General features: G+C 60.5%; 101 protein-coding genes and 1 pseudogene (2 of these 102 cut by a window edge). 48 read left to right on the plus strand and 54 right to left on the minus strand.

The annotated features are described in order from the left end of the window. The 5 genes in view from ACZ9W6_RS02600 to rodA are tightly spaced (at most 42 nt apart) and all read left to right on the plus strand, a layout consistent with a single transcriptional unit that may run on beyond the window. Positions 1–480: the end of a rod shape-determining protein gene (locus tag ACZ9W6_RS02600; RefSeq protein ID WP_465189521.1), read on the plus strand. It extends 564 nt beyond the left edge of the window; the window shows 480 of its 1,044 coding nt (coding positions 565–1,044); its start codon lies off the left edge, out of view; the stop codon is at positions 478–480. 42 nt (positions 481–522) lie between these two features. Then, positions 523–1,431, plus strand: coding sequence for a rod shape-determining protein MreC (gene mreC / locus ACZ9W6_RS02605; RefSeq protein WP_465189522.1), 909 nt, complete (start codon positions 523–525; stop codon positions 1,429–1,431). Further along, positions 1,428–1,931, plus strand: a complete 504-nt coding sequence (gene mreD, locus ACZ9W6_RS02610; protein ID WP_465189523.1) for a rod shape-determining protein MreD — start codon at positions 1,428–1,430, stop codon at positions 1,929–1,931. The genes mreC and mreD overlap by 4 nt, the downstream gene beginning before the upstream one ends. Positions 1,932–1,935: 4 nt before the next feature. After that, the gene (gene mrdA / locus ACZ9W6_RS02615) at positions 1,936–3,888 is read left to right on the plus strand and encodes a penicillin-binding protein 2 (RefSeq protein ID WP_465189524.1); all 1,953 of its coding nucleotides are present in this window, start codon (positions 1,936–1,938) and stop codon (positions 3,886–3,888) included. Further along, positions 3,869–4,972, plus strand: a complete 1,104-nt coding sequence (gene rodA, locus ACZ9W6_RS02620) for a rod shape-determining protein RodA (RefSeq protein WP_465189525.1) — start codon at positions 3,869–3,871, stop codon at positions 4,970–4,972. The genes mrdA and rodA overlap by 20 nt, the downstream gene beginning before the upstream one ends. 63 nt (positions 4,973–5,035) lie before the next feature. Here the strand turns inward: rodA and ACZ9W6_RS02625 are convergent, their stop codons facing one another. The 3 genes from ACZ9W6_RS02625 to ACZ9W6_RS02635 all read right to left on the minus strand — a co-directional run bounded on the left by ACZ9W6_RS02625 (position 5,036) and on the right by ACZ9W6_RS02635 (position 6,985). Next, positions 5,036–5,356, minus strand: coding sequence for an AzlD domain-containing protein (locus ACZ9W6_RS02625; protein ID WP_465189526.1), 321 nt, complete (start codon positions 5,354–5,356; stop codon positions 5,036–5,038). After that, complete coding sequence (locus tag ACZ9W6_RS02630) at positions 5,353–6,075, minus strand: AzlC family ABC transporter permease (protein ID WP_465189527.1); 723 nt, start codon at positions 6,073–6,075, stop codon at positions 5,353–5,355. The genes ACZ9W6_RS02625 and ACZ9W6_RS02630 overlap by 4 nt, the downstream gene beginning before the upstream one ends. A gap of 76 nt (positions 6,076–6,151) precedes the next feature. Then, entirely contained in the window at positions 6,152–6,985 is an 834-nt protein-coding gene (locus ACZ9W6_RS02635) for an AraC family transcriptional regulator (RefSeq protein WP_465189528.1), read from the minus strand. 144 nt (positions 6,986–7,129) lie between these two features. Here ACZ9W6_RS02635 and ACZ9W6_RS02640 point away from each other — a divergent pair, with 144 nt between their 5' ends. Continuing rightward, positions 7,130–7,597 (plus strand): copper chaperone PCu(A)C, encoded by a 468-nt coding sequence (locus ACZ9W6_RS02640; protein ID WP_465189529.1) that lies wholly within the window; start codon positions 7,130–7,132, stop codon positions 7,595–7,597. A 92-nt stretch (positions 7,598–7,689) separates the two neighbouring features. Here the strand turns inward: ACZ9W6_RS02640 and ACZ9W6_RS02645 are convergent, their stop codons facing one another. Then, the gene (locus tag ACZ9W6_RS02645) at positions 7,690–8,847 is read right to left on the minus strand and encodes a glycerophosphodiester phosphodiesterase (RefSeq protein ID WP_465189530.1); all 1,158 of its coding nucleotides are present in this window, start codon (positions 8,845–8,847) and stop codon (positions 7,690–7,692) included. Positions 8,848–8,987: 140 nt separating this feature from the next. On the opposite strand from ACZ9W6_RS02645, the gene ACZ9W6_RS02650 reads away from it, so the two are divergent. From ACZ9W6_RS02650 to dinB, 3 genes are all read left to right on the plus strand, one after another. Next, positions 8,988–11,732: an EAL domain-containing protein gene (locus tag ACZ9W6_RS02650; protein WP_465189531.1), complete on the plus strand. Its 2,745-nt coding sequence runs from the start codon at positions 8,988–8,990 to the stop codon at positions 11,730–11,732. A 316-nt stretch (positions 11,733–12,048) separates the two neighbouring features. Further along, the gene (locus ACZ9W6_RS02655; protein WP_465189532.1) at positions 12,049–12,348 is read left to right on the plus strand and encodes an Rdx family protein; all 300 of its coding nucleotides are present in this window, start codon (positions 12,049–12,051) and stop codon (positions 12,346–12,348) included. A 5-nt stretch (positions 12,349–12,353) separates the two neighbouring features. Further along, entirely contained in the window at positions 12,354–13,415 is a 1,062-nt protein-coding gene (dinB, locus tag ACZ9W6_RS02660; RefSeq protein WP_465189533.1) for a DNA polymerase IV, read from the plus strand. Between the two features lie 29 nt (positions 13,416–13,444). Here dinB and creD read toward each other — a convergent pair whose 3' ends face one another. From creD to bioB, 10 genes are all read right to left on the minus strand, one after another. After that, on the minus strand, positions 13,445–14,833 hold the full coding sequence (gene creD, locus ACZ9W6_RS02665) for a cell envelope integrity protein CreD (protein WP_465189534.1): 1,389 nt from the start codon (positions 14,831–14,833) through the stop codon (positions 13,445–13,447). A gap of 87 nt (positions 14,834–14,920) precedes the next feature. Beyond that, a complete protein-coding gene (gene creC, locus ACZ9W6_RS02670) occupies positions 14,921–16,390 on the minus strand; it encodes a two-component system sensor histidine kinase CreC (protein WP_465189535.1) in 1,470 nt (489 codons plus the stop codon). Then, complete coding sequence (creB, locus tag ACZ9W6_RS02675; RefSeq protein WP_465189536.1) at positions 16,390–17,070, minus strand: two-component system response regulator CreB; 681 nt, start codon at positions 17,068–17,070, stop codon at positions 16,390–16,392. The genes creC and creB overlap by 1 nt, the downstream gene beginning before the upstream one ends. 169 nt (positions 17,071–17,239) lie before the next feature. Beyond that, complete coding sequence (locus tag ACZ9W6_RS02680) at positions 17,240–18,250, minus strand: patatin-like phospholipase family protein (RefSeq protein WP_465189537.1); 1,011 nt, start codon at positions 18,248–18,250, stop codon at positions 17,240–17,242. After that, positions 18,243–19,133 (minus strand): patatin-like phospholipase family protein, encoded by an 891-nt coding sequence (locus tag ACZ9W6_RS02685; protein WP_465189538.1) that lies wholly within the window; start codon positions 19,131–19,133, stop codon positions 18,243–18,245. Before ACZ9W6_RS02685 ends, ACZ9W6_RS02680 begins: the two co-directional genes overlap by 8 nt. Before the next feature lie 8 nt (positions 19,134–19,141). Continuing rightward, a complete protein-coding gene (gene bioC, locus ACZ9W6_RS02690) occupies positions 19,142–20,047 on the minus strand; it encodes a malonyl-ACP O-methyltransferase BioC (protein ID WP_465189539.1) in 906 nt (301 codons plus the stop codon). After that, complete coding sequence (bioH, locus tag ACZ9W6_RS02695) at positions 20,044–20,808, minus strand: pimeloyl-ACP methyl ester esterase BioH (RefSeq protein ID WP_465189540.1); 765 nt, start codon at positions 20,806–20,808, stop codon at positions 20,044–20,046. Before bioH ends, bioC begins: the two co-directional genes overlap by 4 nt. Before the next feature lie 60 nt (positions 20,809–20,868). After that, positions 20,869–23,718 (minus strand): bifunctional diguanylate cyclase/phosphodiesterase, encoded by a 2,850-nt coding sequence (locus tag ACZ9W6_RS02700; RefSeq protein ID WP_465189541.1) that lies wholly within the window; start codon positions 23,716–23,718, stop codon positions 20,869–20,871. A 90-nt stretch (positions 23,719–23,808) separates the two neighbouring features. Further along, the gene (bioF, locus tag ACZ9W6_RS02705; RefSeq protein ID WP_465189542.1) at positions 23,809–24,960 is read right to left on the minus strand and encodes an 8-amino-7-oxononanoate synthase; all 1,152 of its coding nucleotides are present in this window, start codon (positions 24,958–24,960) and stop codon (positions 23,809–23,811) included. 91 nt (positions 24,961–25,051) lie between these two features. Further along, a complete protein-coding gene (gene bioB / locus ACZ9W6_RS02710; RefSeq protein WP_465189543.1) occupies positions 25,052–26,035 on the minus strand; it encodes a biotin synthase BioB in 984 nt (327 codons plus the stop codon). 265 nt (positions 26,036–26,300) lie between these two features. Here bioB and ACZ9W6_RS02715 point away from each other — a divergent pair, with 265 nt between their 5' ends. Genes ACZ9W6_RS02715 through ACZ9W6_RS02725 form a run of 3 tightly spaced genes read left to right on the plus strand, consistent with a single transcriptional unit; the run spans position 26,301 to position 28,212 of the window. Beyond that, a complete protein-coding gene (locus tag ACZ9W6_RS02715; RefSeq protein ID WP_465189544.1) occupies positions 26,301–26,813 on the plus strand; it encodes a ComF family protein in 513 nt (170 codons plus the stop codon). A 38-nt stretch (positions 26,814–26,851) separates the two neighbouring features. Next, a complete protein-coding gene (trmL, locus tag ACZ9W6_RS02720) occupies positions 26,852–27,316 on the plus strand; it encodes a tRNA (uridine(34)/cytosine(34)/5-carboxymethylaminomethyluridine(34)-2'-O)-methyltransferase TrmL (RefSeq protein WP_465189801.1) in 465 nt (154 codons plus the stop codon). Between the two features lie 41 nt (positions 27,317–27,357). After that, positions 27,358–28,212, plus strand: a complete 855-nt coding sequence (locus tag ACZ9W6_RS02725; protein WP_465189545.1) for a septal ring lytic transglycosylase RlpA family protein — start codon at positions 27,358–27,360, stop codon at positions 28,210–28,212. A gap of 158 nt (positions 28,213–28,370) precedes the next feature. On the opposite strand, the gene yihA is transcribed toward ACZ9W6_RS02725, so the two are convergent. Continuing rightward, entirely contained in the window at positions 28,371–28,994 is a 624-nt protein-coding gene (yihA, locus tag ACZ9W6_RS02730) for a ribosome biogenesis GTP-binding protein YihA/YsxC (protein WP_465189546.1), read from the minus strand. A gap of 89 nt (positions 28,995–29,083) precedes the next feature. Between yihA and ACZ9W6_RS02735 the strand changes: the two genes are divergently transcribed. The 4 genes from ACZ9W6_RS02735 to ACZ9W6_RS02750 all read left to right on the plus strand — a co-directional run bounded on the left by ACZ9W6_RS02735 (position 29,084) and on the right by ACZ9W6_RS02750 (position 33,495). After that, positions 29,084–29,701, plus strand: a complete 618-nt coding sequence (locus ACZ9W6_RS02735; protein ID WP_465189547.1) for a c-type cytochrome — start codon at positions 29,084–29,086, stop codon at positions 29,699–29,701. A 72-nt stretch (positions 29,702–29,773) separates the two neighbouring features. Then, positions 29,774–31,795 (plus strand): cytochrome c biogenesis protein ResB, encoded by a 2,022-nt coding sequence (locus ACZ9W6_RS02740; RefSeq protein ID WP_465189548.1) that lies wholly within the window; start codon positions 29,774–29,776, stop codon positions 31,793–31,795. Beyond that, positions 31,792–33,114 (plus strand): c-type cytochrome biogenesis protein CcsB, encoded by a 1,323-nt coding sequence (gene ccsB / locus ACZ9W6_RS02745; RefSeq protein WP_465189549.1) that lies wholly within the window; start codon positions 31,792–31,794, stop codon positions 33,112–33,114. Before ACZ9W6_RS02740 ends, ccsB begins: the two co-directional genes overlap by 4 nt. 84 nt (positions 33,115–33,198) lie before the next feature. Further along, positions 33,199–33,495, plus strand: coding sequence for a GIY-YIG nuclease family protein (locus tag ACZ9W6_RS02750; protein WP_465189550.1), 297 nt, complete (start codon positions 33,199–33,201; stop codon positions 33,493–33,495). Positions 33,496–33,527: 32 nt separating this feature from the next. On the opposite strand, the gene ACZ9W6_RS02755 is transcribed toward ACZ9W6_RS02750, so the two are convergent. Beyond that, entirely contained in the window at positions 33,528–34,076 is a 549-nt protein-coding gene (locus ACZ9W6_RS02755; protein WP_465189551.1) for a YaeQ family protein, read from the minus strand. A gap of 128 nt (positions 34,077–34,204) precedes the next feature. Here ACZ9W6_RS02755 and ACZ9W6_RS02760 point away from each other — a divergent pair, with 128 nt between their 5' ends. The 5 genes from ACZ9W6_RS02760 (at position 34,205) to ACZ9W6_RS02780 (ending at position 37,632) form a co-directional block, all read left to right on the plus strand. After that, positions 34,205–35,251: an AraC family transcriptional regulator gene (locus ACZ9W6_RS02760; protein ID WP_465189552.1), complete on the plus strand. Its 1,047-nt coding sequence runs from the start codon at positions 34,205–34,207 to the stop codon at positions 35,249–35,251. 120 nt (positions 35,252–35,371) lie between these two features. Beyond that, the gene (locus tag ACZ9W6_RS02765) at positions 35,372–35,722 is read left to right on the plus strand and encodes a hypothetical protein (RefSeq protein WP_465189553.1); all 351 of its coding nucleotides are present in this window, start codon (positions 35,372–35,374) and stop codon (positions 35,720–35,722) included. After that, positions 35,719–36,582, plus strand: a complete 864-nt coding sequence (locus ACZ9W6_RS02770) for a complex I NDUFA9 subunit family protein (RefSeq protein ID WP_465189554.1) — start codon at positions 35,719–35,721, stop codon at positions 36,580–36,582. Before ACZ9W6_RS02765 ends, ACZ9W6_RS02770 begins: the two co-directional genes overlap by 4 nt. A 1-nt stretch (position 36,583) precedes the next feature. Further along, positions 36,584–37,060: a DUF2269 family protein gene (locus tag ACZ9W6_RS02775; RefSeq protein ID WP_465189555.1), complete on the plus strand. Its 477-nt coding sequence runs from the start codon at positions 36,584–36,586 to the stop codon at positions 37,058–37,060. Next, positions 37,060–37,632, plus strand: a complete 573-nt coding sequence (locus ACZ9W6_RS02780; protein WP_465189556.1) for a DUF4166 domain-containing protein — start codon at positions 37,060–37,062, stop codon at positions 37,630–37,632. Before ACZ9W6_RS02775 ends, ACZ9W6_RS02780 begins: the two co-directional genes overlap by 1 nt. Before the next feature lie 60 nt (positions 37,633–37,692). Here the strand turns inward: ACZ9W6_RS02780 and ACZ9W6_RS02785 are convergent, their stop codons facing one another. The 8 genes from ACZ9W6_RS02785 to ACZ9W6_RS02820 form a co-directional block, all read right to left on the minus strand. Beyond that, on the minus strand, positions 37,693–37,872 hold the full coding sequence (locus tag ACZ9W6_RS02785) for a hypothetical protein (RefSeq protein WP_465189557.1): 180 nt from the start codon (positions 37,870–37,872) through the stop codon (positions 37,693–37,695). Positions 37,873–38,378: 506 nt separating this feature from the next. After that, on the minus strand, positions 38,379–39,176 hold the full coding sequence (locus ACZ9W6_RS02790; protein ID WP_465189558.1) for an isocitrate lyase/PEP mutase family protein: 798 nt from the start codon (positions 39,174–39,176) through the stop codon (positions 38,379–38,381). A 115-nt stretch (positions 39,177–39,291) separates the two neighbouring features. Continuing rightward, on the minus strand, positions 39,292–40,113 hold the full coding sequence (locus tag ACZ9W6_RS02795) for a class I SAM-dependent methyltransferase (protein WP_465189559.1): 822 nt from the start codon (positions 40,111–40,113) through the stop codon (positions 39,292–39,294). Between the two features lie 59 nt (positions 40,114–40,172). Continuing rightward, complete coding sequence (locus ACZ9W6_RS02800) at positions 40,173–40,790, minus strand: lytic transglycosylase domain-containing protein (RefSeq protein WP_465189560.1); 618 nt, start codon at positions 40,788–40,790, stop codon at positions 40,173–40,175. Between the two features lie 57 nt (positions 40,791–40,847). Next, entirely contained in the window at positions 40,848–42,554 is a 1,707-nt protein-coding gene (locus ACZ9W6_RS02805) for a proline--tRNA ligase (protein WP_465189561.1), read from the minus strand. Between the two features lie 78 nt (positions 42,555–42,632). Continuing rightward, positions 42,633–43,712 (minus strand): MraY family glycosyltransferase, encoded by a 1,080-nt coding sequence (locus tag ACZ9W6_RS02810; RefSeq protein ID WP_465189562.1) that lies wholly within the window; start codon positions 43,710–43,712, stop codon positions 42,633–42,635. A 102-nt stretch (positions 43,713–43,814) separates the two neighbouring features. After that, complete coding sequence (locus ACZ9W6_RS02815; RefSeq protein WP_465189563.1) at positions 43,815–44,336, minus strand: chromate transporter; 522 nt, start codon at positions 44,334–44,336, stop codon at positions 43,815–43,817. A gap of 1 nt (position 44,337) precedes the next feature. Next, on the minus strand, positions 44,338–44,925 hold the full coding sequence (locus ACZ9W6_RS02820) for a chromate transporter (protein ID WP_465189564.1): 588 nt from the start codon (positions 44,923–44,925) through the stop codon (positions 44,338–44,340). A 76-nt stretch (positions 44,926–45,001) separates the two neighbouring features. Here ACZ9W6_RS02820 and gcvA point away from each other — a divergent pair, with 76 nt between their 5' ends. The 9 genes from gcvA to kup all read left to right on the plus strand — a co-directional run bounded on the left by gcvA (position 45,002) and on the right by kup (position 56,210). Continuing rightward, entirely contained in the window at positions 45,002–45,892 is an 891-nt protein-coding gene (gene gcvA, locus ACZ9W6_RS02825) for a transcriptional regulator GcvA (RefSeq protein ID WP_465189565.1), read from the plus strand. Positions 45,893–46,274: 382 nt separating this feature from the next. Next, positions 46,275–47,528, plus strand: coding sequence for an ABC transporter substrate-binding protein (locus tag ACZ9W6_RS02830; protein ID WP_465189566.1), 1,254 nt, complete (start codon positions 46,275–46,277; stop codon positions 47,526–47,528). 135 nt (positions 47,529–47,663) lie between these two features. Further along, positions 47,664–48,536: a carbohydrate ABC transporter permease gene (locus ACZ9W6_RS02835; protein ID WP_465189567.1), complete on the plus strand. Its 873-nt coding sequence runs from the start codon at positions 47,664–47,666 to the stop codon at positions 48,534–48,536. Between the two features lie 7 nt (positions 48,537–48,543). Continuing rightward, the gene (locus tag ACZ9W6_RS02840) at positions 48,544–49,410 is read left to right on the plus strand and encodes a carbohydrate ABC transporter permease (protein WP_465189568.1); all 867 of its coding nucleotides are present in this window, start codon (positions 48,544–48,546) and stop codon (positions 49,408–49,410) included. After that, a complete protein-coding gene (gene nagZ, locus ACZ9W6_RS02845; protein WP_465189569.1) occupies positions 49,407–50,891 on the plus strand; it encodes a beta-N-acetylhexosaminidase in 1,485 nt (494 codons plus the stop codon). Before ACZ9W6_RS02840 ends, nagZ begins: the two co-directional genes overlap by 4 nt. 21 nt (positions 50,892–50,912) lie before the next feature. Next, positions 50,913–51,992, plus strand: coding sequence for an ABC transporter ATP-binding protein (locus ACZ9W6_RS02850; RefSeq protein ID WP_465189570.1), 1,080 nt, complete (start codon positions 50,913–50,915; stop codon positions 51,990–51,992). Positions 51,993–52,099: 107 nt separating this feature from the next. Continuing rightward, positions 52,100–53,071 carry a porin gene (locus tag ACZ9W6_RS02855; protein WP_465189571.1) on the plus strand — a complete coding sequence of 324 codons (972 nt, stop codon included), beginning with the start codon at positions 52,100–52,102 and terminating at the stop codon, positions 53,069–53,071. A gap of 169 nt (positions 53,072–53,240) precedes the next feature. Beyond that, on the plus strand, positions 53,241–54,173 hold the full coding sequence (gene nagK / locus ACZ9W6_RS02860) for an N-acetylglucosamine kinase (RefSeq protein ID WP_465189572.1): 933 nt from the start codon (positions 53,241–53,243) through the stop codon (positions 54,171–54,173). A 168-nt stretch (positions 54,174–54,341) separates the two neighbouring features. Next, positions 54,342–56,210, plus strand: coding sequence for a low affinity potassium transporter Kup (gene kup, locus ACZ9W6_RS02865; protein ID WP_465189573.1), 1,869 nt, complete (start codon positions 54,342–54,344; stop codon positions 56,208–56,210). Positions 56,211–56,279: 69 nt separating this feature from the next. Here the strand turns inward: kup and ruvC are convergent, their stop codons facing one another. From ruvC to ACZ9W6_RS02880, 3 genes are read right to left on the minus strand one after another with little or no spacing between them, the layout of a single operon-like run. Continuing rightward, complete coding sequence (gene ruvC / locus ACZ9W6_RS02870) at positions 56,280–56,810, minus strand: crossover junction endodeoxyribonuclease RuvC (RefSeq protein ID WP_465189574.1); 531 nt, start codon at positions 56,808–56,810, stop codon at positions 56,280–56,282. Beyond that, the gene (murU, locus tag ACZ9W6_RS02875) at positions 56,807–57,508 is read right to left on the minus strand and encodes an N-acetylmuramate alpha-1-phosphate uridylyltransferase MurU (RefSeq protein ID WP_465189575.1); all 702 of its coding nucleotides are present in this window, start codon (positions 57,506–57,508) and stop codon (positions 56,807–56,809) included. The genes ruvC and murU overlap by 4 nt, the downstream gene beginning before the upstream one ends. A 2-nt stretch (positions 57,509–57,510) precedes the next feature. Further along, positions 57,511–58,557 carry an aminoglycoside phosphotransferase family protein gene (locus tag ACZ9W6_RS02880; protein WP_465189576.1) on the minus strand — a complete coding sequence of 349 codons (1,047 nt, stop codon included), beginning with the start codon at positions 58,555–58,557 and terminating at the stop codon, positions 57,511–57,513. A gap of 69 nt (positions 58,558–58,626) precedes the next feature. Between ACZ9W6_RS02880 and ACZ9W6_RS02885 the strand changes: the two genes are divergently transcribed. From ACZ9W6_RS02885 to ACZ9W6_RS02905, 5 genes are all read left to right on the plus strand, one after another. Further along, positions 58,627–60,798 carry an LPS-assembly protein LptD gene (locus tag ACZ9W6_RS02885; protein ID WP_465189577.1) on the plus strand — a complete coding sequence of 724 codons (2,172 nt, stop codon included), beginning with the start codon at positions 58,627–58,629 and terminating at the stop codon, positions 60,796–60,798. Between the two features lie 12 nt (positions 60,799–60,810). Next, a complete protein-coding gene (locus ACZ9W6_RS02890) occupies positions 60,811–62,091 on the plus strand; it encodes a peptidylprolyl isomerase (protein ID WP_465189578.1) in 1,281 nt (426 codons plus the stop codon). A 47-nt stretch (positions 62,092–62,138) separates the two neighbouring features. Beyond that, a complete protein-coding gene (gene pdxA / locus ACZ9W6_RS02895) occupies positions 62,139–63,116 on the plus strand; it encodes a 4-hydroxythreonine-4-phosphate dehydrogenase PdxA (RefSeq protein WP_465189579.1) in 978 nt (325 codons plus the stop codon). Positions 63,117–63,318: 202 nt separating this feature from the next. Further along, the gene (locus tag ACZ9W6_RS02900) at positions 63,319–67,164 is read left to right on the plus strand and encodes a DUF3683 domain-containing protein (RefSeq protein ID WP_465189580.1); all 3,846 of its coding nucleotides are present in this window, start codon (positions 63,319–63,321) and stop codon (positions 67,162–67,164) included. A gap of 114 nt (positions 67,165–67,278) precedes the next feature. Further along, the gene (locus ACZ9W6_RS02905) at positions 67,279–68,121 is read left to right on the plus strand and encodes a MerR family transcriptional regulator (RefSeq protein WP_465189581.1); all 843 of its coding nucleotides are present in this window, start codon (positions 67,279–67,281) and stop codon (positions 68,119–68,121) included. An 11-nt stretch (positions 68,122–68,132) separates the two neighbouring features. Here ACZ9W6_RS02905 and ACZ9W6_RS02910 read toward each other — a convergent pair whose 3' ends face one another. Beyond that, complete coding sequence (locus ACZ9W6_RS02910; protein ID WP_465189582.1) at positions 68,133–68,915, minus strand: EAL domain-containing protein; 783 nt, start codon at positions 68,913–68,915, stop codon at positions 68,133–68,135. Positions 68,916–69,097: 182 nt separating this feature from the next. Between ACZ9W6_RS02910 and ACZ9W6_RS02915 the strand changes: the two genes are divergently transcribed. Both ACZ9W6_RS02915 and ACZ9W6_RS02920 read left to right on the plus strand, forming a co-directional pair. Next, complete coding sequence (locus ACZ9W6_RS02915; RefSeq protein WP_465189583.1) at positions 69,098–70,537, plus strand: sensor domain-containing diguanylate cyclase; 1,440 nt, start codon at positions 69,098–69,100, stop codon at positions 70,535–70,537. Next, positions 70,534–71,070 carry a cysteine hydrolase family protein gene (locus ACZ9W6_RS02920; protein WP_465189584.1) on the plus strand — a complete coding sequence of 179 codons (537 nt, stop codon included), beginning with the start codon at positions 70,534–70,536 and terminating at the stop codon, positions 71,068–71,070. Before ACZ9W6_RS02915 ends, ACZ9W6_RS02920 begins: the two co-directional genes overlap by 4 nt. A gap of 65 nt (positions 71,071–71,135) precedes the next feature. Here the strand turns inward: ACZ9W6_RS02920 and ACZ9W6_RS02925 are convergent, their stop codons facing one another. From ACZ9W6_RS02925 to ACZ9W6_RS02935, 3 genes and pseudogenes are all read right to left on the minus strand, one after another. Next, entirely contained in the window at positions 71,136–72,281 is a 1,146-nt protein-coding gene (locus tag ACZ9W6_RS02925; protein WP_465189585.1) for a Calx-beta domain-containing protein, read from the minus strand. A gap of 188 nt (positions 72,282–72,469) precedes the next feature. Then, complete coding sequence (locus ACZ9W6_RS02930) at positions 72,470–75,640, minus strand: hypothetical protein (RefSeq protein ID WP_465189805.1); 3,171 nt, start codon at positions 75,638–75,640, stop codon at positions 72,470–72,472. A gap of 159 nt (positions 75,641–75,799) precedes the next feature. Further along, positions 75,800–76,084, minus strand: a pseudogene (locus tag ACZ9W6_RS02935) (DUF4214 domain-containing protein); the annotation flags it as partial. 204 nt (positions 76,085–76,288) lie between these two features. Between ACZ9W6_RS02935 and ACZ9W6_RS02940 the strand changes: the two are divergent. Then, entirely contained in the window at positions 76,289–77,023 is a 735-nt protein-coding gene (locus tag ACZ9W6_RS02940; protein ID WP_465189586.1) for an NBR1-Ig-like domain-containing protein, read from the plus strand. Between the two features lie 19 nt (positions 77,024–77,042). On the opposite strand, the gene ACZ9W6_RS02945 is transcribed toward ACZ9W6_RS02940, so the two are convergent. From ACZ9W6_RS02945 to ACZ9W6_RS02955, 3 genes are all read right to left on the minus strand, one after another. Next, positions 77,043–77,408, minus strand: coding sequence for a nuclear transport factor 2 family protein (locus ACZ9W6_RS02945; protein WP_465189587.1), 366 nt, complete (start codon positions 77,406–77,408; stop codon positions 77,043–77,045). A 68-nt stretch (positions 77,409–77,476) separates the two neighbouring features. Beyond that, the gene (locus ACZ9W6_RS02950) at positions 77,477–78,859 is read right to left on the minus strand and encodes a nicotinate phosphoribosyltransferase (protein WP_465189588.1); all 1,383 of its coding nucleotides are present in this window, start codon (positions 78,857–78,859) and stop codon (positions 77,477–77,479) included. Between the two features lie 71 nt (positions 78,860–78,930). Continuing rightward, positions 78,931–80,655, minus strand: a complete 1,725-nt coding sequence (locus tag ACZ9W6_RS02955; protein WP_465189589.1) for a diguanylate cyclase domain-containing protein — start codon at positions 80,653–80,655, stop codon at positions 78,931–78,933. Positions 80,656–80,817: 162 nt separating this feature from the next. Here ACZ9W6_RS02955 and ACZ9W6_RS02960 point away from each other — a divergent pair, with 162 nt between their 5' ends. Then, positions 80,818–81,696 (plus strand): pirin family protein, encoded by an 879-nt coding sequence (locus ACZ9W6_RS02960; protein ID WP_465189590.1) that lies wholly within the window; start codon positions 80,818–80,820, stop codon positions 81,694–81,696. Between the two features lie 74 nt (positions 81,697–81,770). On the opposite strand, the gene ACZ9W6_RS02965 is transcribed toward ACZ9W6_RS02960, so the two are convergent. Beyond that, positions 81,771–82,112 (minus strand): zinc ribbon domain-containing protein YjdM, encoded by a 342-nt coding sequence (locus tag ACZ9W6_RS02965; RefSeq protein ID WP_465189591.1) that lies wholly within the window; start codon positions 82,110–82,112, stop codon positions 81,771–81,773. Positions 82,113–82,231: 119 nt separating this feature from the next. Between ACZ9W6_RS02965 and ACZ9W6_RS02970 the strand changes: the two genes are divergently transcribed. Both ACZ9W6_RS02970 and ACZ9W6_RS02975 read left to right on the plus strand, forming a co-directional pair. Beyond that, positions 82,232–85,927 (plus strand): PAS domain S-box protein, encoded by a 3,696-nt coding sequence (locus ACZ9W6_RS02970; protein ID WP_465189592.1) that lies wholly within the window; start codon positions 82,232–82,234, stop codon positions 85,925–85,927. A gap of 5 nt (positions 85,928–85,932) precedes the next feature. After that, positions 85,933–86,931, plus strand: coding sequence for a response regulator (locus tag ACZ9W6_RS02975; RefSeq protein ID WP_465189593.1), 999 nt, complete (start codon positions 85,933–85,935; stop codon positions 86,929–86,931). Here the strand turns inward: ACZ9W6_RS02975 and ytfE are convergent, their stop codons facing one another. Beyond that, complete coding sequence (gene ytfE, locus ACZ9W6_RS02980; protein ID WP_465189594.1) at positions 86,932–87,603, minus strand: iron-sulfur cluster repair protein YtfE; 672 nt, start codon at positions 87,601–87,603, stop codon at positions 86,932–86,934. A gap of 150 nt (positions 87,604–87,753) precedes the next feature. On the opposite strand from ytfE, the gene norR reads away from it, so the two are divergent. Further along, a complete protein-coding gene (norR, locus tag ACZ9W6_RS02985; protein ID WP_465189595.1) occupies positions 87,754–89,268 on the plus strand; it encodes a nitric oxide reductase transcriptional regulator NorR in 1,515 nt (504 codons plus the stop codon). Position 89,269: 1 nt separating this feature from the next. On the opposite strand, the gene ACZ9W6_RS02990 is transcribed toward norR, so the two are convergent. Then, a complete protein-coding gene (locus ACZ9W6_RS02990; RefSeq protein WP_465189596.1) occupies positions 89,270–90,019 on the minus strand; it encodes a substrate-binding periplasmic protein in 750 nt (249 codons plus the stop codon). A 344-nt stretch (positions 90,020–90,363) separates the two neighbouring features. On the opposite strand from ACZ9W6_RS02990, the gene ACZ9W6_RS02995 reads away from it, so the two are divergent. The 3 genes from ACZ9W6_RS02995 (at position 90,364) to ACZ9W6_RS03005 (ending at position 95,756) form a co-directional block, all read left to right on the plus strand. After that, the gene (locus tag ACZ9W6_RS02995) at positions 90,364–92,139 is read left to right on the plus strand and encodes a diguanylate cyclase (RefSeq protein ID WP_465189597.1); all 1,776 of its coding nucleotides are present in this window, start codon (positions 90,364–90,366) and stop codon (positions 92,137–92,139) included. 212 nt (positions 92,140–92,351) lie between these two features. After that, a complete protein-coding gene (locus tag ACZ9W6_RS03000; protein ID WP_465189598.1) occupies positions 92,352–93,629 on the plus strand; it encodes a PAS domain-containing sensor histidine kinase in 1,278 nt (425 codons plus the stop codon). Positions 93,630–93,773: 144 nt separating this feature from the next. Then, positions 93,774–95,756, plus strand: a complete 1,983-nt coding sequence (locus ACZ9W6_RS03005) for a DUF2971 domain-containing protein (RefSeq protein WP_465189599.1) — start codon at positions 93,774–93,776, stop codon at positions 95,754–95,756. Positions 95,757–95,818: 62 nt separating this feature from the next. Here ACZ9W6_RS03005 and glmS read toward each other — a convergent pair whose 3' ends face one another. The 16 genes from glmS to mnmG all read right to left on the minus strand — a co-directional run bounded on the left by glmS (position 95,819) and on the right by mnmG (position 111,283). Continuing rightward, on the minus strand, positions 95,819–97,648 hold the full coding sequence (gene glmS, locus ACZ9W6_RS03010) for a glutamine--fructose-6-phosphate transaminase (isomerizing) (protein ID WP_465189600.1): 1,830 nt from the start codon (positions 97,646–97,648) through the stop codon (positions 95,819–95,821). Further along, positions 97,649–98,431 carry a DeoR/GlpR family DNA-binding transcription regulator gene (locus tag ACZ9W6_RS03015; protein ID WP_465189601.1) on the minus strand — a complete coding sequence of 261 codons (783 nt, stop codon included), beginning with the start codon at positions 98,429–98,431 and terminating at the stop codon, positions 97,649–97,651. Between the two features lie 137 nt (positions 98,432–98,568). Further along, entirely contained in the window at positions 98,569–99,933 is a 1,365-nt protein-coding gene (gene glmU, locus ACZ9W6_RS03020) for a bifunctional UDP-N-acetylglucosamine diphosphorylase/glucosamine-1-phosphate N-acetyltransferase GlmU (RefSeq protein WP_465189602.1), read from the minus strand. A 96-nt stretch (positions 99,934–100,029) separates the two neighbouring features. Further along, entirely contained in the window at positions 100,030–100,452 is a 423-nt protein-coding gene (locus tag ACZ9W6_RS03025; RefSeq protein WP_465189603.1) for a F0F1 ATP synthase subunit epsilon, read from the minus strand. A gap of 15 nt (positions 100,453–100,467) precedes the next feature. Next, positions 100,468–101,862, minus strand: a complete 1,395-nt coding sequence (atpD, locus tag ACZ9W6_RS03030) for a F0F1 ATP synthase subunit beta (RefSeq protein ID WP_465189604.1) — start codon at positions 101,860–101,862, stop codon at positions 100,468–100,470. 42 nt (positions 101,863–101,904) lie between these two features. After that, the gene (gene atpG, locus ACZ9W6_RS03035) at positions 101,905–102,771 is read right to left on the minus strand and encodes a F0F1 ATP synthase subunit gamma (protein WP_465189605.1); all 867 of its coding nucleotides are present in this window, start codon (positions 102,769–102,771) and stop codon (positions 101,905–101,907) included. Between the two features lie 44 nt (positions 102,772–102,815). Then, the gene (gene atpA, locus ACZ9W6_RS03040; RefSeq protein ID WP_465189606.1) at positions 102,816–104,357 is read right to left on the minus strand and encodes a F0F1 ATP synthase subunit alpha; all 1,542 of its coding nucleotides are present in this window, start codon (positions 104,355–104,357) and stop codon (positions 102,816–102,818) included. 8 nt (positions 104,358–104,365) lie between these two features. Next, the gene (locus tag ACZ9W6_RS03045) at positions 104,366–104,902 is read right to left on the minus strand and encodes a F0F1 ATP synthase subunit delta (protein ID WP_465189607.1); all 537 of its coding nucleotides are present in this window, start codon (positions 104,900–104,902) and stop codon (positions 104,366–104,368) included. A gap of 6 nt (positions 104,903–104,908) precedes the next feature. Next, the gene (locus ACZ9W6_RS03050) at positions 104,909–105,379 is read right to left on the minus strand and encodes a F0F1 ATP synthase subunit B (RefSeq protein ID WP_465189608.1); all 471 of its coding nucleotides are present in this window, start codon (positions 105,377–105,379) and stop codon (positions 104,909–104,911) included. Positions 105,380–105,425: 46 nt separating this feature from the next. After that, positions 105,426–105,707: a F0F1 ATP synthase subunit C gene (atpE, locus tag ACZ9W6_RS03055; RefSeq protein WP_465189609.1), complete on the minus strand. Its 282-nt coding sequence runs from the start codon at positions 105,705–105,707 to the stop codon at positions 105,426–105,428. Positions 105,708–105,763: 56 nt separating this feature from the next. Continuing rightward, entirely contained in the window at positions 105,764–106,558 is a 795-nt protein-coding gene (gene atpB, locus ACZ9W6_RS03060) for a F0F1 ATP synthase subunit A (protein WP_465189610.1), read from the minus strand. Positions 106,559–106,567: 9 nt separating this feature from the next. Beyond that, a complete protein-coding gene (locus ACZ9W6_RS03065) occupies positions 106,568–106,930 on the minus strand; it encodes an ATP synthase subunit I (RefSeq protein WP_465189611.1) in 363 nt (120 codons plus the stop codon). Between the two features lie 77 nt (positions 106,931–107,007). After that, the gene (locus tag ACZ9W6_RS03070; RefSeq protein WP_465189612.1) at positions 107,008–107,868 is read right to left on the minus strand and encodes a ParB/RepB/Spo0J family partition protein; all 861 of its coding nucleotides are present in this window, start codon (positions 107,866–107,868) and stop codon (positions 107,008–107,010) included. A 2-nt stretch (positions 107,869–107,870) separates the two neighbouring features. Then, positions 107,871–108,662 carry a ParA family protein gene (locus ACZ9W6_RS03075; RefSeq protein ID WP_465189613.1) on the minus strand — a complete coding sequence of 264 codons (792 nt, stop codon included), beginning with the start codon at positions 108,660–108,662 and terminating at the stop codon, positions 107,871–107,873. Then, complete coding sequence (rsmG, locus tag ACZ9W6_RS03080; protein ID WP_465189614.1) at positions 108,659–109,285, minus strand: 16S rRNA (guanine(527)-N(7))-methyltransferase RsmG; 627 nt, start codon at positions 109,283–109,285, stop codon at positions 108,659–108,661. The genes ACZ9W6_RS03075 and rsmG overlap by 4 nt, the downstream gene beginning before the upstream one ends. A gap of 102 nt (positions 109,286–109,387) precedes the next feature. Continuing rightward, positions 109,388–111,283, minus strand: coding sequence for a tRNA uridine-5-carboxymethylaminomethyl(34) synthesis enzyme MnmG (gene mnmG / locus ACZ9W6_RS03085; protein WP_465189615.1), 1,896 nt, complete (start codon positions 111,281–111,283; stop codon positions 109,388–109,390). Positions 111,284–111,546: 263 nt separating this feature from the next. Between mnmG and ACZ9W6_RS03090 the strand changes: the two genes are divergently transcribed. From ACZ9W6_RS03090 to ACZ9W6_RS03100, 3 genes are all read left to right on the plus strand, one after another. Beyond that, a complete protein-coding gene (locus tag ACZ9W6_RS03090) occupies positions 111,547–112,302 on the plus strand; it encodes a GNAT family N-acetyltransferase (protein ID WP_465189616.1) in 756 nt (251 codons plus the stop codon). Between the two features lie 90 nt (positions 112,303–112,392). Next, a complete protein-coding gene (gene tsaA, locus ACZ9W6_RS03095; protein ID WP_465189617.1) occupies positions 112,393–113,094 on the plus strand; it encodes a tRNA (N6-threonylcarbamoyladenosine(37)-N6)-methyltransferase TrmO in 702 nt (233 codons plus the stop codon). A gap of 89 nt (positions 113,095–113,183) precedes the next feature. Then, on the plus strand, positions 113,184–114,050 hold the full coding sequence (locus tag ACZ9W6_RS03100; RefSeq protein WP_465189618.1) for a Tim44 domain-containing protein: 867 nt from the start codon (positions 113,184–113,186) through the stop codon (positions 114,048–114,050). 81 nt (positions 114,051–114,131) lie between these two features. On the opposite strand, the gene ACZ9W6_RS03105 is transcribed toward ACZ9W6_RS03100, so the two are convergent. Then, a protein-coding gene (locus ACZ9W6_RS03105) for a bifunctional diguanylate cyclase/phosphodiesterase (protein WP_465189619.1) crosses the window boundary here: on the minus strand, positions 114,132–115,343 show its 3' portion. 702 nt of this gene lie beyond the right edge of the window; the window shows 1,212 of its 1,914 coding nt (coding positions 703–1,914); the start codon falls outside the window, past its right edge — the gene reads right to left on this strand; it ends in the stop codon at positions 114,132–114,134.

Below are 115,343 nucleotides of genomic sequence, written 5' to 3' on the forward strand. Positions count from 1 at the left end.
GTTGGCGGCGACAAGTTTGACGAAGCCATCATCAATTACATCCGCCGCAATTACGGCATGCTGATTGGCGAGGCGACCGCCGAAGAAATCAAGAAGACCATCGGCTCGGCTTTCCCGGGCGCTGAAGTGCGCGAGATGGAAGTCAAGGGCCGCAATCTGGCCGAGGGCATTCCGCGCGCGTTCACCGTGTCGAGCAACGAGATCCTCGAAGCGCTGACCGAGCCGTTGAACCAGATCGTGTCTGCCGTAAAGATCGCGCTGGAACAGACCCCGCCGGAACTAGGTGCCGACATCGCCGACAAAGGCATGGTACTGACTGGTGGCGGTGCACTGCTGAAAGACATCGACCGTCTGCTGGCCGAAGAAACCGGCCTGCCGGTGTTCATTGCCGAAGAACCGCTGACCTGCGTGGTGCGCGGCTCCGGCAAGTCGCTGGAAAAGATGGACAAGGTTGGCACCATCTTCACTAACGTTCCCTGATTCTCGTGATCCAGCCACGCCGCAAGGCGTGGCCTATGCAGCATGAACTTCACCACACCACCCAGTTTTGCCAGCCAGGGCCTGACCCCCGGGGCTCGTCTCGCGCTTTGCGTTGTCACCTCGCTGGCATTGCTGATCGGTGACAGTCAGTTCAACCTGATGGAGCGGGTACGCGATGCGGTCTCCGTCGTCCTTTATCCGCTGCAGCGTGCGGCCAACGCCCCGCTGTATCTGGCCGGTCAGGCCAGCGATTACCTGACCACCCAGCGCTCGCTGATGCAGGAAAACGAGATGCTGCGCGAACGCGACCTGATCCAGTCGGCCAAGCTGATGCGCATGAGCACGCTGGAGCGCGAGCTGGCCCAGCTGCAAGCCCTGCTGAATCTCGAAAGCCATACCGGCCGTCAGGGCACGGTCGCCGAAGTGCTGTATACCGGGCGCGACCCATTTTCCCATCGCATCATCATCGACAAAGGCGGCAATCAGGGCCTGCGCAATGGCCAGGCGGTCATCGATGAAAATGGCCTGATTGGCCAGATTACCCGCGTACAGCCCATCAGTGCCGAAGTCACACTGGTGATCAACCGCCGCTTTATCGTGCCGGTGATGATCCAGCGCACCGGCCAGCGTGCCCTCTTGTATGGTTATGGTGGCGGCACCGAGTTGCGCTATCTGCCGATTACGGCCGACATCACGGCCGATGACGTACTGGTTACCTCCGGCGTTGACGGCATCTACCAGCCTGGCTTGCCGGTAGCGCGTGTGGCGCAGATCGACAAACTCAGCGGTGCGGCTTTTGCCCGCGTGCGCGCCAAGGTGCTGGCCGGCGTACAGTCCAGCCGCTACGTCGTGGTGCTGCCGGAACGGCCGGCCATGCCTGCTGCCCCTGCAGAAACAGCCCCCGTGAAGCCTAACGCCGGCCAAACCGGCCATGCCGTCAAGACCGAATGAACTACGAACGCCCCCAAGAGCTGTTAAAGCCAGTCAAACGCCGCGTGATTACCTTCACTTTCGCGCTGGCGCTGATGCTCGAACTGCTGCCCTTGCCACTGGGCTCGGACCGCTGGCTGCCTGACTTCGTTGCGATGCTGGTGCTGTACTGGTCGTTGAACCAGCCGCGCCGTATCGGCATCGGCCTCGCCTTTGTCATTGGTCTGGTGGCCGATATTGTTACCACCGGCCTGTTTGGCCAGCATGCGCTGGCCTATTCGGTACTCGCTTATCTGGTGCTGCTGCGCCAGCGCCAGCTGATCATGTACAACCTTGGTCAGCAAACCCTGGTGATGCTGGTGCTGATGTTGGCCGCACAGCTGCTGATGGCGCTGGCACGCTGGCTGACCGGCTCGACCTTTCCCGGCCTCGGTTATTTTGTGCCGCCGCTGGTTGGCGCCCTGCTGTGGCCGCTACTGACCAAGATCATGCTGATGCTTTACCGTCGCGAGCGTCGTTGACATCATGCCGCAAGCCCCAAGACTCAAGGACCCGCACGCCGAAGAGCGGCAGCTGAATTTCCGCCTGATGGTGGCATTCGGCTTCATCCTGCTGCTGTTTGGCGTACTGGTCAGCCGCTTCGTCTGGCTGCAGGTAATGCAGCACGACCACTTCAGCACGCTGGCACAAAACAACAGTATCTCGCTGGTACCGGTACAGCCCAATCGCGGCCTGATCCTCGACCGAAACGGCATTGCCCTGGCGCGTAACTACGCGTCTTACACGCTGGAGCTCACGCCCGACCAGATCGATGACCTGGATGCCACCATCAAGGCACTCGGCCAGATCATTGCCATCACCCCGCGCGATCTGAAACGCTTCCAGAAATTCATGAGCGAAAGCCGCGATTTCGAGCCGGTACCACTGCGCCTGAAAATGGATGATGCCGAAGCCGCCCGCATTGCGGCCAACCTCTGGCGCTTTCCCGGCGTCGAGGTCAAGGCACGGCTGTATCGCGACTATCCGTATAAAGAGCTGACCAGCCATGTGCTTGGCTACATCGGCCGCATCAACCAGCGTGACAAGGAAAGGCTGGAAAAGGACGACAAGCTCGCCAATTATCGTGGCGCCACCCATGTCGGCAAACTCGGCCTGGAGGCGGTGTACGAAGACGAGCTGCATGGCGTCAACGGCTTTGAAGAGATGGAAACCGACTCGTCCGGCCGTGCCGTGCGCTCGCTGCGTCGTACCGCCCCGACACATGGCAACACACTGAAACTGGCGCTGGATATCCATTTGCAGGACGTTGCCGACAAGCTGTTCGGCCAGCGCCGTGGCTCGCTGGTGGCGATCGACCCGCAAACCGGCGGTGTGCTGGCCTTGATTTCCAAACCGAGCTTTGACCCCAATCTGTTTATCGATGGCATTGATACCCAGACCTGGCAAAGCCTGAACGAAGACTGGCAACGACCGCTGATCAACCGCGCGATTCGCGGTCTGTATCCGCCAGGCTCCACCTTCAAGCCCTTCATGGGTATGGCGGCACTGCAGGCCGGAGCCGTCAGCATGGACGAAATCCGCCCGGCCCCCGGCTACTTCACGCTGCCCGGCTCCAGCCACCAGTTCCGCGACTCCAACCCGCGCGGCAACGGCATGGCCAATCTGTCCAAGGCCATTGCCGTCTCCAGTGACACCTTCTTCTACAAGCTGGCATGGGATATGGGCATAGACCGCATCCATCCGCTGCTGGCCGAATTCGGTCTCGGCAGCCGCACCGGCATTGATCTGGATGGTGAATCGGCCGGCGTACTGCCGTCCAAGGAATGGAAGGCCCGCCGCTTTGCCAGCTCGCGCTATCGCGACGAACACCGCCGCTGGCTGCCCGCCGACGTGGTGAGTATCGGCATTGGCCAGGGTTTCAATACCTATACCCCGCTGCAGATGGCCAATGCCACCGCGATTCTGGCCAGTGACGGCAAGGTGTTCCACCCACATCTGGTGCAGGAAATCACCGACACCCGCAGCGGCAAGGTTCGCCCGATTGAGGCCTCGCCATACAAGCAGCTGGCGTTCAAACCTGCCTACTTTGACTACATCAAGAGCAGCATGGAGGCGGTCATGCGCCCCGGCGGCACCGGTGCACGTCTGGGTGCCGGCCTGAAATACCGCATGGCAGGCAAGACCGGTACCGCCCAAGTGGTGCAGATCAAGCAGGGCGCAAAATACAATGCCTCCGCCCTGGCCGAGCAGCATCGCGACCACTCGTGGTTTGTTGCCTTCGCTCCGGTAGAAAAACCGAAAATCGCCGTGGCGGTGATTGTGGAAAACGCCGGCTTTGGTGCCGCTGCAGCCGCCCCAATCACCCGCGCCCTGTTTGATTACTACCTGACCGGCACCTTGTCGGCAGATATCCGCAGCAAGCTGGAAACCTTCCCGGCCGAAAGCAAGGCAGAACCCGATGCAAAGCTCGCTCGCTAAACGGATTGGCAAGGCCATCATGGACCCGCTGGATGGCTGGCTGATGGCCCTGCTCGGCATCCTGTTCGTCATCAGCATGGTGGCGCTGTACTCGGCGTCCAATGCCAGCTGGGTCAAGATAGACAACAAGCTGGTTTACACCGCCATCGGCTGTGTGGTGATGTGGGCCATGGCCAAGCTCAGCCCGCAGCTGGTAATGAATATGGCCATTCCGCTCTATGCCGGTGGTGTGGTACTGCTGGTCGGGGTCGAGCTGATCGGCATTACCGTCAATGGCTCGCAACGCTGGCTGGACTTCGGCATTGTGCGTATCCAGCCTTCCGAAATCATGAAAACCGCGCTGCCGATGATGGTAGCCTGGTATTTCCAGCGCTACGAAAGCACCCTCAACTGGCGGCATTACATTGTGGCCAGCATCATGATCGTCATCCCCGGCGTACTGGTACTGAAGCAGCCTGACCTTGGCACCGCGATTCTGGTGATGGGCGCCGGCTTTTTTGCCCTGTATTTTGCCGGGCTGTCGTGGAAGATCATCATCGGCGGCGGCGTAGCCCTGCTGGCGAGTCTGCCGGTGATCTGGACCTTGATGCACGATTATCAGCGCCGCCGCGTGCTGACCCTGGTCGACCCGATGCAAGACCCGCTGGGTGATGGCTACCACATCATCCAGTCGATGATTGCCATCGGCTCGGGCGGTTTGTGGGGCAAGGGCTGGCTGTCCGGCACTCAGACCCACCTCGACTATATTCCCGAGCGCACCACCGACTTCATCTTCGCCGTGTACTCCGAAGAGTTCGGCCTTGCCGGTAACCTCACCCTGCTGGCGGTGTATCTGGCCATCATCGCGCGCTGTCTGATGATTACCGCACAGTCGCCGACCTTGTATGGCCGCATGCTGGGCGGCGCGCTGACGCTGTCTTTCTTCGTCTATGTTTTCGTGAACATGGGCATGGTGGCCGGCATCCTGCCGGTGGTCGGCGTGCCGCTGCCTTTCATGTCTTATGGCGGTACCGCCACCGTGTCGCTGGCAGTTGGCCTCGGCATGCTGATGGGTATCGGCAAGCATCACGCGCGCAGCAGCTGATGCACCGCATGCACACAGCAAAAAGCCCGGGACTACGCCCGGGCTTTTGTTTGCCACCACCACTCAGAAGCAGTACTGCCACAAGGCAAACACCGCAAAACCGCTGACAATCGCCAGCAGGGTATGCCGCCACAGCAAGGCGGTCAGCGCTGCGGCGATAGTACCCGGCAGATAAGGGTTGGCCGCAGACCAGTCGATCACCCCTTGCGGTGCCAGCGCCATCGGCACAATCAGCGCACTGAGCACCGCCGCCGGCACATAACGCAGGGCACGCTCCAGCCAGGCCGGAAACGCCAGCCGGTGGCCAAATACCAGAAAGCTCAGGCGAATGCCGTAAGTGACCAGCAGCATCCCCAGAATCACCAGTATCAGATGGCTGTTCATTTGTGCTCTCCTGCCGGCAGGCTTGTCGGGCTGCTGCGACGTTCGGCCGCCACACCCGTCAGCACGCCAGCCAGTGCGGCCAACATCAGCCCCAGTTTGTAAGGCCAGTCGCGGGTCAGTACCGCCACCACGCCGGCAACAATGGCCGCCAGCAATACCGGCCGTTCACGCAATTGCGGCGCGACAATCGCGGCAAAAGTCGCCACCATCGCAAAGTCCAGACCATAGCTCGCCAGATCCGGCACGCTCTGCCCCAGCACCACACCGACCATGGTCCACAACACCCAGTTCAGATACATTGCCAGCGACGAGCCCAGCCAGTACCAGTGGCCATCCTCGCCCATGCCCTGACGGCGCAGGCGGTGTTCGACCACGGCAAAGGTTTCGTCGGTCAGCCAGAAGGCTAGCGCCCAGCGCCAGCGCGCCGGCAGATGGCGCGCATCGGGCAGCATGGTGGCGCTATACAGCGCGTGGCGCAGATTGACGACAAAGGTGGTCAGCCAGATCACCGGCAGGGCAGCGCCGGCGCCGATCAGGCTGACCGCGACAAATTGCGAAGAACCGGCAAACACCAGCACCGACATCGCCAGCACCGCCCACACCGGGATGTTGGCCGCAATGGCAAGGGTGCCGAAAATGACGCCGAAAGGCGCCGCGCCGACCAGCATCGGCACCGTATCGCGGGCGCCGGTCAGCATGGGGGAAACAGGTAAAGACATGATGGACTCCTGACTCATAGCGCTTCAGTGTCCATCCGCGCAGCGGGCAAGTCTTGAACAATCTTGCGCTAGCGCCTCAAAGCAGCTGCAAGGCGCGCTGATACGCCACTGGCGGCACGCCGACTGTCTGGCGGAAGCTGCGGCTCAGATGTGACTGATCGGCAAAACCCAGCTGGCTGGCCACCTGGCTGGCACTCTGCCCGGCCGCCAGCAAGCCGCGCGCCCGCGCGATGCGCAGCTGGTTGCGCCAGGCCACAGGTGGCAGGCCGTATTGCTGGCGAAAGCGCCGGTTCAGATGCCAGGGTGACAGGCCGACCAGCTCGCCCAGTTCGCGCAGCGACAGGTTTTCATGAATGCGGTCGGCCAGCATCTGCCGCACCCGCTCCAGCAAGACAGCATCGTCAGCGCCACCCTGCAGGATTTCGCGCACCGCCATATGCCGACGCAGCACATCGGCAAACACCGCATATTGTGCGCTTTCGCGCTGCAGCAGATCGCGGCTGTGTTGCAGCAGGACAAACAGCTGTTGCAGCCGCGCGGCCAGCTCAGGGTCGTACACCACGGTCTGGCGGAAATACGGTTGTACCGGGCGACCGTGCAGCTCTGCGGCCAACTGCAGCATGAAGGCCTGCGAAGGATAAAAACCGTGATAAGCCCAGCCTTGTTCGTGCGCCGACTTGCCGGTATGCACCTCGCCCGGATTGATCAGGATCAGCGCCCCGATGCCGGCAATATGCGAGCTGCCGCGATACTGGTAAGACTGCGCGCCCAGCCGCAAGGTATTGACTACGTATTCCTCGTGAAAATGCGGCGCAAACTGCTGACGCGTATAAAACGCGTCCAGCAGTTCCAGCGGGGCGATATCACTGACGCGCGAAAAACGCGCATATTCCTGCGGGGCAAAAGACACGGCACTCTCCATGACAGCCGGTCATTCTGGCATGCATGCCTGACCAAAGGCTTGAACGATCTTGCTGCGACCTTATGTCGCAGGCAGTGGCTGGCCGCTTATGCTATGTTCACGCCAGCTCAAGACTATCCAGGAAGATAATATATGCGATTTGCCGCCCTGCTTTGCGCCAGTCTGTTCGCCCTGCCCGCCTTTGCCCATGATTATCAGGCCGGCAATCTGAAGATCGACCACCCGTGGAGCCGTGCCATGCCGGCCAGCAGCCCGACGGCGGCAACCTTCCTCACCATCGTCAACAAGGGCAAGGACGACGATCGCCTGCTGGCCGTCAGCTCGCCGCAAGCCGCCCGTGTCGAGCTGCACACCCATATCAACGACAAGGGTGTGATGCGCATGCGCGAAGTGGCCGGCGGTATTGCCCTGCCCGCCGGCAGCGAGGTCAAGCTGGCCCCGGGCGGCCTGCACATCATGCTGCTGGAAGTCGGCAAGCAGGCCAAGGCTGGCGACAGCTTCCCGCTGGAGCTGAACTTTGCCAAGGCCGGCAAGGTGAAAGTCGAGGTCAAGGTTGAAGACGGCATGCCGGCCGCTGCCAAGCAGCACGCCCATCACTGAGCCGTGCTTGCGGCCAACTTGCCACTGCAACACCTCGGCACAAAACAAAACGCCACCTCGCGGTGGCGTTTTGCATTGCCGGCATCAGCCGCTCAGCGCAGGGTATTCAGCGTCGCACGGGCAGTGTCGGTGTAGTCGGTAAACACGCCATCGACACCCGCGGCAAAGTACAGGCGATACTCGTCGCCCGGGTTATCCATGAAGTTGGCCGCCAGCAGTTTTGACTCGTTGCGGAAGGTATACGGATGCACCAGCAAGCCCAGCTTGTGTGCATCGCGAATCACGCCGGATGGCTCCAGCATGGTCATGTCGCGCTGATCCACCACCTTGTCGCCATTCAGATCCATCAGCTTGCCCTTGCCATCGAGCGCACCCTGCCAGCTGATCAGGTAAGGCTTCCACGGGCCGATGCCGTCGGCAAAGCTGCGGATTTCCTTGAGGCCGGCCGGGCTCAGCATATCGGCGTAAGTACGCTTGTCGCCTGACAGTACATGGTCGTACGGAGTGTTGGCATCGATGCTGCCGTCCGGGCGCACATCATTGGCATCCAGCAGATACACCAGCTTGTTGCCGGTCAGCTTGCGCAGGGTCTTGAGGTTGGCCGCCTCGAAAGACTGGATGAATACCGGCGACTGCTTGCGGTTCAGCTTGTACTTGGCCAGCAGATTGACCAGCGGCTGCTCCAGCGCCAGACCCAGTTGCTGGTGCCAGCTCGGATGCTTGGTTTCCGGATAAATGCCGATCTCGCGGCCCAGCTCGCGTGATTTCTGTTCGCGCAGCGCCAGCACTTCGTCAAAAGTCGGCACCAGGAATTTGCCATCAAAGGCCTTGCTGCGATCGCCACGCGGCTGGATCGCCCGCAGGGTCTTGATTTCGGCCAAGGTGAAGTCACTGGCAAACCAGCCTTCTTCCTCGATACCATCAACCTTGGTCTTGCGCTTGCGGTCGGCAAACTCCGGCCGCTTGGCCACGTCGGTGGTGTCTTTCAGATTCGGCTCGTGGCGCGCAATCAGCACACCATCCTTGGTCATCACCAGATCCGGTTCGATAAAGTCCGCGCCCAATTCGATCGCCTTGGCATAGCCCTCCAAGGTATGATCCGGCATATAACCGGACGCACCGCGATGGGCAATAATCAGCGGTGCCTTGCCATCCAGGGTGGCAAACGCGCGCGTCTTGGGTTCTGCTGCCGTTGCCGGCAGCGCCAGCAATACCGCCAGTGCAGCCAGACCGATCTTGTGATTGTTCATTGTGTACACTCCCAGAGAGAACTGCCGGCCTGCTTGCCGGATCATCGGGCAAAGATGCCAGACAGAAGTGACCGTTATTTGAATGAAACATGGCTGTTTCATGACACACACGCGAAACAGCCCGAAAAGTCGCCAGCCACATGTACACACATTCCATGATTCCGCGCATACGCCCGGCCGTTTTGCTGTCCATCCTGCTGATTGTCTGCCTGGGCGGGCTGTGGCAGCTGGCCGACAATGCGGCCAACCGTGTCGACGAGGAGGTCAGCCGCCTGCAATCGCGCATGCTGCAACAGGAAATCCTGCGCCTGCGCAAGAATCTCAGCCGCGCCCTGCATGACTACGCAGTGTGGGATGAAATGTACGAACGTACCGGCCAGCTGCAACCGGATATGCCCTGGCTGACAGAAAACATGACCGGCTCGGTCTACCAGAATCTCGACGTTGACGTGGCCATGCTGGTCGATGCTGATCAGGGCCCGCTCTACACCCTGCAATACGGCCAGCGCAGTGATAGCCCCCGCCTTGCCCTGCCACTGGAGGAACAACAGTGGCAGCACCTGCTGCGTCAGGCCGAGCGCTATGACCCGCGCAATGCGGTAACCGGGCCGAACATGCTGCTGCGGGTCAACCGCTACAGCGCCCCGAGCAAACAGCTGCAACCAGCTATTTTCCTGATCGCCATCCAGCGCATCAGCCCGGAAAACGATATGGATGCCACCGCGCGCAGCCGCTATCTGCTGTTCGCCCGCGAGCTGAACGCCCGCACCCTGCAAGAAATCTCGCAAGCCATCAGCCTCGATAACCTGAGCCTGAACTTCAGCAACGAGGCCATGCACATCGGGCATGTGCCGGTGCACAACAATCTGAACGAACGGGTCGCTACCCTCGAATGGGAAATCGCCCGCCCCGGCGACATCATGCTCAATCGCCTGCTGCCGCAGAGTCTGCTGCTGTTGACCGTCATCCTGTTGCTGGGCGGCATGATCCTGCGTGTGGCCAACCTGCAGCAGAAAAAACACCAGGCGCGCACCCAGTGCCTCGAGCGTCAGGGCAAGACCCTGCAAAAGCTGGTGGCCGCCCGTTATGGCAGCACCCAGGCACTGCAAGAATATCTCGATGAAATCCTGCCCATCGTCAGCCAGACCCTGGACGCCAGCCGCATCAGCGTCTGGCAGTTCAGCGCCGACCAGAATCGCCTGCGCTGTCTGACCGGAGTCGACACCCGCAACAGCCAGCGTTTCAGCGGCAGCGTGCTCGAACTGAAAGATCATGGCGACTACTTTGGCGCGATTCGCGATCAGCGTTTTCTCGCCACCACCAAGGCCCAGCAAGACATCAGGCTAAAATCACTGCAAGGCTATCTGGCCGAGCGCAATATCCGCTCGATGCTGGATGCCGGCATCAATGTCGGCGGCCTGCAACAGGGCATCCTCTGTGCAGAGAGCGAGCAGGACAAGCCGGAGTGGATCAAGGAGGACATCGAGTTCATCTGCGCAACGGCCGACATCATTGCCATGGTGATGGAGTCCTCGGCCCATCTGCAGGCCGAGGGCGAGCTGTATCGCCAGTTCTACTACGACCGTTTTACCGGCCTGCCCAACAAGTCTCGCCTGCAGATGCAGCTGACCGAGCAGATCCAGCAACGCGAAGCCACACCGCACGAACGCGGCCAACGTCCGATCGGCTGCCTGATGATTTCGCTGGAAGGGCTGGCCAACGTCAACGAGCTGTACGGCCGCGACGGCGGCGACCAGCTGCTGCGCCAGATGACCGACCGGCTGGAAAAACTGCTGGGCAACGGCGAGATGGCTGCACGGTATGCCGACAATCGCTTTGCCATGCTCTTGCTAGGCGAGGATGAGGCCAGCCTGTCGCAGCGCATTGACGCCATCTGTGAACAGTTGGCCGCACCGGCCAATCTGCATGACCAGCAGGTTTACCTGCGACTGAGTACCGGTGTCAGCATCTACCCGCACGACAGCCAACATGGTGACGCCCTGCTGGAAAACGCCGAGCTGGCGCTGCAGCTATCGCGCAACGACCCCGCCGGGCATTGGGTGCGCTTCCGCCCCGAAATGAACGAAAACTGGCGCCGTCGCCATCGCATCCAGAACGACCTGCGCATGGCCGTTGGCCGCAGGGAACTCACATTGTTCTATCAGCCGTATATCGCGCTGAGCAATGGCCAGGTGGCCGGGGCCGAGGCGCTGATACGCTGGCAACATCCGGACCTGGGCCTGATTTCGCCGGCCGACTTCATCCCGCTGGCCGAGGAGACCGGCCAGATCAATCAGCTGGGCGAATGGGTGCTGGGTGAGGCGATTTCGCAGGCCGCACAATGGCGCCTGCAATATCTGGCCAATTTTGTCATCTCGGTTAACGTGTCGCTGTTGCAGCTGGAAGACCCGCGCTTTACCGAGTTGGTCACCAGCCTGCTCGCCACCCACCATCTGCCGGCACCGGCGCTGGAGCTCGAGGTAACCGAAGGGCTGGCACTGCGCAGCACGCCGGCGATTGACCACAACCTCGAACGCCTGCGCGCCATGGGCATTGCCATTGCGATTGACGACTTCGGCACCGGTTATGCCTCGTTCAGCTATCTGCGCCGCTTCCCGGTGGAAAAACTCAAGATCGACAAGGAGTTCCTCGATCAGGTACCCGACAACACCAGCGGCAGCAATCTGGTGCGCATGATTGTGGCCATGGGCCACGCGCTGGGGGCCTCGGTCACCGGCGAGGGCATCGAGAATATCCGTCAGGCACGTTTCCTTGCCGAACACGGTGGCGACTACGCCCAGGGCTATCTGTTCAGCAAGCCTTTGCCGGCGGGCGAAATGGCCAGATTCCTCAACGACAATCCGGCATTCCGTATTCATGATTGATCAATCACCGTCACGTCAATTGTTAATAATCGTTGCATGGATGTAACATATTGCATCGCAGCATTGTCGGACAAGCGCAGGTAAAACTTTGCAGCAGCACTGAGCTCATGCAGACTAGCCCTGCGTTTGCACCGCCACCTCCACGCATTGCGCCAGGTTTACACCGACCGGGTGATGGAGGAGAAACAAATAAAGCCGCAAGACGGCAGCCACAACAATACAGAGATATAAGTGATCGGGTGGCGGTGCAACGTTCCTCACTCGAATTCCCGCCTCCCCTGCCTTATCATGACGTTTTGCCTGTTGTCATGAACTGATGAATCCCGCTACCGAAAATCGTATCGCCATCCGCTATTGCACCGGCTGTCGCTGGATGCTGCGCGCAGCCTGGATGGCACAAGAACTGCTGACCACCTTCGAAAAAGAGCTGGCTGAAGTCGCCTTGCAACCCGGCACCGGCGGTGTGTTCCAGGTGCATGCCGGCGACACCCTGCTGTGGTGCCGCGTTCGTGATGGCGGTTTTCCCGATATCAAGCTGCTGAAGCAGCGCGTGCGCGACCATATCGCGCCGGACAAACACCTCGGCCACAGCGAACAGACCCGCAGCGACGACTGAACAGCATGAGCGCCCCTCAGCGCAAGATCATCCACATCGACTGCGACTGTTTCTTTGCCGCAGTCGAAATGCGCGACCAGCCCGCCTGGCGCGACATCCCGCTGGCTGTTGGCGGCCAGCCCGGCCAGCGCGGCGTGATTGCCACCTGCAATTATGTCGCGCGGCGCTTTGGCGTGCGCAGCGCCATGCCCTCCTCGCTGGCGCTACGCAAATGCCCGGATCTGCTGATCGTCCCGCCCGACTTTTCCCGTTACCGCGCCGCCAGCCAGCAGGTGCAGGGCATCTTCCACCGCTATACCGAGCTGATCGAACCGCTGTCGCTGGATGAGGCCTATCTCGATGTCAGCGGCCAACCTCACTGCCAGGGCAGCGCCAGCCTGATGGCGGCCGCCATCCGTGATGCGATACGCAGCGAGGTCGGCATTACCGCCTCGGCCGGCATCGCGCCCAACAAGTTTCTCGCCAAGATTGCCAGCGACTGGAACAAGCCCGATGGCCAGTTCCTGATCCGCCCGGAACAGGTGGCCGACTTTGTCGCCAGCCTGCCGGTGGAAAAATTGTGGGGCGTCGGCGAAGTTACTGCCGCCAAGCTGCGGCAGCAGGGTCTGCACACTTGCGCCGATGTGCGGCAACTGCCGTTGCCCGACTTGCTGCAGCGCTACGGCAAGCTTGGCAAAAACCTGTACGAGCTGTCGCGCGGCATCGACTACCGCCAGGTGGAAAGCCACAGCGAGCGCAAATCGCTGAGTGTCGAAGAAACCTATGTACGCGACCTGCCGGACCTGGCCAGCTGCGAGGCCGAGCTGCCGCTGCTGCTGTCAACCTTGGCCGCAAGGCTGGAGCGTGCCGGCAATCCGGCCTTTCGCGGCCTGAATATCAAGATCAAGTTTGCCGACTTCAGCCAGACCACCGCCGAAACCGCCGGCCAGCAACTCGACGCCGCCGTGTTCAGCAGCCTGCTGCACACCGCCTTCGCCCGCGGCAACCGGCCGGTGCGGTTGCTCGGTGTCGGCGTGCGCATGGACAGCCGCCCGCCCTCCCTGCAACTGCCCTTGCCGCTGGAGTAGCCGCCAGCCATCCCGCTGGCGGCTCAGGCTCAGGCTTGATCCTGCGCTACCGCCACCTTGTCGGCGGCTGTTGACGCGACTTTTGGCGCGGCACCGAGACTGCCCCAATCGATATGCCGTGTCAGATACATGGTCAACGCCAGCAGGGCAAACAGGGCGAGACTTCCCATCAGCAAGGCCATGTCCTGTGACTGCAAGATCATGAACAGCAGACCGAACAATGCGGCCAACATGGCGGCAAGTACCGCGCCGCTGCGCCAGCTGCGCAGCACACTGCTGCCATAAGCCCCCTGCAGCAGCACCGAGGCCAGTGCGGCCAGCCAGTAGGCCAGATTGAAGCCGACATGCTCGGACAGCGACAAGGTCAGCAGGAAGAACATCGCCAGCCCCAGCATCACCAGCGTGTATTGCACCGGGTGCACCGATACGCGATTGATCACTTCCAGCAAAAACACCCCGCCCATCATCAGCAACACGAACAGCTCGGCATACTTCATGGTGCGTTCGTTCAGTACATAACGGTCTACCGGATCAAGCAGGCGCAGACCGATCTGATTCTTCACGCAGCCGGGTTTTTCCTGCTGGCAGACATTACCACCGGTGGCCAGCTCCGACGTCTGCCAGCGCGCCTGGAAACCCTGCGCATTCACGCTGCGACTTTGCGGTGCAAAATTGCCGGCGAAGCTCGGGTGTGGCCAGTTGCCGGCCAGATTGACGGTGGTGCTGTCGCCCGATGGTTCGATCAGCAAGGCCTGGCTACCCGCCAGCTGCAAACCCAGGCTGAAGGCCAGTTGCTGCCCCTCGGTGCGCAACACGGCAAGATCAGCCAGCGCCGCCACGGCATGGGCACCACGCTGGCTATCCAGACGTGCGCCCGGCATGAAGGCCAGCGCCTTGCCGCCCAGCTGTCCGTTCAGCTGCTGGATGCCACGCACATCGCTCAGACTGAAGGCCAGATACGGCGTACCCCAGCGCGTGCTGCGCTTCTCCCGCTCATTGCTGACAGTCTGCTCGTAGCCGGCCAGCGCCGGCACGCGGAAGCTGCCGGCCAGCTGCAACTGGCTGCGATAGATCGGTGCCTCGAACAGGCCGCGCTTGAGCAGCTCGACTGCCAGCTTGCCATCCACCCGCAATTGCGCGGGGCTGAGCACCAGCTGCTTCTGCTCCGTACTGTCTTTCCAGACGGCCTGTTTGGCATCACCATCAGGCGTCTCCCAGCGCTGCACATTGACGGTGTAGGGCAACACCAGATAGGGGCCGCCAAGCTGCTGCTCGCCGGCGCTGAACTGCGCGATTTCTTCCTGGACGGCACCAGCCCGCTGCTGGCGCTCGTCCAGCAAGCTGCGCACCAGCCCCAGCGTCAACAACATCAGCAAGACCATGCCGGCCAGCGTAATCACTTTCCAACCCATTTTCATGATGTTCTCCCACACGGTTAAGGTTGGCCGCAGCATGACAGCCCCGTGTGGGCGCGGAATGGCGAGTATGTGGAGATTGTGTGGAGATCAGCCTTGCTGCCACACCCGCGCCAGCGGATTCGCCGCCTCGAGGGCCGGCAGCCTCAGCGTGACACAGACACCCGGCGGCTGATTGGCAATGCTGATGTCGCCGCCATGCAGCTGCACGATGGTGCGGGTCAGCGCGAGGCCCAGGCCACTGCTTTTCGCTGCCTGCGGCCGCGGCAGCGAATAAAAGCGCTCGAACAGCCGCGGCAAGGCAAAGTCGGGAATCGGCGCGCCGTTATTGCGGATTTGCAGTTGCCAGTGCTCGCCGTCAAGCAGCTGCAGCTGCCAGCTGATCTCGCCGTCGGCCGCGCTAAAGTCGATGGCATTCTGCAGGATATTGCGCAGTGCCTGCCCCAGCAGGAAGGCATCACCCCACACTGCCGCGCTACTTGCCGAACCATCGGCCCTTAGCACCTGACGCTGCCCCAGCTGCGGAGCCAATGCCTGCAGCTGGGACATCAGCAAATCATCCAGCAACAGCCGTTGCGGCTGCTTCAGGCTACCGGCCGCTTCCAGCGAAGCCAGTTGCAGCAGGTGATCGACTACCTGCTGCAAACGCATGGTTTCACTCTCGACATGACCCAGAAAGCGCGCCCGCTCGGCCGGCGACAACTCGTCCTGCAATAGCTCTGCAGAAGCACGAATGCCGGCCAACGGTGATTTCAGCTCGTGCGTCAGATCGTGCACGTATTGCTCGATATAGGCCTTGCCATCCAGCTCGCTGCGCATGCGTCCCAGCGCCTGCGCCAGTGCATCCAGCTCCCGGTTGGCAAAAAAACGCGGTACGACCTGGCTTTCCTTGCCGGCACTGACCGCATCGGCAAAGCGCGTCAGCCGGGTAATGCCACGACTGAGCCACCAGGAAAACAGCGCGCCCAGCAGCAGCGCCAGCAGCAACACCACGCCGACCAGCTGCAGCAGGCGCGTCTCGCTGCGCTCGATATGCGGCTGCATCGCCAGATTCGGCCGGCTTACCGTCAGCACACCGATAATGCGCTCGCCATCGCGCAGCGGCGCCGCCACATACATCACGCTGGACAAAGGGTTGGCCGCATCGGCCAGCGTGCTGCGCGCACCGTACTGGCCACGCAGCGTCAGATAGACATCGCGCCACCGGCTGTAATCCTGCCCGACCGCCAGCCCCGCCGAATCCAGCAATACCACGCCGCGCGCATCGGTCAGATACACCCGCAGCTGGGTATGATCCTGCCGCACACCCCAGACCTCGGCCTGCGGCTGTCTGGCGGCAAAACGCTGCAGAATGCCGGCGAGGCGGCCATCATCCAGCCGGCCGGCCAGCATGTCGGGCTGCACCATTTCGGCCAGCAGATTGGCGGTATCAAGCAGTACCGCCTCGGCCGAGCGGCGCATGGCCGGCTTGATCTCGTCGCGCACCACGCTGATCACATAGGCGGCCAACAAGCCGACCAGCAGGAAGTAGCCAAGAAAAATGCGCAGCGAGAATCGCATCAGCCTTGCTCCAGCGCGTAGCCAAAACCGCGATGGGTGACGATGGGGTCCAGATCTTCGCGCACCAGTCGCAGCTTGGCGCGCAGGCTCTTGATATGGCTGTCTATGCTGCGCTCGAAGCTGTCTTCCGCCGCCTCGCCCAGCGCATCCAGCAACTGGCTGCGGCTGAATACCTGGCCGGGCCGGCTCAAGAGACACAGCAGCACGCGGTATTCGGAAGGCGTCAGCAACAGCGGCTGGCCGGCAAAGCTGATGCGAAGCGCCGCCGCATCATGGCGAAACCAGTTAGCGGCCTCTGCGGCCGGCAGACGTGGCTGGCTGCGCTTGAGAATCGCCCGGACACGAGCAACCACCTCGCGTGGGCTGAACGGCTTCACCACATAATCATCCGCCCCCAGCTCCAGCCCGAGCACACGATCGATTTCCTCGGCACGCGCGGTCAGCAGCATCACCGGCAACTCGCTGTGACGGCGCAAACGGCCAAGCACAGCCAGACCGCTATCGTCAGGCAGGCCGATATCGAGAATCAGCAAGTCCGGCGCGGCTGCGGCCAGGCTGGCTTCGGCTTCGGCGGCAAGCTGGCAATGCTGCACCTGCCAGCCTTCGCGGCGCAGGGCAAACAGCAGGGTATCGGCAATGGCCGGCTCGTCTTCGGCCAGCAGGATGCGGTATGCGGACATGACAAAGGCAATGGGGACAAAAACGCAGCTTGCCCGAAAAGACAGCTTCCTGCCAAGCGCAGCCGGATACCGGCAATGTCGGCCAGCTTGGCCAAGCAGCATCTGACCGCGCCCAAAAAACATGGCCGCCATGTCTTGCGACAAGCGGCCATTATTGGCGGCTGACTGTTCAGGGCTGGCGTGTCTGCCAGTTGCTGATGGCCTGACGGATCACCGGCAGGCCCTGGCGCGCCACCCGCTCGCCCTCGCGCATCGCGCGGCTGCGCTGACTGAAGTCGGCCGCCGCAATCCCCAGCACTTGCGGGCGCAGCACCACATCGGCCTGACGCAGCTCTGCGGCCAACGCTGCCTGGGTCATGATGGCGATGCTCTGGTTGAGATTGCCGAGCATGCCGGGCGTGCTGCCCTTGGCCGGACGCGAAGAGATATCGACGGCAATCACGATGTCTGCCCCCATTTCACGCGCGGCAATCGCCGGCACCGGGCTGACAAGGCCGCCATCAACATAGCGGCGGCCCTTGATGACGACCGGCTCGAACACATTCGGAATTGCCGCCGAGGCGCGCACCGCGGTGCCGGTATCACCCACGCGGAAAACGACGCGCGCACCGGTGTCAAAATCGGTCGCCACCGCGCCAAAGCGGCGTGGCAGCTGCTCCAGCTTCTTGCGGCCAACCTCGCGGTTGACGAAGGCCGCCAGCTTGGCACCCTTGAATACGCTATTACCCGACAGGGTAAAGTCCTTGAGGTCTTCCGGATTCAGCGCCAGCGCCCGCTTGCGCAGCTGCTCGGCATTTTTGCCGCTGGCGTAGATCGCACCGACCACCGCGCCGGCACTGGTGCCGGTGATGATGTCGGGGCGGATGCCGTTGGCCTCGAGCACGCGGATCACGCCAACATGGGCAAAGCCCTTGGCCGCACCACCACCCAGCGCCAGCGCGATGCGCGGCTGGGCGAGGACTTTCGGCTTGGGCGGCGTCAGCGGCTGCGGCGGTTTGGCTACGGGAGGCGTCAGCGGCGGCACGGGCACGGGCGGTGTGCTGGCAACCGGTGCGCTGGTGACGGCCTTGTTATCCGGCGCTGCCGGCACAGGCGGCTCGCTCTTGCCCGGCAGGCTGCTGCAGGCGGCCAGCAGCACGGTACTCATTGCGGCCAACCACGGTTTTAACTGCTTAAGCACGCTGTTTCTTGCTCCAGTTATCCATCGCGGCGCGAATCTGCGGCAGCATGCTGCGCGCGATCTTCTCGCCCTCGGCCATCGCGCTGGCGCGCTCGTCAAAATCGGCCGAGCCGATATGCAACACCGCCGGACGCAAGACGACGTCAGCCTCTTTCAGTTCGGCCGCCAGTGCCGCCTGATTCATGATGTTGAGGCTGCGATCGAGCAGACCGAGAAAATCACTGCCCGCCTTGCCGACCGGTTTGGCCGAGATATCGACTGCAATCACCACGTCCGCGCCCATTTCACGCGCAGCCTTCACCGGCACCGGGCTGACCAGCCCGCCATCGACATAACGGCGGCCTTTGATGACGACCGGCTGGAACACATTCGGAATCGCCGCCGAGGCGCGCACGGCGGTGCCGGTGTCGCCACTGCGGAACACAATGCGTGCCCCGCTATCCAGATCGGTCGCCACCGCAGCAAAGCGGCGCGACAGCTGTTCGATACGCTTGCCATCGACCTGACGATTGACCAGCGCCGCCAGCTTTTCGCCCTTCAGAAAGCCGGTCGTCGACAGCGTAAAGTCGCGCAGCTCGCTTTCATCGATGCGCATGGCGCGATAACGCAGCGCCTCGCCATCGAGGCCGCTGGCGTAAATCGCGCCGACCACCGCACCGGCGCTGGTGCCGCTGACAATCTCGGCCTTGATGCCGTTGGCCTCCAGCACGCGAATCACGCCGACATGGGCAAAGCCCTTGGCCGCGCCGCCACCAAGGGCCAGTGCCACTTTAGGCTTGGGCAAAGGCTTGACCACTACCGGAGGAGGTGGCGCCGGCGTGGCGCAGGCGGCCAGCAGCGCGGCTGCGGCCAACATGCCGAGACGGGAAAACAGGACAGTCATGCCATACCTCAACGTTTTGGGGGTGTGCGGCTGAATTCGATGATCTGGCGGCCGTCGGGCAAGGTATTGTTCTTGCGCGATTTTTCCGACTTCCACGCATGGCCGTACACCACCTCGTAAGTCGCTGGCAGCTGGCCGTCACGACGGAAGGCTTCGTAGGCGGCACAGACGCGCTGCCAGGCATGCTTGCCCATCAGGCCGCGCTGGCGACCGGCGGTGACATTGTGCGCGCCGATGCCTTTCAGATCCTGCATCACGCCCTTGGCCTCGCCGTAAGTCATCACGATCTTTTCCATATCCATCACCGGCTCGGCAAAGCCGCCCTTCAGCAGCGCATCGCCCAGATCGTGCATGTCGATGAAGTGATTGACATGGCTGCCGCCGTCAGCGTGGCTGAAGGCACTGCGCAATTCGTGCAGGGTGTCGGGGCCGAGGCTCGAGAACATCAGCATGCCGCCTGGTTTCAGCACGCGCTGGAACTCGGCAAACACGCCATCCGGCTCGTTGATCCACTGGATGGTCAGGCTGGACCAGATCATGTCGACACTATTGTCGGCCAGCGGCAGACGCTCGATGTCGGCACAGACCTGCCACGGTTCCTGACGGCGGAACAGCCGGCTGAGCATGCCCTGCCCTTCGCGCTGCTTTTCGCGCGAGGTTTGCAACATGGCCTGCGCCAGATCCAGCTCCAGCACGCGTGCTTCGGGATAGCGGCGACGCAGGGCGGCCGCGCCGTAGCCGGTGCCGCTGCCGGCATCCAGCACTACGGCCGGTTCGTGCTTGATGTAATCGAGACGCTCGGCCATGCGGTCGCAGACTTCGCGCTGCAGCACGGCGGCGGCGTCATAGCTGTGCGCGGCTTTTTCAAAGGAAGCGCGGACGCTGGCCTTGTCGGTGTAAAACGCTTCACTCATGCGTGTTGTTCCAGGTGTTGTCGCAGGGTCGCGATGAATTCTGCCTCATGCGACAGAAACGGGGCATGCGAGGCCTGGGGGAAATCGTAATAATGGCTGTCGGCCAGTTGCGCATCCAGCCAGCGGCCGGCGGCGGCCGGGGTAATCGCATCCTTGGCGCCATAAAACAGGCCGACGGGGCAATGAATGCGGGCAGCCAGTTCGCGCGCATCGGCCTGCAACAGGCAATCCAGCCCCGCCAACAGGCCTTGCGGACGGCCATGGGCAAACAGCTGGCCTTTCAGCGCCTTCAGCGTGTCGCGCGCGGCTGGCGCACCCATCATCTGCAGGGCGAGAAAACGCTCGAGCGTGAGTTCGAACTGGCTGTCGAGGTTGGCCGCAACGCCTTCGATGGCCTGGCGCTGCTGGGCATGCGGCCAACTGTCGTCGCGCACGAAACGCGGGCTGCTGGCCACCAGCGCGAGGCTCTTCACATTGCTGTCAGCCAGCGCCGCCCAATGCTGGGCTACGAGGCCGCCAAGCGACCAGCCCAATACATGCACAGGCAGAGGGAATTGGCGCGCCAGCGCTTCGGCAATCGCCTGCGGATCAAACTGCGCGATGGCTGCGCTGCCACCGTGGCCGGGCAGATCCGGCAGGTGCACGCAGAAATCGTCGGCAAGGTTGGCCGCAAGGCGGTCAAACACGCCGCCGTGCAGGCCCCAGCCATGCAACATGACCAGATCCGGGCCGCGACCGCGCGATTCGGTATAGAAGTTCATCGGGGGCAGATGGAGGCAAAACGCTATTTTGGCAATAGTCGCTGTTGCTGAAAAGTCCGCCTAGCCCGCCGCGCGCAATAACTCTTGTGGCATACCGGCCAGTCGCGACCAATCCAGCAGATCCGCCGGTGCCGGCCGCGCAAAGTAATAACCCTGCAGGCGCGGACAACCGAGCTGGCGCAAGGCCTTGACCTGATCCAGCGTCTCCACGCCCTCGGCCACCACTTCCAGCCCCAGCGCAGCGGCCAAGGCCAGAATCGCCCGCACGATCGCCGACGACTCTTCGTGGCAATGAATCTCGCGCACAAAGGCCTGGTCGATCTTCAGCACGTCAAAATGATAGCGATGCAGATAGGACAGCGCCGAATAGCCGGTGCCGAAGTCATCCAGCGCCAGACAGATACCGTTGTCTTTCAGCTCGCGCATGATCTCGATTGCCACATCCGGCACCTCGATCAGCGCGCTTTCGGTGATCTCCAGATGCAAGGTGCCGACCGGCAGGTGATGCTTGCGCATCAGGCCCTGCAGCCAGCCCACCAGCGCCGGATCATGGAAGTGCGCCGACGACAGATTGATGTGCAGACATACCGCATGGTCGATGCGGCCGCTGGCATACCATTGTTCCAGCTGGGCGCAAGCGCGCTCGATCATGTAGCGGTCGAGTTTCAGGATCAGGCCGCTTTCCTCGGCCATCGGCAGGAAAATACCCGGCGAGATCGGGCCGCGTGTCGGGTGATTCCAGCGCACCAGCGTCTCGAAGCCGACCAGATGGCCGTCTTCACTATCAACAATGGCCTGATAGTACGGAATCAGCTCGTGATTGTTTTCCAGCGCGTGACGCAGCTCGGCTTCCAGCGCCAGCTGGTCAGCCTGGTCACGGCGCAGTTCATGGTTGAACAGCGTATAACCGTGACGACCGCGCTGCTTGGTGCGGTACATCGCATGATCGGCATCGCGCAGCAGGTCTTCGGCGCGGTTGTAATGTTCCTTGTCAGCCAGCACCACCCCGACGCTGACGGTGGTAAACAGCTCGCGCCCGGACAGCATGATCGGGCGGTCAAATTCTTCGACGATCTGGCGGGCCAGACCTTCACACTGATCCAGCGAGTCGACACCGGTAACCAGCACGGCAAACTCGTCACCACCCAAGCGCGCCAGAAAATCGCCATAGCTGAGACAAGCGCGGATACGCTGACCAGCTTCGGCCAGCAAACGGTCGCCAGCCAGATGGCCGAGGGTGTCGTTCACCAGCTTGAAGCGGTCAAGATCGATAAACAGCACGGCAAAGCGCTGTGACGGCTCGAGCTGGAACTGGTCCCAGTTGCGCTTGAGTACGCGCGAGAAATAGCTGCGATTCGGCAGCTTGGTCAGCGGATCGTGCAGGCTGTCGTGCTGCAGCTGGGCGTTGGCCGCATCCAGCTCATTGGTACGTTCCAGCACGCGCTGCTCGAGATCGGCATAGGCACGCTGCAGATCATCCAGCGCCTGCACCCGCGCCAGCGCGCTGCCGATATGGTTGGCAACGAATTCCAGCAGTTCCTGATCACGATAGGAATAGCGCACGCCGGGATCGTAACTTTGCAGTGCCAGCACGCCTCTTAACTGGTTGGCGCTATAAAGCGGCACACCCAGCCAGCTGACCGGCTGGTTATCCTCAGTGCTGCCGGCGGTAGCGTGGCCACCGGTTTCGGTCAGCAACAGCGGCCGGCCGCTATGCAAGACCTGCTCGATCAGGCCGCGTCCCGGCCGGCGCGGCGCGAGATTGCCCAGATGCAGGTCTGAACAATATGGAAAGCTCAGCTCGTCACGCTGGATGTCGTAGAGGCAGACCAGACAATTGCTGGCATCCATGAATTCCATCAGCAGACGGTGCACACCGACAAAGAAGGCCTCCATCGACATGCTGGCATTGGAGATTTCACCGATACGGAACAGCACGCTCTGCAGCTGCTCGCTGCGCTTGCGCTCGGCAACCTCGGCACGCAGACGGGCATTCATGCCTTCGAGCTCGGCCGTACGCAGCCAGATCTTGCGCTCGAGCTCGGCGCGGAAGTGGACACGATCCAGCGCATTTGCGATATGCGAAGCCACGTAGACAAAGGCATTCTGCGCCGCCTGGTCAAACGGCTTGCGCACATCGTAGCTCTGCACCACCACCGCACCGATAATCTTGCCGGCAGCATTGAACAGCGGCATGCCCATCCACCAAGACGGCATCATGCCGTTGAGCACGATACTCTGGTTGCGGCACAGCATGTCGATATCGCCGCCGGACAACAGGGTAAAGCCCTGCTGCTGGCACAGCCAGGAAGTCAGCGACGGGGTACGACTGCGGAAAGGGAATTCTTCGTCCGGACGCGGGGCGCGTGGCTCTATCTGATCGGAGAAATACGGGAAGCGGATAATGCCGCTCTCTTCATCGAGCAAGGCAAGGTAAAAGTTTTCGGCGGGCAATAAACGGCGCACGGCGCGATGCATGCGCGGCAGGATCTGGGTGACATCGGCAGACTCGCTGGAGAAGCGCGAGATTTCCAGCAGGGTGTCCTGGGTCAGTCGTGCGGCGGTCAGGTCATTACGCAACATCGCGCTGATCAGGTGACCCGACAGCAGCATGGCCAGTCGGGAAGTCTGCTCGTCTGCCTGGCCACCACGCCAGACTATCCAGCCCAACGGGCGGCTGCTGGCACCAAGCGGTTGGCGAGATACCCCAACGTCATGACAAAAGAGCCCGGCGTCACCTGCGGGCTCTGGCAGCGAATCACTATCCCCGCGTTTTGCCAGACAAACCCAGCTTTCCCCCAACTTACCCCAAACTGTCGCGCAAGAAGGTCGCTGCCAGCGGTACAAGAATTCCAGTGCCGCCTCGGCTGCCTCTTCCGGCGAGAACAGAATCTCGGCCGTGCTATTCATTTATTGCTAAGCCCTTATGCACCACTACCTTGGCAGTAGCACGATCTTATCGTTATAGGGCATACCAAGCATGCAAACCGGCAAGCCTGCTCAACGCAACAGCCTGGGCAAAGCTTCAAGCAACCGGTCCATATCCTGCTCGGAATGCGCCGCCGACAGCGAAACCCGCAAACGCGCTGTTCCTGCCGGCACCGTAGGAGGCCTGATCGCTGGCACCCAGATTCCTTCTTCCCTCAGGGCACCAGCCACCCGCACGGTGGCCTCGTTGTCGCCAATAATAATCGCTTGTATCGGCGTCCGTGAAGTGATCAAGCTACAAGCTGAGTCACTTAAGGCAGATCGCAATCGATAAATGTGACTTTCTATCAAATTACGCCGCCATTTTTCATTCCTTATAATAGGTAACGCCGCCAGAATGGCAGCAGCCTGCGCTGGCGGATGCGCCGTGGTGTAGATGTAACTGCGTGCACGATTCACCAGCCAGTCAATCAACAGCCGTGTACCGGCGACAAATGCCCCCGCCACACCGGCAGCCTTGCCCAGCGTACCCATATAAATCACCCGCGGCTGTCGCAGCGCGAACTCCTGCAACACCCCGGCCCCTTCGCCCAGAATGCCGAAACCGTGGGCATCATCGATCATCAGCCAGGCATCGTAGCGTTCGGCCAGCGCCAGCAAGGCCGGCAGTGGCGCTTCGTCACCATCCATACTGTAAACGGCATCCACCACAATCATGCGGGTACGCGCCTCGCTCTGCTGCAACAGGTTTTCCAGATGTAGCAGATCGTTGTGACGGAATCGTTTCAGCGTCGCGCGCGACAACACACAGCCATCATTCAGCGAGGCATGGCAGAGCCGGTCGGCAAAGATCTCGTCACCCCGACCCATCAGGCTGCAGATCACGCCAAGGTTGGCCGCAAAACCGGAGCCGAACAGCAAGGCCGCCTCACAACCGACAAACTCGGCCAGCGCGTCTTCTGCCTGCTGCTGGATCGCAAAATGCCCGGCCACCAGCGCCGAAGCACCGGCACCCACACCCCAGTCGCTGATCGCCTGCTGCATGGCCTCGCGCAGCGCCGGATGATTGGCCAGGCCCAGATAGTCATTACTGGCAAACGCCAGGTAGTCGCGCCCATCGATGCGGATATGCGGGCCCTGCGGTGTCTGCAAAACCACACGCTGGCGCAGGCTGTGCCCTGCTTGCAGTTCGGCCAGTGCGGCTTCGAGTTGTTGTGGTCGCATGCGGCCAACCTTTCTGTGCGGAATCAGTGCGCGAAACAAAAACGGGCACCGGTCAGTCGACCCGGTGCCCGCGCAGATTAAAGCAAATGACTTACAGCGGCTGCAAACCCAGCTTGGCCATCAGTGCGCGATCGGCATCGACGTCCGGATTGCCGGTGGTCAGCAGTTTGTCACCGTAGAAAATCGAGTTGGCACCGGCGAGGAAGCACAGCGCCTGCATGGATTCCGGCATTTCGCGACGACCCGCCGACAGGCGGATGAAGCTCTTGGGCAGGGTCAGACGCGCAACCGCGATGGTACGCACGAACTCGGTCCAGTCCAGCGGCTCGGCGCCATCCAGCGGCGTACCGCCGACACGTACCAGATTGTTGACCGGCACCGACTCAGGCTGCGGGTCGAGGTTGGCCAGCTGCAGGATCAGGCCGGCGCGCTGCTCGCGGGTCTCGTTCATGCCGACAATGCCGCCACAGCACACCGACAGGCCGGCACCACGCACCTTGCCCAGCGTGTCGAGACGATCTTCATATTCACGGGTCTGTATGATGTCGGCGTACTTGTCCGGCGCGGTATCCAGATTATGGTTGTAGTAATCGAGGCCGGCGTCTTTCAGCTTTTCGGCCTGACCATCCTTCAGCAGACCGAAGGTCGCACAGGTCTGCAGACCCAGTGCCTTGACCTGCTGCACCATATCCAGCGTCTTTTCCAGATCGGCATCCTTGGGACCGCGCCAGGCGGCACCCATACAGAAGCGACCAGCACCATTGGCCTTGGCATGACGCGCCGCCTCGACCACCTCATCCACCGTCATCATCGGCTGGTTTTCTACCGGCGTGTCGTGATGCACCGACTGCGGACAATAGCCGCAGTCTTCCGGACAGCCGCCGGTCTTGATCGACACCAGTGTCGACAGCTGCACGCGGCTCGGGTCGAAATGCTGGCGATGCACTTCGGCTGCGCGGAACACCAGCTCCATGAAGGGCAGATCGTAAAGCGCCTCGATCTCTTGCTGGCTCCACAGGGATTGCTCGGCATGCGGCGTGGCGGGACGTTGGAAATGCAGGGTGGCCTGGGTCATGATGATTTGGTGCTTATTATGCGTAAGATGAAATCAGCACGCATCTTGCGGGAGGGTCGCCATGCTGTCAAACCTGACAAAGCCACTGCTTGACAACTGTTTATTATTTGAACAGTCATGCCTGTTTTGCGGCCAACGTCCGCTAAAACAGGCGGTTTGCCCATCATGTGAAGCCTCCCTGCCGACTCTTGCCGGCCCGCATTGCCCCTGCTGTGCCGCCGCACAAGCCAGCGATCAGGCCCCATGCGGTCACTGCCAGCGTCGATTGCCGGCTTTTGACACCCTGCATGCTCTCTATCGCTATGACTATCCGCTCGACGGCCTGATCATACGCTGCAAGTACGGGCGACAGGCACAACTGCAAGGTGCACTTGCCTGGTTGTTCGCTCAGGCAATCTGTCGCGAAAATACGCCAAAATACGACTTCATCATCGCGGTGCCGGCATCTGCGCAACGACTGTCGGAACGTGGCTTCAATCTGCCGGATGCCCTGGCACAGACGATGGCTGCTACAATCGGCAGCCCGCTCGCCACAGACTGGTGTATGCGCAAACGCAACACCACGCCGCAGGCCTCGCTGGACAGGGCGCAGCGCCTGCGCAATCTGCGCGATGCTTTTAGCGTAAAACGCAGCTGCGACGGGCTTTCACTGGCCATTATCGATGATGTCGCCACCACCGGAACCACCCTCGACAGCCTTGCTGCCACCCTCAAAAAAGCGGGGGCAAAACGGGTCGATGGCTGGGTTCTGGCGCGCGCCGAAATGCACCAGATTTGACCAACTTCTTGATTTACTGGATTATTCGCTCCGCAACGATGTTTACAGTTGTTCTCTACCAGCCGGAAATACCGCCCAATACGGGCAATATTATTCGACTCTGTGCCAACACCGGCTGTGAATTGCACTTGGTCAAACCGCTGGGTTTTCCGCTCGAAGACGCCAAACTGAAACGCGCCGGACTCGACTATCACGAGTACGCCCGCATGGTGGTTCACGAGAACTGGGAAGCCTGCCTGGCTCACTTTAGCGGTCGCCGCATTTTCGCCGCGACGACCAAAGGTGCCACGCGGCATGACCGCATCACCTTCCAAGCTGGTGATGTGTTGCTGTTCGGTCCCGAATCACGTGGTTTACCCCAGGAAATCCTGGACAGCCTGCCGGCTGACCAGCGGGTAAGACTGCCGATGCGGCCCGAATCACGCAGTCTCAATATTTCGAACTCGGTCGCCATTCTGGTTTATGAGGCCTGGCGACAACACGGCTTTGCCGGAGGGATTTGAGACGTAATTCACTGTTGGCGCAACAGCATAAGGAGAGGTTAATGCGACCTTTTTACCGATGGCTGTGGCTAGCCCTGATCAGTGCAGCACTGATGGCCTGTACCACCATCCGACCCGCGACTGCCACCCAGGCAAGCAAGGTCAGCTACACCAAGCAAGCCGCCAACACTGGCGCTTATTTTCAAACCGACGGCCCGGCTGACCGCATTCCGGTCAATCTCAACCTGGTGCCGGATGCCGTACCGCAAAGCGAACCGCTGATTCGTACGGCCAACCTGCCCTACACAGCATTGGGCATGAGCTTCAGACCGGACAAGAGCGCCAAACCGTATCGCAAGAGCGGCAAGGCCTCCTGGTATGGCAAGCAGTTCCACGGACGCAAGACGTCTTCTGGCGAGAAATACGATATGTTCGCCATGACGGCTGCGCACCCGACCTTGCCTATCCCGAGCTATGCCCGGGTAACCAATGTCTCGAACGGTGAATCCGTGATCGTACGCATCAATGATCGCGGCCCGTTCCACAAGAGCCGGCTGATGGATCTGAGCTACGCCGCCGCTCACCGTCTGGGTTTTATCCAGCGCGGTTCGGCCGAAGTAGTCGTTGAACGCGTCTTCCCGGTGGAAGGCAGCGATCGCATCGCCACCATGCCACCAGCCCAGCAAGCTGGTGCCGGCGAGCCGCTGTATCTGCAGCTTGGCACTTTCTCGCGCCTGGCTGCCGCCGAGGCCGAGCTGAAGCGCCTGCTGGCCGATGCCAGCCGCCTGCACGACGAAAAACTGGCTATCATCAACGAGAATGGTATGTACAGCATCCGTATGGGGCCGTTCATTGCCGATGGCGAGGCTGTGGCTATTGCCGAGCAACTCGACGTGGCACCGGTCATCACCCGCTGATTGCCTGCCGCAACAAAAAAGCCCTGCGAACAGTTCGCAGGGCTTTTTTTGTTTGATCCAAGAAAAAACCCCGGCTATGCCGGGGCCAATACCTTTGCAGGTTCCTGCTCAGGGAGGTGAAGCAGGAAGGTGTGTCACCTGATTGCTTTGACAGGACCTCAGAGTGAAGTTCCGTCTTCGGCAATATTTTCTTCAACACTACCCAACCAGCCTGCCACCACCGCCTCGACCTCGGGGACGCCGGTTTTCTTGCTGCTGGAAAACAACTGGATAGTCACTTTGGGATAGTCATGCAGTGCTTTCTTGACCGAAGCCAAGACTTTCTGCTGCTCCTGCCGCGATAATTTGTCGGCTTTGGACAACAGAATATGTACCGGCCGACTGGTACTGCGGAAGAATTCGAGCATTTTCCAGTCCAGTTCCTTGAGTGGATGGCGCGAATCCATGATCAACAGCAAGCCGATCAGGCTCTGTCTGGTTTGCAGATACTGTCCCAACAGCTCGACCCAATGCGCACGCACGGCCTCCGGTACTTCGGCATAACCGTAACCCGGCAGATCGACCAGAAAACGTTCCTGACCAAGATCGAAGAAATTGATGTGCTGGGTACGTCCCGGGGTTTTGGAAACAAAAGCCAATCGGGTACGATTGCACAGGGTATTGATGGCACTGGACTTGCCCGCATTGGAGCGGCCAACGAAAGCGATTTCCGCCATGGTAGGCGGCAAATCCTTGAGGTGGTTCACAGTTGTGTAAAACCGTGCATTCTGAAAGATCGTCATAGTAGTAAGGTCAAACGCTGATGGTATAGAATAGCAGGTTTGAAATTGCCACCTTTACAGATATTTACGCAATCCCTCTAGGAGTGACCATGAAACGTAAGATGCTGTTGGCGCTCGCCGCCGCTGCCCTGGCTGGCAGTGCAATGGCCGCCACCCCAGCTGTGACCCGTGGCGACGTTGCCAAGGGCAAAGTGATCGCCGAGCAAGTATGTGCAGCCTGTCACGGTGCCGACGGCAACAGCGTGGCCTCCGCCAACCCGACGCTGGCTGGCCAGCACGCCAAATATCTGGAAAGCCAGCTGCATGCTTTCAAGAAGGGCGAGCGCAAGAACCCGATCATGATGGGCATGGCTACCCCGCTGTCTGATGCCGACATGAAGAATGTTGCCGAGTATTTCAGCCAGCAGAAGGTCAAGCCACGCCAGGCTAATGACAAGACCCAACTGCCGCTGGGCAAGAAGGTTTACCAGGCTGGTAACCCGACCACCCGTGTTCCGGCCTGTATGGCTTGCCACGGCCCGGCCGGCAAAGGCTTCCCTGACCAGTATCCGGCACTGGGTAGCCAGCACGCCGCCTACGTGCAGAAACAGCTGCAGGACTTCAAGGCTGGCACCGACCGCAAGAACAGCATCATGCACGATATCGCCATGCGCATGACCGATGCCGAAATGAAGGCTGTATCCGAGTACATCTCCGGCCTGCGTTAAGCGCAACTTTTTGCGGCCAACGTGTTCCAAAGGGGGGCTCTCGTGCCCCCCTTTGCCGCATCATGCAGAATCATGAAACCGAACAAGTCCAAAGCTTCCAATCTGTACCGCGCCTACGAGCTGATCAGCTCGATGCGCTTCGCCGTGGGTCTGCTGACCATTCTGGCCATCGCCTCCATCATTGGCACTGTCCTGCGCCAGAATGAGCCCTACCCCAATTACGCCTTCGAATTCGGCCAGTTCTGGTTTCTGGTTTTCGAAAAGCTCGGGCTTTACGATGTTTACCACTCGAGCTGGTTTCTGGTCATCCTGACCTTCCTGGTGCTGTCGACCACGCTTTGCATCGTCCGCAACGGCCCGAACTTCATCCGCGAGATGAAAAGCTTCCGCGAAAAAGCCAGTGACAAGTCGCTGGCCGCCATGCAGCACAGCGAATTGCTGCCTGCCGCCCGCGAGGAAGCCGCCACCACCCAGCTCTTGCAACAGCTGGGCATGCGCGTGCGTCGCAGCGAACGCGAAGATGGCTCGGTACTGTTGGCCGCCAAAAAGGGCAGTGCCAACAAGCTCGGTTATTTCTTCGCCCACATCGGCCTTGTGGTGATCTGTATCGGCGGCCTGATGGATGGCAACCTGCCGCTCAAGATTGGCGAGCTCACCGGCACCATCAAGCCGGAAACCCGCGACCTGCCACAATCACAGATTCCGCCGGAAAGTCGTCTGGGCACCGGCAACTTGTCCTTCCGCGGCAACGTAACGGTTCCCGAGGGCAAGAGTGCCGACGTGATCTTCATGAACAGCGGCAAGGGCTATCTGGTACAGGACCTGCCCTTCATCGTCACGCTGAAGAAATTCCACGTCGACTACTACAGCAACGGCATGCCCAAGCTGTTCGCCAGCGACCTGATCATCACCGACAAGGCCACCGGCAAGGAAAGCGAACACACCATCAAGGTCAATCACCCGCTACATGTGAATGGCGTGGCTATTTACCAGGCAAGCTTCGGTGATGGCGGCTCGCCCATGACGCTGAAGGCCTGGCCGCTGGCTACCCCACAAGGCGAGGCAGTCGAGATCAAGGGCCTGTCGATGAATGCCCAGCCGCTGAAGGTCAACGGCAAGGACTACCAGCTGGAATTTGGCGAACTGCGTCCGTTCAACGTCGAGAGCACCGGCCAGGAAGCCAATGCCGTCAAGTCGTTCGAACAGCAGATGAAGGATGCGCGCTCGGTCAAACAGGAAAACAAGCACCTGAAGAACGTTGGCCCGTCCATCACCTTCAAGCTGCGTGACAACCAGGGCCAGGCGCGCGAGTTCCATCACTATATGGCACCGATCGAGCAGGACGGCATCCTCTACCAGATTGCCGGCACCCGCACCGAGGTCAGCAAGCCGTTCCAGTACCTGCGTATTCCGCTGGATGATGACATGAAGCTCGACAGCTTCATGCGCCTGTACCGCGCCTTCAACAACCCGGCGCTGTACGACGAAATCCGCGCGGCGACCACCGCCAAGGCACTGCAAGGCCAGGCTATCAGCCCGCAAATGGCCAAGCAGTTCTCCGACAGCGTAGGCTGGGTGCTGACGCGCTTTGCCGCCGGCGGCTTTGTCGGTCTCGAGCAGTTCCTTGATGGCTCGGTACCGGCAGACAAACGCCAGGACATCGCCCAGACTTATGTGAAGATTCTGCAAGGCGCCGTCATCGACGTGATGAACGTCGCCCAGGCCAAGGCCGGCCTGCCGGCATGGCAGCAGGATGGCAAGCATTACCGCTTCCTGCTGGATAGCCTGGTGGCCATCAGCGCGCTGAAGGATTACCCGGCACCGGTTTACCTCGAACTCAACGGCTTTGATGTCGTCCAGGCTTCCGGCCTGCAGATGACACGCTCGCCAGGCAAGAACGTGGTGTATCTGGGCAGCCTCTTCCTCGTGATCGGCATCATGTTGATGTTCTACATCCGTGAAATTCGCGTCTGGCTGGTGCTGCGTCGCGAAGAAACCCGTGTGGCCATGACCTGCAATCGCCACAACGCCGATCTGGACAAGGATTTCAAGACATTGCTGGGCCATCTTGGCAAGCCAGCTGGAGAAGCATGATGGACATGGTGTTGCAACAACCGTTCTATAAGCGGCAATCGATCGGCGACTGGCTGTTTGCCCTGCTTATCATCGCCGCCACCGCCTACACCTTTGTGCTGTATGGCGAGGTGATGGATGTCTACGAAGACGCCATTCTCGCCGGCACAGCCATCGGTCTGGTAATGCAAGGCTGGTACTGGAAGAGTTTCCGCTGGTATTTCCCGCTGTCTGGCGCGCTGTCGCTGCTGGCCATCGCGATGTACGACCACAATCTGGCCCGCGCCGGCGAGAGCTTCCTGCTGAAGTTCCTGCTGTCCAGCCAGTCATCCATCATGTGGATGTGCACGCTGTTCTTCCTTGCCACCGTGGTCTACTTTGTTGCCATGTTCCGCCGCTCGGAAGTGATCCACCAGACCGCCAGCGGCATGCTGTGGGCTGCCTGTGTCTTCGCACTGACCGGCCTGTTTACCCGCTGGTACGAGAGCTATCTGATTGCGCCTGACGTTGGCCGCATTCCGGTAACCAACCTCTACGAAGTGTTCATCCTGTTCTGCCTGATCACGGCCCTGATGTATCTGTTCTACGAGGCCAAGTTCCAGATGCGTCAGGTCGGTGCCTTCGTATCGCTGATCATCAGCGCCGCCGTCGGCTTCATCCTGTGGTACACCTTCGACCGTCAGGCACACGAGATCCAGCCGCTGATTCCGGCACTGCAATCGTGGTGGATGAAGATCCACGTACCGGCAAACTTCGTCGGCTACGGTGCCTTTGCCATGTCGGCCATGCTGTATATCGCCTGGCTGCTGGCCGTGCCCAAAGACGTACCGGCCAACACCAAGCGCCTGTTTACCATCGGCGCCGGTGTCGTCTTCGCCGCCACCGTACTGATGCACCTGAATGCCGCTTCGATTGCCAGTAATCCTGACAACCTGACCGGCGTCGGCTTTGCCGCCAAGTTCGGCTACAGTCTGGCCGCGCTGCTGCTGGTGGCCGCCAAACGTGGCGTGCTGCAACGCTTCATCAGCAATCCGGACGTGCTGGAAGAGGTGTCTTACCGTGCGATTGCCGTCGGCTTCCTGTTCTTCACCATCGCCACCATTCTCGGCGCGATGTGGGCAGCTGATGCTTGGGGCGGTTACTGGAGCTGGGACCCGAAAGAGACCTGGGCGCTGATCGTCTGGCTGAACTACGCTGCATGGCTGCATATTCGCCTGGTAAAAGGCTGGCGCGGCGAGCCGCTGGCCTGGTGGGCAGTGGTCGGTCTGTTCATCACCACCTTCGCCTTTATCGGTGTGAACATGTTCCTGACCGGCCTGCACTCCTACGGTGCGCTGTAACTCCCTCACCTTGGCCGCAAGCCTTGCGGCCAACCTTTTCCCCTCATGCCCGGCCTTGCCGGGCATTTTGTCTTGGCGTGCCCGATGAGCTGGTTTGTCTACATTCTCGAATGTCGCGGCGGCCGGCTCTACACCGGCATCAGCAATGATGTCGCCCGCCGTTACGCGGCGCACGCTGCCGGCAAGGGTGCTCGCTTTACCCGCAGCTTCCCGCCAGAACAGCTGTTGCTGCAGCTCGCGTTTCCGGACAAGGGCACAGCCCTATCGGCCGAACTGGCAATCAAGGCCATGTCGGCAGCACAGAAACGTGCCTGGATCGCCAGCCAGCAGCCCGCCAGTCTCGATGAATCTGCTGCGGCAACAAAAAAGTCTACCGCATAAGGGTGGACTTTTTTGACTGCTGCCGCGACGGCTTAGCGCGTAGCACGCTGCCAGCACTCGCCTTCTACCAGCACATTTTGGTTGCCATTGCTCAGCCACAGCTGGCCATCCTGGATGGTGGCTTGCAGCTGCATGCTGCGCTCGGTCATCTGCGTCAGCTCCTGCAAGGTCGCCGGTGCAATGCTGATCACCGTCAGATTATCAAAACGGCTGGCCTTGCTCTGCATGCCTTGCCACCAGATTTCGCTGGCACGACCGCCGTAGCAGTACAACAGCACACTGGCGGCACGGCCACAGGCCTTGCGCAGGCGCTTCTCGTCCGGCTCGCCCAGATCAATCCACAGCTCGATCTCGTCAGAAAAGTTCTTGCGCCACAGCTCCGGCTCGTCGTCGGCACTCAGGCCCTTGGTAAACGACAGCTGCTCGTCGGCGTTCAGCGCGAAGGCGGCGATGCGCAACATCATGCGCTCGTCGTTTTCGGACGGGTGACGCGCAATGGTCAGGCCATGGCTGGCGTAATAGCCGCGATCCATGTCGGCAATATTCAGATCGGCTTTGAAGATAGTGGCTTTGAGCGCCATGACAGGCTTCCGGATTGGCAACGAAGGCGGCAGCTTACCTGCTGTTGCGGCACTAAGCAAAAACGCTTGCCGTGCCAGCTGATTTGACGCCAAACCAAGCCGGTGGCATGTTGCGCCATCCGCTACTCATGACAAGTCTGACTGCCATGCTCGCCCACACCGACCTGCTTGCCATCCTGCTTATCGGTCACAGCCTGATCGCCGTGCTGATTCTTGCCTTCGGCCATTTCCGTGGCGACAACTATGCCGGCCAGCCCGCCAGCCGCTTGCTGGGCTGGGGCCTGCTGACGGCACTGGCAACGCTGCAGCTGTGCCACCTTGCGTGGCTGGCCTATGGTGAGCCGTGGACGGACAACATTGTCTACCGGCTAGCCCTGTTTGGTGTCGCGCCGGCTTTTTATCTGTTCAGCCGCGGCATTCTGCAGGATGCGGCCAACGATCAACATCCGGCGCAGCTGGCCCACGCCGCACCGCTGTTGGCCGCCATGCTGCTGCCCACCGCACAGGCGCTGGCACTGGCCTTTGCCATCGGCTGTGGCTATCTGCTGTGGCTGGCGCGCAGCCTGCTGGCCTTGCGCCACGCGCGCGAACATTTCCGGCTGGAAATCCTGTTGCTGGGTAGTGCTGTGCTGATAGCGGTCATGGTTGCCGTACTTGGCCTGTTACAAGCCAGCCTGCCCGGCAAGCTGTTCTACAGCCTGTACGCCTGCGCCATTGGCCTGGCCTTACTGCTGGTGCAGCTGGCGCTGTTGCTGCGGCCGCATCTGGGCGAGGAAGTCAGCCAGAGCGCCCGCAGCAGTTATAGCCAGAGCACGCTGGGCAATGTCGATTGCACCGCCGCCCTCGCCCGCCTGGCTGCGTTGATGCAGGAGCGCCGACTGTATCTGGATGCAGAACTCGATCTGGCCGGCCTTGCCACCGAACTCGGGCTCAGTGCCCATCAGTTATCCGAGCTGCTGAATCAACAGCTGGGCAAAAGCTTTGCCCGCTATTTGCGCGAGTGGCGAGTGACGGCCGCGCAGCAGATGCTGCTGGCCGAACCTGCCGCCTCGGTGCTGTCAGTCGGCCTCAGTGTCGGCTTCACCTCGCAATCCACCTTTTACGAGGCCTTCCGCGAGATCTGCGGCACCACGCCAGGCCAGTACCGCAAACTGCAGGGCAATCAGAAAAACTGAAGCAAACCTTTCCGGAATGATCATTCCGAAGCAGAAACGGTCTCCGCCATCATCAATCCGGAGGTTTTGCTGTGCACATCCGGCCAGACTGGGCTCATCCCAACCGGCAAGGAGCCCATCGTGCAAAGCCTTCTTCCCCTCCTCTCTTCCCTCGCACTCAGCCTGCTGACCAGCTTTGGCGTGCTGCAGATACTGTCCACGCCGCTATCCGGTCTGCTGCGCAAACTCTGTCCTGATGACGCTGCGGCCAACTTCTGGCTGGCCTACACCCGGATAATGCTGACGCTAGCCCCCATGTTGCTGGTGGTGCTGATCAGCCTGTTTGCCAGCCCGGCCGACCTCGGCAATCTAGTGGCGTACGCCTTGCTGGCGATTCTGGCTGGTCTGTTGCTGGGGCTGGATCGTATCGGTCGCCGTCTTGGCCGCTTTGTCGCGCTACCCGCTGACCAGCAGACGGAGGGTCAAGCATGAACATCCTGCTGACCGGTGCCAGCGGCTTTGTCGGCAGCCATCTGGCCAGCACGCTGATTGCCGCAGGACACCAGCTCACGCTGATCTCGCGCCGTCACGGCCAGGACCTTGCCCAGCTGCGGCAGCCGGATGACTGGCTGCCATGGCTGCAAGGCATCGATGTGGTTATCAACGCGGCCGGCATCATCGCCGAGCAAGGGCAGCAACGCTTTACCACCGTGCACCAGCACGCGCCTTGCGCCCTGTTCAGCGCCTGTGTCAGTGCCGGCATCCGTCGCGTCATCCAGATCTCGGCATTGGGAGCCGATCCTCAGGCAGATACTGCCTACCATCGCAGCAAGGGGCTGGCCGACAGCCATCTGCAAGACTTGCCGCTTGACTGGAGCATTCTGCGCCCCGGCCTGCTCTATGGCCCGGGCGGCAGCAGCTCGGCCTTGTTCATGCGGCTGGCGCGCCTGCCCTGGCTGTTTACCGTCAGCGGTGGCCAGCAATGCTTGCAGCCGCTGCACATCAGCGATCTGTGCGCGGCCGTGCTGCGGATGCTGGCCGGCGAGGCCAAGCAGCAATGTATCGAACTGGTCGGACCGGATGCCTGGCAGTTTGCCGATTGGCTGCGTTTCTTGCGCGCGGCGCAGGGCCTGCCGCCAACTTGTGCCCTGCAAGTTCCGCCACGACTGGCTTTTGCCTTGCTAACAGTAGCCCGTCATCTCAACCCGCTGCTGCAAGCCGACAATCTGCGCATGTTGCTGGCCAGTGTTGCGGCCAACCCCGAGCCGACCCGCCAGCTGCTGGGGCGGCCGCCCATCGCTGCACAAGCCTGGCTACTGCATAGCCATGATGGCCGCGCAAAAGGAGACTGAAATGAGTTACAGCCTGATCAAATCACTGCACATCCTGAGCATGGTGCTGCTGTTCGGCACCGGTCTTGGCAGCGCCTTCTACAAATGGCTGGCCGACCGCAGCGGTAATCTTGCCCATATCGCCGTCACCAACCGGCACGTGGTGCTGGCCGACTGGCTGTTTACCACGCCGACCGTGATCATTCAGCCGCTAAGCGGCCTCTACCTCGCCCATCTGGCAGGCTGGCCACTGGATAGTCCGTGGCTGGCGGCCAGCCTCGCACTGTATACCTTGGCCGGGCTGTGCTGGCTACCGGTAGTGTGGCTGCAGATTCGCATGCAGCGTCTGGCCGAGCAGGCGCTGCAACAAGGCGAGGCGCTGCCGGCCCGCTACTGGCGCTATGCGCGCTACTGGTTCTGGCTGGGTGTGCCGGCCTTCTGCGCCATGGTGCTGATAGTCTTGTTGATGGTAATGAAATCGCTACCGGGAGTTCTGTGATGAAAAGTCTGATGCAAACCCTGCTGGGCGACGACTGGCACCAGCTGCCCCCTGCCCTGCAAGCTCACTATGCCGCCGGTGACAGCTGCGATCGCGGCCAACTGGATGTGCACTTCCCCGCCGCGCTGAAACCGCTGTTCTGGCTGCTCAGCCGCATGGGGGCCTTGCTGGATTGCACCGGCCGGGATTTGCCGACCGAAGTACGCAAGCACGATCAAGCTGGCCAGCAACGCTGGCAGCGCACGATACAGTATCCGGACGGCAAGATCCGGCGCTTTGACAGTCTGTGGCGGGATAGTGGCCGAGGTAGCCTGATCGAATTCGTCAATCCTTGGCTGGGGCTGGAGATGCGCCCCTTCGTACAGGGTGATCAGCTGCATTATCGCGGCGAGCGCTTTATCCTGCGCTGCGGCCAACGTCAGCTTGGCCTGCCGCAATGGCTACTCGGCTATACCAGCATTGTGGAGACGGCAGTCGATACCCGGCACTTTGCCATGGACTTTCGCCTGCACCACCCGCTACTGGGCGAGATATTCGGCTATCGGGGTATCTTCCATAGCCAAAGCCGCTAAACCCCGTGCCTCAAATGCAAAAAACCCGCCAGGTGGCGGGTTTTTTTAGCTGTCGGCAACTCAGGCCGCAGTCACATGGGCCTCGGCCGGGTACATCGCACTTTCCACGCCGAAGATGGAGCGGAAGGTCACCATCACGCGACGACCAAGTTGCTGCACAGTCAGCACCTCGAAAGACACGGATTCGTTGTCGATATGCTGGGTAAAACGGTCACCCTGTTTCAGTTGATTGATTTTCATTGTTTGTTTTCCATTTTCCGGCAATTTTTTGCCTGATGTGGCGATGCTGCGCGGGCACCGCCTTCCGCCCTCGTGGCGGAATCAAATAATGACAGCCAGCAATTGCCGACCGCCTGCATGCGCTACTTTTTATTGCCCTGTAGCGGGGCTCTTCTCGTGGATCACGGGCCGGCGCGAAAGCATCAAACGCCGGCAGCATCCCGATATCAACTACCTTGCCTGAACAACATTACCGCAAGATGACAAGTATGGCAAAAAGCCTGAACACCACCAACATGATGGTATCGCTTGCAAACTCTTGGGGGAAATACGACGAAAACTGCCGAGATCAGAACCAGGAAGCAGCACTTGAGACAAGTACTGACAAGAGGAAGGCTTGCAGTTTCACAGAAAAATCCTGATCTGTCAAACAGTTAGTTTCAAACAACAACTGTCGCGCTATCGCAGCGCGTTTTTTCTCGCGCCACGACAGCACTAAGCAAGTGCCTTCGCGGGTCATCCGCCGCTCAGTCAGTCATCGCGCACCGCATCAGCTGATTAAGCTGCTGATAGTCGAGAGACGGTTCTTGCAACGCCTTCCAGTCCGCCTGCAGCATCCCCGCCACACCACGAGACACTGCAGCATACGCTTGCAGGAACGGCGCAGGACCGCTGCTGATCCGGCGCACGCCCGCCTTCTGCAAGGTGGCGATGCTCGCCATACCGGGCAACAACATGACGTTCAAGGGCAAGATAGTCGCAGAAGAGATCGCCAGCATTTCGTCAGCAAGCTGTACACCGGGTACAAACAAGCCATCCGCCCCGGCCTCCCCATACAGCGTGGCCCTGCGGCCAACCTCGGCCACGGCCTTGGTGCCGCTGGCGATACCGGCCAGATACACATCGGTACGCGCATTCAGAAATAAATGCCGGCAGGCCGATCGCTGACGGATAGCCGCCAGCTTGGCGGCTAACAGCGCAGGCGGTGCGCTTCCGTCTTCCAGATTGATGCCAGCCACGCCAATCAGCGCCAGTGACTGCACAAGGTCGGCTACCTCCTCCGGCACATCGCTGTAACCATGCTCGATATCCACCGTCAACGGCCGGTACAACACCCGGCACATCCTCTGGCAGGCGGCCAGTAGCTCGGCCGGTGGCAAGCTGCCGCCATCAACATAACCCAGTGACCACGCCTGTGCCGCACTGGAGGTGGCAATTGCTTGGGCACCCTGCTGCTCCATCAGCAGTGCGGAGGCAGCATCCCAGGCATTGGGCAAAATCAGTGGCGTGGCTTGGTGATGCAGTTGCTGGAAAGTCGTCGGCATGATGGGCTCCTTGCGGGATAAAAGCCCACTTTAATCACGCCCCTGCCCTGCGGCTGGCCATATCCGGACATGATCCCCGAATCAGCCAAACCGACCGGCAAACCGGCTCAAAGGCTCAATAGGCAAAACGCTCGCGCAATTCTTCCAGATTCAGCTCGCGCAGAATACTTTCCTGCCGCTCGCGTGCCGCCTTTTTGCCCTTGCCGATTTTCTTGGCGATGATCAGCTCGTTCTTCATCGAGTGCTCCCAGCCGACCAACTCGGTGACAGTCACCTGATAGCCACGCGCTTCCAACTGCAGGCAGCGGAGCACATTGGTCAGCTGGCTGCCGAACTCGCGGGTGTGGATAGGATGACGCCACAGCTCGGACAGCGGGGTCAGGCCGAAAGTCGCGTTCTTCTTCTGGCGCAACACGCTGGCTACCTCGGCCTGGCAGCACGGCACCAGCACGATGTATTGGGCGTCCTTGGCCAGTGCGAAGCGGATCGCGTCGTCGGTGGCGGTATTGCAGGCATGCAGGGCGGTGATGATGTCGACCTGTGGCGGCAGCGCGTCCGAAGTAATCGACTGCTCGACGGTCAGGTTCAGGAATTCCATACCCTTGAAGCCCAGTCTTGCGGCCAACTCGACTGACTTATCCACCAGATCCTGCCGCGTTTCCACGCCGTAGACGGTGGCGTCGGCTTTGTCTTTCAGGAACAGGTCGTACAGGATGAAACCCAGATACGACTTGCCGGCACCGTGATCAGCCAGACTCAGGCTGCCTTTTTTCTCCAGCACGTCGGCCATCAGCGGCTCGATGAACTGGTACAGGTGATAAACCTGCTTCAGTTTGCGACGGGTGTCCTGGTTGATCTTGCCGTCACGGGTCAGGATATGCAGTTCTTTCAGCAGTTCGATCGACTGCTGCGGTTTGATTTCGGGGATCAGGCTCATGGCGGTATCCGGATAAAAGGTTGGCCGCAGAGGCGGCCGGATGAGACTCGAGGGCGGGCTTAACGGCTGGCTTGCTGCAGATGCGCGGGCGGCGTCCATTGCCAGCTGTTTTTCCACGCGCCGACCACCAGATTCGGGTATTCGGCACGGCCGAGGCTGCCGTTGTAACGGCCCAGCGCACGGAACAGATTGCCACGCTCAATATTCAAGTAGTGGCGCAGAATGGTGCAGCCGTAACGCAAATTGGTGGTGAGGTCGAACAGATTATGTTCGGACGTGCCGATGTGGCGGGTCCAGAACGGCATCACCTGCATCAGACCGCGAGCGCCGACCGGCGAGATCGCATACTTCTTGAAACCGCTCTCGATCTGGATCAGCCCCAGTACCAGCTGCGGGTCCAGCCCGGCACGTGTCGCCTCGTACTGAATGGCCGTCAGCACGCGCTCGCGCAGCCACGGGTCTGGTATGCGCTTTTGCAGGCGGCGCGACATCTCGGCCAGCCACAACGGGCCTTCGCGCTCGTCGTCAAACACCAGCCGCGGTGCATTGACATCCGACACGCTGCGCGACATGGCACTGGCCACGTTGGCCGCCAGCGTTTCCTCGCGCTGCGCACCGGCCTGCGCCGGCGGTATGGCCAGCAGAGCAAGTGTCAGGGCAAGGAAAACGTGCTTCATGGATGGCGACCTCGGCAATATTGACCGGATGGGCAGACGTGCCGCCCATCCTGTGGTTTAGCCCAGTTTGGCCAGTACGTGCGCGAAAATCGCGTCCGGAGCCACGGCGGTGGACTCGCTGTCGCGGCGATGCTGGTACTCGACCTTGCCTTCTTTCAGGCCACGATCACCGATGGTCACGCGATGCGGCGCACCGATCAGCTCCCAGTCGGCAAACATCGCACCCGGACGCTCGCCACGGTCGTCGATCAGCACGTCCACTCCCTTGGCCTGCAGCTCGCCGTACAGCTTGTCGGCAGCTTCTTTTACCGCTTCGGAGCGATCGTAACCCACCGGGCAGATCACCACGGTGAACGGCGCAATCGCATCCGGCCAGATCATGCCCTTGTCGTCGTAGTTCTGCTCGATGGCGGCACCCAGAATGCGGCTGACGCCGATACCGTAGCAGCCCATTTCGAAGTGCTTCGGCTTGCCGTCTTCGTCGAGGAAGGTGGCATTCATCGCCTTGGAGTACTTGGTGCCCAGATAGAACACGTGGCCCACCTCGATACCGCGCTGGATATCGAGCACGCCCTTGCCGCATGGCGAAGCATCACCCACCACCACATTGCGGATGTCAGCGACTTCCGGCTCGGCACAATCGCGGCCGAAATTGGCGCCGGTGTAGTGCTGGTCGTCCTCGTTGGCACCGATCACGAAATCGGCCATCAGCGCCACGGTACGGTCGGCAATCACGCGGCCCTTGAAACCTACCGGACCGAGCGAGCCTGGCTGTGCGCCAAAGGCTTCCTTGATCAGCGCCGGGCTGGCCATGGTCAGCGGGTTCTTGATGCCGGCCAGTTTCTGCGCCTTCACTTCGTTCAGCTCGTGATCGCCACGCACCAGCAACAGAACGGCCTCGCCCTCTTCACCTTCCACGACCACCGCCTTCACGGTCTGCTGGATGTCGATCTTCAGGAAATCCACCAGCTCGGCGATGGTTTTCACTTTCGGGGTGTGAACCTTGGTCAGCGCCGCGCCAGCGGCTGCGCGCTCGCCAGCTGGAGCCAGCGCCTCGGCCAGCTCGATGTTGGCCGCGTAGTCGGAAGTCGGGCAGTAAACGATGGCATCTTCGCCGGTTTCGGCAATCACCTGGAATTCGTGCGAACGGTCACCGCCAATCGCGCCGGTATCGGCAGCCACGGCGCGGTAAGTCAGGCCCAGACGGTCGAAGATGCGGCAGTAGGCGGCGAACATATTGTCGTAGCTCTTCAGCGCGGCTTCTTCGTTGCGGTCGAAGGAGTAGGCATCCTTCATGGTGAATTCGCGGCCACGCATCACGCCGAAACGCGGACGACGCTCGTCGCGGAATTTGGTCTGGATCTGGTACAGGTTTTTCGGCAGCGCGCGGTAGCTGCGCAGCTCGGCACGGGCGATGTCGGTAATGACTTCTTCGGAGGTCGGCTGGATCACGAAGTCACGGTCGTGACGATCCTTGAAGCGCAGCAGCTCGGCACCCATGCTGTCGAAGCGGCCGGTTTCCTGCCACAGGCCGGCCGGCTGCACGATAGGCATCACCATTTCGATCGCGCCGGCGCGGTTCATTTCTTCGCGCACGATCTGCTCGACCTTTTTCAGGCTGCGCAGACCCATCGGCATCCAGTTGTAAACACCGGCCGCGACCTTGCGGATAAAGCCGGCACGCAGCATCAGTTTCTGGCTGACGATATCGGCGTCGGCCGGGGCTTCTTTCTGGGTAGAGATGAAAAACTGCGATGCGCGCATTGCTTGTCCTCGGAATTGTCGGCAAATAAGCTCGATTGTAGCCGTTTGCGGCCAACTGCGGGAAGGTTGGCCGCAAGCCTAGCCGCGCCACACCAGCCAGCGCGGCATGTGGAATTTCACCAGCGCGCGATAACACGCCAGATAAAACAGCACGAAGCCGGCGGCGGCCAACTTCAGCAGGCTGTCCGACTGCCAGCACAGCATGGCCAGCACGGTCGGCAGCAGATTCAGCAACCACAGATATGGCGATGTCGCGCTATTGCGGCGCAGACGGTCGCCATCCCGCGGCCGCACCAGCCGCTTGTACACCAGCATGTGCAGATGCAGGCCATCGGGCTGGCCGGGCGACATCTGCCGCAGCAGCTTTTTGCGGTACATCGAGAACACCGTTTCGGTAATCGGATACAGCAATAGCAGGCAAGGAAACCACGGCGACACTTGCGGATGGCGCACCACCAGCAACACCGACAATTGCGCCAGCAAAAAGCCGATCAGATATGCCCCGGCATCACCGGCAAACAGCCGCCCGCCGGGAAAGTTCCAGTAGAGGAAGCCGGCCATGCAGCCGGCCAGCAGCAGCGACAACTGCCAGAACCAGACATCGCCCAGCTGCCAGCCCAGCCAGGCAAACGCGAGGCTGACCATCAGCGCCACACCCGGCATCAGGCCGTTGTAGCCGTCAATGATATTGATGGAGTGGCAGACGCCGCCGACCGCAAAGATGGTCATCACACTGGCGGCTAACAGCGAGTACTGCAGCAAATCATCCAGATACGGCAGGCTCAGGCTGGTAAGGCGCGCATCGAACAGCCAGATAGCGATGGCGGCCGACAGAAAAGCCACCACCAGCCGCTGCAAGGGGCTGACGCGGCGGGTGACATCCTCGACAAGACCGGCAGCAAACACCGGCAAGGCACTGGCCAATAGCCACAGATAGGCGAGCAGACCTTCACCCCCCGTCAGCAGCCAACCAGCCAGCGCCAGCAACAGGCCGCCCAACAGCGCAATGCCGCCGATACGCGGGGTTGGCCGCGTGTGGAATTTCTGCACGCCGGCCAGATCGTGATCAAGTGAAAAGCGCTGGTGCCAGCCCGGATGGCAAACAATCAGCCACGCGGTGAAGGCCGCCCCCAGCGCAGCAATGAGTAATAGCGTCATGTGCGGACAGGTTCGGATAAAGTTGTCCGGCCTTCATGACAAGTCGATCAGATGGCCGGCCCCGCACTGTACCGCAAACCCTCTTGCCGCCAAAGAGGCAGGTTAGACCAGCCCGGACCAACCCAGCAGCGCCCCGGCACACAGCAACCACAGCGGGTTGAGATTCGAGCGCCAGGAAATCAGTGCACACACGCCGCACAGCAGCCACTGCGCCCAGTGGTGATTGGCCAGCGTCGCCAGCATCCACGCCCCGCCCATGACCAGCCCGATGGACAGTGGCGCAAAGCCGCGCTGCATGGCCTTGACCAGCGGCCGCTCGCGCCAGCGCTGCCACCAGCCCGACACGTGATAGGCCAGCAGCGACGATGGCCCGCAAATACCGGCCAGGCTCACCGCCGCGCCCGGGATGCCGCCGATCTGCCAGCCGATCAGACTGGCCACCAGCACATTCGGCCCCGGTGCCGACTGGGCAATCGCGTACAGATCGGCAAACTGGCGGCCACTCAACCAGCCATACTGATCGACAATCAGCCGGTACATCTCGTACACCACCGCATTGGCACCACCCACAGCCAACAAGGACAACTGGCCGAATACCAGAAACAGCAACCATAAAGGCACCATCTCAACGCCCCTTTCGCATCAGGTGGCCGGCCCAGAACACCGCCAGCGGCACCAGACCCAGCAGGCTTAACAACAAGGGCCAGCGCATGATGCCGACACAGACAAAGGTCAGCAGCGCAAAAAACAGCACCCAGCCGGCTCGCTCGAGTTTGGCAGCCAACCTCAGGCCCATGCCGAACATCAGCCCGGTCGCCGCCGGTGCCAGCCCGGACAACAGGCCTTGCAAGGTCGGGCTGGCCTGATGCTCGCGGTACAACAGCATCAGCGCCATCGCGATACAGAACGGTGCCAGCAGCAGGCCGATCAGCGCTGCCAGCGCCCCGCGCGGGCCATGAAAGCGCCGGCCGACCGCCACCGACAGGTTCACCACATTCGGCCCAGGCAGGATCTGCCCCAGCGCCAGCATTTCGGCGAACTCCTCCTCGCGCAGCCATTTCTTGTCTATCACCAGCATGTGATGGGTAAGCGGCAGCACGCCGCCAAAGCCGGTAACGCCGATGCGGAAAAATCCGCCAAACAGCTCGCCCAGCGTCGGCGTGATGGCCGCGGCTGCTGCGTGCTGCTGATTGAGTGTGGTCGAGGTATCCATACCTGAATGTTGGCCGCAGGCACTTTGCCTGACAACCGAGTTTTTTCCACCACGCTTGTGCAGTAAACTCACAAGCATGCACAGAAAACTTCCTCCGCTGAATGCGCTGCGCGCCTTTGAAGCTGCGGCTCGAGCCGGCAGTTTCACCGCTGCCGCCGATGAGCTGTTTGTGACTCACGGCGCGATCAGCCGCCAGATCCGCCAGCTGGAAGACTGGCTCGGCATTCCGCTGTTTCACCGCCTTGGCAAGCGGGTACAGCTGACTGCCGCCGGCCGCCAGTATCTGCCGGTGCTGCAGACCGCCTTCGACAATATCGCGGCCACTGCCGAAAAGCTGACCCGCCAGCAAGCCAGCGTCCTGCGCATCAATGCGGTGCCGACACTGACCATGCAATGGCTGCTGCCACGGCTGACGCGCTTCCAGCTACAGCATCCCGGCGTGGAGCTGCGCCTCGCGACATCGGACGATGCCATCAACAACCAGCATGCCGACTTCGACATCGCCATCCGTCGTGGCGACGAGCACTGGGAAGGTTTCGTCTCCCACCCCTTCCTGCACGAGTACGAACAGCCGGTCATCAGCCCCGCCCTGCTGGCACGCCAGCCACTGCAAAGTATCGAAGATCTGGCCAGACATACCCTGTTACATGCCGAATCGCGGCCGGTCGCCTGGACGCGCTGGCTGGCCGCCGCCGGTCATCCGGCGTTGCAGCCCGCGGCCAACCAGCGTTTCGATCACTACTACCTCTGCCTACAGGCCGCAGTCGACGGCCTGGGCGTGGCACTCAGCGGCCAACCCGCCATCGATGCGCTGATTGCCAGCGGCAAGCTGGTGACCCCTTTTGCCGGCCCATTGGTGCCTTCACGCGGTTATTCCTGGGTGGTGCCGCTGGCACTGGCCGAAGATCCGCTTTGTGCCGCTTTCTGCCACTGGCTGGAAGACGAAGGCATATCCGGCAGCCCCTGAAGAACTTATGCCAAACCGCGAAGTCGATAAGCCACTGGTCTTACAAGTTAAAGACCAGTGGTCTTATTTAGCTCCTTCGCATTACTGCCAATATCAATAAATGACATAGCACTTAATGCTTGAATATAGCGTTAAAGTTTGTTGCGTCATTGTGACACTTGCGAGCGTAACTGTTTCGATAGGCTCATCATTGGTATTGCACTGGTATCGCGCTGGTATTAGATTGGCCTCCACTGCCTGAGTCAGTCCGTTTCAAGAGACAGACCGGCAGCGCACCAGAGAACCGTCCCGCGCCTTCCGGCGTCGAGGCGACGCCGGCAACAGCGTTAAGCGACTGCTGCGGCACCCGATCACAACACAACCAATGAATGTGAGCTTGAGGATGAAACTGAAAACCATCTCCCGCGCTATGTTGCTGGCCGCCGGCCTGACCGTTTCTTGTGGCGCCTTTGCCAATGACAAGCCGGTTATCGAAGTCTGGACCATGAGCCTGTCGCCTAAGTTCGACAACTACTTCAAGGATCTGGTTGGCAAATACAATGCCCAGAACCCGAACGTACAGGTGAAGTGGACCGACTACCCGTGGGACGTTATCCAGTCCAAGTTCACCGCTGCCGTTGGTGCCGGCAAGCCGCCAGCGCTGGTTAACCTGAACGTGCCTTGGGCTTACGACTACAAGCAGGATGGCATCATCCAGCCGATCGACGGCATCATCAGCAAGTCCCAGTACGCCAAGGGCGCGCTGGCTGACGTGACTTTCGAGGGCAAGACCTACGCCTTCCCTCACTACAATGGCGCCAACGTCATTGCCTACAACAAAGACCTGTTCGCCCGTGCCGGCCTGAAAGCCGCACCGAAGACTTTTGACGAACAGCTGAGCTTCTCCAAGGCCATCAAGGCCAAGACTGGCGTAGCCGGTTTTGCCCCGACTCTGGGCCCGACCAAGATTGAAGGCTTCTTCATCCAGAACGGTCTGGACGTTGTCAAAGGCGGCAAGGCAGCCTTCAACAGCCCGGCTCACGTTGCCATGGTCAAAAAGCTGGCCGAAGCCTACAAGTCCGGCGCGCTGCTGAAGGACAACCTGTTCGCCCAGGATAACTTCCAGGTGCAGATGCAGGCTTACAACTCCGGCAAGATGGCCATGCTGGTTTCCACCCCTACCTCGCTGACCCGTATCCGCGACGAAGCGCCACTGCTGTACAAGCTGACCGAAGTTGCTGCCGCGCCAGTAGGCCCGACCGGCATCGCTTCCGGCGGCTGGATGTTCAACTTCGCGGTAGCGAAGAACGTCGACAAGGCCCTGCTGCCTGAGGTGGGCAAGTTCGCCACCTTCCTGACCAACGATGCCAACCAGTTGGCATTCTCCAAGCTGGCCGGCACCCTGCCGACCGCTGCCAAAGCTGCCAAGGATCCGCACTTCCAGACTGTAGCCGCTCCGGGTGGTGCAGTTGAGAAAGCGGTAGCCGTGGCTGCCGACAGCCTCGACAGCACTCGCACCATCTTCCTGTCCGGCGTGAAAGATCCTGAGGTTCTGTCCAACCGTCTGGCCGCTGCCGTAGAGCAGGCCGTGACCGGTCGCAAGGATGCGAAAGCAGCCCTGGACGAAGCCGCAGCCTTCTGGAACAGCAAGCTGTAAGCAAAGCGGTAACGGTCATGTCGCTGTGGGCGTGACCGTTGTCTGATGACCACTGACCGGCGCCATGCGCCGGTCGGCGGGCCGCCCTTTGCCCGGCGTTTCGGGCTGGGCCAACGGCAAACCGAGTGTAGTGAAATGAGTGCAACTTCCAAGAAAAACACCCTGCAGGCCTGGCTGTTCCTGACGCCGGCGCTGTTGTTGCTGATCGTGTTTTCTTTCTGGCCGGTAGGCTTCGGTTCTTACCTGGCATTCACCCAATACAATCTGATCGACGCCCCGGTGTGGGTCGGTCTGGATAACTTCCGCGAACTGTTTGCGGACGAGTTGTTCATCAGTGCGCTGAAGAACTCCGCACTGTATCTGCTGGTTGTTCCCGTCATCATGGTGCTGGCCATCCTGCTGGCCGTGCTGGTGAACAACTCCCTGCCTGGTATCAAGTTTTTCCGCGCCGCCTACTACCTGCCGGTGGTGACTACCGTCTCGGTAATCGGCGTGATCTGGAACTTCATGTACACCGACGATGGCGCACTCAATGCCATTTTGCGCTGGATGCACATGATCAACGAGCCGATCGGCTGGCTGTCTGACGACCGTATTGCGCTGTTCTCGGTGATGTTCGTCACCGTCTGGCGCGGTCTGGGCTGGTATATGGTGCTGTTCCTCGCCGGCCTGCAAAGCATTCCGCAAGACGTTTACGAAGCAGCCGTTCTCGACGGTGCCAATGCCTGGCAGCGTTTCTGGAAGATCACCGTACCGCTGCTGATGCCGACCATCCTGCTGTGCTCGGTGATGTCGATGTTGGCCGCAGTCAAAGCCTTCGAAGAAGTCCAGATCATGACCAAGGGTGGCCCGATGCAATCGACCTACACCGCCCTGTTCTATGCCTACGAGTTCGGTATCAAGTCGCTGAACTTCGGTCGTGCCCTTGCCGCAAGTCTGGTGATGTCGGTGTTCTGCATTGCACTGGCCTGGCTGAACTTCCGCTACCTGCAGCCAAAGAGCAAGTGAGGATGACATGGAACAAACCCTTAGCCTGCCAGCGAGCCGCAGCATGAAAAAGATCAACACCCACAAACTGGGCAAGAACGCGCTGCACTATCTGGTGCTGTGCCTGTTGGCCGTGATTACCGTCTACCCGTTCTGGTGGACGCTGGTCACCGCCCTGTCGACCACCGGTGACGTGTTTACCTACCCGCCACGGATGTGGCCGGAAAACCCTGGCCTCGACAACTTCATCGAAGTGTTCAAGACCATTGATGTGATCGCGTTCTACAAGAACTCCATCATCATCTCGCTGGCCACCGTCGCCGGCACCCTGATCGTCTGTAGCATGGCCGCCTATCCGCTGGCCCGTATGAAGTTCAAGGGCCGCAATATCGTGTTTGGCGCGATTCTCGCCACCATGATCCTGCCGTCCGAGGTGAACTTCCTGGTGAACTTCATCACCGTGTCCAAGCTGGGCATGGGTGACACCTTCTCCGGCGTGGTACTGCCAGGCATTGCCGGCGCAGTTGGCGTATTCCTGATGAAGCAGGCTTTCGAAGCGGTACCTAACGACCTGATCGACGCGGCTCGCGTAGACGGTGCCACCGAATGGCAGATCTTCTGGAACATCATGCTGCCGCTGGCACGTCCGGCACTGGCCGCCTTGACCATCCTGACCCTGGTATCGGCATGGAACCAGTACATCTGGCCGTCCATCGTGATGTCCAGCCCGGACAAGTTCCCGCTGTCGGTTGGCGTGCTGTATCTGTCCGGTGCCTTCAGCTTCAAGATTCGCGTGGTAGCCGCCGGTGCCGTCCTGACCGTGCTGCCTATCCTGATCGTGTTCCTGTTCACCCAGCGCTACTTCCTGCGCGGTTTTGACGGAGCCGTGAAATGACATCGAGCGCCAAGCAACTCGCTGGCCGCGCCCTGATGGTGGATGTGGCTGGCACCAGCCTCAGTGACGCGGAGAAAGACTTCCTGCGTGACAACCATATCCGCGCCATCTGCCTGTTCCGTCGCAATGTGCGCGACGCCGAGCAGACCCGGGCACTGGTTGGCGAGCTGCAGGCGGTCTGTGGCAAGGATGTACTGATTGCCATGGATCAGGAAGGCGGCGCGGTGATGCGCACGCTGTTCCTGCCGCAAGCACCGAATGGCATGGCGATTGCCGCCAGCGGTGACGAGCAACTGTCTTACCAGGTTGGCCGCGCCGTAGCGCGGGGCCTCGCCTCCATCGGCGTCAACATGAATTTCGGCCCGGTGCTGGACCTGAGCAACAACCCGCAAAACCCGGTGATTGCCGAGCGCAGCTTTGGCGAACACCCGCAAGTAACCGCAAGGTTGGCCGCAGCTTGGGTGCGTGGTCATGAAGACGAACAAATTGCCACCTGTCTCAAGCATTTCCCGGGACACGGCGACACAAACGTCGACTCGCATCTGGATTTGCCAGTAGTGCGCAAGACCCTGGCCGAGCTGGAAGATTACGAATTCGCCCCGTTCCGCGCCCTGCTGCCGGATAGCCCGGCACTGATGACCGCCCACATCCTGTTCCCCGAACTGGATGGCAACTGGCCGGCCACCCTGTCGCCGGCCATCCTCGGCGAGCTCTTGCGTCAGCGCTGGAACTGGCAAGGCGTCGCCATCAGCGATGCCATGAATATGAAGGCCATCCGCGAACGCTGGGGCCAGGCCAATGCCAGTGTGCATGCGCTGGCCGCCGGTGCCGACCTCGCGCTGGTCTTGCAACATCCGGCCGAGATCGCCGCCAGCTTGCAGGCTCTGCAGCAGGCCGAGCAGGAAGGCACGCTGAGTCATGAACGTCTGGCCGAGGCCGATGTGCGCGTCAGCCAGCTGATTGCCCGTTATCCGAGCCAGATCCGTGCTTACGACACGACCCAGCGCCTCGAGGACGAAACGCTGTTTGCCTCGGCCTGGCGCCGTGGACTGACCGCCTATCGCCAGCCGCAACGCCCGGCCAATCGCGTCTTGCGCCTGGTGTTGCAGCAAGAAGCCGCCTCTGACGGCATCAGCGAAGCCGGCCTGCCGGCAGACAAGCTGATCGCCATCCTGCGCCAGCATTTTGATCTCGACATCGTGCGCTTTGTCGCCCGCAGCGAGCTGGACTGGAACACGCTACCGCAGGACGGCATGTATACCGTGCTGGCCTCAACCACTCGCGAACGCTATGGCGTGCGCGAATCTGCAAGCTGGGTGCCGGATCTGCACCTGGCGCTGTGGAACCCGTATGCCGCCGCCGACATCAGCGCACCCGCCCTGTTGACGTACGGTTTTGCCAATGCCGCCCTGCAAGCTGTAGTCGACTGGCTGCTGGGCACGCTGGAAGCGCAAGGCACCATGCCTGCCCGTCTGGCCTAAGCCATCACAAGGACCAACATCATGGCTGAACTGAAACTCAAGCAAATCAAGAAGACATATGAAGATGGCCCGACCGTGATTCACGGCGTTGACCTGCATATCAAGGATGGCGAATTCATGGTGTTTGTCGGCCCGTCCGGCTGTGGCAAGTCCACCATGATGCGCATGATTGCCGGTCTCGAAGACATCACCGATGGCGAAGTGTGGATTGGCGACCGTGTGGCCAACCATGTACAGCCGTCCGAGCGCGGCGTGGCGATGGTGTTCCAGAGCTATGCGCTCTACCCGCATATGAGCGTGCGCGACAATATGGCCTTCGGCCTCAAGCTGGCCGGCAAGAGCAAGCAGGAAATCAACGACGCGGTTGGCCGCGCCGCCGACATCCTGCAGATCAGCCACCTGCTGGAACGCAAACCGAAAGCCCTGTCCGGCGGCCAGCGCCAGCGCGTAGCCATCGGCCGTGCCATCGTGCGCAAGCCGGATGTATTCCTGTTTGACGAGCCGCTGTCCAACCTCGATGCCGCACTGCGCGTGCAGATGCGTATCGAACTGTCGCGCCTGCACAAGGATCTGGGCACCACCATGATCTACGTGACGCACGATCAGGTTGAGGCGATGACCATGGGCGATCGTATTGCCGTATTCAACGGCGGCCGCATCGAGCAGGTCGGCACTCCGCTGGAGCTGTACGACCAGCCGGCCAACCTGTTTGTCGCCGGCTTCCTCGGCAGCCCGAAAATGAACTTCCTGCCGGTCAAGGCCGCCAACGACAACGGCGCCACCAGCCTGCAACTGCCAACCGGCGACATCATCACCCTCAATGGCATCCACGCCAGTGGCGATCTGACCCTGGGCATCCGTCCGGAACACCTGACTTTTGCCGAAAGCGGTATGCCAGTGACGGTCGATCTGGTCGAGCATCTGGGCGATGTCCAGATTGCCTACGTCAAGGTTGCCGGTGTCGAAGAAGCGCTGGCCATCAAGCTGCCAAGCCAGACCAGCTCGCCAAAGAGCGGCTCGGTACAGCGCGTGAAACTCGACAACCGTTTCTGCCATCTGTTTGACGCTCAAGGACAAGCTTTGAGACGCCAGCAGCACTGATTTTTCACGGGCGAAAACCACAGCTCTGAAGGAGAAATGCGAAGTCACGCCCCATTCAAATGACATTCGCATAGAGCAACACTACGCACAAACACGGAGATTTGACAATGCAACTCAAACCACTGGCCCTGATCGTTGCTTCCCTGGTTGCCACCCCGGCATTCGCTGCAGACTGGACTGATGTCTTCACCCTGAGCGGTTCCGCCGAAGCCAACTACATCATCACCGACAACGGTGACACCACCGAGAGCACTCTGGACCGCGCCCTGCTGCTGAACATCGATGCAGCCAAGAAAATCAAGGGCGGCATGACCCTGGGTGGCCGTATCTCCCAGAAAATCACTGGCGGCGAAACCGACACCAACAAGGTTGGCTTCGGCAGCCGTGAAGCTTACGTATCCCTGTCCGGCGACTTCGGTACCGTTAAAGCCGGCCGTACCTTCCTGAACTCCTACCTGACTCTGGACTGGCCGTATGGTCAGGTTGGTTTCTGGGGCGTGGCGGAAGCGGGTACCGGCAAGGTAACCGGCAAGGTCTACCTGCCGAACACCCTGAACTACCAGTCGCCTAACTTCGGTGCGGTAAACTTCACTGCCCAGCACGGTTGGGACAACAGCAAGCACAACAAGGACAGCGTGTATGACCTGGCTGCCAACATCAATGTAGGCAAGGGCACCGTGACTGTTGCCGCTCTGGGCAGCAAGCCTAAGGTTGCCGTGGGTGCCGCCCAGGTTGAAAACACCCAGCAGTTCATCGCTGCAAACATCTCCGTCAGCGACGCGCTGACCCTGCGTGGTGCCATCCAGTCCTACAAGCAGACTGCCGGCGGCGCGACCAACAACAAAGGTAGCGAGTACTCGCTGGGCCTGACTTACGGCATGGGCGACGCCGGCTACATCAAGGCTGCCTACATGAACCAGAACAACACCGGCGAAGCTAACGACTTCCAGCGTGTTGCTGTTCAGTACGGCCGTGACATCGGTGGCGGCGCAGAATGGTACGCCCGTCTGATGAAGCAGTCGCCTAAGCACGGCAAAGACGTTAACCAGTTCCTGACTGGCGTGTGGATCGGCTTCTAATTTGTTTGTAGTGCCCCACGGATAGCGATATCCGTACGGTATGGCTAGCCAGCAAGGGAGGCTGGCCATACCATGAGGTCATGGAGCTTGGCCGTTGCCGACTGGCAACGGCACTTTTTTGACCATTTTCCCATCATGACGGTGCCCGGCACCGTACCAGCGGCCTTGAATGACCATGCTTTACGGTTTTGATATTGGTGGAACCAAGATCGAGTTCGGCGCTTTCGATGCAAAACTGCAACGCGTCCGCCAGACCCGCTTTGCCACCCCCTGCCACGATTACGAAGCCTTGCTGACCGCCATTTGCGAGCAGGTGGAACGTTGCGACCAGGAGTTCGGCATCATCGGCCAGGTCGGTATCGGCGTGCCCGGTATCATCGATCGCGTCAGCGGCAAATTGCTGGCGGCCAACCTGCCCGCCGCCAACGGCCAGCAGATGCAGCACGACCTGCAACATCGCCTGCAACGCCGCGTGCGCATCGACAACGATGCCAACTGCTTTGCCCTGTCCGAAGCGATGGACCCGGCCAATCAGGATGCCTCTTCAGTACTGGGCCTGATACTCGGCACCGGCGTCGGTGCCGGCATGGTATTCAAGGGACAGATCCACACCGGCTTGAATCATGTTGCCGGCGAACTGGGCCACATCCGCCTGCCGGTTGATGCGCTGAATCTGTTCGGCGAACACACGCTGCCTATCTTTACCTGTGGTTGCGGCCAACGTGGCTGTATCGACAACTACCTGTCCGGCCGTGGCTTCGAGCAGCTTTACCTCTACCAGTGCGGCGATCGCCTCGGCGCGGTAGACATCATCCGCCGCTATGACGAAGGCCACCCGGCCACGGTGCGCTATGTCGAGAACTATCTCGAGCTGATGGCCTGCTGTTTTGCCAGCTATCTGGCGATTCTTGATCCGGACGTGATCGTCCTCGGTGGCGGCCTGTCGAATTTCGACCTGCTGTACACCGAGATACCGCGCCGTCTGCCACGCTATATGCTGAAGTTCGCACGCGTTCCGCGTATCGAAAAAGCCAGACATGGCGATGCCGGTGGTGTGCGTGGTGCGGCCTTCCTGTGGGCCAATGAAACAGGCAAATCCTGAGCAGGCAAGGGCAGGTGTTGTGTGATTGAAGCAATGCCTGCCAAGCAAAACCGGCTCCATTCCGTAGCCTGCTTGGCAGCCACCTGACAGCGGAGTAAGCTGCGCGCATTACTCCGAGAATACTGCACTGCAGCATCCAACACCTGCCTCCGTCAGCTGACAATCATCATGCAAACCCATCAACCCAATCAGGCGCTTGCCGGCCTGACGCTTGCCGCGCTTGGCGTGGTCTACGGCGATATCGGCACCAGCCCGCTTTATACCCTCAAAGAGTGTTTCAGCCCGCATCTGGGGCTGGAAGTCACCGAGGCCAATGTACTGGGCATCCTGTCCCTGATCGTCTGGGGTCTGATCCTCGTCGTCTCGCTCAAATACTTGGCTTTTGTACTGCGTGCCGACAACCGCGGCGAAGGCGGCATCCTGACCTTGCTGGCGCTGGTACGCAGCTGCGTCAGCAACAAGGCTTGGCCACTGCTGGCACTTGGCCTCTTGGGTGGCGGCTTCTTTTACGGCGAAGTGGTGATTACTCCGGCCATTTCGGTACTGTCCGCTGTCGAAGGTCTCGAAGTCATCACGCCGGCATTCAAGCCCTACATCATGCCGATCTGCATTACCGTGCTGACCGGCCTGTTCCTGATCCAAAAGCACGGCACCGCCAGCATCGGCAAGCTGTTCGGCCCGATCATGATGCTGTGGTTCGGTGCGCTCGGTGCACTCGGCATTGGCGGCATTCTCGACAATCCGACCGTCCTCAAGGCCGTCAACCCGGCCTGGGGTCTCGCCTTCATGCTGGAACACCAGCTGATCGGCTTTCTGGCCTTGGGTTCCGTCGTTCTGGCGCTGACCGGCGCCGAGGCGCTGTACGCCGATATGGGCCACTTCGGTGCCAAGCCCATCCGTCTGGCGTGGTTTTCCTATGTCCTGCCGGGCCTGATGCTCAATTACTTCGGCCAGGGTGCCAATCTGCTGGCTGATCCGTCGGCGCGCAGCAATCCCTTCTTTCACCTGGCTCCGGAATGGGCGCTGCTGCCGATGGTAGTACTGGCCACATGCGCCACCGTCATCGCCTCGCAGGCAGTCATTTCCGGCGTGTTCTCGCTGACCCGTCAGGCGGTACAGCTGGGCTATCTGCCACGTATGGAAATCACTCATACCTCCGAGCGCGAAATCGGCCAGATCTACATTCCACTGGTCAACTGGGGCCTGCTGGTGGCCGTCATTGCCGTGGTGGTGATGTTCCAGAGCTCCAGCGCACTGGCTGGCGCTTACGGTATCTCCGTTACCGGCACCATGGTGATCACCTCCATCCTCGCTTGCACCATCGCACTGAAGAGCTGGAAATGGCCAGTCTGGGTAGTGGCACCGCTGCTGGCCTTCCTGCTGTTCATCGACATTCCGCTGTTTGCGGCCAACGTGGTGAAAATCCTGCATGGCGGCTGGCTGCCACTGCTGATCGGTATCATTGCGTTCACGCTGATGAGCACCTGGAAACAAGGGCGCAAGCTGCTGATGCAGCGCCTGAACGAAATGGCGATTCCGCTCGAAGGCTTCATCGAGAATATGGAAACCTACTCGCCGGATCGCGTACAGGGCACGGCCGTGTTTCTGACCAACTCGACCCATGGCGTGCCGCATGCGCTGCTGCATAACCTCAAGCACAACAAGGTACTGCACGAGCGCATCGTCTTGCTGACCATCCGCAGCGAGGAAGTGCCTTATGTCGACGAGAGCGAGCGCATCGGCATCGAGCGGCTGTCTGACAGTTTCTGGCGCGTGATGGCCTATTACGGCTTCAAGGAAACGCCGAATGTGCAGGAAATCCTCGAACTGTGCGAAGCGCGCGACATGCACTTCGAGCTGATGGACACTTCCTTCTTCCTGTCGCGCGAGACGCTGATCCAGACCGACCGCGAAGGCCTGGCACCATGGCGCGAAAAGCTGTTCGTGTGGATGAGCCGCAATGCCATGCGCGCCACCGATTTCTTCCAGATCCCGACCAACCGCGTCGTGGAAATGGGCGCGCAAGTCGAGCTATAGCCGTCTCTGCTGACCAATAATGAAAAAACCGGGCGACTTCGCCCGGTTTTTTCATGGCATTAACGGTATTCAGACCAACCGCCCGCCGCGTATCTTCAGCCCGAGTTTGCCCAGTTTGCCGATCGCCCCGCTGCTGTGATTGGCATGCGTCAGTGCCACCGCCAGCGCATCGGCTGCGTCAGCCTGCGGCATGCCGGACAGGTTCAGCATGCTCACTACCATGAACTGCACCTGTTCTTTCGGTGCCTTGCCCTGCCCGACTACCGACTGCTTGACCTGCAAGGCGGTATATTCGGCTACGCTCAAGTCCTTCATCACCAGTGCACTCATGCAGGCACCACGCGCCTGGCCCAACATCAGCGTGGCCGCCGGGTTCACGTTGACAAACACCTGCTCCAGCGCCGACTCGGTCGGCTGGTAGGTGTCGATTACCTGATGAATGCCGCTGATCAGCACCTTGATACGCTCGGCCAGACTCGCGCCCTGTGGCGTGCGGATCGCACCTGAGGCGACGTAGTGGCGCTGATTGCCGACAATATCGATCACCCCGAAGCCGCAGATGCGACTGCCGGGGTCGATGCCCAGGATCCGCCGCTTCATGCCTGCGGCCAACCTTGGGCGATACGATCGGCCTCGGCCAGCCGCTCGGGTGTACCCACATCAAGCCAGGTACCCTGCTGGCACTCGCCGCTGACCTTGCCGGCCGCCATGCCATCCAGAAACAGCGGCAACAGCGGCTTGGCTTCGCCCGCGGCACAGCCGGCGAAAAACGCCGGGTGATAGGCAGCGATGCCGCAAAAAGTATACGCATCGTCGCCAGCCTCGCAGGCGGCAACCTTGCCATCGGTGCGCAGGGTCAGATCGCGTCCGGTCGGATAACCGGCCTTGGGCGTCAATACCAGATGCGCCTGCACGCCATCAGCCGACAATTGCCGCGCCGTCGGCAACAACCGGGCAAAGTCGTAGTCGCACAGCACATCGCCATTCACCACCAGAAACGGTGCCTCACCCAGCAAGGGCAAGGCGGTGGAGATGCCGCCGGCAGTCTCCAGCGCGGCCGTCTCGGGTGAATAGCGGATGCTGACGCCAAAACGGCTGCCATCACCGAGCACGGCTTCGATCTGTTCGCCCAGCCAGGCATGATTGATCACCACCTCGCGCACGCCGGCTGCGGCCAACCTTTGCAGATGCCAGACAATCAGCGGCTGGCCGCCGGCAGATAGCAGCGGCTTGGGCGTGTGATCGGTCAACGGTCGCATGCGCTCGCCGCGACCGGCCGCCAGTATCATCGCGCGCATGCTTATTCGCCCGAGGACAGGCGCGTGCTGCTGAACACCGAGCCGATACTGTCGTCGTTATCGCTCTCGTCAAGGCCAAACAGCTCGGCCAGAAGCTGGAACAGCGGCGACAGTTCCTTGTAGCGGCGTGTGGTTTTCTTCAGATAGCGCGCGAAACGCGGAATCTCGGCCAGGTATTGCTGCTTGCCGTCGCGATGGGCGAGGCGGGCAAACAGGCCGACAATCTTCAGGTGGCGCTGCACGCCACACCATTCGAATTCGCGGTAGAAATCATCGATCTGCGCCGGTACCGGCAGGCCGGCGGCGCGGGCTTTCTCCCAGTAACGCACCACCAGATCGAGTACGAACTCTTCGTCCCAGTCGATAAAGGCATCGCGCAGCAGCGAGACAAGGTCGTAGGCCAGCGGGCCGTGAACCGCGTCCTGGAAGTCGAGCAGCGCCGGACGCTCGGCGGTCAGCATCAGATTGCGCACGGTGAAGTCACGATGCATGAACAGCTTTTGCTGGCCATCTACCGCCGGCAGCAAGGCCTGCAGACCGGCATCCCACAGCTTGCGCTGGGCAAAACTCAGCGGCTTGCCCAGCTCCTTGCTGCAGAACCACTCAGGCAGCAGGCTGACTTCGCGCAGCATGAAGGCCTGATCGAATACCGGCAGGCTGGCGCTCGCGCACTGATTCTGGATGGAAACCAGGGTATCGATGGCCTCCAGCAGCAGGTGCTTGTGTACCAGCGGGCGTTCGTCATGCAACAAGGCGGCAAGATAGGTGATCTTGCCCATGTCCTGCAACAGCATGAAGCCCTGCTCGGCATCATGCGCATGAATGGCCGGCACCTTGGCCGCAGGCGCCAACAGCGCCTGTACCGCGGCAAACGGGCGGGTATCCTTGTGCTCGGGTGGCGCATCCATCACGATGCGCGTGCTGCCATCGGCCAGCGTGACACGGAAATACTGGCGGAAGTCGGCATCAGCGGCAGCAAAGTCCAGCTTTACTTCCTGACCGGGAAACTGCGTGGCCAACCACGCTTTGAGGGCTTCGAGTCGTTGCATAGTCGCGTACATCGGCAAATTGGGTACAATGACGCGATTGTAACCGCTTTGTCCGGACCCCAACATCTGATGAAAGCCTGCTTTCGCCTCACCCCGCTGGCCGCGGCGCTGCTGCCGCTGTTCCTGCTGCCGGTCGCCCAGGCCGAGACACCCCCTGCCGAGCCGGTAACGGTCGAGGCCGACCAGCTGCAGGGGCAAATGGACGAGACACTGCGCGCCGAGGGTAATGTCACCCTGCGCCAGGGTGAGGACACCCTGCAGGCCGACTGGCTTGATTACTTCATCAAGCGCCAGCAGATTCGCGCCGGCGAGCAAGTCCATCTGCAGCAGCCGGGCCGCGAAATCCGCGCCCGCCAGATCGACTACCAGCTCGACAGCAAGGTAGGTCATGCGGCCAACCCCGATTTCCGCTTCAGCAACCAGGACAAGCAGCTGCAAGGCAGTGCCGAGCGCTTGGCCTTTCTCGGCCCCAAGCAATACCGCCTCGAAGACGCCAAAGCCAATACCTGCTCGCCCGGAGATGATGCCTGGTATCTGAAAGCCGGCACCATCGATCTTGATTACACCCGCAATATCGGTGTCGCCCGCAATGCGCGGCTCGAGTTCCAGGGCGTGCCCATCCTGTATTCGCCATGGATGGACTTCCCGCTGGATGGCGGCCGCAAGAGCGGTTTGCTGTTCCCGACCATCAAGACCGGCAGCGACGGTTTCGAAGCTACCGTTCCTTATTACTGGAATATCGCACCGAATCTCGACGCCACCATCAGCCCGCGCTATATCCAGCAGCGCGGTGTGCTGCTGGGGCTGGAAGGGCGTTATCTGCAGCCGGACTTCAATGGCGAGGTCTATACCGAGCAGCTGCCTGACGATCGCAAAAACGGCCACAGCCGCTTTTTGTGGAAGGCACGTCACTGGCAGGATCTGGGCCAGGGCCTGTCCGGCGGCGTCAATGCCAGCTATGTATCGGATGACAATTACCTGAAGGATCTGGGTGATCGTGCCAGTGCGCTGGACGGCACCAATCTGCTGCGTGAAGGCTGGCTTGCCTATCAGCAGGACTGGGGCAGCCTGACCTTGCGGGCACAGCGTTACCAGACCTTGCAGACCCAGACCCAGAAAATCGACGAACCTTATGCACGCGTGCCGCAGCTGGACCTGCGCATGGGCAAGACTTTCGGCCAGATCGACACCCAGCTTGAAAGCGAGCTGACCCGCTTCGGCCACAGCAGCAAGCGTACCGGTAACCGCCTGGTGGTCTATCCGACCGTCAGCTATGGTTTCGAACGCAGCTGGGGCTTTGTCCGTCCGAAGCTGGGCTGGCACTACACCCGCTATGACCTCGACAACAGTGCCGGCCAGGCTGGCCAGCAGCTGCAACGCAGCCTGCCGGTTTTCAGCCTCGATAGCGGCCTGTATTTCGACCGCCAGAGCACCCTGTTCGGTCAGGCCATGCAGCAAACGCTGGAGCCGCGCCTCTACTATGTGCGCATTCCGGCCAAGGATCAGTCGCAACTACCGAATTTCGACACTTCGGAAAACGACTTCAACTTTACCCAGCTGTTCACCGAAAACCGTTTCTCCGGCTCTGACCGTATCAATAGTGCCAACCAGCTGACCGCCGCACTGACCAGCCGCCACATCGACGCGCAAGGTATGGAAAGACTGCGTCTTGCCATTGGCCAGCGCTTCTATCTGGACAAGGACAACACCACGCTGGATGGTCTCAACAATCAGCGTGACGAAGCCAGCTCCGACATCCTGATGACTATTGGTGGCGATCTCAATCACGCGCTGCGTTTTGATTCGGCCTATCAGTACAACGTCACCAATAGCCGCAGCGAGCGCTTCAACGCCCAGCTGCGCTACACCCCGGAGGCCGGCAAGACCGCCAGCATCGGCTATCGCTATGGCCGTGATGAAAAACTCGGCATCGGCGAAGAGCGTGGCACCTTGCGCCAGATCGATGTTGCCGGCCAGTGGCCGCTTGCCCCGCGCTGGTATGGCGTGGCACGCTACAACTATTCGCTGCGCGACAAGAAAGCCCTCGAGCAACTGGCCGGGGTCGAATACAACGATGGCTGCTGGAGCCTGCGCCTGGTCGGCCAGCGCTACGTGACTGACGTCAACCAGCGCAAGAACGCCGTCTTCATCCAGCTGGAGCTGAAAGATTTCAGCAGTGTCGGCAACAATCCGCTCAACACCTTGCGGCTGTCCATTCCAGGCTACAGCCAGACCAACTAAATACGGGTAAAGATGAAACAGCTTATTCTCGCCGTAACCCTCGCCCTGTCCCTGCAAACTGCCGGTGCCGCCGGCATCCAGACCGTCGACCGCATCGTGGCCGTCGTCAACAAGGGCGTGATTACCCAGAGCGAACTGCAACAGCGTCTGACCGAAATTGCGGCCAACCTCAAGCGCCAGAACCTGGCCGTACCGTCGCAAGACGTGCTGAGCCGCCAGGTGCTCGAGCAGATGATCAGCGAACAGCTGCAGCTGCAATACGCCAGCAGCAACGGCCTGCGCGTCAGCGATGCCGAAATCGACGAAACCATGCAGCGTCTGGCCCAGCAGAACAAGACCGATCTCAAGGGCCTGAGTGCTCGCCTGCAGGCCGATGGTCTGTCGATCACCCAGTTCCGCGAATCACTGCAACGCGACCTGCTGCTGGACCGCCTGAAAGAACGTGAAATCGCCACCCGCGTCACCGTCACCGACAGCGAAGTCGAGCAGGTACTGAAAAGCACCGCCGGCAACACCCGTGGCGAATACCGTCTGGCGATGATCCAGCTGAACGTACCGGAAGGTGCCGATGCCGCCCAGATCGAAAAGATCCGCAGCCGCCTGCTGGAAGCGCGTGATGCGCTGAAAGCCGGCCAGGACTTTGCTGCTCTTGCCGCCCGCTACTCCGAAGCCGCCAATGCACTCAGCGGTGGCGATATGGGCTGGAAGCCGGCCAGCAGCCTGCCGCCGGACTTCATCCAGTTGCTGGAAGGTCTGAAACCGGGCCAGAACACCGACATTGTGCGTGCCAGCGGCAGCCTGTTCATCTTCAAGCTGATCGACAAGCGCGAAAGCAGCGGCCCGCAAATGGTGGCGCAGTACAAGGTGCGTCACATCCTGATCAAGACCAACGAGGCGACCTCGGATGCCGAAGCGCGCGCCCGCATCCTGCAGGTGCAAGATCGCCTGCTGCGCGGCGGCAAGTTTGAAGAAGTCGCCCGCCAGTTCTCCGAAGACGGCTCGGCCGCCCTCGGTGGCGATCTGGGCTGGCTGGGTCTGGGCGATACCGTGCCGGAATTCGAGCGTACCTTCCTGACGCTGAAGCCGGGCGAGCTGAGCCAGCCGGTTAAGAGCCCGTTCGGCTGGCACATCATGCGCCTCGAAGAAACCCGCCAGCAGGATGTGTCCGGCCAGCGCGAGAAACTCGCGGTGCGCCAGCAGATCCGCCAGCGCAAGATCGAGCAGAACTACAATGACTGGCTGCTGCAGCTGCGCAGCGCCGCCTTTGTCGAAGACCGCCTGAGCGAAAAATAAACCCACAGGGCCGATGCTTGCATCGGCCTTTTGCTTGCCCCTCTGTCATGACTGATACCCGCCCCCTCATTGCCGTTACCGCCGGAGAACCGGCCGGTATCGGCCCCGACCTTGTCTTGCAACTGGGCGGACTGACCGCTCAAGCTCGCCTCGTCATCATCGCCGACAAGACATTGCTGGCACAACGCGCCAGCCAGCTGGGCCTCGCCATCAAGCTGGCCGATTACCCGGCAGCCAAGCCTGCACCCGATGTACTCGAAGTACGCCATGTGCCCTTGCACGCGCCCTGTGAAGCCGGCGTGCTCAATGCGGCCAACGGGCCATATGTACTCGAGACGCTGGACGTGGCCATTGCCGGCTGCCAAAGCGGCGAATTCGCCGCCATGGTCACCGCACCGGTACACAAGGGCGTCATCAACGATGCCGGCATTGCCTTCTCCGGCCACACCGAATACCTGGCCGAACAGACCGGCACGCCACTGGTGGTGATGATGCTGGCCGGCGGCGGCATGCGCGTGGCACTGGCCACCACCCACCTGCCCTTGCGCGCCGTGCCGGATGCCATCACGCCAGACACGCTGTCCGCCGTGATCCGCATCCTGCATGCCGATCTGATGGGCAAGTTCGGCATCACCGCGCCACGCATTCTGGTTGCCGGACTGAATCCGCACGCCGGCGAGGGCGGACATATGGGGCGCGAAGAAATCGACGTGATCGAGCCAACCTTGGTCGCACTGCGGGCAGAAGGCATGAATCTGATCGGCCCGCTGCCGGCGGATACGCTGTTCAATCCGGACAAGCTCGCCACCGCCGACGCGGTTCTGGCGATGTATCACGATCAGGGCCTGCCGGTGCTCAAGCACGCGAGTTTCGGTGCCGGCATCAATATCACCCTCGGTCTGCCCATCATCCGCACCTCGGTCGATCACGGCACCGCGCTGGATCTGGCCGGCAGCGGCCGCGCCGACCCCGGCAGCCTGTTCGAGGCCGTGCGTCTGGCCTGCCAGCTGGCCGCCAGCCGCTGACGCGGCCCCCACTCCCCTCATGCCAGTGCCACGGCACTGGCAGCTTGTACCCTCTCAGGCCGATTCACGGCCATGATCTGCCCATTGTCCGGCAATCGACAATCGCCAGATAACCCTGTCGCCTGTACCCGTTTTTCGCGTCGCAACAATTGCGCTAGAATGACCAGCATTGAATAAATAAATGCCATTTATCAGGGACATAATGAGCGCCAGCAGCCAGCACCGTGTACGGGAAATCCCGTATAACTACACCTCGTATTCGGATCGAGAGATCATCATTCGCCTATTGGGCGAACCCATGTGGCAGACACTGGAAGAGCTACGGGCAGAGCGGAAAACAGGCCGCTCTGCCCGTATGCTTTTCGAGGTTCTTGGCGACATCTGGGTCGTCGATCGCAACCCCTATCTGGTCGATGACCTGCTGGACAACCCGCAACGCCTGACCGCACTGGTCGGCGCGCTGCGCCATCGCCTCAGCGAAATCGAAAAACGCCGTGACGGCAACGACAAGGTTGGCCGCATGCTGGCCGCCGCGCGCGAAGCGGTAGACAGCTTCGAGCGCCAGTTTGGCGAAACGCGCGAGTTGCGCGCCGCCATTCTCAAGCGCCTGTCGAAAATCACCCGCCGCGACAATATCCTGTTTGATGGTCTGGCACGCGTTTCGCATGTCACCGATGCCACCGACTGGCGTGTCGAATACCCCTTCGTGGTGCTGTGCCCTGACAGCGAAGCCGAGATCGCGCCGCTGGTGCGCGCCTGTATCGAGCTGAAGCTCACCATCATCCCGCGTGGGGGTGGCACCGGCTATACCGGCGGTGCCGTGCCGCTGGACAAGCGCAGCGCGGTGATCAACACCGAAAAGATGGACCGCCATCTGGGCGTGGAATTCGTCGAGCTGCCGGGCCTTGACGGCAAGCAGGCCACCATCCAGTGCGGTGCCGGTGTGGTGACTGCCCGCGTGGCCGAAGCGGCCGGTGCGGCAGGCCTCGTGTTTGCGGTTGACCCGACCTCGGCCGAAGCCTCCTGTATCGGCGGCAATATCGCGATGAACGCCGGCGGCAAAAAGGCCGTGCTGTGGGGCACTACGCTGGACAACCTCGCCAGCTGGAAGATGGTCGACCCGGACGGCAACTGGATGTTTGTCGAACGTATCGGCCACAACTACGGCAAGATTCACGACGTTGATACCGCCACCTTCCGCGTCACCCGCCTCGAAGATGACGGCAAGACCGTGATCAGCCGTGAAGAGCTGGTGATTCCGGGCAAGGCCTTCCGCAAGGTGGGCCTCGGCAAGGACGTAACCGACAAATTCCTCGCCGGCCTGCCAGGCGTGCAGAAAGAAGGCACCGACGGCATCATCACCAGCGCGCGTTTCGTGCTGCATCGCATGCCCAAGCACATCCGCACCGTCTGTCTGGAGTTCTTCGGCACCGTGGCCGAAGCAACGCCAGCGATTGTCGAGATTACCGATTATTTCAAACCGGGCGGCAAAGGGTTGGCCGCAGGCGTACAGCTGGCTGGCCTCGAACACCTCGACTGGCGCTATGTGCGCGCCGTCGGCTACGCCACCAAGGCCAAGGGCCGTGGCCGGCCGAAGATGGTGCTGATTGCCGACATCGTCTGTGATGACGAAAACGCGGTGTCCGAAGCCGCCAGCCAGGTGGTGCGCTACGCCAATGCGCGTCACGGCGAAGGCTTCATCGCGATTACGCCAGAGGCACGCAAGACTTTCTGGCTGGATCGTTCGCGCACCGCCGCCATCGCGCGCCATACCAACGCCTTCAAGATCAACGAAGACGTGGTGATTCCGCTCGATCGCCTTGGCGATTACAGCGACGGCATCGAGCGCATCAATATCGAGCTGTCGATTGCCAGCAAGATCAAGCTGCTGGATCAGCTGACCGAGTTCTTCCACGGCCGTCTGCCGGTGGATACCGAAGGCGGCGCGCTGTCGGCCGACGAGCTGATTGCCGACCGTCGCGAAACCGCGCTGGAACTCACCGCCGCCGTGCGTAATCGCTGGCAGTGGCTGCTGGACAACCTCGACAACCCGCTGGCCGACTACGTTACACGTTGGCCGCAAGCCCCGCTCGAAGACGCTGCGGCCAACCTTGAGGCCAGCGTGTTCATCGCCATGCGCGACTTCAAGCTGCGTGTGAGCTGGAAGAGCGAGCTGCTGAAAGAACTCGAAAGCCTGTTTGCCGGCAAGAGTGATGCACCGGTGCTGGCCGCCATCCGCCACATCCAGCAAAAAGTATTGCGCGGCCGTGCCTTCGTGGCGCTGCATATGCACGCCGGCGACGGCAACGTGCACACCAACCTGCCGGTGAACTCCGACGACTACGAGATGCTGCAAACCGCGCACCGAGCCGTCGAGCGCATCATGAAGCTGGCGCGTTCGCTCAACGGCGTGATTTCCGGCGAACACGGCATCGGCATCACCAAGCTCGAATTCCTCACCGAAGACGAAATCCAGCCTTTCCGTGACTACAAGGCACGCGTCGACCCGAACGGCCACTTCAACAAGGGCAAGCTGCTGCCCGGCGCAGACCTGGCGATGGCCTACACGCCGTCGTTCTCGCTGCTGGGTGCCGAATCGCTGATTCTGGAACAATCCGATCTTGGCGCGATCAGCGACTCGGTGAAAGACTGCCTGCGTTGCGGCAAGTGCAAACCGGTGTGCTCGACCCATGTGCCGCGCGCCAATCTGCTGTACAGCCCGCGCAACAAGATTCTCGGCGTCGGCCTGTTGACCGAGGCCTTCCTGTACGAAGAACAAACCCGTCGCGGCGTCTCGCTCAAGCACTTCGAAGAGCTGTCCGACGTGGCCGACCACTGCACCGTGTGCCACCGTTGCGTGAAACCGTGCCCGGTGAAGATCGACTTTGGCGATGTGTCGGTGGCGATGCGCAATTTCCTGCGCAAGACCGGCAACAAGAAGTTTAACCCCGGCACCGCGCTGGGCATGGCCTTCCTCACTGCCAAAGATCCGGCCACCATCAAGGGCATTCGTGCCGGTCTGGTGGGCGGCGCCTACAAGCTGCAACGCTTGGGCAACAGCATCGGCAAGAAGCTGGGGCTGACCGGCGCGCAAACCGCACAGCCGCCAGCCACCTTGGGCAAGCCCGAAATCAAGGCGCAGGTGATTCACTTCATCAACAAGCCGATGCCGGGCGGCCTGCCGAAGAAAACCGCACGTGCTCTGCTGGACGTGGAAGATCCGGCGGTGATTCCGGTGATCCGCAACCCGCAGGTGGCCGAAGAAGCCGAGGCGGTGTTCTACTTCCCAGGCTGCGGCTCGGAGCGCCTGTTCAGCCAGGTCGGCCTCGCCACCCAGGCGATGCTGTGGCATGTCGGCACTCAGACCGTGCTGCCGCCGGGCTATCTGTGCTGCGGCTACCCGCAGACCAGCGCCGGTTACAAGGACAAGGGCGATGAGATCACCACCGAAAACCGTGTGCTGTTCCACCGCATGGCCAACACGCTGAACTACCTCGACATCAAGACCGTGGTGGTCAGCTGCGGCACCTGCTACGACCAGCTGGCGAACTACCGCTTCGAGGAGATCTTCCCCGGCTGCCGCATCATCGACATCCACGAATACCTGATGGAGAAGGGCCTCAAGCTCGACGGCATCGGCGGTCAGAAGTATATGTACCACGACCCTTGCCACACGCCGATGAAGGCCTACCAGCCGATCAAAGTCGTCAACGAGCTGATGGGCGGCGGTGTGGTACAGAACGACCGTTGCTGCGGCGAATCCGGTACCTTTGCCGCCAGCCGCCCGGACATCGCCACGCAAGTGCGCTTCCGCAAGGAAGAGGAAATCAACAAGGATCTGGCCAAACTGGGCGAATCCAGCCAGCCGGTGAAGATCCTGACTTCCTGCCCGTCCTGCCTGCAGGGCCTGTCCCGCTACAGCGACGACACCGGCACCCAGGCTGATTACATCGTGGTGGAAATGGCCAAGCACATCTTGGGCGACAACTGGATGAAGGACTACGTCGACAACGCCCGCAATGGCGGCGTCGAGCGCGTGCTGCTGTAACACAAGCCGGCAAAGGTTGGCCGCAGCCCTCACCGGCTGCGGCTTTTTTGTTGGCGGCCTTGACCTTGCCCCTGCGGCAAGGCCGAGCATGGCCAGACCACCTGGAAAGACACGATGCTGACAATCGGACAAATGGCCCGCGCCCACGGCCTCACCACCAAGACCCTGCGCCACTACGACCAGATCGGCCTGTTTCGCCCGCAACTGACCGGCCGCGACAATGGCTACCGCTATTACGCGCCGGCGCAGCTGCCAGTGCTGGGGCGCATTGTCTGGCTACGGCAACTGGGGCTGGGGCTGGAAGAAATCGGCCAGCTGGCCGCCAGCGGGGCCTTGAGTGAACCGGCCGGCTGGCAGCAGACGCTGCAGCAGCATGCGGCCAACCTTGCCGCCAGCATCGCCCGTCAACAACAAGTGCTTGATCAGCTCGGCCGTTATCTGGCCCAACCCGAACGGAGTCTACCCGCCATGCAAACCCCGCAAATCATCGACTACCCCGCCGTGCGCCTCATCGGCATGCGCTGGCACTGCCAGGATCAGGGCACCATCGCCGAGATGTGGCAACGCTTTGTGCCGCGCGAACAGGAAATCCGCCCGCTCGCGCCCATCATGGGCACTTTTGGCGTGTGCGAACCGCTGGCCGACGGCCTGTGGCAATACCTGGCCGGCCTGCCGGTTACCGAAGAAACGACGATTCCGGATGGCATGCACGAAGTCCGCATCCCGGCGCGGCGCTACGCCCGGGTCGAGCATCACGGTACGGTGGCCACCCTGCCGGAGACCTTCCGCGCGGCGCTAAGCGAATGGCTGCCGGCCGCCGGCCTGCATGCTGACGAGGGGATAGAGTTCGAATTCTGTGGCGAGCGCTTTCTCGGGCCGCAACACCCGCAAAGCGTAGTAGAGATTTATATCCCGCTGCGAGACAGCGAGCTGGCAGCCGGAGGCGGCCAACCGTAACCGGCCTGTGGCTAGGGCTGCCTGTCCAGCTGTTGTGGCCGGCCCAGATAAAAACCCTGGTATAACTCGACGCCCAGCTCGCGCATCGCCAGCAGCTGGGCCTCGGTCTCGATACCCTCCACCAGCATGCGGCTGCCCAGCTCCCAGCCATAACGTATCGCTGCGGCCAACCTGCCACTGTCACCTTGCATATGATCAAGCAGCATGCTGCGGTCTATCTTGATGATGTCCGGCCGCAAGATCTGGATGCGGCTGTTGCCGGCCGCCATCGCACCGTAATCATCAACCGCAATACCGAAACCGGCAGCCGAGGCAACACGCATCGCATCGGAAATCGCCTGGTCACCTGCTTCGACTTCGTACTCCAGCACCTCGAAAATCACGCGGCCACTGTCCACGCCAAGCTTTGCCAGCCTGGCCAGCAACAGGTCGAAATTACTGGCAAAGTTGGCCGCCTCATGCACGATGGTTTGCGGCATTACATTAAGGCTCAGACAACATTGCAGCCCGGTTTCGGCAAAGTTGCGAATGTGGATGACGCGTGCCAGCCGGTCGGCATTGACCTGCTCCAGCCCCTCAAGACCATACAAAAACAGATCGGGCCGCACCGCATTGCCGGTCTCGATATCGTGCACGCGCAGCAAGGCCTCGTAGCCGAAAATACCGCCGCTACGATAGAAAATAGGCTGAAAGCAGCTTTGCATCCAGCAGCCGGCGAAAGTGGCAATGTGCCGGCCGTTACTGTCGCGCTGCAGGTGCCGTTCAAAGTCTTGCTGCGTGCTTAAAAGGGTCATGCTTTTCACTGTGCTGAAGACTTATGCAAGCATAGCAAGCAGATGCCGGTGCCACCCGAAAACCTGCCTTGGTATTACATTGGTATGGCCTATTGCTGCATTTCGATAACATGTTTACTTATAGAAGCACTGCAGCATATGCTGTGGCATCATATTGGCCTTGTCATAAAAATTCAAAAATCATGAATTTATGCCGCTATAGACTGGTAATGCTGGTCGGCCTGCTGCTGCTGGGTGGCTCCAGCCTCACAACCTGGCTGTATTACGACAAGGCCCGCGATGAGGTGCATCGCAACATCATCGAGCAGGGTCTGCCGCTGACCGGCGATACCATTTTCTCCGAGGTCAACAAGGACATCCTGCGGCCGGTGTTCATCTCGTCATTGATGGCACACGACACTTTTGTGCGCGACTGGCTGATCAGCGGCGAAAAAGACAGCCGCGAAATCGCCCGCTATCTGCAGGAAATTCGCCTCAAATACAACACCGTCAGCAGCTTTCTGGTATCAGACCAGAGCCGCAACTACTACTACGGTAACGGCATCCTAAAGCAGGTACTTGACCACGAACCGCGTGATGTCTGGTACCAGCGTGTGCGCCGCATGAGCCATGATTTCGAAATCAATGTCGATGTCGACATGGCCAATAGCGACGAGCCTACCGTCTTCATCAATCACCGCATTGTCGACTTCAAGGGGCGCTATATCGGCGCGACCGGCGTCGGGCTGACGCTGGACAAGCTTTCCGGCCTGATTGCCAATTACGAGTTGCGGTTTGACCGTCATATCTACTTCGCCGACGGCCAGGGTCGCATCGTACTGGCCAGCAACAAGCAAAGAAGCCTGCGCAGCAGCCTGCACGAGATCCCAGGGCTGGCGCCGCTATTGCCGCAAATCCTCAAGCGCGACACCCAGTCGCGTCACCTCAGCTACCAGCACGCCGGCAACACCATCCTGCTCAATGCGCGCTATATCCGCGATCTGGACTGGTATCTGCTGGTCGAACAGGACGAAACCGCCGCCCTGCGTCCGGTCGAGCAGGCCTTGTGGACCAATCTGCTGATCAGCGCCACCATCATGCTGCTGGTTACCGGCCTGGTACTGGCCAGCATCAGCCACAACCAGAAAAAGCTGCACCGCATGGCACGCACCGACCAGCTGACCGGTGCCCTCAACCGCCATGCCTTTGCCGAGCTGTGGCAGAACAAGCTGCAGAAAAAAGCCAGCGCCCTGCTGATGCTGGATATTGATCACTTCAAGGCCATCAATGACCAGTACGGTCATCACGAGGGCGATCGCGTGCTGCAAAGCATTGCCAATCGCCTGCAGGATCACCTGTTGCCGGCCGACAAGCTGGTGCGCTGGGGCGGCGAAGAATTTGCCGTGGTGCTGCGCGCCGGGCTGGGCGAAGAAGGCTGCCTTGCCCAGGCCGAAAGCCTGCGCATTGCCATCCACGAACTCAATGACAGCACGCTCAAGCAGATGCCGACAGTCAGCATCGGCCTGAGCATGGTGCAGGCTGACGACACCCTCGAATCGCTGAGTGCACGCGCCGACGAAGCGCTGTATCGTGCCAAGCAGGCTGGCCGCAACCGTGTCCAGCGTTACGAGGAGATGTCATGAGCAGCACCGCATTACTGGTTATCGACTTCCAGCACGGCCTGATAGAAGGCAGCAAACGCGCTACCCGCGCCGATGCCACCCTGACCAATATCAATGCCGCTATCGCCCATGCACGGACGCAGGGCCACGAGGTGATCTTCATCCAGCATCATGCCCCCGACCTGCCGCATGGCAGTGACGACTGGCAGCTGCACCCCGGCCTTGCTCGGCAAGACAGCGATGCCGTGATTGCCAAGACTGCCTGCGACAGCTTTCTCGATACCAGCCTGCGCCAGTACCTCGACAGCCGTGACATCGAAAACCTGTGGCTGTGCGGCTACGCCAGCGATTTCTGCGTCGACACCACCGTGCGCCGCGCCGCTTCGCTAGGCTATGCCACCACCGTGATCGCCGACGCCCACACTTGCAAAGACCGCCCGCATGTGGGCGGCGAAGCCCTGATCGCCCATCTGAACTGGCTGTGGGCCAATATGGACGTACCGGGTAATCCTATCCGCGTTGTCCCGCTGGCCGAACTCGCCGCCAGCGCCTGAGTTGCCGGCTTGAAACAAGGTTGGCCGCAAGCTGTCACCCGCTTGCGGCCAACCTTTGTCATTCCTCAGTCATCATTCACGATGATGCGTGCCACCGTCAGCACCTCGACCCCAGCCGGAAAGTCAGCCCCTTGCGGGTCATAGATTTCTACCCAGAATTGCTCGTCGTCCTCGTGCACGGTATCGCCCAGAATCTCGATGGCAATCACCGCATGATCCTGCTCCGGGTACAACACCAGACGGCCGCTTTGCGCCAGATAATCCTGCCCGGCCAGCGCAGTATCATCGCGCGTGCGGTACGCCACACTGGCCTGATGATCCAGCGGCTGGCCGTTTGACAGACTCACCAGACAAAACGCCCATGTCGTGCCGCTCTGCCCCTCAACCACCCGCGTCTGCACTTCCGCCGGCCGGGCCGGCGCGGCGGCATAATGCTGCTGCACACTGTCGTCTACCCACTGCTGGTAGGCACTCACCCGCTGCCACGCCGCAATCTCGCCAAAGCTGCTGTTGATCTGGCTATCCAGATCAGTACGGCTGCCATCCGGCGCACGCGCACTGGCCACAAAACTGGCCACGCCGGCTACCTTGCCCGCCAGCAAGGCCGGGCCGCCGCTATCGCCGCTGGCAATCAGCCCCTCCTGACTGCCTAGGCCGCTATCCATCACCCCCGCCACCCGCCACAAGGTGTCATCCACATACAAGCCATCATCAAAATCCGCCAGCAAGGCCGCATAGGCGCGGCTACTGACCGTGCTGATTTCATCCAGCGTGATGTCAAAACGGTTCATCGCCCACGACAAACCCGGCAAACTGCCCGTCCACTGCGCGCCACCGCTCCCGCTGCCCTGCAAGCCATAACCCGCCAGTACAAAATCCTGCCCCAGCTCGTCATCCTGCCGGTACAAGCCATAACGGCTACTGCCAACCGGCGCAGACGTCGCCAGCCAGACCAGTGCCAGATCGTTCTCCAGACTATCGGCATCGTAAGCGGGGTGACGCAGCACGCTGCTGGCCTGCACCTGCTGTTTGCCAGCCGGCGTATCAAACCACACCGAAGTCTGGCTGCTGCCGGCATCAAACAGATGCGCAGCCGTCAGCATCACCAGCCCATCCGCCAGCAAGGCCGCGCTGCCGCTGTAGTTGCCGACACTGATGCGGCCAACCCCGGACAGATCCGGCACCGTCACCGCCCGTAAACCCCCGGTCATTGCCCTGGTAACCATCGCGCCCCCGCAAGGAGACTGGTGATACCTTCAACTTGGCAAGCAATATATAAAGCTCAAGCTGGCAGACGGACACTACAGCATTTCATGCCATCAACTGTCGCAACTAACATGAAAAAAGCCCGTTACCATAAGTAACGGGCCAAACTGGGTTTACGGTAAATCAATCAGGCTCAGACCAGAATCAAACCCAAATCTTCTCTGTAAAAATGAGAGGAAATTCCGATCAGTTTCAGCAGTACATCACCCTCTGTGATGCCAGCTTCGCCATCACCTCGCAACACATAAACATCAGAACCATCGATAAAGGCCGCATTTACCTGTTGCTCGCCCATCGCAGTCAATACCGCATCAACACGGGTATACAGGCTGGTTTCAGCGGGCAAGTCGACAAACTTTACCATCCCTTTGCTGGCATTGAAGGCAGGCAATGCCGGCTCCGCCACAGCCGAGAAGTTGCCCGTCAGCAGACTGCTGTCGGCAAACTGCAGACTGTCTTGGTTCATACCAATATATTTGAGCTCGATCATCTGGCTCAAATCCTTGTCCAGCAAACTGCCTTCGCCGATGCGGATCAGCTCATTCAACTGATAGTCACCGGTATACTGCTGCCCGGCGGCCAACTGCGACTGTTTGCTACCCAGCACCACATCCAGATCCTGAACCTGGGTATCCATCAGCCGGACCACGACATCGGCGCTGTCAGGCTTGGCCTGCATATCAGCCAGCTCGTGACCTCTGACAATCACAGTATGTGCGGCAAAACCGTCACCTTCCGGCACCGCAAACGCTACGGTATTGCCCCCCCCCTTCAACTGGGTCGACAGCAGGGGAATCAAGGCATTGCTGTTAACCTGCAGCTTGCCATCTACGGTCTTGAAATAAGTGCCGCTATCATCCTGACTGTTGGCAAAATCAACCACGCCCTTGCGGATGGCCAGCTTCACAGTTTGAGTGCCCGCCTCATCCAGTTTGAACACCATGCCTGACTGCATGCTAAAGGCATTGAAATAATAATGCTGCCCATTTTCTAACCAGTAATACCCGCCCATCTTTAATGTGTCCTGTCCTTCGGTGAAACCATATACTTCACTGATGGTGTGCAACCGATCGGTCTGGTAAGAAGGTGCGGAATGAGACCAGGTACCACTATCGTAATGAATCTGGCCATGACCAAAGTTAAGTTCATCACGACCGTCATGCAGATAAAACTGATTACGTCCTGATGGGTCGTACAGAACATTCTGACCTGTGGTGTGAACCTCGATTGCCACATTTGGTTCTTTACCAGATGAACTAATCTGGCAACTTCCTTCTCCACTCACTTTGACATGGCTTGCCAATTCAGCACTGATATCCAAGATTACATTTTTGGCAACATTCAGTTCCGCAAGAGGCAAGCCTCCTGCCTCATCAACAAAATAGGCATCTACGGTATCAAGGCGCAGATTTGTTGTGATATCAGCCCCGCCTGTCACCTCAACCCTCCCTTTAGAACTAATATTAAACAAGACAAAGTCCGATCGGGTCACTATATTTAGATCCTCATGGCTGGCCACCAGTACCTGGCCTTCGTTAAGGTAAAACTTGTATCTCAGTGCTGCGGCATCCATGGCCTCGGTTTTGAACTTGCCATCTTCACTGGCAAAACCCAGCTTGCCATCCTCGGTAAAAAACAGCTTCAGCCGGTCTGCCTCGGTGCCAATCACTTGCAACAACTTCTGCCCGTAAAAATCTTTCTCGACCAGGGCAAAATCAGGCTGTGATACAGCATCTTTCACGATCTCCGTCAGCTTGCCGGTAAAATCCAGCCCCGCCAGCTGCACCATGACATCACCTTTATCTGCGGCGACCTCGGCAGCATGGCCATCCTCCCGGGCTGCCAGGACATAAGTGCTGGCCTCTTGCTCGCCAGCCGCCGGCACAACAAATGCCGCCAGATCCGTCTGCTTGCCCAGCTGTGACAGAATCGCCTTACCCAGCGCAATGGCATCGACCTTGGTGATATTGCCAGCCTCATCCTTGCTGAACAGCTTGCCACTGCCATCCACACTCGTAGCGTAGTCAAGCAGCCCGTCCTTGAAGCTCAATTCGATGCCATCGGCTACGCTGACCTTGCCATCCTTGATGGTTATTTGCACCGCACCTTCCGGATCAGCAAGCTCAAATTCAAGCTTGTCCTGGCCGACGGTAAAGCCGTGTACAACGTCAACTGCTGCCGCGTACTCCCCATCCCCCGGGCTGGAGTCGGACGGTGAAGACTCCCCCCCCGTATAAAGCTTGATCAGATCCGTCCCGGCACCGACAGTAAAGTTGTCGGCGCCATGATTACCAACAATGTGATTGGTACCAGTATTGTTAAAGACCGTCGTCACCTTGTGATCGCGGTATACAGAATTAATCCACGACGATACTTCATAATTTTGAGTGCCGCCCTCACCATTGATGGTCAAACCATCAAACTGAGCCGGCCAGAGTGACAACCAAGCATTCTTCGCCACCTCGACGGCGGATGCAGGCGCCCCCTCCTTTTCGTGAAAACTGACTTTCGGGGTTTGTACGAAATAAAGGCTGAGACCTTGCTCGACCTTGGTACCGATCACTTCCAGTTGGCCGCCGAACACACTCATACCATTTGGCTGATATTGACCGTCAACATACCAAGAGCTATGAATTTGCTGAATGTCATCCTGCCACAGCACCAGTTTCTGCTCCTCACCCAGCAGCAGATTCAGTTTGGCCGTATCCAGCCAGTCGGTTTTGACGTCCTCTGATGCCGCCAGCAATACCTTGCTGCCATCCTCGTTGAACTCCATATACAGCTTCTGGCTGGCTGTACCAGTGATGCTGACATCCATCCAGCCCGTCTCGTAAACCTTGCTGTCAAGCTTGAGCTTCGGCGCCGGCTCGACGCTATCACCGCCGCCCGAGCCACCGCCATCAGAGACACCGCCGGAAGATGGCGGGGTAACCGGGGTATCCAGCTCTTTTCCCAGCCCGTCCAGTCCGGTGTTTTTCACGGTTTCGATAATCTTGTCGAGACTGCCGCCCTTGGCCAGCTGATCATCCAGCTTGTCCAGCAGGGAGGTACTGCTGCCCAGCAGCTTCTCGACCTGCTTGGCGTCCCCTTTGGCCTGCTCGGCAACCTGGGTCATCGCCTCCAGCAGTTTGCTGCTGTCCTTGGCAAAGGTCTCTGACTTGACCAGCTCGTCAACCCCGCCCTTGCCCAACAGCTTGGCCACGACTTCCGGCTGTTCGCTGGCCTGATCAACCAGTTTACCGGTCTGCTGTACCAGTGTTTTTACCTGCTCGGCACTGCTGTCCTTGCTGATACCGGCCAGCAATAGCTTGGCGGCTTCGGCAGCTTGGGTACCTTCATATGACAAATCGCCACTTTTGACTGCTTCGGTAAAGCTGTTTGCGGCCTCGATGCGTTTTTCGGTCAGCTGCTTGTCTTCGTTCTTGGCTCCGCCCAGTACATGGATACAGGCCTCGGCCAGTGATACCTCGCCACTGGCAATCTGTGTCGCCCAGAACTGTTGACCTTCTGCATCCGGCTCGCGGCCAAACAGATTTTGATAAATTTCGGACAAGCGCTCTTCCACACTGTCACTTTTGAAACGCTCTGTCGCTTCAGGAGAACTGGCAAAGGCATTGACGACAGCCGAGCTATCACCACCGGCCTTTTCAAGTTCGGCAATCCAGTAAGCAAGACCGTCAGGATCGGCCGGGCGACCGTAGTAAGCCAGATACAAAGAGGCGATCGTTTGTTGCGCGCTTGTAGCCATAACACTCTCCCTTAATGAGCAAAGTCAAAAAACCGTTTCATTAGTGACATTTCAAATACAGTTACTTACGGCATAAAGATATCATTCGTCATTGAGTCATTCACACCGCACTCTTGTGTCATTTACTACTCACAAACGATTTAAATTCTGAGCATTGGATCTACAGCAAACATGTCAAATGATGAGATTCCCAAAGGGAAAAAAATGTTTCATCGTCAAAGTGTCAGCATGGGCTCATTGCAGTCGGTATCGGAGTTTGTCGAACGCATCAGCCAACGCATGCGTGAGCTGGGCTTCAACCAGAGCACGCTGGCCAATGCAATGGGCGTCGAGCGCAAGACTTTGTACAGCATCATGCAAATGGGGTTTCCGGGCGAGGCAACCATGCCGCGCATCCCGACGCTGATCAAACTGGCGTATGCGCTGAAGGTGCATCCTTTCTGGCTGCTGGAGGGTTTGTTCCACAATGTGCATATCCCGCAAGAGCTGCATTGTCTGCACGATGGAATTCGCGGGGCGGTGCTGGAAGATCTGAGTCAGGCGGATGGTGCACTGGTCGCACCTAACACCCGCTTTACCAAAACCTGGCTGGTGCAGAACATCGGTGACAAACCGATACTCGGCCACACTCTGGTGTGCATTGATGAGGAAGTGGAAGTGCGCTGCAAACAGACTGGAGAAGTCCTGCATGCCGCATATAGCCTGCGGCCGGATCAGCGCGAGATCCCGATTCAGGATAACCATCCGGGTGATGTGTTCGAGGTATCAGTAGACTTTACTGCACCACCGCACGCCGGCACGGTGGTGTCTTACTGGCTGCTGCGCGATAGTGATGGCAAGTTTGCCTTTGAAGGTAACAAGTCGGCCGCCATCTGGGCGCGCGTCAATGTGACGACGCTGGGCGATACCGTGGCTTATGGCGAGCCTGGGGCCTGTTAGCCATGACTTTACACTGCACTTACACTGCAGCCATCACCACTTCGCCCATGATGGTCGAGGCATCCTGTATCCAGCCATTTTCCACGCGATAGATCATGGTCATGTGCACGGTGCCGCGGCCTTCGGGGAAGTTGCGGGTGACGATTTCGTCGTCAATCACCACATTGCCGAATACCTCACGCCGCAGCAGCTTGGCATGCAGATCAGGCTCGGCCAAGCGCAGTGCCATGCGCTCGCGGATGGCGACGTGGCCCTGGGCCACCAGCTCGGCCGGATACAGATATTGACGAGCGTCTTCGGCATAGGTCGCCAGCAGGGCATCGAGATTCTTGGCGTTATAGGCATCCAGCTGGGCTTGTACGATATCGGCCGGGCTCTGATTCATGTTTTGCTCTCCCTGAATAGAAAAAGCTTGGCCGCAAGGCTTGCGGCCAACCTTGTGTTGTCCGCCACTCAGCCCAGATGGGCGGCAGCGCGTTCGCGAATGGTGGCAAAGCTTTCGTCGACCAGCAGCTTGCCGTTTTCCCACACCACGCGCATTTGCAAGTCGGCATCCGACACGCGTTCCAGCGTGCTGATGCCCCAGGCGGCGCGGCTGTCGCGGGCGGCAATGACGCGGCCGCCGAGCGAGCGTTTGCCGGGGTCGGTGACCGGGTCCTTGAAGACATCACGCCACTGGCCATCGACTTGCAGCGCCGAGCATTTCAGCGCCATCTTGTGGGTGTCACGGTCGAGCTTTTGCAACAGTTCGGCACCCATGCCAAAGGCGACGTTGTCGGCGCTGTAACCGAGCTTGGCCAAGCGCGACAGGATGGCCTCGATGCTGGCGAGGTTCACGCCATCACCCTGGATCACGCGCACATGATTCAGCACGCGATAGCCCTTGCTGTTGGTGGTTGTGCCAAAGGCTGCGGCCAACCTTTCGACCACCTCGGCCACCACCTGCACCGGCTCGCCGGAATCAGGGCGGATCACCACGGTCGCACCGCTGGCAATCACCTGCTGGCGCAGCTGCTCGCCCCACAGCTCGGTCACGGCGTGGAAGACATCGTAGCTGTCGCTGACGACCGCCAGCAGCGCACCGGGTTTGGCAAAGTGCGTAAGCATATTGGCAAAGGCCTCGCCCTCGTGCGGGCGGCCCCAACCGGTGATGGTGGAATGCTCGGCCGCCGGAATCGAAAAGCCGGCGCACGGCTCGTGATAATGCCGACGCGCGGCCACCAGCGCGGCCAAGGTGTCGGTGCCCATGAAATTGACCAGATGCGCGAGGCCGCCGATTTCCGAGCTTTCGTAACTGGAGACGCCACGCGCGCCAAAGTCATGCAGCTTGAACGGCAGGCCCGACAGGTCATCGGCCGTCTGCAGCAGATAGCGACGGATGATTTCCTTGGCGCGGAAGCTGCGCGTCGCCACCGAAATCGGATACCACACGCGCAGGATGGCGGTTTCGAGAAAGGACACCACCCAGAACAGCTCGGGGTCGGTCGATTCGATAGTCAGCATCGGCACGCCGGTCGGCACTAGCTCGCCCTCGGCCACGGCGCGGATGCGCACTGGCCAGTAACCGTCATACAGATTGACGATTCGCTCGAAACCGGCGCGGTTGAACGGCAGGCCATGCATAGCGGCCAGCGCCTCGGCTTCGTCGATATGGTCGGGCGTGATGCGCTGGCTGAGGTAATCCTTCAGCAGCGCCTGCAGGCCGAAAAACAGCACATGCGAGGCGGTACCACCGCGCGCAGCGACGTAGGAATACATGCCGGTAGTGCCCGGCGGATATTGCACCCAGTGACTGAGTTTGTAGGAATCACTATTGAGAATGGGGTTCAGCGTCATGACAGTGCGTCAGCAGATCAGCAGGAGAAGGCAACAGCATACCCCGCCCTGCCGGCAGTGTCATGCCGTGTTCATTGCGGGCCGACCGACTGCGGTGGTGACAGCAAAGGATATAATCCATGACCATCGTGATACCACACGGCATGCGCGCCCTGCGCTTTGGCGCGGTACATCGCCTGATCGGCCTGATGCAGCAGACGGTCGCGATTGCGACCAGCCTCGGGATAACGGCAAACCCCGAAACTGGCTGTCACGGTCAGGCGCATGCCCTGTTCGTACAGCTCCATCTGGGCCAGATGTCGCAACTCGAGCAGGCGCGAGGTCAGTTGTTCGAGATTGCGTTCGCCCGGCAACAGCAGCGCAAACTCGTCGCCCCCCCAGCGTCCGAGTAGCTCGCTACCCTGCAAAGCTTGCTGCAACTGCGACGACAATTGCTGCAATACCTCGTCACCGGTGCGGTGGCCGAGCTTGTCATTTACCAGCTTGAAGCCGTTCAGATCGGCAAACACCAGCGCAAACGGCTGCTCTTCGTCGATCAGCCTTTGCAGCTGCTGCGAGAACAGCGTGCGGTTGGCCACACCGGTCAGGCCGTCAAAGAAAGCCAGCGACTTGAGCTGGCGTTCGGATTCCTTGATGCGGCTGATATCGGTCAACACCCACACCTGCAACTCGCCCAACTCGCCCCCCTCGATACCGCTGACCGAAGCCAGCACCGACAAGGGTTGGCCGTAATCGCGCGCGATGCGCAATTCGCCGCGCCATTGCTCGCCCCCTCCGACCAGACGAAGCAGATCAGCCGCAGGCAGAATGACTTCATTGCCCGGCAGCATGAAGGCTGGAGGCTGATTGCGCAGTGTGCTTTCTTCGCGGCCAACCATGCGGCAGAACGCCGGATTGAGGAACAGCCACTGCATGCGGCTGTCGGCAATCGCAATAGCCTCGGAACTGTATTCGACCGCCAGTCGTGCCAGCTGCAATTGCTGCTGCAGCTGTTTCTGGCTGGTCATGTCGAGCACCGTGCCCCACAGATGGTCGATATGGCCATCAGCCTGGGCATGCATGTGATTGCGTTCCAGCAGATGACGAATGCTGCCGTCGGGCCGCACGATGCGGTATTCCAGATCAAACGGTTTGCCCAACACCATCAGCCGGTCCAGCTCGCTGCGCACGCGCTGGCGGTCGTCAGGGTGTACGCGCTCGAAGTAAGCCTGTTCGGTGGCGACAAACTGGCTGGCATCGGTGCCGAAAATGCGGTGAACCTGCTCGCTCCAGTGCAGCTTGCCGCTGGTGGTTTCCAGCACCCAGGAGCCGATGCCGCCATCCTGTTCGGCCGTGTTCAGCAGCTTTTGCGCCAGATAGCTTTCGGGCTGATCGACATGCTGGATACCGGGCTCGCGCAAGATCAGGATCACCTCGCCATCCTGCGGCAGGCTGGCGACCTCGATCTGGCATTTGCGCGCCTCCTGACCGGGAAAATGCAGCAGACGCAGGCCCAGACTGCCATGCACCTGATGCTGGCCCGGAGCAAACAGCGAGTGCCATACCGGGCTGTGCGCCTCTTCACCTATCGGCAGCAGCTGATCCAGTGTCAGCGCCAGCAATTGCTCTGCGCTGCAACCCGACAACGTGCACAGCTGCGCATTGACGTAGCGGATTGCCCCCTGGCGGCTGGCCAGCAGCATGGCATCGGGCAAGGCATCGAGGCGCCGTTGCAAACCCCGGCTTTTCTGCCACATTGCATGGCTGAAAATGGCCATCGCCAATATCAGGATGCCCGTCAGAATTGCGGCCAACATGCCTAGCCCTTAATAACATTCATAAAAAAAGCATCATAGCATTACCCGCCTGCCACTTATCAATTGTTCTACTGATGGAACAGTAAAGCCTTGTGGTGGCGCTATGCCAAAGCTGCGGCAGGCACTACGCTACAGCATCACCCCCAGATTCCGGAGTACGCCATGAAAACCCTGTACGGCATCCTGCCCACCCCGCCACAACATTGGGTCGGCGACGGCTTTCCCGTGCGCTCGCTGTTCAGCTATGGCCAGCACGGCCAGTTGCTGAGTCCCTTTTTGCTGTTTGATCGCGCCGGCCCTTACGAATTTGCCCCGGCCAGGCAGCCACGCGGCGTCGGCGAGCACCCGCATCGCGGCTTTGAAACCGTCACCATCGTCTATTCGGGCGAGGTCGAGCACCTCGACAGCACCGGCAGCGGCGGCAAGATCGGCCCCGGCGATGTGCAGTGGATGACGGCCGGCAGCGGTATCCAGCATCAGGAATTCCATAGCCCGGCCTTTACCGAGCAGGGCGGCGTGTTCAGCTGTGTGCAGCTGTGGGTCAATCTGCCGGCACGCGACAAGATGAGCGATCCGGGCTATCAGACACTGCTGGCCAGCGATATTCCGAACCTCACCCTGCCCGAAGGCGGCGTGCTGCGACTGATCGCCGGCGAGCTCGGTGACGCACGCGGCCCGGCGCAAACCTTCAGCCCGATGAATGTATGGGATCTGCGCCTGACCGCCGGCCAGCAAGCCTCCCTGCCGTGGCCAGAGGGTTTCAGCCTCGCTGTTACCGTACTGGAGGGCAGCATCACCCTGGCCGATGGCCGCACGCTGTCGGCACAACAGGTCGCCGCTTTCCAGCAACAGGGCGAGGGCATTGCCTTCAGCGCCAATGAGGATGCGCTGGTCTTGCTGCTGGGCGGCCAACCGCTGAACGAGCCGATTGCCGGCTATGGCCCCTTCGTGATGAATACCCGCGAGGAGATCGAGCAGGCGATGCGCGACTATCGCGACGGCCAGTTTGCCCGCGTGCCGGCGCAAGAAAGAGCACGCTGAAAAACATTGCGGCCAACCTCAAGGTTGGCCGCAATATCATGCAGGCAAAGGCGGCGAGCGCCGCCGGCTGCCAATCAGGCTTTCTTCACGAACTCCGACTTCAGCCCCATCTGGCCGATGCCGTCGATCTTGCAGTCGATATCATGGTCGCCATCCACCAGACGGATGTTCTTGACCTTGGTGCCGACCTTCACCACCAGCGAGCTGCCCTTCACTTTCAGGTCCTTGATCACGGTCACGCTGTCACCATCCTGCAGCACATTACCGTTGGCATCGCGTACCACCTTCACCTCTTCGGCGCTCTCGGCAGCAGCCTGTGCCGACCACTCGTGGGCGCACTCCGGGCACACCAGCAAAGCGCCATCTTCATAGCTATAAATCGAACCACAGGCCGGGCACGGAGGAAGTGTACTCATGGCTATCCTTTCTGCATTGCCAAAACGGCAAATCATGGCATTATCCCAGCCTGTCACTCCATCGACAAATAGACTGTTCCGATCCGGCCCGATTTGCCCGACACGCACGGCCGCAGACTGTGCCCATCCACCCTGCCGAGCTACCCGCCATGATTGATGCCTTTTTCCTGCGTGACGGCACGCCGACAGCGCTGTTGCTGCAAGGCAGCTACCGTTACGAACTGGTATTGCTGTCCGTTGCCGTTGCCATTCTGAGTTCGCTGATGTCGCTGCAGGTGGCCGGCATGGCCAGGCGCGCACAAGGCCGGCTGCTGCGCCATACTGCCTTGCTGACCGGCTCGTTTGCACTGGGCTGCGGCATCTGGTCGATGCACTTCATCGGCATGCTGGCCTTCGAGCTGTGCACCACCGTCAACTACGATCACCTCACCACCCTGCTGTCGATGCTGCCGGCGGTATTCGCCTCCTGGGTCAGCCTCAATATGCTGTCGCACACCAGCATCAACCGTCGCAAGCTGATCATCAGCGGCGTGCTGGTCGGTGCCGGCATCGGCGCGATGCACTATAGCGGCATGGCGGCGATGCAGATGAGCGCCCAGCTGCGCTACGACCCGCTGTGGTTTGCTACCTCCATCGTGGTGGCGGTGCTGCTGGCGATTCTGGCGCTGTGGATACGTTACGGCCTGCAGCGCCAGGGACGGCTGAAATCCGGCCAGGCGCTGCTGCTCAGCGCCACGATAATGGGCTTTGCCATTTCGGGCATGCACTACACCGGCATGGCTGCCGCCCGCTTTGTCGGCGTGGCTCAAGCGCCGCAAGATATCCTGCGCGGCGACAATACCTATCTGGCGCTGGCCATCTCGCTGTTCACCATCACCGCCGGCGTATTCGTACTGGCCGGCAATGCACTGCTGCGCTATCGCCAGCTGCTGCAGAAAATGCAGGAAGACCAGTCGCGGCTGAGCGCCATCGTCAATACCGCCGTCGACAGCATCATCACCATTGATCAGTACGGCATCATCCAGGCGGTCAATCAGGCCACCGGGCCGATGTTTGGCTGGCGCAGCGAAGAGCTGATCGGCCAGAACATCAAGCTGCTGATGCCCGACCCCTACCGCAGCCAGCATGACGACTATCTGCACCGCTACCAGACGACCGGCGAAAAGCAAGTCATAGGCAAGAGCCGCGAAGTCGTCGCGATGCGCAAGGACGGTACGGTATTCCCGATCCGCCTCGCCATCGGCCGCGCCGAGGGCAGCGACAGCCCGCTGTTTGTCGGCTTTGTCACCGACATTTCCGAGCGCACGCAGATGGAGCGCGAGCTGCAGGCGCGCGAAACCCAGTACCGTACCCTGATTGCCAACATCCCCGGCGTGGCCTTCCGCAGCCGCGTTGACGAAAACTGGAGCAAGCTGTTCATCAGCCAGGCCTTCACCCAGCTGACCGGCTGGGATCGCGAGCAGCTGCTGGGCGGCCAGCTCAGCATGGTCAGCATCATCCACCCCGACGATCTGGCCCATGTGCGGGAGACGGTGGCCAGCGCGCTGCGCGAACACCGCTCTTATGTGGTCGAGTACCGCATCCTGCACCGCGACGGCGGCGAACGCTGGGTGTCGGAAAGTGCCGGCGGCGTCTACGACGTGGACGATCAGCCGCAGTGGATAGACGGCGTGATCATCGACATCACCGACAGCAAGCGCACCGCCGCCGAATACGAGGGCACGGTCAGCGCCATCCGCCGCGCCATGGCGCAGGTGATCTTCGATCTGCAAGGCCACATCCTCGATGCCAACGAACACTTCCTGCAGCTGAGCGGCTATACGCTAGACGAGCTGCGCGGCCAACATCACAGCCTGCTGTGCCAGCCGGGCGAGCGCGATCTGCCTGCTTACCAGCAGTTCTGGCAGGCGCTGCGCCGTGGCGAGTTCCAGAGTGGCGAATTCTGCCGCCGCGACAAGCAGGGCCGCGACTTGTGGATACAGGCGAGCTACAACCCGATTCTGGATGCCGACGGCAAGCCGTGGAAAATCGTCAAGCTGGCCAGCGACCTGTCCGTACGCAAGCAGATGGAGCAGGCGCTGATTGCCGCGCGCGATCATGCCGAACAGGCCTCGGCGGCCAAGGGCATGTTCCTCGCCAATATGAGCCACGAAATCCGCACGCCGATGAATGCCATCATCGGCTTTACCGAGCTGCTGCTGGGCAGCACGCTGGACAGCACCCAGCGCCGCCACCTCGACACCGTGCGCCAGTCGGCACGTTCGCTGCTGGGTCTGCTCAATGACATTCTCGACACCGCCAAGCTCGAACGCGGTGCCATCGAGCTGGAACCGGCGGACTTCGACTGCCACGAGTTGTGCCAGCAACTGCTGCAGACCTTTGCGCTGCAGGCCGACAACAAGCAGCTGACACTGCAGCTTGATTACGCCGCGGACTGCCCGCACTGGCTGCACGGCGATGCGCTGCGCCTGCGGCAGATCCTGACCAATCTGCTGGGCAATGCACTGAAATTCACCCGCGAAGGCGGCGTGGTTCTCAAGGTTGGCCGCAAGGATGGCCAGCTGATGATCAGCGTGCAGGATAGCGGCATCGGCATCGCCGCCGACCGTCTCGAACACATCTTCGCGCCGTTTACCCAGGCCGATGCCAGCATGGCGCGCCGCTTTGGCGGCACCGGCCTTGGCACCACCATCTCGCGCCAGCTGGCCGAGCTGATGGGCGGCGAGATCAGCGTCAGCAGTACCCTCGGCGCAGGCAGCTGCTTCACTGTCACCCTGCCGCTGCCACTGGCGCACCAGCCGGCCACGGTGGCCGATACCCGGCACATGGCCATGAACTTGCCGCCGCTGCACATCCTGGCAGTGGACGATGTGCCGGAAAACCTCGAGCTGCTGCAACTGGCGCTGCAGAGACTGGGCCACCACGTCGACACCATGAACGATGCGGCCAACGCCGTGCAGCACTTTGCCAGCCAGCCTTATGACCTGATCCTGATGGATGTGCAGATGCCGGGCATGGATGGTCTGGAGGCCACCCGCCGCATCCGCGCACTCGAGCAGCAACAGCAGCGCCTCGCCACGCCGGTGATTGCGCTGACCGCCAGCGTGCTGAGTCAGGACCGCGACAACGCCCACGCCGCCGGCATGAACGGCTTTGCCACCAAACCTATCGACCTGCCGGCCCTGCTGCAGGAAATGGCGCGCGTCACCGGCAAGGCCAGCGACAACACCGGCCCGCACAGCGCTGCGGCCAACAGGCAGGACATCGACTGGGCCGGCGCAAGCGATCGCTGGGGCTCGGAGGCTCGCCTGCTCAAGCAGCTGCAGCGCTTTGTCGACGAGCAAGCGCACAGTGCGACTGCCCTGCTGGCCGCCGACAGTACCGAGAGGGGCCAGCTTGCCCATCGCCTGCGCGGCCTGTGCGGCAATCTGGGGCTGGATGCGCTGGCCACACTCGCCACTCAGGCCGAACTGGGCGCGCCGCTGGACAGCGACTGGCAAGACCGCTGGCAACATGCCTTTACCGCACTCGCGCAGCAGCTGGCGCAGCGCCAGAGCGGGCAAGAGGCCAGCACACAAGCGGCCAGCCAGCCACCAGCCGACCCGGAACAAACACGGGCCCTGCTGCAAGCATTGGCCGAAAGCTGCCGCCACGGCGAATTCAACGAGACGGCACTGGCCGGGCTGCAAACCCTGCTGCCCGCCCGCGCCTGGCAAACACTGCAACAACAGCTGGACGAGTTCGACTTCGATGCCGCCAGCCAGACGATTAGCACCCTGCTTGCCGATATTGCGGCGACAGACAACCGGAACTGACGATCATGACGCAAGACACGCGCCCCACCCTGCTGCTGGTGGATGACGAGCCCGCCAATCTGCAGGTATTGCGCCACATCCTGCAAGACAACTACCGCCTGCTGTTTGCCCGCGATGGCGAAAAGGCACTGCAACTGGCAAGGCTCGAACAGCCGGCGCTGATCCTGCTGGATGTGATGATGCCCGGCATGACCGGGCTGGATGTCTGCCGCCAGCTGAAGGCCGACGCGGCAACCGCGGCGATTCCGGTGATCGTCGTCACCGCGCTCAGCGACAGCAAGGACGAGGCCGAAGGCTTTGCCGCCGGCGCGGTGGATTACATCACCAAGCCGGTCAGCCCGCCCATCGTGCAGGCGCGCGTGCGCACCCATCTGTCACTGGTCAGGGTGGAAGAGCTGCAATCGACGCGCTTGCAGATCATCCAGCGCCTCGGCCGCGCAGCCGAATTCAAGGATAACGAGACCGGCATGCACGTGATCCGCATGAGCCATTTCGCGCGCGAGCTGGCGCTGGCGGCCGGGCTGGATCAGGCTTTTGCCGATGAATTGCTGAATGCCGCACCGATGCACGATATCGGCAAGATCGGCATCCCGGATGCCATCCTGCAAAAGCCGGGCAAGCTGGATGCCGACGAATGGCAGGTGATGCAGACGCACGCCGAAATCGGTGCGCGCATCATCGGTGACGATGCCTCCTCGCTGTTGCAGATGGCACGCGAGATTGCGCGTGCGCATCACGAACGCTGGGATGGCAGCGGCTATCCGGCCGGCCTTGCCGGCGAGCTGATTCCGCTGACGGCGCGCATCGTGGCAATTGCCGATGTGTTTGATGCGCTGACCAGCGTGCGGCCTTACAAGGCGGCGTGGACGCCGGATGACGCCCTCGCCCATATCGCCGCCCAGGCCGGCGCGCATTTCGACCCGCAACTGGTGGCCTGCTTCCTGCCGCTGCGCGAGCGGCTGCTGGCCATCATGCAGCGCTGGTCGGACGCTGACGCCGGCTGATCAGACGCTGACTGCCTCGTTCTCGACCTGGCGGAACAGCACATTGTTTTCCAGATGGATGTGCTGCATCAGGTCTTCACGCAACTGTTCCAGTCCGCTGTACAGCGCGCGCCAGGTATTGCAGGCGTTGTAAGGCGGGGTGATGTCATTGGTCAGTGCGGCCAACTTCTCCAGCGTTTCGCCATGCTGATCGTGCTCGAAACGCATCATGCCGATCGGCGGCAAGGCCATGCGGCCGGCACCGCGCAACAGCATCGGGAACAGCACCTGCTCTTCTTTCATCATGTGGCTGTCCAGCTCGCACAACATGGTGTCCAGCAAGTCGGCCAGACCGTTCGGGCACTCCGGACGGTCGCCATGCACATGCTCGACACGACGTGCGAGGCGGATCAGCTCCGGCAGTTCGACGCGGTGCTTCTCGTGGAAGTGCTTGAGCAGATGGTCAATCAGCTCGGCGGCCGGTGCCGCGCGCCAGTCGCGTTCGCTGGCCGGCTCCTGCAGGGCATCGAGTTCGGCCAGCAGCACGGCGGTATCGACCTTGCGACGGGCAGCCGCTTCGCGCAGCGGCTTGTCGCCACCGCAGCAGAAGTCCAGCTTGTACTGATGAAACACACGGGTTGCGCCTGGCAGGGCACAAGCAATCTCGCCAATCGGGGTATCCAGCAATGTCATGTTCAGCTCCTGGGCTGTGAAGTTCAGTCGCTTTATTGCAAGCGGCGTGCCAGATGCCAAGTCATTGATTACTATGCACTCCGGCATTTTAATGGTTAAAATTACCCTGATCATTTACGGTCAATAAAACCATAAACGGTAAATAACACCATGCTGGAACACCTGCTGCTGGCCGATCTCACCACCGCCGTCCCCGCCGATATCCGCTACCCGCGCCTGGTGAGTGCACTGCGCGAACACTTTGCCTGCGGCGCGGTCGGCCTGCTGCAACTGGGGCCGGACGGCCTGCGGCCGCTGGCAGTCAGCGGCCTGGCGCATGACACGCTGGGGCGTAGCTTCCGCCCCGAGCATCACCCGCGCCTCGCCGCCATCCTCGCCAGCCGTCAGCCGGTGCGCTTTCCGCCCGGCAGCACTCTGCCCGACCCTTACGACGGCCTGCTGGACAGCCATCGCGGCCAACCTTTGCCGGTGCACGACTGCATGGGCATCAGCCTGCATGTTGATGGCCAGCCCTGGGGCGTGCTGACGCTGGATGCGCTGCAACACAGCGTGTTCGATGCCGCCGCCCAAGACCGCCTCGCCAGCCTGTCGCTGCTGATCGAAACCATGGTGCGCGTGGGCGAGCTGGAAAAGCAGCGCGCAGGCATGCCGCGCACGCCAAATGCCGCCGACAATCACGACAGCACGCCGCAGCCGCTGGGCAATAGCCCGCAGCTGCAGCAACTGCTGCAAGAGATCGACACCGTGGCCGAGTCGGATTTGCCGGTGCTGCTGCTGGGCGAAACCGGTGTCGGCAAGGAGCTGTTTGCCCACCGCCTGCATCAGCAATCACGCCGCGCCGCGCGGCCGCTCATCCACGTCAACTGCGCCGCATTGCCCGAGTCGCTGGCCGAGAGCGAACTATTCGGCCATGCGCGTGGTGCGTTTTCCGGTGCCGGCCACGAACGTGCCGGCCGTATCGAAGCCGCTGATGGCGGCACGCTGTTTCTGGATGAGGTCGGCGAATTGCCCTTGAATGTGCAGGCCAAGCTGCTGCGCACCTTGCAGAACGGCGAGATCCAGCGCCTCGGTGCCGACCGGCCGCATCGCGTCGATGTCCGCATCATCGCCGCCACCAACCGCGACCTGCCGCAACGCATCCGCGAAGGGCAGTTCCGTGCCGATCTTTACCACCGTCTGTCAGTGTATCCGCTGCCGATTCCGCCGCTACGCGAGCGCGGCAATGATGTCTTGCTGCTGGCCGGCCATTTTCTGGAACAGAACCGCAGCCGGCTGGGGCTGCGCAATCTGCGGCTGTCTGCCGCTGCCGAGCTGGCGCTGTGCCGCTATCCGTGGCCGGGCAATGTGCGCGAACTCGAACATGTGATCAGCCGTGCTGCGCTGCGTGCCGCCAGCCGCCAGCGCCAGGGCGAAATCCTGACGCTGGAACCGGACGCACTGGCGCTGGAGCCACAAACCCCGCCCGCACTGGCGGCCAACCTTGTCAGCCCGGCAGTCAGCAGCGCAAGTCTGCCGCTGAAAACGGCGACCGACGCCTTTCAGCGCGAGCTGATCCGCCAGCAACTGGCGCTGGATCACGACAACTGGGCGGCGACAGCACGCGCGCTGGGGCTGGATGCCAGCAATCTGCACAAGCTGGCACGGCGGCTGGGGCTGAAAGGCTAGCTCAGGCCCAGTCTTTGGGGCAGCTCACCCCTTTCAGCAGCCGCGCATACTCGCCGCTGCCCTGCAATTGTTTCAGCCCGCGATTGAAATCCTGCTGCAATTTCACGCTGCCGGCCAGCTTGCGCGGCAACAAGAGATGGGTGGTGAAACGGTCGGTCAGCAAGCGCGGGTGGGCTTGCAGCCTGGCCGCATCGGCCCCGGAAAAATGACGCGTCAGCAGGTCGCAGGCGACATTTCGCTCTATCGGCACCACATCCACCCGCCGTGCCAGCAATTTGCGCAGCGCCGACAGGTCATCCGGCGTCTTGTCCCCCTGCAGCAGATCATTGTTCAGCATCTGCCACAGTGCCGGGGTATAGGTGTAATCGGCAATCACCGCCAGCCGGTAAGGCTGCAAATCGGCCAGTGTTTTCCAGTCAAAACGCGTCTCGCGCCGGTGGACGAATACCCATTGTTCGGTCAGCACGTTCTCGCTGTGCAAAAAACGGCTGTTACGCTCGTCGCGATAACCCCAATAGGCCGTCGCCTGCCATTTGCCGGCGGCGGTTTCTTCCAGCGCACGCGTCCACGGCATGAAGTGGTAATGCACGCGGTAACCCGCCAGCGCAAACGCCCGTTGCACCAGCTGTAGCGCAATACCCTTGTCCGGCCGGTGGACACTGGCATAAGGCGGCAGCTCGCCGGTGGCGATGCGCAGCTCGGTACCATGCGCAAAGGGCAGCAACAGCATCAGGTAAAGAAATTTGTACATGTCTGAACCCGGTTAGCATCGAGAAAGAATCATAACGCATTGCCAGCGGTATACAGCAGCCAAGCGGATGTTACTAATCCCGCTACTGGGCATGCCGCCAACAAGCCTTCCGCCTTACATCCGGACAGCGTTACAAGCCATCACTGCAAAATTCTGCCGCCAGCTTGCGTCTGCGCATTTATGCGTCAGTCAAAAGCGGATTAAACTGGGCAGATGATCCGCCTCAGCTGCCTTGCGGTGCAAGGCAGCCGGTGTTCTGCGACATCACGACCCTGTACTCATGCCAGCCGCTGTTGTCCAAAACGGCAGCAAGCGCAGGCACTTACTTATCTGGTCCATCACGCATGAGATTGACAACGCTTTGGCGTCGTTACGAATGGCTGCCGCTCGTATTGTTCAGCACAGCGATAACGCTGGCGATCGGCTTCATTTTTCAGACTGTCGTGCTTTATGACGAGGCACTGAATAATGAAAGAGAACGGAGTGCCATCATTGACAAGGGGCTCACGGTCTCCAGCCAGCTCGAAAGCCAGATCAACTCCATCGTCTTCCTGGCCAACGGTCTGGCCGCGATGATTGCGGCCACGCCCGACATTTCCACGCAAAGTATCAATCTGTCCCTGCAGATTCTGCACCAGTCCAACCCCGGCCTGAAAAATATCGCTGTTGCCCCGCACAACGTCATCCGCTTTGTTTACCCGCTGGAGGGCAACCAGCAGGCTATCGGCCTGGATTACCGCCAGACACCCGCGCAGTGGCCATTGATAGCCCGGTCGATCAAGGAAAAAAGAACCATCGTCGCCGGCCCGATCGTCTTGAAACAGGGTGGGAATGGCTTTGTCAGCCGGACTCCGGTCTTCATGCACGATGGCACACAATGGGGGATGGTCAGCCTGGTACTGGATAGCGATCAATTGCTGCAGCAGGTCGCCGACAAAGCGCAAGGACTTGATCTGGAAATGAGCATCCGCGGCCGCAATGGTGAAGGCGAACGCGGCGAGATCTTTTTTGGCCAGCCCGACTTGTTCCAGCAAAACCCGTATCTGATGAATGTCCGCATACCCGGCGGCTCATGGCAGCTTGCCTTCCGGCCACTGGGCAGCAACCAGACTGATGCGGCCAACTCGCGGATGCACTGGCAAATCATTGCCGGCTGGGTGGTCGCCTGTCTGGTCGGTCTGCTGTCGTTTCTGTTTTTGCGCAGCCAGCAAACCATCAAATCCGATGGCAAGAAGTTTCGGTCTATTCTCGAGTCGACCAAAGACGCGATCATCATTTCCGATGATCGCGGCATGATCGAAACCATCAACCGCTCTGCCGCCGACATGTTCGGCTATGCAATGGACGAGCTGCGCGGGCAGAGTCTGAATATCCTGATGCAGGCTGAAGACGCAGCCCAGCACGACAGCCATCTGCATGATCACACCAGCACGGTGCCGATCCGCATGGCCAGCAATCGCGAGATCACCGGCCTGCGCAAGGACGGCAGCACCTTCCCGCTCGAGGTCAATGTCAGCTCGTTCACCATCGCCGGCCGCAAGCGCTTTTCCGGCATCATGCGCGACATTTCCGAGCGGATGAAAACGCAGGCGCGGCTGCTGGAAATGGCGAATACCGACTATCTGACCAAGACCCTGAATCGCCGTGCTTTCATGGAAATACTCGAGCAGCAATCGCAACTGGCGCAATCGCAAGAATCCGCGTTGAGCATGCTGCTGCTGGACATCGATCATTTCAAATCAGTGAATGACAATTACGGCCACGACAGCGGCGATGTGGTGCTCATCGAGCTGGCCAGGCGGATCAGCTCGCAGCTGCGGCCAACGGACACACTGGGCCGTCTTGGCGGCGAGGAGTTTGCCATCCTGCTGCCGGAAACCGGTGTCGATGCCGCACTGCAGACCGCGCAAGAACTGGTCCGCACCATTGCGGCCCAGCCGATTCCCCTGCGCAGCCATCAGGCTATCCATGTCACCGTCAGCATAGGTGTGGCCGCTCTTGGCCAACATTGCAAGAACAGCCAGGAACTGCTGATTGACGCCGATCAGCTGCTCTACCAAGCCAAGAGAAGCGGGCGCAACCAGGCGATCGCCGCCAGTCGTAAACCAGCCGCACACTGATTAATCTGCCAGGCTCCGCTTGCCCGATTCAAGACAGCAGTTCGCCATCCTGCCGCCCGACAACGCCCCCCCCCTTGCGGTGCGAGGCATGAGGAAACACCAGCACCATCAGCCATCGCCGCCGAGGCAAATGCTGGCTATTGCTCGCCCAATTCAAATGATTCGATAAACTGGCCCTACAATGACATCAAGCTGACCACACGCCAACAATCATGATCCAGACCACGCCAAGCAGCAGCGAACAACATCTGCGCAATGCGCTGATGTTCATGCCCACCCCGATAGGTGTCACCAACTCGGCGGGGGAAATCATCCTGTTCAACGAAGCCTTTTCGACAACTTTCGGCTATACCGTTGACGATATGATCGATGCCGACGGCTGGTTCCGCCTTGCCTACCCGGACCCGGACTACCGCGCCGGCTCGCTGGTCAGCTGGAATGCCGACGTCGCCGCTGCCGCCCGCGCCGGCATTGCTACCCCACCGCGCGAATACCGAATCCATACCAAAAATGGTGAAGACAAGGACGTGCTGATCAGCACCCGTCTGGTCGAAGACCTGTTTGTCTCCACCTTTGAAGACATCACCCTCAGCAAGCGCAACGAAGCCGAGCTGGCGCAATACCGAACACACCTCGAACAACTGGTCGCCAGCCGCACGCAAGAACTGGCCAACAAAAACAACGAGCTCGAAACCGCCCTGCAGCAACTGCGACAGGCGCAAGACCAGCTGGTACAGGAATCCAAACTATCCAGCCTCGGTGCGCTGGTCGCCGGCATCGCCCACGAGCTGAATACCCCGATAGGCACCGCCCGCATGGCATCCACCACGCTGGCCGAGCTCAGCCTGAATTTCGGCCAGAAACTCGCCAGCCCCACCGGCATCCGTAAATCCGAACTGAACGACTATCTGGGCCAAGTCGGTGAAAGTGTCGAGCTGATAGAACGCAATATCGTGCGTGCGGCCAACCTCATCCAGTCATTCAAACAGGTTGCCGTCGACCGCAGCAGCTCGCAACGCCGCCGCTTCAACCTGCAACAGGTGGCCGACGAAGTAGTGCTGACCCTGCAGCCGATGCTGAAACCGACACCTTACCGGCTGGAAACCCGCATCGACCCCGCCATCCACATCGACGGCTACCCCGGCCCGCTCGGCCAGGTGCTGGTCAACCTGATAGAAAACGCGCTCAAACACGGACTGGCCGAACGTTCACATGGCCACATCCTGATTACCGCACAGCAGCAGGGCGAAGCGGTCTTGCTGACTGTCAGCGATGACGGCAGCGGCATCCACCCCGACCACCTCCCCCGCGTGTTCGACCCCTTCTTCACCACCCGCCTCGGCCAAGGCGGCAGCGGCCTCGGCCTCAATATCGTGTTCAACATCGTCAACGGCCTATTGGGCGGCAATATCAGCGCCGACAGCTCGCCCGGCGAAGGCGCCCGCTTCAGCCTCACCCTGCCGCTGCACGCCCCGCCGGCCAAGCCCTGAAAAGCCGCAAGGTTGGCCGCAATAACTTGCGGCCAACCTTGGTGTGATGTCTATGAGTCAGTTTGGGTATCCAGCCCACGCCAAGATCACAAATCATGACAACGATCTTGATATCATCACCATTTTCGCCATTTGAGTTTGATCATGCCCGACGCCGCAGATAATCTTTTCCGGCAAGCCCTGCTGCTGAATCAAGACAACGCATCACTTGAAGATAAACAGCAAGCCGCCGCGCTGTACCAGCAAGCTGCTGATCTTGGAGACCCGTTGGCTGCTCGTTACTTGGCTTTGATGTACTACGATGGTGAACTCGGTGAGCCTGATAAACAAAAAGCTGCTCTGTGCTACCGACAAGCAGCTGATCTTGGAGATCCAGAAGCCGCCTTCATCCTCGCCTTGATGTACAGAGCTGGTGAGCTTGGCGAACCGGACATGCAAAAGGCCGCCGCGCTGTACCAACAAGCTGCCGACCTTGGCAATGACCGCGCCGCATTCAACCTCGCCATGATGCACAGCAACGGTGAGCTTGGCGAACCGGACAAACAAAAGATTGCCGCCATGTACCAACAAGCGGCCGACCTTGGCAATGCTGGCGCGATGAACAACCTCGCCGTGATGTACGACAACGGCGAGCTTGGCGAACCGGACAAGCAAAAGGCTGCCGGGCTATACCAACAAGCTGCCGACCTTGGCCTTGCTGACGCAATGACCAACCTCGCCCTGATGTATGACAACGGTGAGCTTGGCGAACCGGACAAGCCAAAGGCTGCAGCCTTGTACCAGCAGGCTGCCGACCTTGGCCATGCTAGCGCCGCATTCAACCTCGCCCTGATGCTCAGAAAAGGGGAGCTTGGCGAACCGGACATGCAAAAGGCCGCCGTGCTGTACCAGCAAGCTGCCGTCCTTGGCCATGCCCCCGCCGCATTCAACCTCGCCCAGATGTACAGAAAAGGTGAGTTTGGCGAACCCGACACAAATTCAGCAAATCAATGGTTTGAAAAATCCCATCAGCTTGGTAGCCCCGACGCTCATCTCTATCTTCCCAATTCGGGCATTACTACGCTCATCAGCAAAATCAGCACGCCGGCTCTCGGAAACAAACTAGAAAAGGAGCTAGGTGACTTGAGGAGCGTTTTCCTTGGCATCCGCAGTACGCATTTGCTTGGTGACGCTACCCAACTCTCCCACTTCACAGGCTGGAAGGCACTGGAAAGCATGCTGCCGGTCAACGCTTCCGGAGAGGTAACAAGACAGCGAAACGTCTTGCGGCAATATCATGTCGACTACATGAATGACCCCAAAGAGGGTCACCGACTACTGGATTTCAAATCCACAAAAAGAAAAGCGAGTAGAGTCAGCAAACTGCTGAAAACCCTGTTCGACAAGGAATATCACGACTACCAACGCCATTGCCCGAGTAATCATGCATTACTGCCCTCGGTCTTTATCTGCTCGCTGACGCTGGATAGTGATCGTCTCGATCTGTGGCGGGCTTACGGCAATGATGGCGATGGCTATTGCCTGACTTTCGATTTTGACGGCAGCCAACAAATACGCTCCAGAGCAGTCATCTTTCATCGTGGAAATCAGGACGTTTTCTACGTGGTCGACAGTGCAGATGCAAATGAAATCCCGAAGCAGCCGAAGTCCACGGGCGAACAAGCACCCAATATCGCCCCGCCCGTGCTGTACAGGATTCGCTATACCGATAAGGACATCATCGCAACCCTTGAGGCGTTGTACGATCCGCTTATGGCACTAGAAAAGCTGAAGCCAAAGCTGGAAAGCGATGAGCAGCGTGAAGAACTGGATGGATGTATCGCCAGCATGCTGCTCGAATTGCTTTATTTGTATAAAGACGAGCAATACAGCAATGAGCGGGAGGTACGAGCGGTACGCATGCTGCCATTAAACGACGCCCGTATTCGCAGCGATGAACGCACACCCGGCCGCTTGTATATCGAAACCAATCCTTTTTTGTTTACCACCAACAGCCACATTACCGTTGGCCCGAAAGTACCCGGCAAAGACCAGTTAGCCGCGCTCTGGAATCTGCGCTGGCGGCTGACCAAGCACGGTTTTGGCGAAACCAGCAAAGTCGTGACATCAAAAGTGGCTTATCGCTGACCCGCCACCCAAAACAAAACCCGCTTGCGCGGGTTTTGTTTCTTGCTGCTTGCGGCCAACCTTTATTCGACCGTGACCGATTTGGCCAAATTCCTCGGTTTGTCCACATCGGTGCCGCGCGCCAGCGCGACGTGGTAGGCCAGCATCTGCACCGGAATCGCATGCACGATGGGGCTAAGGATGCCGACGTGGCGCGGGGTGCGGATCACGTGCACGCCGTCGGAATCGACAAAATGGCTGTCGGCATCGGCAAACACGAACAGCTCGCCGCCGCGCGCGCGCACTTCCTGCATATTGGCTTTGACTTTCTCCAGCAGGGTGTCGTTGGGGGCAATCACCACCACCGGCATTTTCTCGTCCACCAGCGCCAGCGGGCCGTGTTTGAGTTCGCCGGCCGGATAGGCTTCGGCGTGAATGTAGGAGATTTCCTTGAGCTTCAACGCGCCTTCGAGGGCGATCGGGTAATGCAGGCCACGGCCGAGGAAGAGTGCGTCATCGCGGCTGGCGAATTCGCCACTCCAGGCCTTGATTTGCGGCTCGAGGTTCAGCGCGTGTTGCACAGAGCCTGGCAGATGACGCAGTTCGTCGAGGTATTGTGTTTCCTGCTCTGCCGTGACGCGGCCGCGTACCTTGCCCAAAGTCACCGCCAACGCAAACAGGCTGACCAGCTGGGTGGTGAAGGCCTTGGTGGAAGCAACGCCGATTTCGGCACCGGCGCGGGTGTAGAACACGAGGTCGGACGCACGCGGAATCGCCGATTCGCGCACATTGCAGATCGACAGCGCGTGCTGGTGGCCGAGGCTGCGGGCGTATTTCAGCGCTTCCATGGTGTCCAGCGTTTCACCGGATTGCGAGATGGTGACCACCAGATGTTGCGGGTCGGCAAAGGCAGCGCGGTAGCGGTATTCGCTGGCGATTTCGACATCGCAGACGATGCCGGCGATGCTTTCGATCCAGTATTTGGCGGTGAGGCCGGCGTAATAGCTGGTGCCGCAGGCGAGGATTTTCACGCCGGTAAGCAGGGGCAAAACGTTGGCCGCAGCCGCGCCAAACAGCTCGGGCACAAAGCCGTCATCCAGCACCACTTCGATGGTGTCGGACAGCGCCTTCGGCTGTTCGTGGATTTCCTTCTGCATGAAATGACTGTACGGGCCCAGCTCAAGAGAGGCCAGCGACACGTCGGAGACATGAATCTTGCGCTCGACCGGCTGGCCATCCTTGTCTTGCAGGCTCAGGCTGTCGCGGGTCAGGCGGCCGATATCGCCTTCTTCGAGGAAGATCACGCGGCGGGTGGCCGACAGAATCGCCGACACGTCGGAGGCGATGAAATGCTCGCCCTCACCAAGGCCCACCAGCAGCGGGCAGCCCATGCGGGCGCAGATCAGTTCGTCGGGGCGATCCAGCGCGATCACGCCGATGGCGTAGGCACCGGTCAGCTCGCGGGTGGCGCGTTGCACCGCACGCAGCAGGTCTTGTTCCGCCAGATAGTACTGATGCACGAGGTGGGAGATCACCTCGGTGTCGGTCTGCGATTCAAACGCATATCCGGCGGCCTTCAGTGCCTCGCGCTTTTCTTCGTGGTTTTCGATGATGCCGTTGTGTACCACGGCAATCAGCCCGCCGGAGATGTGCGGGTGGGCATTGTACTCGGTGACGCCGCCGTGGGTCGCCCAGCGGGTGTGGCCGATGCCAAGCTGGCCGCTGACCTGCCCTGCACACGCGGCGTTTTCCATTTCGGCCACGCGGCCAACACGGCGCACGCGGCTGATTTCGCTGCCGACATGCACGGCGATGCCGGAGGAGTCATAACCGCGGTATTCCAGCCGCTTCAGGCCGTCTACCAGTACCGGAACGATATCGCGCGAAGCAATCGCGCCAACAATGCCACACATTCATTTTCTCCTTGGCGTTTCGCCTGCGACGGCGCAGATCACCTGCACGCCGCGCGCGGCAATCTGGGTACGGGCCGCATCGCTGAGGCCGTCGTCGGTAATCAGGGTGTGAATCTGCTGCCACGGCAGCTCGAGATTCGGAATCTTGCGGCCAACCTTGTCGGATTCGGCCATGACGATCACTTCGCGCGCCGATTCGGCCATCACCCGCGACAGGCCGACCAGCTCGTGAAAAGTGGTGGTGCCGCGTTCGAGGTCGATGCCGTCGGCACCGACAAACAGCTGGTCAAAATCATAGGAGCGCAGCACCTGCTCGGCCACCTGGCCCTGGAAGGACTCGGAGTGCGGGTCCCAGGTGCCGCCGGTCATCAGCAGTGTCGGTTCGTTTTCCAGCTCGCGCAGCGCCGCGGCGACATTCAGCGAGTTGGTCATCACCACCAGACCCTTTTTCTGCACCAGCAGCGGAATCACCGCGCAGGTGGTGCTGCCACTGTCGATGATGATGCGGTTGTGGTCGCGGATGCGCTCGGCGGCGGCGCGGGCGATCGCCATCTTTCGTTGCGAAACTTTTTCGGCATCGGCGGCGACGATCTCGGCCGGCAAGGCTACCGCGCCACCATAACGCCGTAGCAACAGGCCGCTAGTTTCCAGCAGTGCCAGGTCTTTGCGGATGGTCACTTCAGAAGTTTCAAAGCGCCGCGTCAGGTCATCCACACTGACTTCGCCATGCTCCTGCACCAGGGCAACAATGGCATGACGACGCTGTTGGGTGTTTCGCTTCATTCGTTTAAGTTTCGTTTCGAAAGTTTTTGCAATATAACAGGCAGGCGCGCTGCCAGCAAGCCAGCGACAGCGTCAGGCAAGAAAAAACCGCCCGGTCGACTGACAGGGCGGTTCGGGCAGAGGCAAGCAGCGTTGGCTCAGCTCTTTTTCAGCGGACGCTGCCAGCCGGGGATGACCAGCTGTTTGGCGCGCGCCACGGTCAGCTGCTCGGCCGGTGCGGTCTTGGTAATGACCGAGCCGGCACCGATAGTAGCGCCCTGCTCCAGTGTGACCGGCGCTACCATCAGCGTGCCGGAACCGACAAACACATTGTCGCCGATCACGGTCTTGAACTTGTTGACGCCATCGTAGTTGCAGGTCACCGAGCCGGCACCGACATTGACCTTGCTGCCGATCTGCGCGTCGCCGATATAAGTAAGGTGATTGACCTTGGAACCTTCGCCGACGGTCGCCTTCTTGATTTCTACAAAGTTGCCGACGTGCACGTGTGCGGCCAACTCGGCACCGGGGCGCAGGCGCGCATATGGGCCGATGCGGCAATCTTCGCCCACTACGGCGTCTTCGAGATGCGAGAACGGTGCAATCTTGCTGCCGGCGGCGATCTTGACGTTCTTCAGCACGCAATAGGCACCGAGCTGCACGCCATCACCGAGTTCGACTTCGCCTTCGAACACGCAGCCGACATCAATGCTTACATCCTGACCATGCTTGAGCTGGCCGCGAATGTCGATGCGTGCCGGGTCAGCCAGGGTAACACCGGCAGTCAGCAAGGCGCGCGCCTGATTGAGTTGCAGCTGACGTTCGAGTTCGGCCAGTTGCAGCTTGTTGTTGACACCGGCGGCCTCCCAATTGGCCGCAACGGTTACGCCAGGCACTGCAAGGCCGTCGCGTACCGCCAGTTCGATCACGTCGGTCAGATAGTATTCGCCCTGGGCATTGCCGTTTTTCAGCTCGTGCAGCCAGCCTTCCAGCTTGTCATTCGGCAGCACCATCATGCCGGTATTGATTTCGCGGATGGCTTTCTGCTCGGCCGAGCAATCCTTGTCTTCGACAATCGCCACGATCTCGCCGCCATCATTACGCACGATGCGGCCATAACCGCTGGCATCGGCCAGAATGTCGGTGAGCAGGCTGATATTGTGGTTGGCAGCGGCCAGCAGCTTTTCGAGGGTGGCCAGCGTGGTCAGTGGTACGTCACCGTACAGCACCAGGGTGCGGCCAAGCTTGGGCAGGTGTGGCAGTGCCATCTTCAGCGCATGGCCGGTGCCCAGCTGTTCGGCCTGCAGGGCCCATTCGATATCTTCATCCTTGATGATGCTGCGTACCTGCTCGCCGCCATGGCCATAGACCACCACCAGCTTTTGCGGGGACAACTGGCGGGCTGTAGCAATCACGCGGGCCAGCATCGGCTGGCCGCCGATAGGGTGCAGGACTTTGGGCAGGGCGGAATACATGCGCTTGCCCTTGCCGGCAGCAAGGATGACGATACTCAGGGCTTCCATTTGGTATCCATAAAAAAAGGTCAACAAGTGACCTGAAATAAGAAAAGGCTGCCACCGAGGTGACAGCCTTCACTATACAGCAAATGCTGACGCGACTTAATGCACGCGCTTGCGCAGGTATTCCAGCGCCTTCAGCTGGGCAATGGCCGAAGCCAGAGCCGCCTGGGCTTTTGCCGTATCCTGGTCACTAGCCGCATGCTTGAGGGCATCTTCTGCGGTACGCTTGGCATCTGCCGCACGCGCCTCATCGAGATCCTCGCCACGAACTGCCGTGTCGGCCAGGACAGTGATGTGGGTAGGCTGTACTTCCAGCAGACCGCCGGATACAGCCACCAACACCTCTTCCTTGGAACCCGGAACTGTCAGACGCAACAGACCGGGTTTGATACGGGTCAGCAGCGGCACATGTCGCGGGTAAATACCGATTTCGCCTTCCAGCGCCGGTGCCACCAGAAACTCGGCCTCACCAGAGAAGATCTGCTGCTCGGTACTAACCACTTCCACATGCATCTTGGCCATGAGCCGTCTCCTCGATTACAGGGTCTTGGCTTTTTCCGCAGCTTCGTCGATGCCGCCAACCATGTAGAACGCTTGTTCTGGCAGGTGGTCGTATTCGCCGCTGATAATTGCCTTGAAGCCCTTGATCGTTTCCTTCAGCGGAACGTACTTGCCCGGGGAGCCGGTAAATACTTCAGCTACGTGGAACGGCTGGGACAGGAAACGCTGGATCTTACGCGCACGGTATACGGTCAGCTTGTCTTCTTCAGACAGTTCGTCCATACCCAGAATCGCGATAATGTCACGCAGTTCCTTGTACTTCTGCAGGGTAGTCTGTACACCACGGGCAACGGAGTAATGCTCGTCGCCTACCACCAGCGGATCCAGCTGACGGGAAGTGGAGTCCAGCGGGTCAACCGCCGGGTAGATACCCAGAGACGCGATGTCACGGGACAGTACCACGGTCGCATCCAAGTGGGCGAAGGTGGTTGCCGGGGACGGGTCGGTCAAGTCATCCGCAGGTACGTATACGGCCTGGATGGAGGTAATGGAACCATCCTTGGTCGAAGTAATACGTTCTTGCAGACGGCCCATTTCTTCGGCCAGGGTCGGCTGGTAACCTACTGCGGAAGGCATACGGCCCAGCAGTGCGGATACTTCAGTACCGGCCAGGGTGTAACGGTAGATGTTATCCACGAAGAACAGAACGTCACGGCCTTTGCCGCTGGCATCCTTCTCGTCACGGAAATGCTCGGCCATGGACAGACCGGTCAGCGCTACGCGCAGACGGTTGCCTGGTGGCTCGTTCATCTGGCCGTAAACCATGGCTACCTTGTCCAGAACGTTCGACTCTTTCATCTCGTGATAGAAGTCGTTACCTTCACGGGTACGCTCACCAACACCTGCGAATACGGACAGACCGGAGTGTGCCTTCGCGATGTTGTTGATCAGTTCCATCATGTTTACGGTTTTGCCTACACCGGCACCACCGAACAGACCAACCTTACCACCCTTGGCGAACGGGCACAGCAGGTCAATAACCTTGATGCCTGTTTCCAGCAGTTCGGTTGCGGAAGACAGCTCGTCGAACTTCGGTGCCGGCTGGTGAATGGCACGAACTTGTTCGGAAGCTACCGGGCCGGCTTCATCAACCGGGTTGCCCAGTACGTCCATGATACGACCCAGAGTGGCGGCACCCACCGGAACCGAAATCGGTGCACCGGTGTTGTTTACTGCCATGCCACGCTTCAGGCCGTCAGAGCTACCCATAGCAATGGTACGGACCACGCCGTCGCCCAGCTGCTGCTGGACTTCAAGCGTCAGGTCAACGTCCACCAGCTTCAGGGCATCATAAACCTTTGGCATGGCGTCGCGCGGGAATTCCACGTCAACGACCGGGCCAATGATTTGTACGATTTTGCCTTGGCTCATTATCGGTTTCCTAACTCAATAAACTTTTACAGTCTGTGACGGTTATACCGCTGCGGCGCCGGCCACGATTTCCGACAGCTCTTTGGTAATCGCTGCCTGACGTGACTTGTTGTACACAAGGCGCAGTTGCTTGATCGCATTACCGGCGTTGTCCGTTGCGGCCTTCATGGCCACCATACGGGCTGCCTGCTCGGATGCCATGTTTTCGGCTACAGCCTGGTACACGACAGACTCGAGGTAACGCTTGACCAGGAACTCCATCACGTCAACGGCAGACGGCTCGTACACGTAATCCCACGAATGGGCGTGTTCGACAACCATGCGCTCGTCGCTCAATGGCAGCAACTGTTCCAGCACCGGCTCCTGCTTCATGGTGTTCACAAAGCTGGAGTACACGAGATAAACCGCATCCAGTTCGCCTTCAGCGTACTGCTGCAACAGAACTGTAAGCGGGCCAATCAGTTTATCCATCTTGGGCACATCGCCCAGCTGGACTGCGCTAGCCACAACGTTCAGTTTGGCGCGCTGGCAGGCTGCAAGACCTTTCTGGCCGAGGGCGCAGACGCTGACGTCCACACCACCCTGCTGCAGCTCGTTAACCTTGGCGTACAGGCGCTTGATCACGTTGGCGTTCAAACCACCGCAAAGGCCCTTGTCCGAGGTAATAACGATAATGCCGGCACGCTTGATTTCGTTGCGACGGGCAAGCAGTGGGTGCTCCAGATCCGTATTGGCCGAAGCCAGGTGCGCCATGACAGCACGCACCTTTTCGGCGTAAGGACGGGCAGCGCGCATACGCTCTTGCGTTTTGCGCATCTTGGAGGTCGACACCATTTGCATAGCGCGGGTGATCTTCTGCGTGTTTTGCACGCTTCGGATCTTGGTGAGAATCTCTTTACCGACTGCCATATCCTGAACCTTTCTTTAACGCGTCGTTATCCGAAAGTTCGGGATTAGAAGCTGTAGCCAGCCTTGAACGATGCAATCGCCGAGGCCAGTACTTTTTCATTGTCGGCAGACAGGTCACCGGATGCATCGGTAGCGGTCAGCACGTCAGCGTGATTAGCGCGAACATAAGCCAGGAACGCCGCTTCGAAAGCCAGAGCCTTCTTAACCGGTACATCTTCGTAGTAACCCTTGTTCACCGCCCACAGCGTCAGTGCCATTTCGGCAGTCGACAGGGTGGAGAACTGCTTCTGCTTCATCAGTTCGGTAACCACTTCACCGTGCTGCAGCTGCTTGCGGGTAGCCTCGTCCAGATCGGAAGCAAACTGCGAGAACGCAGCCAGTTCGCGGTACTGGGCCAGAGCCAGACGAATACCGCCGCCCAGCTTCTTGATTACCTTGGTCTGCGCTGCACCACCTACGCGGGATACCGAAATACCTGCGTTGATCGCTGGACGGATACCTGCGTTGAACAGGTCGGTCTCCAGGAAGATCTGGCCGTCGGTAATCGAAATCACGTTGGTCGGTACGAAGGCGGATACGTCACCAGCCTGGGTTTCAATGATAGGCAGAGCGGTCAGGGAACCGGTCTTGCCTTTCACGGCGCCAGCAGTCAGCTTTTCCACTTCATCCGCGTTGATGCGGGAAGCACGTTCCAGCAGACGGGAGTGCAGGTAGAATACGTCGCCCGGGTAAGCTTCGCGGCCCGGAGGACGACGCAGCAGCAGGGAGATCTGACGGTAAGCAACAGCCTGCTTGGACAGGTCGTCGTATACGATCAGGGCATCTTCACCGATATCACGGAAGAATTCGCCCATTGCGCAACCGGAGTACGGCGCGATGAACTGCAGGGCAGCCGCTTCGGAAGCAGTCGCAGCAACAACAATGGTGTGACCCATTGCGCCGTGCTCTTCCAGCTTGCGTACCACGTTGGCGATGGAGGACGCTTTCTGACCTACGGCTACGTAGATACAAATAACGCCAGTGCCCTTCTGGTTCACGATTGCATCGAGTGCAACAGCGGTCTTACCAGTCTGGCGGTCGCCAATGATCAATTCACGCTGGCCGCGGCCAACCGGAACCATGGAGTCGATGGACTTCAGGCCGGTCTGCATTGGCTGCGATACGGATTGACGGGCAATAACGCCCGGAGCAATCTTTTCGATCGGGGAAGTTGCGGACGCGTTGATCGGGCCTTTGCCATCGATCGGCTGACCCAGCGCGTTTACCACGCGGCCAACCAGCTCACGACCTACCGGCACTTCCAGAATACGGCCGGTACACTTGACTTCCTGACCTTCGGAGATGTGCTCGTACTCGCCCAGGATCACGGCACCTACGGAGTCACGCTCCAGGTTCATGGCCAGGCCGAAGGTGTTGCCCGCGAACTCGAGCATTTCACCCTGCATGACGTCTGTCAGGCCATGGATACGAACGATACCGTCGGTTACGGAGATCACGGTACCTTTGGTACGGGTCTCAACACCTTCGGACAGGTTCTGAATCTTGGCCTTGATCAGGTCACTGATTTCAGAGGGGTTCAACTGCATGATCTCTCCTAATTCTTGAGGCTAGCTGCCATTGCTTGCAGTTTGCCGCTCACGGACGCATCGATGACATCATCGCCAATCAGAATGCGTACACCACCAATCAGCTCGGCTGCTTCGCGCACTTCAATACGTACGGTTTTGCCGTATTTCTTGGCAAGCGCGGCGGCCAGATCGGCTTGCTGGGCTTCGGTTACCGGGTAGGCAGACTCGACGATTGCTTCGAGTGCGCCTTCGGCCTGGGCCTTGAGCTGTTCAAACTGGGCTGCAATTTCAGGTAACAGTGTCAGACGACGGTTTTCGATCAGGGCATCAAGGAACGCCTTAACGTCCTTGTCGCCACGCTCAGCCAACACGTCCAACAACAGCGCCTCAACCTCTTGCGCGGTATGCTTCGGGTTGGTGACCACCTGGGCCACGTCCGGGTTTGTCACCATGGCAGCCAGCCACGCGAGCGCTTCCGACCATTTGGTCAGGGTTTGCTGCTCGGCGGCCAGGCTGTATACCGCTTGGGCATAGGGCCTTGCTACGGTAATGAGTTCTGCCATGTGCTTTTAAATCTCCGCTTTGATGGAGGCCAGCAGGTCAGCATGCTTGGCAGCGTCGACTTCCTTGCGCAGAATTTTCTCGGCGCCCTGAACGGCCAGAGCGGCTACCTGCTCGCGCAGGGCCTCCTTGGCACGCAGAACTTCCTGATCAATCTGCGACTTGGCATCGGCTACCAGCTTGGCACCTTCGGTGCGTGCTGCATCCTTGGCTTCTTCAACGATCTGGCTGGCGCGCTTTTCAGCGGCCAGAACCAGTTCGGTAGCCTGCTGCTTGGCTTGGCGCAGTTCATCGGCAACACGCTTCTCAGCGGCTTCCAGATCCTGCTTGCCACGCTCGGCAGCGGCCAGACCGTCGGCGATGCGCTTGGCGCGCTCGTCCATCATATTGGTAAGCGGAGGCCAAACAAACTTCATGGTGAACCAAACCAGGATCGCAAAGCTGATCATCTGGCCCACTAGTGTGAAGTTAAATTCCACGTTTGGTTTCCTCCAGTGGTGTTACAACAACCGTTTACGCTTGAAATTAGGCGCCCAGAGCGGCCTTGGCAGCGGACAGGAACGGGTTGTTGAAGGTGTACAGCATGGCAACACCCACACCGATCATGGAGATGGCGTCCAGCAGACCAGCGATAATGAACAGCTTGGTTTGCAGAACCGGGATCAGCTCAGGCTGGCGAGCGGAGGACTCCAGGAACTTGCCACCCAGGATGGCAAAGCCCAGAGCGGTGCCGATAGCGCCGAGGCCGATGATGATGGCTGCTGCCAGAGCGGTCATGGACTGGATCTGAGAAACGAGAGCTTCCATTTAAATCTCCTAAAGGGTAATGCAGGATGGTTTGAAAAAAGGTACTAAGAAAACTGTTAATGCTTTTCGGTAGCCAGGCTCAGGTACACGATGGTCAGCATCATGAACACGAAGGCCTGCAGGGTAATCACCAGAATGTGGAAGATTGCCCAAGGTGCGCCCAGCATCCACTGCACGCCCCATGGCAGCAGTGCGATCAGGATGAAGATCAGCTCGCCGGAATACATGTTACCGAACAGACGCAGAGACAGAGAGATAGGCTTGGCGGCCAGTTCTACCATCTGCAGTGCGAAGTTGGCCGGAGCCAGCAGGATAGTGCCGATCGGGCCATTGGCATGGAACGGAGCGGTGAACAGTTCCTTGATCCAGCCGCCCAGACCTTTGGCAGCGATGGAGTAACCGATGATGCACACCAGTACCGACAACGACAGGCCGAAAGTCACGTTCACGTCAGCAGACGGAACGACACGGAAGTAAACATGAGCCGGGTCAGCACCAAAGAAGGTGTGGCCAACCCACTGGGCCAGCATAGGCAGCAGATCTACCGGCAGCAGGTCCATGAAGTTCATCAGGAAGATCCAGCAGAAGATGGTCAGCGACAGCGGCGCGATCACCTTGCTCTTGGCATGAAAAATCTCTTTAACCTGTGTATCGACCATCTCGACGATGGATTCGACAAACATCTGCAGACGGCCAGGATTTTCCAGCTTGGCATTGCGCGCCACCATGGCGAACAGGCCGGCAAAAATAAAGCCCAGCAGAATGGAAATGGACAGACTGTCCACATGGACCCCACCGGCATTCCAGTGGGACAGGTGATGCTGAATATATTCAGTTGCGTTGCTTGCCATCGTTTAGTCTCAATTTTTGGTCAGAAGCCCGAACCAGTACGCTGACGTGGCCGCGATAAAGCCGCCAAACAAGCCAGGTACCGACAAATCCTTGAAAAATACCAGCACACCACCAAATAACAGCAGTGTCGCAATAAACTTTGCCGCGGCAGCCCGATAATGCGCATTCATGATCATCTCGGGCGAATCACGCCGGATCTTGCCGGCGATGCGGATGTACAGCAGGGCTGGCAAAATCGCACACAAGCCGCCCAACAAGACAGATATGGCCACACCGAGTTGCATCCCTGCAGCAAAATAGCCGATCAGCATTGAAATTACTGTCAATCGCCACTGGATGCGTATTACACGCTGCGCGTCTGGGTTAGTCATATCTGAATCGAAAAATCGAGCGATTATAGGCTTGGCGTGACGAAAGCGTCAACTTCGCTGCAGTGCAATGAAGCAGCTCAGTCACTTGATTTTGCTTGCAGTTTTTGCAGCAAACCATCCAGCTCGTCGAGACTATTGTATTCAATCAGCAAGCGACCACTTCCCTTGCTGCCGCTCTTCAGACTCACACTCATGCCCAGCCTGTCTGACAAGACCGTTAACAAACGTTGCACATCCGGGTCCTGCCTTGACTCGGCCTTCCGGCCAACGTTGGCCACAGGCTGTTTTTGCTGTTGCGCACGTGCTTCAACATCGCGCACGGTCAGGCCCTGACTGACAATCTCGCGCGCCGTTTCCAGCTGTTCGAGCACCGGCAAGGCCAGCAAGGCACGGGCGTGCCCCATGTCCAGATCGCCCTTGTGCAACATTTCCTGCACCGGCGCAGGTAGAGACAATAGACGCAACAGATTGCTGACCGCACTGCGCGAACGGCCAACAGCCTGCGCCGCAGCTTCGTGCGTCAGACCGAATTCTTCGATCAGACGTTGCAAGCCACGCGCCTGCTCGATCGGATCCAGCGCCTGACGCTGGATATTCTCGATCAGCCCCATCGCGAGGGCGGCTTCGTCGCCAACACTGCGAATCACCACCGGAATCTCGGCAAGGCCTGCCATCTTGCTGGCACGCCAGCGACGCTCGCCGGCAATCAGCTCGTAATCACCAAAACCGAGTTCGCGCACCACCACTGGCTGAATCACGCCCTGGGCGCGAATCGAATCCGCCAGTGCGGCCAACTCTTCGGCATCCATATGATTGCGTGGCTGATATTTGCCGGGGCGGATGCTATCCAGCGGCAAGGTCGTCAGCTGGTCTGCGCTCGTTTCGACGGTGGATAGCAAGGCATCCAGTCCCCGCCCCAGTCCTTTGAGTTTGGCCATAGTCAGTGTGTTGCAGTTTCGGTTTGTGGTTCCAGACGACGGATCAGCTCCGCGGCCAGATTCAGATAAGCTTGCGAGCCGCGGGCATTGCGGTCGTAGATGATGCCGGGCAGGCCGTGACTCGGCGCTTCCGCCAGGCGGATATTGCGCGGGATAACGGTTTCGAACACCTTGTCGCCAAAATGGCGCGCCAGCTGTTCGGACACCTGCTGCGACAGATTGCTGCGCGCATCAAACATGGTGCGCAACAAGCCCATGATTTCGATCTTGGGATTCACCGCCAGACGCACCTTGCGCAGGGTGTTCACCAGATCGGTCAGACCTTCCAGCGCGTAGTATTCGCACACCATCGGAATCAGCACGCCCTGCGCGGCCACCAGGCCGTTCAGCGTCAGCAGGTTCAGCGATGGCGGGCAATCGAGCAGGATGTAATCGTAGTTGGCCGCAAGCACTTCCAGCGCATTGCGCAGACGTGCCTCGCGCGCCAGCTCCTGCATCAGCTCGACTTCAGCAGCCGACAGGTCGCGATTGGCCGGCAGCACATCAAAACCGCCCTCTTTCGCCTGCTGCACTGCCTCGGCCGGCTCGCACTCGGCCAGCAAGACGTGATACAGCGAAGCCTTGAGCTTGCTCTTGTCGATGCCGCAACCCATGGTGGCATTGCCTTGCGGGTCCAGATCGACAATCAGCACACGCCTGCCCTGCTCTACCAGGCAGGCGGCCAGATTGACCACCGTCGTCGTCTTGCCGACGCCGCCTTTCTGGTTGGCGATCGCGATGATGCGGGCTGTCATTTGGCGACCACACGCACCAGATGACGCTCGGCATCCAGCCCCGGCACCGTCAGCGGCAAGACTTCGGCAACGGTGAAGTCAGCCGGCAGCTGGGCGATTTCTTCGTAAGGGTAAACCCCCTTCATCGCCACGAACTGGCCGCCATCGGCCAGCAGATGACGCGACAGCTTGACGAATTCGGCCAGCTCGGAGAAAGCGCGGCTGGTGATGCGGTCGAATTTCTGCTCCGGCTGGTAAGCCTCGACGCGATCGGTAATCACCTGCACATTCGGCAGCTTGAGCTCGATTACCGCCTGGCGCAGGAAAGTGGTTTTCTTGTGATTGGCATCCAGTACCACCACTTGCAGATCCGGGCGCGCAATCGCCGCCGGGATGCCGGGCATGCCGCCACCGGAACCGACGTCGAGCAGACGCGTGCCGCCAGCCAGATGCGGCACCAGCGTCAGGCTGTCCAGCAGGTGATAGCTGACCATGCGCTCGGACTCGCGGATCGCGGTCAGGTTATACGTCTGGTTCCACTTGCCGAGCAGGCCCAGATAGCCTACCAGCAGGTCAAGTTGGGCTTCATCCAGAGCCAGACCGATGCTGTCCAGCCCACGCGAAATTTCGGCACGATGCGTCATGATGATGGGTACGGCGAATGAATGGGAATGCGGCGATTGTAACGGTTATCGACAAGAATTGCGCCCTGTTCGCCATGAACAGGACGCAGTGCAGCATGAATTTTATTCAGCCACGGCACGGGCCTCGCCAAAGCCGCGCTTCAGGTGCACCAGCAGCAGCGCCACCGCGGCCGGGGTAATGCCCTGGATGCGCGAGGCCTGACCCAGTGTCTCCGGGCGATGCTGGTTAAGTTTCTGCGACACCTCTTTCGACAAGCCCTTCACCAGTGCATAGTCGATATCGGCTGGCAGCTTCACATCATCCAGTTGCTCAAGACGCGCTACTTCTTCGTTCTGGCGGTCGATATAGCCCTGATACTTGATCTGGATCTCGACTTGTTCGGCGACGATATCATCCTCGACGCCCTCCCCTGCCAGCGACAGCGTCATCAGATCGCGGTAACGCACATCCGGGCGGCGCAACAGATCGGCCAGCGTGTATTCGCGGCCCAGCTTCTGGCCGATGATGCGCTCGTCCTCGCCCGGCTGCAGCTTGGCCGGTTGTACCCAGCTGCTGGACAGACGCTGTTTCTCGGCCTCGACCGCATCACGCTTGCGGCAGAAGGCCTCCCACTGCGCATCACCGATCAGGCCATGCTTGCGGCCAACCTCGGTCAGACGCAGGTCGGCATTGTCTTCGCGCAGCTGCAGGCGGAATTCGGCGCGACTGGTAAACATGCGGTAAGGCTCGGACACGCCCAGCGTGGTCAGGTCGTCCACCAGCACGCCGAGATAGGCCTCGTCACGACGCGGACACCAGCCATCCTGCTCGCGCGAGTACAGGCCAGCATTCAGGCCAGCCAGCAGGCCCTGTGCAGCGGCTTCTTCGTAACCGGTGGTGCCGTTGATCTGGCCGGCAAAGAACAGACCCTGAATCGCCTTGGTTTCCAGCGTGGATTTCAGGCCGCGCGGATCAAAATAATCGTATTCGATGGCATAGCCGGGGCGCAGGATGTGGGCGTTTTCCAGGCCGGGAATCGAACGCACGGCCGCCAGCTGGATGTCAAACGGCAGACTGGTCGAGATACCGTTCGGGTAGTACTCGTGCGTGGTCAGGCCTTCCGGCTCGAGGAAGATCTGGTGGCTGTCCTTGTCGGCAAAGCGGTTGATCTTGTCTTCGATAGACGGGCAGTAACGCGGGCCGACGCCTTCGATCACCCCGGTAAACATCGGGCTGCGGTCAAAACCGCTGCGAATGATGTCGTGGGTCTGCTGATTGGTATGGGTAATCCAGCATGGCAGCTGGGTCGGGTGCATGGCACGGTTGCCACGATAGGAAAACACCGGCTCCGGCGTGTCGCCCGGCTGTGCTTCCATCACCGAGAAGTCAATCGTCCGGCCGTCGATGCGTGGCGGCGTGCCGGTTTTCAGGCGGCCAACCGGCAGGCTCAGCTCACGCAGGCGCTCGCCCAGCGTCGAGGCAGCGGCATCGCCGGCGCGGCCACCGGTGTAGTTTTCGAGGCCGACGTGAATCTTGCCGGACAGGAAGGTGCCGGCGGTCAGCACCACAGACTTGGCGCGGAAGGTAATGCCGATGGCGGTAATCGCACCGGCAACACGGTCGCCTTCCATCAGCAGATCATCAACCGGCTGCTGGAACAGGGTCAGATTCGGCTGGTTTTCCAGCATCTCGCGAATCGCGGCCTTGTAGAGGATACGGTCGGCCTGGGCACGGGTCGCACGCACGGCCGGGCCTTTGGAGGCGTTCAGGGTGCGGAACTGGATGCCGCCGATATCGGTGGCCAGCGCCATCGCGCCGCCCAGCGCATCGACTTCCTTCACGAGGTGACCCTTGCCGATACCACCGATGGACGGGTTGCACGACATCTGACCCAGGGTCTCGATATTGTGCGTCAACAACAGGGTATTACAGCCCATGCGCGCCGCCGCCAGTGCGGCCTCGGTGCCGGCATGGCCGCCGCCCACCACAATCACGTCAAAGGTTGTCGGGTAAATCATCTCGCTATCGCCTCACGCTGTGGCAGGCCGGGACAGGCCTGCGGCCAACCTTTGCTGCCGGCCTGCTGCTGGCAGGCACTGAAAAATTCGGAACCGCGCATTATATCGCAATTCCCGCCTACGTTTAAGTCATTGATTTCGCTATAGCCCTGCCATTCATGCGGCTTTTGCCGGGCTGTCACCCGCCTGTCACTGACACGCCATCTTACCGTCATATGCGGCTGCCACGATGGCGCTCATCTCTCATCAAGCAAGGACACGGCATGCAACTGCAACTTGATCAGGCACCACGCGCCCGGGCCACGCTGCAATTACGCCTCGCCAAGGGCAAGAAAGACCTGCGTCGTGCACAAAAATTGCGCTACAAGGTATTTGCCGAAGAAATGGGGGCCAGACTGGCCGGCGCGGAAAACGGGCTGGATAGCGACGAGTACGATGCCTACTGCGACCATCTGCTGGTAGAAGACCCGGCCAATGGCAAACTGGTCGGCACCTATCGCCTGTTGCCGCCTGCGCGTGCCGCCACGCTGCCGCAGCTGTATTCCGAGCATGAATTCGACCTGTCGCGCCTGGCCGGCATCCGCCCGCACCTGATCGAGCTGGGCCGCTCTTGCGTCCACAAGGATTATCGTCGCGGCGCGGTAATCGCCATGCTGTGGGCCGGCATCGCCGACTATGTGCAGCAGCACGGCGGCCAGTACCTGATAGGTTGCGCCAGCGTCAGTCTCGCCGATGGTGGCGGCCAGGCTGTCAGCCTGTATCGCCAGCTGGAGGCCGGCCACCTGTCGCCGCCCGAATGGCGCGTCACGCCGCATCTGCCGCTGCCGCTAGACCGCATTGCCGCGCCCGATGTGCAAGCCCCGCTGCCACCGCTGATCAAGGGCTATCTGCGGGCCGGTGCGTGGATTTGCGGTGAACCGGCATGGGATCCGGATTTCAATTGCGCCGATTTTTTCATGCTGCTACCGATGAACCGCCTCAATCTGCGCCACCAGCGCCACTTCAACACCCAGGGCTAAACGATTAAAGGTTGGCCGCAAGCATGCGGCCAACCTTGCCATGCGTTTGTGCGGCTGCGGGCAAGGCAAGCGCGCTGCTACAATGCCGCCATGGCTTATACCCTCGACACCATCGGCATCATCCGCTCGCCGTATCAGGAAAAATTCGGCATCCCGCGCCAGCCGGCGCTCGCGCCCTCGGCGCCGGTGCAGCTGGAACTGCTGCCACCCTACAACCATCCGGACTGTGTACGCGGGCTGGAGGATTTTTCCCACGTCTGGCTGAGTTTCGTGTTTCACGAGACGCTGGCGCGCGGCTGGCAGCCGCTGGTGCGCCCGCCGCGGCTGGGCGGCAACCAGAAAGTCGGCGTATTCGCCAGCCGCGCCACCCACCGCCCCAACGGGCTGGGCCTGTCGCTGGTCGAGCTCAAAAACATAGATCGCAGCCACGGCGTGGTGCTGCATCTGGCCGGCGCTGATCTGCTGGATGGCACGCCTGTGGTCGACATCAAGCCATATATTCCGTTTGTCGAGGCCAGGCCCGCGGCACGTGGCGGCTTTGTCGATGGCCCGCCGCCGCAACTGACAGTGCAGTGGAGCGAGCATGCGCTGAACAATCTGGCCAGTTGGCCGCAAGCACCGCAGTGGTTTGCCACCCTGGCCGAAGAAGTGCTGGCGCAAGACCCGCGCCCCGCTTATCAGGATGATCCGCAGCGCATCTACGGCATGCGCCTTGCCGGTGCCGACATCCGCTTCAGCATTACGGCTGGCGAAGTGGTGATACTTGAAATTCAGCCGGCTACCCAGAACTAAATCCCTCGGCGTCAGTCGCACTGCATGACGGCAGAGAACCGTCCGGCGATAAGCGATTGCCGCCCATTGCTTCTTTTGGAGAACAAGACATGAGCACCCGTGCCAAGAGCACTTTCCTTGCCCTATCCATGGTCTGCCTGCTGGCCGCCCCATTTGCCGATGCCGCGCGCGTTGGCAAGGGCAAGAGCGCCGGCATGCAGCGTTCCGCTCCGACCCAGAGCTTCCAGCAACAACAGGCCGTGCCAGGCAAGGCTGCGGCGCCGGTTGCGCCACAACAGAAAGGCTCCGGCGTGGGCGGCATGGTTGCCGCCGGTGCGGCCGGTGCGGCCGCCGGCTATCTGCTCGGCTCGGCCATGGGTGATGATGATGGCGGCTTCCCATGGATGGCCGTGATTCTGGGCGGCCTTGGCGGCCTTGCCCTGCTGGCTTTCCTGCGCAGCCGTGCCCTGAAAAAACAGGCGACCATGCGCGCCCCGCAGCCGATGTCCATGGGCCAGACCCACTTCCAGCCAGCCGGCGGCATTCCGCCTATCGGTTCCGGCCAGCCGCAACAATTCGGTGGCAGCGGTCTGACTCCGCCACCAGCCAGCCTGCAACGCCTGCCGGATGGTACCGAAGTGCCGCACTTCCTGCGTCAGGCCAAGGCAACCTTCCTGCATCTGCAGAACCTCAATTCGGCCGAGAGCCTGGAAGAAGTACGCAAGTACATGACCCCCGAGCTGTTCCTCGCCCTGCAGGAAGACATCAAGGGCAATACCGAAATGGCTGACTTCCCGCAACTCGATTGCCAGGTCATCGAAGCCGTCAACGAAGGTAACCGCATGGTTGCCAGCGTCCGCTTCTCCGGCATGGTCAGCGAAAACGTTGGCGCCGCTGCCGTACCGTTTGCCGAAACCTGGCATTACGTGAAAGAAGGCGACAGCAGCCGTTGGCTGATCGCCGGCATCCAGCAGTAAACACTGCGCTTGCCAAACAAAAACCGGCACCCTGGGTGCCGGTTTTTTCATGCCCGCGATTGGCGGCCAACCTGCTGCCGCTCAGCGCACACCCGGGCCGGTCACGCCATCAAAGCCCAGACTGAACAGCATCTGCTGCTCGGCCTCGTGATGTACGCCTTCGGCAATCACGCCCAGCCCGATATTGTGCGCAATCTGGCACAAGCCCTTGAGCAAGGCCTGTTGCCCGTCCTGCTGCTGAATATCCTGAATAAAGCTCGCATCGATCTTCAGATAGTCGATACCCAGATCATGCAACTGGCCCACCAGGCTGAACTGGCGGCCAAAGTGCTCGATGCCGACGCGGCACGGCAGATCGGCCAGCGCCAGACACAGCTCGCGGAAGGCCTCGAAGCGATTGACGATGCCGGCCTCGGCCACCTCCAGCCACAGACGGCCAGCCTCGACCTTGTGCTGGCGCACCAGCTGAGCCAGTCGCGTCACATAGTCAGCCTGCTGCAAGGATTCGGCCGCCAGATTGACGGCAATACCCGGGCAGGCCGGCTCTGCGGCCAACCTTTGCAGCGCCAGACTCACGGCCGCCAGATCCAGCGCCGCCACCCGGCCGGTACGAATCGCCATCGGCATGAACTGGCCAGCCGGCAACCACGCCTCGCCCTGTTGCAGGCGTAGCGGTGCCTCCTCGTGCAGCATCTCGCCGGCCCGGCCACGCACGGCAAACGACACCAGCTTCAGCTCGCGTCTGGCTACGGCCTGATCCAGAAAGCCGGCCCAGGCATCAGTCGTCTGCAAGGTCTGCCGCGCCGCATGATTCTTGGCAATTTCGGGCTGCTGGCAACCAGCCGCCTCGGCCACCGCCAGTGCATGATCGAGTCGCGACATCAGATCGCGAATGCTGTCGCCCTCGCGCACATCGGTCAGCGCCATCGCCAGCAACACCTGTCTGCCGGCAAAACTGGCGAGCTCGGCGCTCAGGCGCTGATGCAGTTCGGTGAGGCCAGCTTCATCAGCCAACTCGGCATCAAACAGCACGGCAAAATCGGAACCGTTCAGTCGCGCGGCCAAGACCTGCTCGCCCAGCAACTGGCGATCGCTGAGGCCGGCTGCCAGCTTTTGCAGCAGCTGGTCAGTCAGCGCACGGCCCAGTGAGTTGTTGAATTCGGTGAGCTCCTGCACGCGCAGCAACAGCAAGCCCTGTTCGCGCACCTCGCGTGCCTCCAGCTCGGCCTGCAGCAGGCCCATGAAATAGCCGCGATTGGCCAGACCGGTCACCGCATCAAAATTCAGCTGGCG

The organism is Vogesella lacus, assembly GCF_979366295.1.

Coding starts and splice junctions, on each gene's coding strand:
- mreC (WP_465189522.1), top strand. CDS start 523: ATGAACTTCACCACACCACCCAGTTTTGCCAGCCAGGGCCTGACCCCC.
- mreD (WP_465189523.1), top strand. CDS start 1,428: ATGAACTACGAACGCCCCCAAGAGCTGTTAAAGCCAGTCAAACGCCGC.
- mrdA (WP_465189524.1), top strand. CDS start 1,936: ATGCCGCAAGCCCCAAGACTCAAGGACCCGCACGCCGAAGAGCGGCAG.
- rodA (WP_465189525.1), top strand. CDS start 3,869: ATGCAAAGCTCGCTCGCTAAACGGATTGGCAAGGCCATCATGGACCCG.
- ACZ9W6_RS02625 (WP_465189526.1), bottom strand. CDS start 5,356: ATGAACAGCCATCTGATACTGGTGATTCTGGGGATGCTGCTGGTCACT.
- ACZ9W6_RS02630 (WP_465189527.1), bottom strand. CDS start 6,075: ATGTCTTTACCTGTTTCCCCCATGCTGACCGGCGCCCGCGATACGGTG.
- ACZ9W6_RS02640 (WP_465189529.1), top strand. CDS start 7,130: ATGCGATTTGCCGCCCTGCTTTGCGCCAGTCTGTTCGCCCTGCCCGCC.
- ACZ9W6_RS02645 (WP_465189530.1), bottom strand. CDS start 8,847: ATGAACAATCACAAGATCGGTCTGGCTGCACTGGCGGTATTGCTGGCG.
- ACZ9W6_RS02650 (WP_465189531.1), top strand. CDS start 8,988: ATGTACACACATTCCATGATTCCGCGCATACGCCCGGCCGTTTTGCTG.
- ACZ9W6_RS02655 (WP_465189532.1), top strand. CDS start 12,049: ATGAATCCCGCTACCGAAAATCGTATCGCCATCCGCTATTGCACCGGC.
- dinB (WP_465189533.1), top strand. CDS start 12,354: ATGAGCGCCCCTCAGCGCAAGATCATCCACATCGACTGCGACTGTTTC.
- creD (WP_465189534.1), bottom strand. CDS start 14,833: ATGAAAATGGGTTGGAAAGTGATTACGCTGGCCGGCATGGTCTTGCTG.
- creC (WP_465189535.1), bottom strand. CDS start 16,390: ATGCGATTCTCGCTGCGCATTTTTCTTGGCTACTTCCTGCTGGTCGGC.
- creB (WP_465189536.1), bottom strand. CDS start 17,070: ATGTCCGCATACCGCATCCTGCTGGCCGAAGACGAGCCGGCCATTGCC.
- ACZ9W6_RS02685 (WP_465189538.1), bottom strand. CDS start 19,133: ATGACTGTCCTGTTTTCCCGTCTCGGCATGTTGGCCGCAGCCGCGCTG.
- bioC (WP_465189539.1), bottom strand. CDS start 20,047: ATGAGTGAAGCGTTTTACACCGACAAGGCCAGCGTCCGCGCTTCCTTT.
- bioH (WP_465189540.1), bottom strand. CDS start 20,808: ATGAACTTCTATACCGAATCGCGCGGTCGCGGCCCGGATCTGGTCATG.
- ACZ9W6_RS02700 (WP_465189541.1), bottom strand. CDS start 23,718: ATGAATAGCACGGCCGAGATTCTGTTCTCGCCGGAAGAGGCAGCCGAG.
- bioF (WP_465189542.1), bottom strand. CDS start 24,960: ATGCGACCACAACAACTCGAAGCCGCACTGGCCGAACTGCAAGCAGGG.
- bioB (WP_465189543.1), bottom strand. CDS start 26,035: ATGACCCAGGCCACCCTGCATTTCCAACGTCCCGCCACGCCGCATGCC.
- trmL (WP_465189801.1), top strand. CDS start 26,852: ATGTTTACAGTTGTTCTCTACCAGCCGGAAATACCGCCCAATACGGGC.
- ACZ9W6_RS02725 (WP_465189545.1), top strand. CDS start 27,358: ATGCGACCTTTTTACCGATGGCTGTGGCTAGCCCTGATCAGTGCAGCA.
- yihA (WP_465189546.1), bottom strand. CDS start 28,994: ATGACGATCTTTCAGAATGCACGGTTTTACACAACTGTGAACCACCTC.
- ACZ9W6_RS02735 (WP_465189547.1), top strand. CDS start 29,084: ATGAAACGTAAGATGCTGTTGGCGCTCGCCGCCGCTGCCCTGGCTGGC.
- ACZ9W6_RS02740 (WP_465189548.1), top strand. CDS start 29,774: ATGAAACCGAACAAGTCCAAAGCTTCCAATCTGTACCGCGCCTACGAG.
- ccsB (WP_465189549.1), top strand. CDS start 31,792: ATGATGGACATGGTGTTGCAACAACCGTTCTATAAGCGGCAATCGATC.
- ACZ9W6_RS02750 (WP_465189550.1), top strand. CDS start 33,199: ATGAGCTGGTTTGTCTACATTCTCGAATGTCGCGGCGGCCGGCTCTAC.
- ACZ9W6_RS02755 (WP_465189551.1), bottom strand. CDS start 34,076: ATGGCGCTCAAAGCCACTATCTTCAAAGCCGATCTGAATATTGCCGAC.
- ACZ9W6_RS02760 (WP_465189552.1), top strand. CDS start 34,205: ATGACAAGTCTGACTGCCATGCTCGCCCACACCGACCTGCTTGCCATC.
- ACZ9W6_RS02770 (WP_465189554.1), top strand. CDS start 35,719: ATGAACATCCTGCTGACCGGTGCCAGCGGCTTTGTCGGCAGCCATCTG.
- ACZ9W6_RS02775 (WP_465189555.1), top strand. CDS start 36,584: ATGAGTTACAGCCTGATCAAATCACTGCACATCCTGAGCATGGTGCTG.
- ACZ9W6_RS02780 (WP_465189556.1), top strand. CDS start 37,060: ATGAAAAGTCTGATGCAAACCCTGCTGGGCGACGACTGGCACCAGCTG.
- ACZ9W6_RS02785 (WP_465189557.1), bottom strand. CDS start 37,872: ATGAAAATCAATCAACTGAAACAGGGTGACCGTTTTACCCAGCATATC.
- ACZ9W6_RS02790 (WP_465189558.1), bottom strand. CDS start 39,176: ATGCCGACGACTTTCCAGCAACTGCATCACCAAGCCACGCCACTGATT.
- ACZ9W6_RS02795 (WP_465189559.1), bottom strand. CDS start 40,113: ATGAGCCTGATCCCCGAAATCAAACCGCAGCAGTCGATCGAACTGCTG.
- ACZ9W6_RS02800 (WP_465189560.1), bottom strand. CDS start 40,790: ATGAAGCACGTTTTCCTTGCCCTGACACTTGCTCTGCTGGCCATACCG.
- ACZ9W6_RS02805 (WP_465189561.1), bottom strand. CDS start 42,554: ATGCGCGCATCGCAGTTTTTCATCTCTACCCAGAAAGAAGCCCCGGCC.
- ACZ9W6_RS02810 (WP_465189562.1), bottom strand. CDS start 43,712: ATGACGCTATTACTCATTGCTGCGCTGGGGGCGGCCTTCACCGCGTGG.
- ACZ9W6_RS02815 (WP_465189563.1), bottom strand. CDS start 44,336: ATGGTGCCTTTATGGTTGCTGTTTCTGGTATTCGGCCAGTTGTCCTTG.
- ACZ9W6_RS02820 (WP_465189564.1), bottom strand. CDS start 44,925: ATGGATACCTCGACCACACTCAATCAGCAGCACGCAGCAGCCGCGGCC.
- gcvA (WP_465189565.1), top strand. CDS start 45,002: ATGCACAGAAAACTTCCTCCGCTGAATGCGCTGCGCGCCTTTGAAGCT.
- ACZ9W6_RS02830 (WP_465189566.1), top strand. CDS start 46,275: ATGAAACTGAAAACCATCTCCCGCGCTATGTTGCTGGCCGCCGGCCTG.
- ACZ9W6_RS02835 (WP_465189567.1), top strand. CDS start 47,664: ATGAGTGCAACTTCCAAGAAAAACACCCTGCAGGCCTGGCTGTTCCTG.
- ACZ9W6_RS02840 (WP_465189568.1), top strand. CDS start 48,544: ATGGAACAAACCCTTAGCCTGCCAGCGAGCCGCAGCATGAAAAAGATC.
- nagZ (WP_465189569.1), top strand. CDS start 49,407: ATGACATCGAGCGCCAAGCAACTCGCTGGCCGCGCCCTGATGGTGGAT.
- ACZ9W6_RS02850 (WP_465189570.1), top strand. CDS start 50,913: ATGGCTGAACTGAAACTCAAGCAAATCAAGAAGACATATGAAGATGGC.
- ACZ9W6_RS02855 (WP_465189571.1), top strand. CDS start 52,100: ATGCAACTCAAACCACTGGCCCTGATCGTTGCTTCCCTGGTTGCCACC.
- nagK (WP_465189572.1), top strand. CDS start 53,241: ATGACCATGCTTTACGGTTTTGATATTGGTGGAACCAAGATCGAGTTC.
- kup (WP_465189573.1), top strand. CDS start 54,342: ATGCAAACCCATCAACCCAATCAGGCGCTTGCCGGCCTGACGCTTGCC.
- ruvC (WP_465189574.1), bottom strand. CDS start 56,810: ATGAAGCGGCGGATCCTGGGCATCGACCCCGGCAGTCGCATCTGCGGC.
- murU (WP_465189575.1), bottom strand. CDS start 57,508: ATGCGCGCGATGATACTGGCGGCCGGTCGCGGCGAGCGCATGCGACCG.
- ACZ9W6_RS02880 (WP_465189576.1), bottom strand. CDS start 58,557: ATGCAACGACTCGAAGCCCTCAAAGCGTGGTTGGCCACGCAGTTTCCC.
- ACZ9W6_RS02885 (WP_465189577.1), top strand. CDS start 58,627: ATGAAAGCCTGCTTTCGCCTCACCCCGCTGGCCGCGGCGCTGCTGCCG.
- ACZ9W6_RS02890 (WP_465189578.1), top strand. CDS start 60,811: ATGAAACAGCTTATTCTCGCCGTAACCCTCGCCCTGTCCCTGCAAACT.
- pdxA (WP_465189579.1), top strand. CDS start 62,139: ATGACTGATACCCGCCCCCTCATTGCCGTTACCGCCGGAGAACCGGCC.
- ACZ9W6_RS02900 (WP_465189580.1), top strand. CDS start 63,319: ATGAGCGCCAGCAGCCAGCACCGTGTACGGGAAATCCCGTATAACTAC.
- ACZ9W6_RS02905 (WP_465189581.1), top strand. CDS start 67,279: ATGCTGACAATCGGACAAATGGCCCGCGCCCACGGCCTCACCACCAAG.
- ACZ9W6_RS02910 (WP_465189582.1), bottom strand. CDS start 68,915: ATGACCCTTTTAAGCACGCAGCAAGACTTTGAACGGCACCTGCAGCGC.
- ACZ9W6_RS02915 (WP_465189583.1), top strand. CDS start 69,098: ATGAATTTATGCCGCTATAGACTGGTAATGCTGGTCGGCCTGCTGCTG.
- ACZ9W6_RS02920 (WP_465189584.1), top strand. CDS start 70,534: ATGAGCAGCACCGCATTACTGGTTATCGACTTCCAGCACGGCCTGATA.
- ACZ9W6_RS02925 (WP_465189585.1), bottom strand. CDS start 72,281: ATGACCGGGGGTTTACGGGCGGTGACGGTGCCGGATCTGTCCGGGGTT.
- ACZ9W6_RS02940 (WP_465189586.1), top strand. CDS start 76,289: ATGTTTCATCGTCAAAGTGTCAGCATGGGCTCATTGCAGTCGGTATCG.
- ACZ9W6_RS02945 (WP_465189587.1), bottom strand. CDS start 77,408: ATGAATCAGAGCCCGGCCGATATCGTACAAGCCCAGCTGGATGCCTAT.
- ACZ9W6_RS02950 (WP_465189588.1), bottom strand. CDS start 78,859: ATGACGCTGAACCCCATTCTCAATAGTGATTCCTACAAACTCAGTCAC.
- ACZ9W6_RS02955 (WP_465189589.1), bottom strand. CDS start 80,655: ATGTTGGCCGCAATTCTGACGGGCATCCTGATATTGGCGATGGCCATT.
- ACZ9W6_RS02960 (WP_465189590.1), top strand. CDS start 80,818: ATGAAAACCCTGTACGGCATCCTGCCCACCCCGCCACAACATTGGGTC.
- ACZ9W6_RS02965 (WP_465189591.1), bottom strand. CDS start 82,112: ATGAGTACACTTCCTCCGTGCCCGGCCTGTGGTTCGATTTATAGCTAT.
- ACZ9W6_RS02975 (WP_465189593.1), top strand. CDS start 85,933: ATGACGCAAGACACGCGCCCCACCCTGCTGCTGGTGGATGACGAGCCC.
- ytfE (WP_465189594.1), bottom strand. CDS start 87,603: ATGACATTGCTGGATACCCCGATTGGCGAGATTGCTTGTGCCCTGCCA.
- norR (WP_465189595.1), top strand. CDS start 87,754: ATGCTGGAACACCTGCTGCTGGCCGATCTCACCACCGCCGTCCCCGCC.
- ACZ9W6_RS02990 (WP_465189596.1), bottom strand. CDS start 90,019: ATGTACAAATTTCTTTACCTGATGCTGTTGCTGCCCTTTGCGCATGGT.
- ACZ9W6_RS02995 (WP_465189597.1), top strand. CDS start 90,364: ATGAGATTGACAACGCTTTGGCGTCGTTACGAATGGCTGCCGCTCGTA.
- ACZ9W6_RS03000 (WP_465189598.1), top strand. CDS start 92,352: ATGATCCAGACCACGCCAAGCAGCAGCGAACAACATCTGCGCAATGCG.
- ACZ9W6_RS03005 (WP_465189599.1), top strand. CDS start 93,774: ATGCCCGACGCCGCAGATAATCTTTTCCGGCAAGCCCTGCTGCTGAAT.
- glmS (WP_465189600.1), bottom strand. CDS start 97,648: ATGTGTGGCATTGTTGGCGCGATTGCTTCGCGCGATATCGTTCCGGTA.
- ACZ9W6_RS03015 (WP_465189601.1), bottom strand. CDS start 98,431: ATGAAGCGAAACACCCAACAGCGTCGTCATGCCATTGTTGCCCTGGTG.
- glmU (WP_465189602.1), bottom strand. CDS start 99,933: ATGGAAGCCCTGAGTATCGTCATCCTTGCTGCCGGCAAGGGCAAGCGC.
- ACZ9W6_RS03025 (WP_465189603.1), bottom strand. CDS start 100,452: ATGGCCAAGATGCATGTGGAAGTGGTTAGTACCGAGCAGCAGATCTTC.
- atpD (WP_465189604.1), bottom strand. CDS start 101,862: ATGAGCCAAGGCAAAATCGTACAAATCATTGGCCCGGTCGTTGACGTG.
- atpG (WP_465189605.1), bottom strand. CDS start 102,771: ATGGCAGTCGGTAAAGAGATTCTCACCAAGATCCGAAGCGTGCAAAAC.
- atpA (WP_465189606.1), bottom strand. CDS start 104,357: ATGCAGTTGAACCCCTCTGAAATCAGTGACCTGATCAAGGCCAAGATT.
- ACZ9W6_RS03045 (WP_465189607.1), bottom strand. CDS start 104,902: ATGGCAGAACTCATTACCGTAGCAAGGCCCTATGCCCAAGCGGTATAC.
- atpE (WP_465189609.1), bottom strand. CDS start 105,707: ATGGAAGCTCTCGTTTCTCAGATCCAGTCCATGACCGCTCTGGCAGCA.
- atpB (WP_465189610.1), bottom strand. CDS start 106,558: ATGGCAAGCAACGCAACTGAATATATTCAGCATCACCTGTCCCACTGG.
- ACZ9W6_RS03065 (WP_465189611.1), bottom strand. CDS start 106,930: ATGACTAACCCAGACGCGCAGCGTGTAATACGCATCCAGTGGCGATTG.
- ACZ9W6_RS03070 (WP_465189612.1), bottom strand. CDS start 107,868: ATGGCCAAACTCAAAGGACTGGGGCGGGGACTGGATGCCTTGCTATCC.
- ACZ9W6_RS03075 (WP_465189613.1), bottom strand. CDS start 108,662: ATGACAGCCCGCATCATCGCGATCGCCAACCAGAAAGGCGGCGTCGGC.
- rsmG (WP_465189614.1), bottom strand. CDS start 109,285: ATGACGCATCGTGCCGAAATTTCGCGTGGGCTGGACAGCATCGGTCTG.
- mnmG (WP_465189615.1), bottom strand. CDS start 111,283: ATGATTTACCCGACAACCTTTGACGTGATTGTGGTGGGCGGCGGCCAT.
- ACZ9W6_RS03090 (WP_465189616.1), top strand. CDS start 111,547: ATGCAACTGCAACTTGATCAGGCACCACGCGCCCGGGCCACGCTGCAA.
- tsaA (WP_465189617.1), top strand. CDS start 112,393: ATGGCTTATACCCTCGACACCATCGGCATCATCCGCTCGCCGTATCAG.
- ACZ9W6_RS03100 (WP_465189618.1), top strand. CDS start 113,184: ATGAGCACCCGTGCCAAGAGCACTTTCCTTGCCCTATCCATGGTCTGC.